General features: G+C 59.9%; 60 protein-coding genes. 48 read left to right on the top strand and 12 right to left on the bottom strand.

Annotated elements, in window-relative coordinates:
• Nucleotides 1–22 precede the first annotated feature (22 nt).
• The 25 genes from AC1RRC_RS31110 to tatC all read left to right on the top strand — a co-directional run bounded on the left by AC1RRC_RS31110 (nucleotide 23) and on the right by tatC (nucleotide 26,532).
• The gene (locus AC1RRC_RS31110) at nucleotides 23–8,899 is read left to right on the top strand and encodes a SwmB domain-containing protein (RefSeq protein WP_493059666.1); all 8,877 of its coding nucleotides are present in this window, start codon (nucleotides 23–25) and stop codon (nucleotides 8,897–8,899) included.
• Between the two features lie 259 nt (nucleotides 8,900–9,158).
• Complete coding sequence (locus AC1RRC_RS31115) at nucleotides 9,159–9,962, top strand: ABC transporter ATP-binding protein (protein WP_493059667.1); 804 nt, start codon at nucleotides 9,159–9,161, stop codon at nucleotides 9,960–9,962.
• Entirely contained in the window at nucleotides 9,959–10,747 is a 789-nt protein-coding gene (gene mlaE / locus AC1RRC_RS31120) for a lipid asymmetry maintenance ABC transporter permease subunit MlaE (RefSeq protein ID WP_493059668.1), read from the top strand. The genes AC1RRC_RS31115 and mlaE overlap by 4 nt, the downstream gene beginning before the upstream one ends.
• Before the next feature lie 102 nt (nucleotides 10,748–10,849).
• Entirely contained in the window at nucleotides 10,850–11,320 is a 471-nt protein-coding gene (gene mlaD, locus AC1RRC_RS31125; protein ID WP_493059669.1) for an outer membrane lipid asymmetry maintenance protein MlaD, read from the top strand.
• Nucleotides 11,320–12,150, top strand: coding sequence for an MlaA family lipoprotein (locus tag AC1RRC_RS31130; protein ID WP_493059671.1), 831 nt, complete (start codon nucleotides 11,320–11,322; stop codon nucleotides 12,148–12,150). Before mlaD ends, AC1RRC_RS31130 begins: the two co-directional genes overlap by 1 nt.
• A 32-nt stretch (nucleotides 12,151–12,182) precedes the next feature.
• A complete protein-coding gene (locus AC1RRC_RS31135; RefSeq protein ID WP_493059672.1) occupies nucleotides 12,183–12,830 on the top strand; it encodes an MlaC/ttg2D family ABC transporter substrate-binding protein in 648 nt (215 codons plus the stop codon).
• A 4-nt stretch (nucleotides 12,831–12,834) separates the two neighbouring features.
• Nucleotides 12,835–13,188, top strand: a complete 354-nt coding sequence (locus AC1RRC_RS31140) for an STAS domain-containing protein (protein ID WP_493059673.1) — start codon at nucleotides 12,835–12,837, stop codon at nucleotides 13,186–13,188.
• Between the two features lie 156 nt (nucleotides 13,189–13,344).
• Nucleotides 13,345–14,256 carry an ABC transporter ATP-binding protein gene (locus tag AC1RRC_RS31145; protein WP_493059674.1) on the top strand — a complete coding sequence of 304 codons (912 nt, stop codon included), beginning with the start codon at nucleotides 13,345–13,347 and terminating at the stop codon, nucleotides 14,254–14,256.
• Complete coding sequence (locus tag AC1RRC_RS31150) at nucleotides 14,253–15,014, top strand: ABC transporter permease (RefSeq protein WP_493059675.1); 762 nt, start codon at nucleotides 14,253–14,255, stop codon at nucleotides 15,012–15,014. The genes AC1RRC_RS31145 and AC1RRC_RS31150 overlap by 4 nt, the downstream gene beginning before the upstream one ends.
• Before the next feature lie 70 nt (nucleotides 15,015–15,084).
• A complete protein-coding gene (locus AC1RRC_RS31155; RefSeq protein WP_493059757.1) occupies nucleotides 15,085–15,321 on the top strand; it encodes a BolA family protein in 237 nt (78 codons plus the stop codon).
• Nucleotides 15,322–15,337: 16 nt separating this feature from the next.
• Nucleotides 15,338–16,588 carry a UDP-N-acetylglucosamine 1-carboxyvinyltransferase gene (murA, locus tag AC1RRC_RS31160; protein WP_493059676.1) on the top strand — a complete coding sequence of 417 codons (1,251 nt, stop codon included), beginning with the start codon at nucleotides 15,338–15,340 and terminating at the stop codon, nucleotides 16,586–16,588.
• Between the two features lie 25 nt (nucleotides 16,589–16,613).
• A complete protein-coding gene (hisG, locus tag AC1RRC_RS31165) occupies nucleotides 16,614–17,294 on the top strand; it encodes an ATP phosphoribosyltransferase (protein WP_493059677.1) in 681 nt (226 codons plus the stop codon).
• 2 nt (nucleotides 17,295–17,296) lie between these two features.
• A complete protein-coding gene (gene hisD, locus AC1RRC_RS31170; protein ID WP_493059678.1) occupies nucleotides 17,297–18,613 on the top strand; it encodes a histidinol dehydrogenase in 1,317 nt (438 codons plus the stop codon).
• An 8-nt stretch (nucleotides 18,614–18,621) separates the two neighbouring features.
• A complete protein-coding gene (locus AC1RRC_RS31175; RefSeq protein ID WP_493059758.1) occupies nucleotides 18,622–19,623 on the top strand; it encodes a DNA-methyltransferase in 1,002 nt (333 codons plus the stop codon).
• 18 nt (nucleotides 19,624–19,641) lie between these two features.
• Nucleotides 19,642–20,733 carry a histidinol-phosphate transaminase gene (gene hisC, locus AC1RRC_RS31180; protein ID WP_493059679.1) on the top strand — a complete coding sequence of 364 codons (1,092 nt, stop codon included), beginning with the start codon at nucleotides 19,642–19,644 and terminating at the stop codon, nucleotides 20,731–20,733.
• Between the two features lie 17 nt (nucleotides 20,734–20,750).
• On the top strand, nucleotides 20,751–21,341 hold the full coding sequence (gene hisB, locus AC1RRC_RS31185) for an imidazoleglycerol-phosphate dehydratase HisB (RefSeq protein ID WP_493059680.1): 591 nt from the start codon (nucleotides 20,751–20,753) through the stop codon (nucleotides 21,339–21,341).
• A 58-nt stretch (nucleotides 21,342–21,399) separates the two neighbouring features.
• On the top strand, nucleotides 21,400–22,038 hold the full coding sequence (hisH, locus tag AC1RRC_RS31190; RefSeq protein WP_493059682.1) for an imidazole glycerol phosphate synthase subunit HisH: 639 nt from the start codon (nucleotides 21,400–21,402) through the stop codon (nucleotides 22,036–22,038).
• 21 nt (nucleotides 22,039–22,059) lie between these two features.
• Nucleotides 22,060–22,842 (top strand): 1-(5-phosphoribosyl)-5-[(5-phosphoribosylamino)methylideneamino]imidazole-4-carboxamide isomerase, encoded by a 783-nt coding sequence (hisA, locus tag AC1RRC_RS31195; RefSeq protein ID WP_493059683.1) that lies wholly within the window; start codon nucleotides 22,060–22,062, stop codon nucleotides 22,840–22,842.
• Between the two features lie 3 nt (nucleotides 22,843–22,845).
• A complete protein-coding gene (gene hisF, locus AC1RRC_RS31200; protein ID WP_493059684.1) occupies nucleotides 22,846–23,607 on the top strand; it encodes an imidazole glycerol phosphate synthase subunit HisF in 762 nt (253 codons plus the stop codon).
• Between the two features lie 22 nt (nucleotides 23,608–23,629).
• Nucleotides 23,630–24,064, top strand: coding sequence for a phosphoribosyl-AMP cyclohydrolase (hisI, locus tag AC1RRC_RS31205; protein WP_155441873.1), 435 nt, complete (start codon nucleotides 23,630–23,632; stop codon nucleotides 24,062–24,064).
• Nucleotides 24,064–24,402 (top strand): phosphoribosyl-ATP diphosphatase, encoded by a 339-nt coding sequence (locus AC1RRC_RS31210; protein ID WP_493059685.1) that lies wholly within the window; start codon nucleotides 24,064–24,066, stop codon nucleotides 24,400–24,402. The genes hisI and AC1RRC_RS31210 overlap by 1 nt, the downstream gene beginning before the upstream one ends.
• Before the next feature lie 74 nt (nucleotides 24,403–24,476).
• Nucleotides 24,477–24,860 (top strand): histidine triad nucleotide-binding protein, encoded by a 384-nt coding sequence (locus AC1RRC_RS31215; RefSeq protein WP_493059686.1) that lies wholly within the window; start codon nucleotides 24,477–24,479, stop codon nucleotides 24,858–24,860.
• A gap of 124 nt (nucleotides 24,861–24,984) precedes the next feature.
• The gene (gene tatA / locus AC1RRC_RS31220; RefSeq protein ID WP_493059687.1) at nucleotides 24,985–25,212 is read left to right on the top strand and encodes a Sec-independent protein translocase subunit TatA; all 228 of its coding nucleotides are present in this window, start codon (nucleotides 24,985–24,987) and stop codon (nucleotides 25,210–25,212) included.
• 42 nt (nucleotides 25,213–25,254) lie between these two features.
• A complete protein-coding gene (tatB, locus tag AC1RRC_RS31225) occupies nucleotides 25,255–25,773 on the top strand; it encodes a Sec-independent protein translocase protein TatB (protein WP_493059688.1) in 519 nt (172 codons plus the stop codon).
• Nucleotides 25,774–26,532 carry a twin-arginine translocase subunit TatC gene (tatC, locus tag AC1RRC_RS31230; RefSeq protein WP_493059689.1) on the top strand — a complete coding sequence of 253 codons (759 nt, stop codon included), beginning with the start codon at nucleotides 25,774–25,776 and terminating at the stop codon, nucleotides 26,530–26,532.
• A gap of 37 nt (nucleotides 26,533–26,569) precedes the next feature.
• Here tatC and AC1RRC_RS31235 read toward each other — a convergent pair whose 3' ends face one another.
• The 4 genes from AC1RRC_RS31235 to AC1RRC_RS31250 all read right to left on the bottom strand — a co-directional run bounded on the left by AC1RRC_RS31235 (nucleotide 26,570) and on the right by AC1RRC_RS31250 (nucleotide 35,231).
• The gene (locus tag AC1RRC_RS31235) at nucleotides 26,570–28,498 is read right to left on the bottom strand and encodes a DUF885 domain-containing protein (protein WP_493059690.1); all 1,929 of its coding nucleotides are present in this window, start codon (nucleotides 28,496–28,498) and stop codon (nucleotides 26,570–26,572) included.
• Nucleotides 28,499–28,609: 111 nt separating this feature from the next.
• Nucleotides 28,610–29,095, bottom strand: a complete 486-nt coding sequence (locus tag AC1RRC_RS31240) for a hypothetical protein (protein WP_493059691.1) — start codon at nucleotides 29,093–29,095, stop codon at nucleotides 28,610–28,612.
• A 16-nt stretch (nucleotides 29,096–29,111) separates the two neighbouring features.
• Nucleotides 29,112–33,275 carry a DEAD/DEAH box helicase gene (locus AC1RRC_RS31245; protein ID WP_493059692.1) on the bottom strand — a complete coding sequence of 1,388 codons (4,164 nt, stop codon included), beginning with the start codon at nucleotides 33,273–33,275 and terminating at the stop codon, nucleotides 29,112–29,114.
• A gap of 6 nt (nucleotides 33,276–33,281) precedes the next feature.
• Nucleotides 33,282–35,231 carry a S9 family peptidase gene (locus AC1RRC_RS31250; RefSeq protein ID WP_493059693.1) on the bottom strand — a complete coding sequence of 650 codons (1,950 nt, stop codon included), beginning with the start codon at nucleotides 35,229–35,231 and terminating at the stop codon, nucleotides 33,282–33,284.
• A gap of 113 nt (nucleotides 35,232–35,344) precedes the next feature.
• On the opposite strand from AC1RRC_RS31250, the gene hemE reads away from it, so the two are divergent.
• Both hemE and AC1RRC_RS31260 read left to right on the top strand, forming a co-directional pair.
• Entirely contained in the window at nucleotides 35,345–36,421 is a 1,077-nt protein-coding gene (gene hemE / locus AC1RRC_RS31255) for a uroporphyrinogen decarboxylase (protein WP_493059694.1), read from the top strand.
• Between the two features lie 742 nt (nucleotides 36,422–37,163).
• A complete protein-coding gene (locus AC1RRC_RS31260) occupies nucleotides 37,164–39,185 on the top strand; it encodes a primosomal protein N' (RefSeq protein ID WP_493059695.1) in 2,022 nt (673 codons plus the stop codon).
• A gap of 47 nt (nucleotides 39,186–39,232) precedes the next feature.
• On the opposite strand, the gene AC1RRC_RS31265 is transcribed toward AC1RRC_RS31260, so the two are convergent.
• The gene (locus tag AC1RRC_RS31265) at nucleotides 39,233–40,129 is read right to left on the bottom strand and encodes an ArgP/LysG family DNA-binding transcriptional regulator (protein ID WP_493059696.1); all 897 of its coding nucleotides are present in this window, start codon (nucleotides 40,127–40,129) and stop codon (nucleotides 39,233–39,235) included.
• A 275-nt stretch (nucleotides 40,130–40,404) separates the two neighbouring features.
• Here AC1RRC_RS31265 and AC1RRC_RS31270 point away from each other — a divergent pair, with 275 nt between their 5' ends.
• Nucleotides 40,405–41,526, top strand: coding sequence for an HD-GYP domain-containing protein (locus AC1RRC_RS31270; RefSeq protein WP_493059697.1), 1,122 nt, complete (start codon nucleotides 40,405–40,407; stop codon nucleotides 41,524–41,526).
• A gap of 29 nt (nucleotides 41,527–41,555) precedes the next feature.
• Here the strand turns inward: AC1RRC_RS31270 and AC1RRC_RS31275 are convergent, their stop codons facing one another.
• Nucleotides 41,556–42,038, bottom strand: coding sequence for an SRPBCC family protein (locus AC1RRC_RS31275; protein ID WP_493059698.1), 483 nt, complete (start codon nucleotides 42,036–42,038; stop codon nucleotides 41,556–41,558).
• Nucleotides 42,039–42,150: 112 nt separating this feature from the next.
• Between AC1RRC_RS31275 and AC1RRC_RS31280 the strand changes: the two genes are divergently transcribed.
• The 7 genes from AC1RRC_RS31280 (at nucleotide 42,151) to AC1RRC_RS31310 (ending at nucleotide 54,179) form a co-directional block, all read left to right on the top strand.
• A complete protein-coding gene (locus tag AC1RRC_RS31280) occupies nucleotides 42,151–44,223 on the top strand; it encodes a UvrD-helicase domain-containing protein (RefSeq protein WP_493059700.1) in 2,073 nt (690 codons plus the stop codon).
• Between the two features lie 76 nt (nucleotides 44,224–44,299).
• The gene (locus AC1RRC_RS31285) at nucleotides 44,300–46,075 is read left to right on the top strand and encodes an adenylate/guanylate cyclase domain-containing protein (protein WP_493059701.1); all 1,776 of its coding nucleotides are present in this window, start codon (nucleotides 44,300–44,302) and stop codon (nucleotides 46,073–46,075) included.
• Nucleotides 46,075–47,457, top strand: a complete 1,383-nt coding sequence (locus tag AC1RRC_RS31290; RefSeq protein ID WP_493059759.1) for a 7TMR-DISM family protein — start codon at nucleotides 46,075–46,077, stop codon at nucleotides 47,455–47,457. Before AC1RRC_RS31285 ends, AC1RRC_RS31290 begins: the two co-directional genes overlap by 1 nt.
• Before the next feature lie 173 nt (nucleotides 47,458–47,630).
• Nucleotides 47,631–49,538 carry an adenylate/guanylate cyclase domain-containing protein gene (locus tag AC1RRC_RS31295; protein ID WP_493059702.1) on the top strand — a complete coding sequence of 636 codons (1,908 nt, stop codon included), beginning with the start codon at nucleotides 47,631–47,633 and terminating at the stop codon, nucleotides 49,536–49,538.
• Entirely contained in the window at nucleotides 49,535–51,463 is a 1,929-nt protein-coding gene (locus AC1RRC_RS31300; protein ID WP_493059704.1) for an adenylate/guanylate cyclase domain-containing protein, read from the top strand. The genes AC1RRC_RS31295 and AC1RRC_RS31300 overlap by 4 nt, the downstream gene beginning before the upstream one ends.
• A 167-nt stretch (nucleotides 51,464–51,630) precedes the next feature.
• Nucleotides 51,631–53,544 carry an adenylate/guanylate cyclase domain-containing protein gene (locus AC1RRC_RS31305; RefSeq protein WP_493059705.1) on the top strand — a complete coding sequence of 638 codons (1,914 nt, stop codon included), beginning with the start codon at nucleotides 51,631–51,633 and terminating at the stop codon, nucleotides 53,542–53,544.
• A complete protein-coding gene (locus AC1RRC_RS31310; protein WP_493059707.1) occupies nucleotides 53,541–54,179 on the top strand; it encodes a transglutaminase-like domain-containing protein in 639 nt (212 codons plus the stop codon). The genes AC1RRC_RS31305 and AC1RRC_RS31310 overlap by 4 nt, the downstream gene beginning before the upstream one ends.
• A gap of 72 nt (nucleotides 54,180–54,251) precedes the next feature.
• Here AC1RRC_RS31310 and AC1RRC_RS31315 read toward each other — a convergent pair whose 3' ends face one another.
• Complete coding sequence (locus tag AC1RRC_RS31315; RefSeq protein WP_493059708.1) at nucleotides 54,252–55,169, bottom strand: LysR family transcriptional regulator; 918 nt, start codon at nucleotides 55,167–55,169, stop codon at nucleotides 54,252–54,254.
• 71 nt (nucleotides 55,170–55,240) lie between these two features.
• Here AC1RRC_RS31315 and AC1RRC_RS31320 point away from each other — a divergent pair, with 71 nt between their 5' ends.
• Nucleotides 55,241–56,206 carry an MBL fold metallo-hydrolase gene (locus AC1RRC_RS31320; RefSeq protein ID WP_493059709.1) on the top strand — a complete coding sequence of 322 codons (966 nt, stop codon included), beginning with the start codon at nucleotides 55,241–55,243 and terminating at the stop codon, nucleotides 56,204–56,206.
• A gap of 53 nt (nucleotides 56,207–56,259) precedes the next feature.
• Complete coding sequence (locus AC1RRC_RS31325) at nucleotides 56,260–56,463, top strand: SlyX family protein (RefSeq protein ID WP_493059710.1); 204 nt, start codon at nucleotides 56,260–56,262, stop codon at nucleotides 56,461–56,463.
• Between the two features lie 114 nt (nucleotides 56,464–56,577).
• Here the strand turns inward: AC1RRC_RS31325 and AC1RRC_RS31330 are convergent, their stop codons facing one another.
• The gene (locus AC1RRC_RS31330) at nucleotides 56,578–57,876 is read right to left on the bottom strand and encodes an FAD-dependent oxidoreductase (protein WP_493059711.1); all 1,299 of its coding nucleotides are present in this window, start codon (nucleotides 57,874–57,876) and stop codon (nucleotides 56,578–56,580) included.
• 111 nt (nucleotides 57,877–57,987) lie between these two features.
• Between AC1RRC_RS31330 and AC1RRC_RS31335 the strand changes: the two genes are divergently transcribed.
• On the top strand, nucleotides 57,988–58,566 hold the full coding sequence (locus tag AC1RRC_RS31335; RefSeq protein WP_493059713.1) for an NnrU family protein: 579 nt from the start codon (nucleotides 57,988–57,990) through the stop codon (nucleotides 58,564–58,566).
• Between the two features lie 68 nt (nucleotides 58,567–58,634).
• On the top strand, nucleotides 58,635–58,901 hold the full coding sequence (locus AC1RRC_RS31340; RefSeq protein ID WP_493059715.1) for a YlcI/YnfO family protein: 267 nt from the start codon (nucleotides 58,635–58,637) through the stop codon (nucleotides 58,899–58,901).
• 38 nt (nucleotides 58,902–58,939) lie between these two features.
• Here AC1RRC_RS31340 and AC1RRC_RS31345 read toward each other — a convergent pair whose 3' ends face one another.
• A complete protein-coding gene (locus AC1RRC_RS31345; RefSeq protein ID WP_493059717.1) occupies nucleotides 58,940–59,740 on the bottom strand; it encodes a M48 family metalloprotease in 801 nt (266 codons plus the stop codon).
• A 289-nt stretch (nucleotides 59,741–60,029) separates the two neighbouring features.
• A complete protein-coding gene (locus AC1RRC_RS31350; protein WP_493059719.1) occupies nucleotides 60,030–60,242 on the bottom strand; it encodes a VF530 family protein in 213 nt (70 codons plus the stop codon).
• 163 nt (nucleotides 60,243–60,405) lie between these two features.
• On the opposite strand from AC1RRC_RS31350, the gene AC1RRC_RS31355 reads away from it, so the two are divergent.
• Nucleotides 60,406–60,981, top strand: a complete 576-nt coding sequence (locus AC1RRC_RS31355) for a TMEM175 family protein (RefSeq protein ID WP_493059720.1) — start codon at nucleotides 60,406–60,408, stop codon at nucleotides 60,979–60,981.
• Between the two features lie 48 nt (nucleotides 60,982–61,029).
• Here AC1RRC_RS31355 and AC1RRC_RS31360 read toward each other — a convergent pair whose 3' ends face one another.
• Nucleotides 61,030–62,547: a class I adenylate-forming enzyme family protein gene (locus tag AC1RRC_RS31360; RefSeq protein ID WP_493059721.1), complete on the bottom strand. Its 1,518-nt coding sequence runs from the start codon at nucleotides 62,545–62,547 to the stop codon at nucleotides 61,030–61,032.
• Nucleotides 62,548–62,803: 256 nt separating this feature from the next.
• Here AC1RRC_RS31360 and AC1RRC_RS31365 point away from each other — a divergent pair, with 256 nt between their 5' ends.
• Nucleotides 62,804–64,969 carry a M3 family metallopeptidase gene (locus AC1RRC_RS31365; RefSeq protein ID WP_493059722.1) on the top strand — a complete coding sequence of 722 codons (2,166 nt, stop codon included), beginning with the start codon at nucleotides 62,804–62,806 and terminating at the stop codon, nucleotides 64,967–64,969.
• Between the two features lie 176 nt (nucleotides 64,970–65,145).
• Nucleotides 65,146–67,272 carry a M3 family metallopeptidase gene (locus AC1RRC_RS31370; RefSeq protein ID WP_493059723.1) on the top strand — a complete coding sequence of 709 codons (2,127 nt, stop codon included), beginning with the start codon at nucleotides 65,146–65,148 and terminating at the stop codon, nucleotides 67,270–67,272.
• A 24-nt stretch (nucleotides 67,273–67,296) separates the two neighbouring features.
• Here the strand turns inward: AC1RRC_RS31370 and AC1RRC_RS31375 are convergent, their stop codons facing one another.
• Complete coding sequence (locus AC1RRC_RS31375) at nucleotides 67,297–71,040, bottom strand: DUF4214 domain-containing protein (protein ID WP_493059724.1); 3,744 nt, start codon at nucleotides 71,038–71,040, stop codon at nucleotides 67,297–67,299.
• Nucleotides 71,041–71,201: 161 nt separating this feature from the next.
• Here AC1RRC_RS31375 and AC1RRC_RS31380 point away from each other — a divergent pair, with 161 nt between their 5' ends.
• From AC1RRC_RS31380 to AC1RRC_RS31405, 6 genes are all read left to right on the top strand, one after another.
• Nucleotides 71,202–71,477 carry a DUF4404 family protein gene (locus AC1RRC_RS31380; RefSeq protein WP_493059725.1) on the top strand — a complete coding sequence of 92 codons (276 nt, stop codon included), beginning with the start codon at nucleotides 71,202–71,204 and terminating at the stop codon, nucleotides 71,475–71,477.
• Nucleotides 71,478–72,197: 720 nt separating this feature from the next.
• Nucleotides 72,198–72,485, top strand: coding sequence for a hypothetical protein (locus AC1RRC_RS31385; RefSeq protein ID WP_493059726.1), 288 nt, complete (start codon nucleotides 72,198–72,200; stop codon nucleotides 72,483–72,485).
• 183 nt (nucleotides 72,486–72,668) lie between these two features.
• Nucleotides 72,669–74,126: a hypothetical protein gene (locus AC1RRC_RS31390; RefSeq protein WP_493059728.1), complete on the top strand. Its 1,458-nt coding sequence runs from the start codon at nucleotides 72,669–72,671 to the stop codon at nucleotides 74,124–74,126.
• 541 nt (nucleotides 74,127–74,667) lie between these two features.
• Complete coding sequence (locus AC1RRC_RS31395; protein WP_493059729.1) at nucleotides 74,668–76,674, top strand: ATP-binding protein; 2,007 nt, start codon at nucleotides 74,668–74,670, stop codon at nucleotides 76,672–76,674.
• Complete coding sequence (locus AC1RRC_RS31400) at nucleotides 76,671–80,756, top strand: tetratricopeptide repeat protein (protein WP_493059730.1); 4,086 nt, start codon at nucleotides 76,671–76,673, stop codon at nucleotides 80,754–80,756. Before AC1RRC_RS31395 ends, AC1RRC_RS31400 begins: the two co-directional genes overlap by 4 nt.
• Nucleotides 80,757–80,955: 199 nt before the next feature.
• Nucleotides 80,956–81,270, top strand: coding sequence for a hypothetical protein (locus AC1RRC_RS31405; RefSeq protein ID WP_493059731.1), 315 nt, complete (start codon nucleotides 80,956–80,958; stop codon nucleotides 81,268–81,270).
• Nucleotides 81,271–81,445: the final 175 nt, after the last annotated feature.

Below are 81,445 nucleotides of genomic sequence, written 5' to 3' on the forward strand. Positions count from 1 at the left end.
GGGCGCGGATGCGAAAGCGCTGTTGACGGAAATCGCCAAGGTGCAGGTGGTGGCGGAGGCGGTGGAAAAGAATATGGCAGCGGGGGCCAAGGGCGGCGACGTGTCGGCCAGCGTGACCACGACCACGGGGACTGCGCTGAGCCAGGCGGTCAATAACGCGACCAGCCAGGTGGGGGAGATTACGCCGACGGCTGCACCGACGGTGGCGCCGACGGAAGCGCCAACTGCCGCACCAACTACGGCGCCAACGACCGTACCGACGGCAGCGCCAACGGTAGCGCCAACAATCGCACCGACGGTTGCGCCAACAGTTGCCCCAACAGTTGCACCGACGATTGCGCCAACGGCTGCACCTACTACGGCGCCGACCGCTGCGCCGACCCAGGCTCCAACTGAAGCGCCGACTCAGGCTCCAACCGACGCACCAACAGCAGCCCCAACAGCAGCCCCAACAGCAGCCCCGACGCAGGTGCCAACGGTTGCTCCAACCGCAGCCCCGACGGAAGCCCCTAAGACCCTGATTGTTTCGCTTGATAGCAACAAGGTGCTCTCGTTCAGTGGGACTGCCACGGGCGATATTGGCATGACATTGGATGCGGGAAATGTAGCGAGCTTCACACGTGGTGGCGTGACGGCGGCGATCAAGCCGGACCTGGATGTCGTGGCGAAGATTTTGATCGGCTCCGGCCAGGTGTTAAGCGTCTCCTGGATGCAGACGAGCGGACGGAAGGTTGAGGGCCTTGGTACAACTGTCGTAACAGGTGTTGTGACCGGTAGCGACTTGTCTCACATCACGACGGCAAATGTTGTCGCGGTCGTGGATGGGCGGGCCGACGTCAGCCAGGGAACAGTGGGAGCATTCGATAACATTACCGAGTACAGAGTGTCGCCCAAAGGCAGTCTGACAATGACAGCCGCCCAGGCGGCCGATGTGAAGGTCACCGGCACTGGTAACCTGTTTATCCGGGGAGATGATAAATCCAACGTCATCGATGTGGGGTTTGAAGGAAAGACCACGATCGTGCCGGGGATGGGAGCTGATCGGATTGTACTTGGGGAGGGCGCGGAGACGCTCATGGAGTCTTTTGGCCAGCCGTACGAATTCTTTGCCGAGAAGGCGCCATTAGGTGTCCTGTTCCGCATGTCCGATATGGGATTATCGGCTGGTGACACAGTAACATTCTGGTATCAGGACAAGCGGTACACCGCTACCCTGACCGGCGGCCTGAATACATTGCAAGGCGATATAGACGCTGCCGTAGCCGGCGAGTCCGTGCTGGGCAGTGGGAAAATAATTGTTTCTGGCGAGCAGGACGGTATCAGGCTGATGACGCCCAATAGCAGTGATCGGCTGTTATCGGCCATTTTCCAGGATAGGAGCGGCATGCTGGAATCCGATTCCAGCGCGCAGCAATATGATACGGTCCGGGGTTTCAAGGCCGGGACGGACAAGATATTGCTGCCGTCGCTTGATGGATCTGCCATCGTGCCCGCGTCGTTGACACGTTTTGCCGATGTTAGTGGCAGCGAAGTGCAAACGCAGCAGCAATTGACAGACCGCGTGCTGAATTCTGCCAGTTTTAAAGGACTGGCACCAAAACAGGCTGGCATGATTGTAGTGACGGGCGGCGATTTTGCTGGCGTCTATCTGTATGTGCACAGCCCTCGCGACAACGCATTTAATGCCGACCGCGATGTATTCATCATGCTGGATATGCCCTCTGGTATCGGCCAAGTGGGCGACCTCAACGTGGCGGACTATTTTGACGTTGCGCCGGATACGACATTGCCGCAGGTGTTTTGGGGGGAGCTGGAAATACAGGAAAATCAGCACACCCTGAACATTGCCGGGTACGGCTTAGGTTCAGTGCTCAATGCGGATGAGGATCCACACAAGGATCTCAAGGATCAGATCGATTGGTCCAAGCTTGTGCTCGACGTCAGCGGTTTTGGCATGACGTCGGGTATCCACTTCACCGCTGCGGATATCGAAAGCGCCCGGATTATCCGGTATGGTTCCTGGTCTGAGCGTTTGTTGGTCGTGCTGACCCCGGAAAAAATCGAATCGATGAAAGCCACCCCGGGCTACGGCAAACAGGGTTCGGCTGCGGATACCGTATGGATCAGTGCAGGATTTATTCGCGACACGGCAGGTAATGGCAGCCTGAACCAAACCTACAGAGGTAATCCGGTCGACATCCGTGCAGCGGCATACATTGGCGACAATACCTTGCTGGCGCCGAAAACCCAAGCCGATTCGCTGCTTGTCTTGGGCAGCAATATGACAGCATCGAACGTGACAATTGAATGCGCTGGTGTTGGCGGTGATCTGACGCTCTATCGAATTCCGAAGGGTCATACCGTGACATTGGCAAACGCGGATAACCTGCCATCGTTGTCCATGCCCGAGAGCGAAGGCAACGTTGTCGTTGAAAGTGCCCGCACTGAATATTTCTTTACCGGTTCAGGCAACGACCGGCTGACTTCCACGTCGACCGGTTTTGTGAGGTTCTATCCAGGCGGTGGCACGGATGTCATTACCGGTGGCACGGGGACGAATTATTACAAGTTCAGCAAATATGACTTCCCTGCCAACAGCGCGGATGGTTTGCTGGCAGTGACCGACAGGATTACGAATTGGTATCAAGGCACGGGCAGGATCGAGTTTGGTGACGTCAGTTTATCCGTGACTGAACATAAAGAGGCAGCGGTAGCAGGCAAAGCGTCGGTATCAGCGCAGGGCTTGGCCGTATTCGATATTGCCGATAACACGCTGGTACGGAAGCTGGAGGCCGTGGCGGCTGCGGCGGACATGGATCGGACCGGGACTGCGGTCGTATTCAACCACGGTGGCCATGCATATGTATACGTCGTCAACGAAACCCGCGCTGGCGTGGGGGAGGGCGATGCTCTGATACGCCTGGATAATATGTCGGCTGCGGGTTTACAAATTTCGTCCGGCGATATCGTCGGCATTATTCGGGGTGAACGTCCCGCGCCGGAGGTCACCATTTCGAAGGTGCACTACGATGAGAGCCAGCGTGAACTCATTGTGCACGGCAGCGGATTCGCTACTATCCTGGGGCCAAATGAAACTGCTGCAGCCGACATCAAGACCTACCTCGACTGGTCCAAATTGGTTTGGGATATCAATGGCGATGGCAATCTCTCAGCCAACGTGTCGTTTTCGCTCAGCGACATAGAAAGCGTGCATGTAGCTGGAGAGGTGCTGAGCATCATTTTGACATCCGCAAAACATGCCGCGCTGCTTAGCGCCACGGGTTATGGCCGATCCGGTGGTGAGAGTGACACAATCAGCATAGCCGCAGGATTTGTTCGGAACAGCGATGGAAAACCCAGTACAACGGACGGCCTGTCTGACAGCTACCTGTCGACCATGGGGATCCAGAGCGTAGTGGAAGGTCAATCAACCGCGCTTGCATCCAATGCCGATTTTCTGATGGTGAAAGGATCGGTAGGGCAAGGGCTGCTGGCCACAGCCGATTTTTCCAATGTGAAAAGTGATGCAATCGCATTGGCGACAGAGGGGAGCGGTACTGTCACGCTGACCAACATCCACAACAGCCTCAACCTGAGGACGCTTTCGGAGGCAACCAGCTTCGTTGTCAGCAGTGACAGTTTGCGGATTATTCAAACTGGCAATGGCAATGATCAGCTGACCAGTACCGGACGCGGGGCGGCGTTCACCGCCGGCGGCGGTGCTGACGTCATGACAGGGGGCGGCCAGGAAAATGAATTCCATTTCGCGCCGGCGCACTTCAATGTGAACAGCGTGCCGGCATTGCTGAAAGCTGCGGATACGATCACCAACTGGAGTAATGGTGCCGATAATCGCATTTCTTTTGCATCGGCGTTAAAAACGATACCGCATAGCGCTGCGCCAGTCCCAGGTACCGCATCGATTTCCGCGCAAGGGTTGGCAACGTTTGATGTGGCCGACAATACGCTGGAAGCGAAATTAGCTGCGGTCGTTACCGCCGTTGGCATGGATGCTGTCGGCACATCCGTGGTGTTTAACCATGCTACCGATGCTTACGTCTTTGTCGTCGGACATCAAAATGCAGGCGTGCAGGCCGGTGACGGGTTGATCCGCTTAAATGATGTGACGGCGAAGGAATTGGTGATCAAGAATGGTGCCATCACCGATTTCGGTCGCGTGTCTGATACGGCAGCGCCCACATCGACGATCAAATTCCTGAGCTTCCATGAAGAATCATCGTCGTTCTACCTGGGCGGTGCGGACTTTAACACTATCTTGAGCAAAGGAGACAGTGATGACACGGAGATCAAGTCATTCCTCGACTGGAGCAAGATACGTTGGGATATGGATGGCGATGGCGGCGCCACCACTGATATCCCATTTGCGCTGAAAGACATACAGTCCGCGCAGGTGGTGGCTGACGATTTTATTCGGGTGTGGCTGACCCCGGCGAAAGCCGCGGAAATTATGAGTGCCTCCGGTTACGGCAAGTTCCAGTCACCGAAGGATATGCTGGAAGTCGCGTCCGGCTTTATCCGCGATGAAGCGGGCAACTCCGCTGTCACGGATAGTATTGCCGGCGGAGCCGTATACACCGACCTGCAATTGCAATTGACTGCCAGCGCTAAACTGTCCCCTGTGACCAAGGCGGATAGCTTGTCGTTGACAGGGTATCAAGTGAAACCCCATGGCGCTGTCATCGATTGTACCGACGTGCAGAGCAGTTTTGTCAATGTCGGCAACCTGTCGGCAGGCAGCACGGTGACGTTGCTGAATGTGGATCATCCGGCCACGCTGTACGCGGACTCTTCAGATGTAAGAGGCAATCTGGTCGTCAGCAGCACTGGCCTGACAGATTTCCGTACGGGTGCAGGTAATGACCATCTGACTTCCACTGCCGCTGGCAAGGTGGTGAAGTTCAGTGCAGGCGGCGGGGCCGATGTACTGACCGGTGGTACCGGGACGAATCTTTATATGTTTGCTGCCGGTGGTGCTGATTTCAATGCAGGCAATGCGGTGGACCTGTTGGCGGCGGCCGATACGATCACCAACTGGAAAGCGGCTGCTTCCAATGAAATACGTTTTGCCGGAATGAACCTGGCCCCTGCTACTGCACGCTATGACAATCCGGTCGCAGGCAAGGCGGCGATCACTGCTGGCGGCCTGGCTGTCTTCAATCCTGCGGACAATACCCTGCCACTGAAACTGGCAGCCTTGGTGGCGGCAATCGGCGCCAGCCCGGCCGGCACCAGCGCGATTTTCAATGATGGGACCAGCGCTTATATTTACGTTGCGGGTAACGCGGAAGCGGGTGTACAGGCAGGCGATGGATTGATCAAGCTGGCTGGCATGAATGCAGGCGGCTTGGTCGTCACCAATGGAAAAATTACGGGGATCGCGCCTTACGAAGCTGTCGAAACAAGGGTGACCATTGGCTCCGGTGTTTTCCGGGAAGATTTGAAAACGTTGACAGTCAGCGGGACAGGTTTTGACAAGATGCTGAATTCATACGAAGACGCCAGCAAAGATATCAAGCATTTGATTGACTGGTCCAAACTCGTGTGGGATTTGGATCGTTCCGAGCAGCCTTCCAAGGAAATCGGTTTTTCGCAAAATGACGTCGTGAGCACACTTGTCATCGATGGAACGCTGCAAATTATTCTGACCGGTGCGAAGGTTGCAGAATTGATCAATACACCAGGTTATGGCGGCATGTTCTCAAGCTGGAATGGGATCCGCATCGATGATGGCTTTATTAAGGCTGCGGCGGCCGGTAATGTGGATTTTTATACGCCACATGGCTATGTTTTTACAGAGTACGCTGGAGAATTGACGAACGGGCCGCAAGCGTCACCGCCTTCTATGGCCGATACACTTTTGCTTTCCGCTGCCAAAGTCGGTCCCGGCGGGGCGCAAGTTGACTTTACGGGAGCGCGGTGTTTCCGCATCGATTTGAGTGAGCTTGCCGCCGGTACGACATTAACTCTTCTCAATATTGATCGGGCATCATCTCTCAACGCGCCTGACATCCTCGGCAATCTGAATATAAGTAGCGCTACAACAAGCTATTTGGTCACAGGCGCCGGCAACGACCATTTGGTATGGAAAGGCACAAGCTCGGTATGGTTCACTCCTGGCGGTGGCGCCGATGTACTTACCGGTGGCAATGACGCTAATCACTACAATTTTTCATTTAAAGACTACCGCGCCGACAGTGCTGCCGACTTGTTGGCCAGTGCGGACACCATCACCAATTGGAACGAACCGGGCGCAGAAAATTGGCTGGGATTTGAGAGCGTGGATTTGGAGATCGTTCCCCACCTTAATGTGCCACTGGCAGGAAAAGCATCAGTTTCAAAGAATGGTCTGGCCGGCTTTGCCGAAACGGACAATACCTTGACGTTGAAATTACAGGCTGTGATTGCTGCCACGGATAGTGATCCAGTTGGCTCCGCCGTCGTTTTTAATGATGGCGCTGATGCCTATCTGTATGTGGTAGGGAAAACTGGGGCGGGAGTACAGATGGGCGATGCACTGGTTCGCCTTAATAATGTGGCTGCTACACGGTTGGGGCTTAGAAACGGAGAAGTTACCGACTTGAACACCAACTATCCCGGCCCGGATATCGATACGGCGACCGTGGCTGGTGACACGCTGGTGCTGAAATACAGCAGCGACTTGAGCGCAGAGTATCTTCCGGCCATCAGCCAGTTTGAAATCAAGGTAGACGGCGCGGTCCTTGCTCCAAACGGCTCAACCTATAGTGTTGTTGGCGTACAAGATAATTCAGGTGCCCGGAGCCTGGTGTTGAAGCTTGCCGTGCCTGTGCAGCTGGGACAAACCGTTACCATCGCATACACGGACTTGACTGCCAAAGACGACTTGCATGGAATCCAGAGCACCTACGGCGCTGATGTGGCCAGCATGGCCATGCAGGTTGCCAACATCACGTCGGCATATACCGTTGCGGGTGAGCGTGCGACGGTCGTGGCAGGAGGGGTTCTGGACTTAAGCGAGGCCACGAATCTTAACGGTGTCCATACCCTGGCTTTGAATGCGGATGGGAATCAGGTGACGATGACTGCTGCACAGCATGCCGCCTTCGGTACTGTCACGGGTTCCGCCACTAAAGACAGTTTCATCATTAAGGATGCGTTTACTGGCACCGGGCGTGCTGCGATTGAGTCGTATATATTGCGCGAAGTATCCACGTTCAGCCTGGGTAGCGCCGGACAACATGTGGCGATGGCCAGTGGCGCCAATACGCTCGACGTCGGGGCATATCGTGTCACCGGCACCCTGGCTGCAATGGGCAATGACAGTGTATTGATTGTTCATGATGATGCTGATTTGTCGGCGGCAACGATCAGCGGGTTCAGCAAGCTGGTATTTGATCCGGCGGGAAGCAGCGGCGAACTCCAGGTAAAAATGACCCCGGCGCAGCATGACCAATTTACTGGAGGGGCGATTGCAGCCGGTACCGGTATCAGCGCCGAATCCATTACGTTGACCCCTTATTTCGACGGTACCGGCTTGGCGCAAGTTGAAAGTTATATTCTGGGAGGTGGCCGGAATCACTTCAATTTGGGATCGGCTTCGCAAAATGTCACTGGCGGCCAGGATGAGGATTATGTCTCCGCCGGTGATTACGCCATTACCGGGACGTTGGATGGAGGAGACGGTATCGATTGGTTGTTTGCGACGGGGGATATTTCCAAGGCCACGATTAGAGGCTTTGAACATGCTACCTTCCGTGGATCTGTCAGGTTGACCATTGCCCAAAATGATGACCTCGGGCCTATCTGGGTAGAATCCGATACAAATATTGCGTTCACTGATGCCGGTGTCGTGAAACTTAGCACTTGGGGCCAGGGCGGGCATTTCCAGCTAGCAGATGGCAAGAACGAAGCATGGCTGTTGAGTAGGGGGAATACTGTAACAGGAGGCGCTGACGAGGATAAATTTGTCAGTCAGGGTGGTACCGTATCGGGCAAATATGACGGCGGTTCCGGAGCGAATACGTTGTCGCTCTCCAATAAGATCGATATCTCTGCCGCGCAATTCAGCAACATCGGACAATTATTATTGTCACCAGATACGCTGGTGACGATGACGTCCCAGCAGAATAATCATCTTGCTTCCTCGTGGGAAACGGCGGGATTCCAACGGATCACATTGATTGGTACCGGAGGGGTTGGCCATGCAGGGATCGAAGAGTATGTTTTAGAAGCAGCTCTTGGTAGCAACGACCCCATTTCCTTTGTTGCCGCAGAGGACGGCCAGACGGTCACAGGCAGCTACAACGATGACATCATTATTGGAGGAAGTGGTAATGATGTCTTGATTGGCGGCCGCGGCAAGAATACGTTGGATGGCGGGGCCGGTGACGACACGCTGTTCGCGTTTGGGCAAATGGAAGACCAGTTAACTGGTGGAATGGGCAGCGATGTATTCAAGCTTAACCGGAACACTTATCCGTCGAAAGCGACGATCATTACTGACTTTCACAGAGGTGGCGCCGTTGGCGTCGCCGACAAGTTTGGCGATATCCAGGCTTCCCAAATCGTGGCTGCCGTCGATGAAGCAAGCACTGCCAGCATCAGCTATGCAGAACGTGCCGTGCTTCAGGTGATTGATCATGGCGGCAACCTTGACGCCGCAGGTATTGCAAATCTGTTCGGGGGTAATCGGCCATTCGCCTCCACTTCTGCTCCGGATGTTTATATAGGCAATGTCACGGTGATTAGTGCGGATGAGACTGGTAACGCGCAGCTGTGGGCTGTTAAGGTGCGTGCATATGGAACGTTGGCGGGGGAGGTGGAGTTGATAGCAACACTTACCGGTGTAAATGACTTGATTGCCACCCCTTTTGAAATGTTTAATTTTGTCGCAATGTAAGTAAGTCTAAAAACGGCATGGCAGGGCTTCTTTCCTGTTATGCCTGTTGCAATTTTCATCACGCTACCTTGGCGCCGTTAGCTGACAAACATATTTCCCGCACCGCACCAATTTTGCAATTCTTTCAAATTGTAAATTGCTGACCCGACAGTTATTAGTGTTGTATCATCCCCCTCTTCCCCCGCCCGTACGGGGGCGCCGCCTGCAGAACTTGGCGTTTCTGCACTACAATACGGGATTCTGCAAAGTGAGCTAACACGTGCCTAACCTCGTCGAAATCCGCGATTTACACTTCTCGTATGGAAAGCGTGCCATCTTGAATGGCCTCCATATGGATTTCCCGCGCGGGAAAGTGGTGGCGGTGATGGGGGGCTCCGGCAGTGGCAAGACCACGGTGCTGCGCCTGATCGGCGGCCAGGTGCGCCCGCAAAAGGGCGGCGTGACGGTCGATGGGCAAACGGTGCATAAGCTGAAAACCGATGACCTGTACTTGTTGCGCCGCAAAATGGGCATGCTGTTCCAGCATGGCGCCTTGTTCACCGACCTGACCGTGTATGAAAACGTGGCGTTCCCATTGCGCGAACACACGGATTTGCCGGAAGAATTGATCCGCGACCTGGTGCTGATGAAACTGCACGCGGTCGGTCTGCGCAATGCCGCCAAACTCAAGCCGGACGAGATTTCCGGCGGCATGGCGCGCCGTGTCGCGCTGGCCCGCTCGATTGCGCTCGATCCGCAACTGATTATGTATGACGAGCCGTTTGCCGGCCTCGATCCGATCTCGATGGGCGTGACCGCCAACTTGATCCGCAACCTCAATGATGCGCTGGGGTCGACCACGATCCTGGTGTCGCACGACGTGAAGGAATCGTTCCTGATTGCTGATTACGTGTATTTCCTGTCACAAGGTAAGGTCGTGGCGCATGGCACGCCGGACGACATGATGGCGTCGTCCGATCCGTACGTGAAACAGTTCGTGCATGCGGAAAGCGATGGCCCGGTGCCATTCCACTATCCGGGTAAGTCGCTGGAAGCCGACCTGGGCCTGGGAGCGCGCGCATGACGTTTGCCGTGAACTTGTTGGGGCGCATGGGCGCCTGGGTGCGCGACCATGTGGAAGGCGTTGGCTATAGTGCCCGCACGTTCTTTTACATGCTGGGCGTGTCGCCTGGTTTGTTGCGCCGGCCACGCCTGGTGATCGAACAGTTGCATTTCATTGGCAACTATTCGATGCTGATTATTACCCTGTCCGGCCTGTTCGTCGGCATGGTGCTGGGCTTGCAGGGGTATTACACGCTGAATAAATACGGCGCCGAGCAGTCGCTGGGCTTGCTGGTGGCGCTGGGCCTGACCCGCGAACTGGGGCCGGTGATTACCGCACTGTTGTTTGCCGGCCGCGCCGGCACGTCGCTGACGGCGGAAATCGGCCTGATGAAGGCGGGTGAACAATTGTCGGCCATGGAAATGATGGCGGTGAACCCGGTGCAGCGCGTGCTGGCGCCCCGTTTCTGGGCCGGCGTGATTGCCGTGCCGTGCCTGGCGTCGATTTTCAGTGCGGTCGGCATCTTTGGCGGCTACCTGATCGGCGTCAAGCTGATCGGTGTCGATGAAGGCGCGTTCTGGTCGCAAATGCAAGGTGGTGTCGATATTTATAAGGACATCTTTAACGGTTTCGTGAAGAGCGTGGTGTTTGGCGTGGCGATCACGTTCATTGCGCTGTACCAGGGTTATGAAGCCCGCCCGACGCCGGAAGATGTGGCAGGCGCCACCACCCGCACCGTCGTGATTTCGTCGCTGATGATCTGGTGGCTGGACTTCATGCTGACGGCGTTGATGTTCAGTAAGTAATAAGCAATTTGATAATATGGGTGCCGGGCCTTCAGGCCGGACATCCACAAAAAAGTAACATGGGTGCCTTCAGGCTGGGCATGCATATAACAGGACAGTGTCATGCAACGTAAATCGGTGGATGTGTGGGTAGGTTTGTTTGTGGTGCTGGGCGTGGCGGCGCTGATGTTTTTGGCGCTGAAGGCCGGCAACATGGGCTCGATGTCCTTTGCCAAGACGTATGAAATCACGGCGAAATTCGACAATATCGGCAGCCTGCGCACGCAGGCGCCCGTAAAAGCGTCCGGCGTGGTGGTGGGCCGTGTGGCGGCCATCCGCTTCGACGACAAGAGTTACAAGGCGCTGGTGACCATGGACATGGAAACCGGTTATCAATTCCCGAAAGACAGCTCGGCCAAGATCCTGACGGCCGGCCTGCTCGGGGAGCAATACATAGGCATTGAAGCTGGCGGCGACACGGCAAACCTGTCCGCCGGCGACAAAATCGCCCGCACGCAGTCGGCTGCCGTGCTGGAAGATCTGATCAATCAATTTATTTACAGTAAAGCGGCCGAAGGAAAGGATGACAAGTAATGAACATCTCGACTTTCTCCCTGCGTAAGCTGGCGCTGGCCACCGTTGCCACGCTGACCGCTGCCACCCTGGCAGGTTGCGCCGGTCCGAACCCGCGCGACCCGTATGAAGGTTATAACCGCGCCATGTTCAACTTCAACGACAAGGTCGATGAAGCGGCGCTGAAACCCGCGGCCACCGTTTATAAAACCGTGCTGCCGGGGTTTGTGCAGACCGGCGTTAACAATTTCTTTGGCAACCTGGCCGATGTCTGGACTGCCGCCAACAATTTCATGCAGGGCAAAGGCGAGCAGGGCGTCACCGACGTGATGCGCGTGGCGCTCAATTCCACCTTTGGCGTGCTGGGCGTGATGGATGTGGCGTCGGGCGCGGGGCTGCAAAAGCACAAGGAAGATTTCGGCCAGACCCTGGGCCACTGGGGCGTGAAATCCGGCCCGTACCTGGTGTTGCCGCTGCTGGGCCCGTCCACGGTGCGCGACACGCTGGCGTTGCCGCTCGATATCAAGGCCGATCCGTGGCAATACAACCACCGTGTCAACGTCCGCGTCACCGGCACCGTTGTTCGTGTCATCGACCAGCGTGCCGCGTTGCTCGACGCGACCAACCTGATGGAAGAAGCCGCCCTGGACCGTTATGAATTTGTCCGCGATGGTTTCCTGCAGCAGCGCGACAGCAAGGTATTCGACGGCGAAGAGAATCCGCGTAATAAAAAGAAGAAAAGCGCCTATGCGGATGATGACAAACCAGCAACTGCCGAGGCTGAAAAAGGGAAAGACCAGCCTCAGGCTATAATGGCGGAACCGGCTGCGGAACAAAACGCCAGCCTGTGATCCGACGTAAAACAATATAAGGTTAATCGCAGATGAAATTGATCAAGCAACTTATGGCCTGCGCGACGATGGCTTTCGCTTCCGTCGCGTTTGCCGCCACCGCTCCGTCTTCCAATGAAGCGCCGGACGTGCTGGTAAAACGCATCAGCCTGGAAGTGCTGGAAACCGCCAAGTCCGACAAGGAAATCCAGGCCGGCAACACCAAGCGCGTCATGGACCTGGTGGAAACCAAAATCCTGCCGTATGTCGACTTCCAGCGCATGACCTCGCTGGCAGCCGGCCGTTTCTGGCGTGAAGCCAGCCCGGAACAGCAAAAGCAGCTGTCGACGGAATTCCGTACCCTGCTGATCTACACGTATTCCGGCGCGCTGTCGCAAGTGAAAAATGAAACCATCGAGTTCAAGCCGCTGCGCGCCGACCCAAGCGACACCGAAGTCGAAGTGCGTTCGCAGGTGAACATGTCGCGTGGCGAACCGGTGCCGCTGAACTACCGCGTGGCCAAATCGACCACTGGCTGGAAGATTTACGACATCAATGTGCTGGGCGCCTGGCTGGTGGAAACCTACAAGAGCACCTTCGCATCGGAAATCAACAAGGGCGGTATCGACGGCCTGATCAAGACCTTGTCTGAAAAGAACAAGAAGCTGGCGTCGAAACCCATCAAAGCCGCTGCTAAATAAACCCATGCCGGATTCCATCGACAGTTTGCTGCCTTTGTCGTCGCTGACCGTGGCCAACGCCACGGCGGCGCTGGCGCAGGGCGTGGCCGCGCTCAACGCCGGCCAGACCGTGTTCGACTTGCGCAATGTGCAGTCGGTGGATTCCGCCGCCGTGTCGGTCTTGCTGGCATGGCAACGCGCCGCCCGTGCGGCGGGCGTGACCCTGGAATTGCGCAACTTGCCCGCCAATTTGCGCAGCCTGACCAAGCTGTATGGCGTTTGCACGCTGGTCGCTCCATCGCTGGCCGAGTGCGCCGAAGTGATTGCCCATCCTGCGGCCGGTGCGGCCACCACGCATCACCATCACCACCATCATTGACTGTTAAACCAGCAACAGTCGTCACCGTAATACCCCGGATTCCCGGGCCCGGCGTAAGCCGAAATCAAAATTCCCCTATAATTGACCGTTGCAGTTGCCGCAGCGCCACTGCGCCAGCCTTTCACCACGGTCCCAGCGCCGCACAACATTTCGTTTATGACAGCAATTCAAATCAGTAACGTTCAAAAGCGCTACAAATCGCTGCAAGCGCTGGGCGGTGTGTCCCTCACCATCGAAGAGGGGGAATTTTTCGGGCTGTTGGGTCCGAATGGCGCGGGTAAAACCACGTTGATTTCCACCATTGCCGGCTTGATCCGGCCGGATGCCGGCTCGGTCACGATTCATGGCCACGACGTGGTCACGGATTTCCGTGCAGCGCGCAAGAAACTCGGCGTGGTGCCGCAGGAACTGGTGTTCGACCCGTTTTTCACGGTGCGCGAAACCCTGCGCCTGCAATCCGGCTACTTCGGCCTGAAAAACAATGACAAGTGGATCGACGAGGTGATGGACAACCTCGACCTGACCAACAAGGCCGACACCAATATGCGCGCGCTGTCCGGCGGCATGAAGCGCCGCGTGCTGGTGGCGCAGGCGCTGGTGCACAAGCCGCCCGTCATCGTGCTCGATGAACCGACCGCCGGCGTCGACGTGGAATTGCGGCAGACCCTGTGGAAATTCATTTCGCGCCTGAACCGCGAAGGCCACACGGTGGTGCTGACCACGCACTACCTGGAAGAGGCGCAAGCGATGTGCAAGCGCGTCGCGATGCTGAAAACCGGCAAAGTCGTGGCGCTGGACACCATGTCGCAGCTGATCCGCCGCATTTCCGGCTCCAGCCTGGTGCTGCATTTGAAGCAGGGCGCGCTGCCCGACGAGCTGCGCCACCTGGTCACGCATCCGGAAGAGGCCGCGCAGGGTAAATACAGCCTGCGCATCAATGACTACAGTGAAGTGGAAAAGATCCTGGCCCGCATCCGCGAATCCGGCGCGGTGATCGATGAAATGCAATTGCAGCAAGCCGACCTGGAAGACATCTTCCTGCAAATCATGGAAGGGGAAACCGTATGATGTCGACCGGCTTCCGTACCCTGGTGTACAAGGAAACCTTGCGTTTCTATAAAGTCGCCACGCAAACCATTGCCGCGCCGATTTTAACGGCCATGCTGTACCTGCTGATCTTCGGCCATGTGCTGGAAGGGCGCGTGCAAGTGTATCCGGGCGTGACCTACACGGCTTTCCTGATCCCCGGCCTGGTCATGATGAGCGTGCTGCAAAACGCGTTTGCCAACTCGTCGTCGTCGCTGATCCAGTCCAAGATCACGGGCAACCTGGTGTTCGTGCTGCTGACGCCCTTGTCACACTGGGAAATGTTCAGCGCTTACGTGCTGGCGGCGATGGTGCGCGGCATCACGGTCGGCCTGGGGGTCTTTATCGTGACAGCATGGTTTGCGCACCTGTCGTTCGAAGCGCCGGTGTGGATCGCCGTGTTTGCGCTGCTGGGCGCCGCGATTCTCGGCACCATGGGCCTGATTGCCGGCATCTGGGCCGAGAAATTCGACCAGTTGGCCGCGTTCCAGAATTTCCTCATCATGCCGCTGACGTTCCTGTCCGGCGTGTTTTATTCGATTCATTCACTGCCGTCGTTCTGGCTGACCGTCTCGCACCTGAATCCGTTCTTTTACATGATCGACGGTTTCCGCTACGGTTTCTTTGGCCAGTCCGACGTCAATCCATTCATCAGCCTGGGCATCGTCGGCGGCTTCCTGGCCGTCCTGTCGCTGCTGGCGATCCGCCTGCTGGCCAGCGGCTACCGGATGCGCCACTAAGGCGGCAGGCGAGAGCGCCATGGCAACTGAAGAAACGTACACCACGCACCACTTTATCGGGAATATAAAAATGACCACCACCCCTGAAGCGATCCACAGCTATATTGCGGCCGGCCTTGAATGCACCCACCTGGAAGTCGAAGGCGATGGCCAGCACTTCCAGGCTGTCATCGTGTCGCCGGCGTTCGCCGGCAAGCGTCCGATCCAGCGCCACCAGATCGTGTACGCCGTGCTGGGTGACCGCATGCGCGAAGAAATCCACGCGCTGTCGATGAAAACCCTGACCCCAGAAGAATACGCAGCCTAATTAAAGGGATCACCACGTGGACAAACTTCTCATCCAGGGCGGCAACCGCCTGCAAGGCGACGTGACCATTTCCGGCGCCAAGAATGCCGCGCTGCCGATCCTGTGCGCGGGCTTGCTGACGTCCGGCGACGTCCAATTGTCGAACGTGCCGCACCTGCAGGACGTGCGCACCATGCTGCGCCTGCTGGCGCAGACCGGCTTGAAAGTCGACCAGGATGGCGACAAGGTCACGCTGAACGGCGCCAACATCACCAGCCTGGAAGCGCCGTACGAACTGGTGAAAACCATGCGCGCCTCGATTCTGGTGCTGGGCCCGCTCTTGGCCCGCTTCGGCGAAGCGAAAGTGTCGCTGCCGGGCGGCTGCGCGATTGGTTCGCGTCCGGTGGACCAGCACATCAAGGGCCTGCAGGCGCTCGGCGCCGAGATCACGATTGAAGCCGGCTATATTCACGCCAAGTGCAAGAAACTCAAAGGCACCCGCATCGTCACCGACATGATCACGGTGACCGGCACGGAAAACCTGATGATGGCCGCCGTGCTGGCCGAGGGTGAAACCGTGCTGGAAAACGCGGCGCGCGAGCCGGAAGTGACCGACCTGGCGCACCTGCTGGTGGCGATGGGCGCGAAGATCGACGGCATCGGCACCGACCGCCTGGTGATCCAGGGCGTGGCCGAACTGCACGGCGCGTCGCATGCCGTGATTTCCGACCGGATCGAAGCGGCCACGTTCCTGTGCGCCGTGGCGGCCACCGGCGGCGACATCACGATCCGCAATACCCGTACCGACATCCTGGACGCGGCGCTCGACAAGCTGCGCGAAGTGGGCGTGCGCCTGACCGTGGGCGACGACTGGATTCGCGCGGAAATGGACGCCCGTCCAAACCCGGTGACATTCCGTACCACCGAATACCCTGGTTTCCCGACCGATATGCAGGCCCAGTTCATGGCGGTGAACACCATCGCCAACGGCGCCAGCCGCGTGACCGAAACCATCTTCGAAAACCGCTTCATGCACGTCCAGGAGATGAACCGCCTGGGCGCGGCAATTGAAACCGATGGCAACACGGCCTTTATCAAAGGCGTGGAGCAGCTCGTGGGCGCCCCTGTGATGGCGACCGATTTGCGCGCGTCGGCTTCGCTGGTAATCGCAGGCCTGGCCGCCAGGGGCGAAACCTTGGTTGACCGCATCTATCACCTCGACCGCGGCTATGACCGCATGGAAGTGAAGTTGCAGGCGCTTGGCGCCAAGATCAGCCGTGTAAAGTAAGCCTGACAAGAAATCGAGATTAATCATGAGTGGATTTAACAGCGACGCCAACAACCAGTTGATCCTCGCGCTGTCGAAAGGCCGCATTTTCGAAGACACCCTGCCGCTGCTGGAAGCAGCCGGCATTACCGTCACTGAAAATCCGGACACGTCGCGCAAGCTGATCCTGGCCACCAACGACCCCAACGTGCGCGTACTGATCGTGCGCGCCACCGACGTGCCGACCTACGTGCAGCATGGCGCGGCGGACTTCGGCGTGGCCGGCAAGGATGTGCTGATCGAGCATGGCGGCGAAGGCTTGTACCAGCCGGTGGACTTGAACATTGCACAATGCCGCATGTCCGTCGCTGTGAAATCCGGTTTCGATTACGAAGCCGCCGTGCGCCAGGGCGCGCGCCTGCGCGTGGCCACCAAGTTCACCACCACCGCGCGCGAACACTTCGCGTCCAAGGGCGTGCACGTCGATCTCATCAAGCTGTATGGCTCGATGGAACTGGCGCCGCTGGTCGGCCTGTCCGACGCCATCGTCGACCTGGTGTCGACCGGCAGCACCCTGCGCGCCAATAACCTGGTCGAAGTCGAGGAAATCATGCAGATCTCGTCGCGCCTGGTGGTCAACCAGGCCGCGCTGAAGCTCAAACGTGCGCGCCTGCAACCGATCGTCGAAGCGTTTGAACGCGCTTCGAAAGCCCGTGCGCAGGGGTGATCATGACTATCAACGTTCGCAAATTAGACTCGTCTTCGCCGGACTTCAAACAGACACTGGACGCCTTGCTGGCGTTTGAAGCGGAAACCGACGACGCGATTGAATCGGCGGTCTCGGCCATCCTGGCCGCCGTGAAAAAACGCGGCAACGCCGCCGTGCTGGAATACACCAACCGCTTTGACCGCCTGCCCAACGGCGGCGCGGCATCGGTCGATACGCTGGACTTGCCGGTGGCGGAATTGCAGGCCGCGCTGGACAGCCTGCCGGCCACGCAGCGCGCCGCGCTGCAAATCGCGGCCGACCGCATCCGCGCGTTCCACGAGCGTCAGAAGGAAGAACTGAAAGGCTTTACCTATACCGAGGCCGATGGCACGGTGCTGGGCCAGCGCATCACGCCGCTGGACCGGGTCGGCATTTATGTCCCGGGCGGCAAGGCGGCGTACCCGTCGTCGGTGTTGATGAACGCGATTCCGGCCCAGGTGGCCGGTGTCGGTGAAATCGTCATGGTGGTGCCGACGCCCGATGGCGTGAAAAACCAGATGGTGCTGGCCGCCGCCGCACTGGCCGGCGTGACGCGCGTGATCACCATTGGCGGCGCCCAGGCGGTGGGCGCGCTGGCCTATGGCACGGAGACCATTGCGCCGGTCGATAAAATCGTCGGCCCGGGCAACGCCTATGTGGCCGCCGCCAAGCGCCGCGTGTTCGGCACCGTCGGCATCGACATGATTGCCGGTCCGTCCGAGATCCTGGTGGTGTGCGACGGCACCACGGACCCGGACTGGGTCGCGATGGACCTGTTCTCGCAAGCGGAACACGATGAACTGGCGCAAGCGATCATGCTGTGCCCGGATGCGGACTACATCGCGCAAGTGGAAGCGTCGATCAATAAACTGTTGCCAACGATGCCGCGCCAGGACGTGATCCGCACCTCGCTGACCGACCGTGGCGCGCTGGTCAAAGTGCGCGACATGGACGAAGCGTGCGCGATTGCCAATGCGATTGCGGCGGAACACCTGGAAATCTCGGCGGAAGAACCGCTGCAGTGGGCCGACAAGATCCGCCACGCGGGCGCCATGTTCCTGGGCCGCTTCTCGTCCGAATCGCTGGGCGACTATTGCTGCGGCCCGAACCACGTGCTGCCGACCTCGCGCACCGCGCGCTTCTCGTCGCCGCTGGGCGTATATGACTTCCAGAAGCGCTCGTCCGTGATCTACGTGTCCGAAGCCGGCGCGCAAACGCTGGGCAAGGTGGCCGCCGAACTGGCGTATGGCGAAGGCTTGCAGGCGCACGCCCGCAGCGCGGAATTACGGTTGAAATAAGGATGGATATGTGCGCTGCCGATCCGGTAAATCAACCCGATAGCCCTTGGCTGGACCAGGTCTTCTGTGAAGACGCCCTGGCCGGCCTGGCGCGCATCCCGGATGGCTCCGTCGACCTGATCCTGACCGACCCGCCGTATAACCTGGGCAAGGATTACGGCAACGCGTCCGACCAGCAAAGCGTGGAAGAATACCTGGGCTGGACCGAACGCTGGATCGCGGCGGCGCTGCCGAAGCTCAAAGCCAACGGCAGCCTGTATATCTTCCTGACCTGGCGCTATTCGCCGGAAATCTTCGTCATGCTGAAAAAGCGCATGACGATGATGAATGAAATTATCTGGGACCGCCGCGTGCCGTCGATGGGTGGCAGCGTGCGCAGTTTTTCTTCCGTGCACGACACGGTGGGCTTCTTCGTGGCCCGCAAGGATTACTATTTCGACCTGGACGCCGTGCGTATCGCGTACGACGCCGAGACGAAGAAAGCCCGTTCGCGCTCGATCTTTATCGGCGCCAAATGGCTGGAAGTGGGTTACAACCCGAAAGACGTGTGGAGCGTGTCCCGGCTGCACCGTGAACATTCGGAGCGGGTCGATCATCCGACCCAAAAGCCGCTGGAAATCATTGAACGCATGGTCAAGGCATCGTGTCCGCCGGGAGGCGTGGTGCTGGACTTGTTCATGGGTAGCGGCACCACGGCATTGGCGGCGCGCCGCTGCGGCAGGCATTTTGTCGGGTTTGAATTGAATCCGGACTATTGCGCCATCATCGAAGAACGGCTGGCGGAGCAGGATGCGGCTGCCGTGGCGGCTGATGAAGCGCCGGCGGCGAAACCCGCACGCGCCAAGGCGGCCAAAACCGCCAAAGCGACGAAGACCACCACGAAGAGCACCGCCAAGACGGCCAAATCCGCCAAAGCGGCCAAGGCCACCAAGGCCACGCCGGCTGTCAAAAAGCCCGTGGCCCCCAAACGATCCCGGGTCCCCAAACCCCCTGAAGAAATATCTCTCTAGCGTAAGGAGTGCAGCAAGATGTCCATCGACAGTCTCATCCGCAATACCATCCGTTCCGACGTACTGGCCACGCCCGGCTACCACGTCGCCGATGCCAGCGGTTATATCAAACTGGATGCGATGGAGAATCCTTACCCGCTGCCCGACCATCTGGCCACCGACCTGGCCCAGCGCCTGGCCAACGTGGCGCTGAACCGCTATCCCGTCGCGTCCTACGCGTCGCTGAAACAGCGCATCTGCAAACAACTCGGCGTGCCCGCCGGTTATGACGTGTTGCTGGGCAACGGTTCGGATGAACTGATTTCCATCCTGGACATGGCCTGCGCCCACCAGGACCGCCGCGCCGTGGTGCTGGCGCCGGTGCCGACCTTTGTCATGTACGCCCGCTCGGCACAATTTGCCGGCATGGATTTCGTCGGCGTGCCATTGAAGGCCGACCTGACGCTCGACAAGGATGCGATGCTGGACGCCATCAAGGAACACAAGCCGGCGCTGGTGTTCCTGTCGTACCCGAACAACCCGACCGGCAACCTGTTCGATGACAACGCCATCGTCGAGATCATCGAGGCGCTGGGCGAGACCGGCATTGCCGTGGTGGACGAAGCGTATGAACCGTTTGCGCAACAGAGTTTCATGGCGCGGTTGCCGGAATTCGACAACCTGGTCGTGATGCGCACGGTGTCGAAACTGGGCCTGGCCGGCATCCGTCTGGGCTACATGTCGGCGGCGCCAAAATTGCTCGAACAACTGGACAAGGTCCGTCCGCCGTACAATATCAATGTTTTGACCCAGGTGGCCGCTGAATTCGCCCTCGACAACATCGAGGTGTTGAACAGCCAGGCTGCCCAGTTGCGCAACGAGCGCACTGCGCTGTCTACCGCATTGACAGCAATTCCGGGTGTACAAGTGTTCCCGTCGGCCGCCAATTTCATCCTGGTGCGCGTGCCGGACGCGGACGCTGCTAATGCCTATCTCCTATCCCATAAGGTATTGGTTAAAAATGTGGGTAAAATGCATGGTGTACTGACCAATTGTCTGCGTATCACGGTCAGCACGCCGGAAGAGAACGCCGCTTTCCTGGCGGCCTTCAAGGCCGCGCTGGCGGCTTGACCATCACAGAGTTTCCAATGAACCGCACCGCAGAAATCACCCGCAATACCAGCGAGACGCAAGTCCGCGTGGCCATCAACCTTGATGGCACCGGCCAGCAAAAGCTCAATACCGGCGTGCCTTTCCTGGACCACATGCTGGACCAGATCGCCCGCCATGGCCTGATCGACCTCGATATCGAAGCCACCGGCGACATCCACATCGACAACCACCACACGGTGGAAGATGTCGGCATCACGCTGGGCATGGCCTTCGCCAAGGCAGTCGGCGACAAGAAAGGCATCCGCCGCTATGGCCATGCCTACGTGCCGCTGGACGAAGCGCTGTCGCGCGTGGTGATCGATTTTTCCGGCCGCCCGGGCATCGAATACCACATCCCCTTCACGCGCGCGATGATCGGCACCTATGACGTTGACCTGACCCTGGAATTCTTCCGCGGCTTCGTCAACCATGCCCAGGTCACCTTGCATATCGATAACCTGCGTGGCACCAATGCCCACCACCAGTGCGAGACCGTGTTCAAGGCCTTTGGCCGCGCGCTGCGCATGGCCACGGAACTCGATGCGCGCGCCGCAGGCACGATTCCCTCGACAAAAGGTAGCTTGTGATCAAACTTGCTGCGCTTGACACTTGCGCAAGCGCAGTGGTCTCTGCTTGAATGGCATTATGAAGAAAATCGTTGTAGTTGATTATGGCGTGGGCAACCTGCGCTCCGTGGCGCAAGCGTTGCGCGCCGTGGCGCCGGAGGCCGACGTGCGCATTTCCGGCGAAGTCGCTGACATCGCCGATGCCGAACGCATCGTGTTGCCGGGCCAGGGCGCCATGGCCGATTGCATGCGCGGCTTGCGCGAATCCGGCTTGCTCGACTCGGTGCTGCGGGCGGCGGAAGTCAAACCGTTGCTGGGCGTGTGCATCGGCGAACAAATGCTGTTTGAATCGTCCGAGGAAGGCAATGCCCAAGGTTTGGGCTTGCTGCCTGGCAAAGTCGTGCGTTTCCAGCTCGACGGCATGCTGCAGGAAGACGGTTCCCGCTACAAGGTCCCGCAAATGGGCTGGAACCAGGTACGCCAGAGCAGCGCGCATGCGCTGTGGGAAGGCATACCGGACAACGCGTATTTCTATTTCGTGCATAGTTACTATGTACAGCCGGCCAATCCGGCGCACCAGGTGGGCGAAACCGTCTACGGTCAGCCGTTCTGCTGCGCCGTGGCGCGCGACAATATCTTTGCAACGCAATTCCACCCTGAAAAGAGTGCCGCAGCCGGCCTCCAGCTGTACAAGAATTTCGTTTACTGGCAACCATAACCCCCTACTTTCCATCCCATTATGCTGCTCATTCCTGCCATCGACCTGAAAGACGGTCACTGCGTTCGCCTGAAACAAGGCGATATGGAACTCGCTACGGTATTTTCCGACAACCCGGCCGATATGGCCCTGCACTGGTTGAAGCAAGGCGCCCGCCGCCTGCACCTGGTGGACTTGAACGGCGCGTTCGCCGGCAAGCCAAAGAATGAAGGCGCGGTGAAATCCATCCTCAAGGTGGTGCAAGAGTTCGCGCTGGAAAACGACATCGATGAAATCCCCGTCCAGCTGGGCGGCGGCATTCGCGACCTCGACACCATCGAACGCTACCTCGACGACGGCATCAGCTACATCATCATCGGCACCGCCGCCGTGAAAAGCCCTGGCTTCCTGCACGATGCGTGCGGCGCCTTCCCGGGCCATATCATCGTCGGCCTGGACGCCAAGGACGGTAAAGTCGCCACCGATGGCTGGAGCAAGATGTCCGGCCACGAAGTGATCGACCTGGCGCAGAAATTCGAAGCCTACGGCGTGGAATCGATCATTTACACCGACATCGGCCGCGACGGCATGATGGGCGGCGTCAACATCGAAGCCACCGTGCGCCTGGCGCAAGCCGTGCGCATCCCGATCATTGCCTCGGGCGGCCTGCACAACATCACCGACGTGGAAAAACTGTGCGAAGTGCAGGACGAAGGCATCGAAGGCGTGATTTGCGGCCGTTCCATCTATGAAGGCACCCTGGACCTGAATTCGGCCCAGCTGCGCGCCGACGAACTGACGGAAGGCAGCCTCGAGGCTGAATAACCCATGCTGGCAAAACGCATCATCCCCTGCCTGGACGTGACCGATGGCCGCGTCGTCAAAGGCGTCAACTTCACCGAGTTGCGCGACGCGGGCGACCCGGTGGAAATCGCACGCCGCTATGACGAGCAGGGCGCCGACGAACTGACTTTTCTGGACATTACCGCGTCTTCCGATAACCGTGGCCTGATCCTCGACATCATTGAATCGGTGGCGTCGCAAGTGTTCATTCCCCTGACGGTGGGCGGTGGCGTGCGCCAGGTGGAAGATGTGCGCCGCCTGCTGAACGCGGGCGCCGACAAGGTCAGCATGAACACTTCGGCTGTTACCAATCCGCAACTGGTGTACGATGCTTCCCAGAAGCATGGTTCGCAGTGCATCGTGGTGGCGATTGACGCCAAGCAAGTGGCGCCGGGCAAGTGGGAAGTGTTTACCCACGGCGGCCGCAAGGCCACCGGCCTCGATGCCGTGGAATGGGCGCAAAAAATGGCGCAATTGGGTGCGGGCGAGTTGTTGCTGACGTCGATGGACCGCGATGGCACCAAGTCCGGTTTCGACCTGGGCTTGACGCGCGCGGTGTCCGATGCGGTCAATATTCCCGTGATTGCTTCCGGTGGCGTGGGCGGCCTGCAGGACTTGGCCGACGGCGTCAAACTGGGCCATGCGGATGCCGTGCTGGCGGCCAGTATTTTCCATTATGGCCAGCACACGGTACAGGAAGCCAAGCGCTTCATGGCAGAGCAGGGCATTCCGATGCGTCTGCTCTGATAGAACGAGGGAAAAACCTATGATGCCGACCCAGACTCCAAGCGTGGCGAAAGCCAAGTGGCTGAACAAGATCAAGTGGGACGAACATGGCCTGGTGCCGGTGATCGCGCAGGAAGCGGGCACCAACAACGTGCTGATGTTCGCCTGGATGAACCGCGACGCCCTGTATAAAACAGTGGAACTGGGTGAGGCCGTGTACTGGAGCCGCTCGCGCAAGAAGCTGTGGCACAAGGGCGAAGAATCCGGCCACACGCAGAAAGTGCTGGAAATCCGCCTCGATTGCGATGAAGACGTGGTGCTGTTGAAGATCGAGCAGGCTGGCGGCATCGCCTGCCACACGGGCCGCCATTCGTGCTTCTTCAATAAGTTCGACGGCGACGCGAAAGAAGGCGACTGGCAGGCGACGGAACCGGTCTTGAAAGATCCGGAAACGATTTACGCGGAAGTGAAGAAATAATGAGCAACATCCTGGAGCGGCTGGCCGAGACCATCGAATCGCGCAAGCCCGCCAATGGCGGCGACCCCGCCACCTCGTACGTCGCCAAATTGTTCGCCAAGGGCGACGATGCGATCTTGAAAAAAGTCGGCGAGGAAGCCGTGGAAGCCGTGATGGCCGCCAAGGACGCCCGCCATGGCGGCGACAGCAGCAAAGTACTGTACGAATGCGCCGATCTGTGGTTCCATTCGATCGTGATGCTGGCGCAGTTTGGCCTGACCCCGCAGCAAGTGCTCGATGAACTGGCGCGGCGCGAAGGGTTGTCCGGGCTGGACGAAAAAGCCGCACGCAAGGAATAATTGAGATGTGGGTGCCCGGCCGGAAGGCCCGGCACCCATGTTGCCTTTCCGAGTTTACTGATTTTGGAGTTGCAGTGGAAAATTGCCTGTTTTGCAAAATCGCTGAAAAGAAAATCCCGTCGTCCATCGTCTATGAAGACGAAGAACTGATGGTCTTCAAGGACATCCATCCTGCGGCGCCAGTGCACTTGCTGGTGATCCCGAAAACCCACATCACGACGCTGTCCGACTGCACCGCCGGCCAGGCGCCGCTGCTGGGCCGCATGCTGGCGCTGGCGCCACGCCTGGCGGAAGAACATGGCTGCGCCGTGACCTTCAATGGCGACGGCGAACCATCGGGCGGCTACAAAACCCTGATTAATAGCGGGCCGGACGGTGGCCAGGAAATCTATCACCTGCACTTGCATGTGATCGGCGGCGCGCACCCATGGCGCGTGGAGCCACCGCGTCACGGTTGATATTCTGGAACCGGCAGGTTCTCTCATATAGTTATGCCAATATGACAAGCACATGACATGCGTCAATCGCTTATACTGTGCTGATTAACAGTTTTGGACGCTTGCGTCCTGCAAGGGGAAAAAGATGGGTTCGTTTAGTGTTTGGCACTGGCTGATCGTGCTGGTGGTGGTGATCCTGGTATTCGGCACCAAGAAACTGGGCAATATCGGTTCCGACGTGGGCAAGGCGGTCAAAGGCTTCAAAGATGGCGTGAAGGGCGATGACGACAAGCCGGCCGCTCCTTCGGCGCCGTCGCAGGTGGCAGACAAGTCCACCATCGACGTTGACGCCAAAGAGAAGAACAAGCTGTAAGGCTGTACCGGCGCGGTTGCATATGCCGGTGTTCCTGACTCTATGATCGATCTCGGTCTCTCCAAATTAGCCATCATCGGCGTGGTTGCGCTGGTGGTCATCGGTCCCGAAAAGCTGCCCAAAGTGGCACGCATGGCGGGGACTTTGTATGGCCGCGCCCAGCGCTACCTGTCGGAAGTCAAATCCGAAGTCAGCCGCGAAATCGAACTGGAGGAATTGCGCAACTTGCGCAAGGAAGTCCAGGATGCGGCCGATTCCGTGAAGCAGAGCGTGAGCGGCATGGAAAACTCCCTCCAGCAAAATATGCAGGAAGTGGAAAACGCCTGGCACGCCGACGACGGGGCGCCGCACGACAGTTACAGCACCTATAACCATGCGCAAGCCAGCACTGAACAGCAGGCCCGCAAGGCGAAGGAATTCCGCCGCAAGCGCGTGGTGCGGACGTCGAACGTGCCGTCCTGGTTCAAGCACCAAAGCGGCGTCAAATCCCACGTGACTTCCGGCGCGGCGCGGGTGGCCCGCCACCGTCCCCGCAGCAAACCTCCCGCATCGTTTTTCTAAATGAGTGAACAACAACCGGTTGAAGAAACCTTCATCTCGCACCTGATCGAGCTGCGCGACCGCCTGGTCAAAGCCACCATCGGCATCGTCATCGTCTGTGCTGGGCTGATGCTGTGGCCGGGACCGTCCCGCATCTATGACATCCTGGCGCAGCCGATGCTGGATGCCTTGCCGGCCGGCTCGAAAATGATCGCCACCGGCGTGATCGCGCCGTTCCTGGTGCCAATGAAGGTGACCTTGCTGATCGCCTTTATCCTGGCGTTGCCGTGGGTGCTGTACCAGGCCTGGGCATTTGTGGCGCCGGGCCTGTATACCCATGAAAAACGGCTGGTGGCGCCGCTGGTGATTTCCTCGTCGCTGCTGTTCGCGTCCGGCGTGGCGTTCTGCTACTTCTTCGTGTTCGGCCGCGTATTCAGCTTCATTGCCGCCTTTTCGCCGCAATCGATCGCGGTGACACCGGACATTGAAAACTACCTGGACTTCGTGATGTCGATGTGCCTGGCCTTCGGCGCCACGTTTGAAGTGCCGGTGGTGGTGGTGGTGCTGGTCCGCATGGGCATCGTTTCCGTGGCCAAGCTGAAGGAAATACGCCCGTACGTGATTGTCGGCGCCTTCGTGATCGCCGCCATCGTGACGCCACCGGACGTGGTGTCCCAGTTCTCGCTTGCGATCCCGATGTGGCTGCTGTATGAGCTGGGCTTGCTGGTGGCGCCGGTGTTCGTCAAGGTGACGCAGGCGCCGGAAGAAGAATCCACCTGATCCCGATGAAAAAGGCGCCGTTCGGCGCCTTTTGTCTTTACTGCGTCATCAACTCCCGCACCACCTTGACCGGTGCGCTGCCGTAGCTGAGGAACTGCTCGTTGAATTCCTTCAGCGAGAACTTGTTGCCCAGCGCCTGCTTGCGTTCTTCGCGCAATTCCATGATTTCACTGTAGCCACTGAAGTAGCTGGCCAGCTGCACCGACGTCAAGGTGGCGCGGCGCCATTTTTCGGCCGCTTCGCGCTGGGTCTGGAACGCCTGGCGGGTCAGCAAGTCCATCGCCTGTTCCTGCGTCATGCCCTGCACGTGGACGCTGTAGTCCAGGATCGTGTTGGTCACGCTGCGCAAATTCCACTTCGAGTACATCAGCCACATTTCCGGTGCGTTGTCGCCATAGCCCGATTCCAGCATCATGCGCTCGCCATACACGGCCCAGCCTTCGATCATGGCGCCGTTGCCGAAGATCGACTTCACGATCGATGGCGACTTGTTGGCGTACACCAGTTGCGCATAGTGGCCCGGGATCGCTTCGTGGATGTTCAGGATTTGCAGGATCCAGTGGTTGTACTCGCGCAGGGTGCTTTCCGCCTGTTCCGGGGTGGCGTCGTCCAGTGGCGTCACGTTGTAATAGGTGCGGTCCTGCGGGCGGTAAGGGCCGGGCGCTTCGATGCTGGCGCCGGCCACGCCGCGCTGGTATTCCGGCGTTTCACGCACTTGCAACGGCTTGTTCGGGTCCAGGGTCAGCAGGTTGTTCTTGATGACCCAGTCCTGCAGCACGGGAATCTGGCGGCGGATCTCCGGGAAGAAATTCTCGCGCGCCACGTGGTTGTCGGACAGCTTGTTGATCATCATGCCGATCTTGGCAAAGCGGTCGGCTGGCTTGTCCACCCCGGCCAGGTATTTCGGCCACAGGTCGTCGCTGATGCGGTCCATGTTGGTGAGCAGTTGCTCGCGCGCCGCCAGCGCTTTCTGGTACGTCTGTTCGCCCGTGCTGCCGGCCTGGATATCGAAGCCGAACTTCGCTTCATACAAGTCCTTGCCGATGCGGAACGAGCGGCCGCTGCTGGCCGCCATGGTCTTGTCCAGCTCACCGAGCCACGCGGCATAGCCTTCCACCGCGGTCTTGGCCTGCGCGATGCGCTGCTGGAACAATTCCTTTTCAATCGGCGTCAGGATCGACGCTTGCGCTTCCTTGTCCAGCGACACCAGCACTTGCAGCACGCCGGGCGCCTGCGCGATGGCCAGTTGCGTGTGTTCGCGGGTCGGGTGATGGATGGTGGCGCGCGCCGCATCGTAGTAAGCAGGGATGCCTGCGATACGTTTGAGCAGCGTGCGCAGGCGCTGCGGCTTGGCGGCGTATTCCGTGTTCAGGATGAAGTCGATCGGACTGGCGACGTTGTACATCGCCGGGTTCCATTCATGTTCCTTGAACGTGGTCAGGTACCAGCGGTCCGATTTCAGCTTGTTGACCAGCAGCGCCAGGTCGGTGCGCTGCTTGGGCGAGAGCTGCTTCGCATCGATTTTTTCGAAACGGCCCAGCCAGTCGCCGATAAACGCCAGCTGCGCGGCGCGCGCGGCGGCATCGGGAATGGTCATGTTGGCGGCGGTTTCATATTTGCCGACCGAGATCGCGGTTTCCGGATCGGCTTTCCACAGCGCGCCGAGGAATTGGGTGGATTGCGCATCCATGCTGCGGTCCTGGCGCCGCTCGGACGGCACTTGCTTGATCATCGGCGTGGCGGCCACGGCCGCGCCTTTGGCGGCCTTGCCCTTGGCGGTGGATTTACTGCCGCCCGCAGCGGCTTTCTTGCCGGACGATTTGCCCCCTGCGGATTTGCCGCCGGCCGCTTTGCTGGTCTTGGCCTTGCCGGATTTGACCGGTTCTTTTGCGGCGACGGGTGAGAATACGGGCGACAGCGCAAGGCTGGCCATGATCGCGGCCAGCGCGATTTTAGTCTTGATCATTGGATTTATGCCTTCATCAGGGAAGCGCCGGTTGCCTCGTGGGGTGCGGCGCCACAGGTTGCAGCGTGCGAGAGTAACATCAAACCCCGGCACTGCGGATGCCTGTTACATCTACGAAATAACGTTATTGCGGATCAGTTCCTGGTGATGCGCATTGAGTCTTTCCACGGCGGCCTTGCCGTTGCCCATGCGAGTCAGCAGGATTTCACTGGATTTCGTGAAGCGGTGGCCGATGCGGATCGAGTAAGAGCGGAACAGCCAGCTCCAGAACGATTGCACGAAAATGGCTTCATCCATGTCGCGCCATTTGACGCCTTGCACGCCCTTGGCCCATGGCAAGATGCCGGAGTACAGCCACACGCCCACGTCGTCGTAATACAGTTGCACGCTGCGGATCAGCAGGATGCGGTAGCCGACGATCAGGATCGCCACCAGCATGACCCCGCCCGCCAGTAACTCCGAGTAGCGGAAGGACAGGGGCAGGGCGAAGCCGAACAGCAGCACGGCCAGCAGCAGCGTGTTGAGGTAGGCGGTCCAGGATTTCACGGCGAGCAGGGTGCCGTGGCCGGAGGGGCGGGATTGGGTATCTTGTTCCATGGTGTTCTCTGTTTGCTTAATAACTCATGCCTTCCTGCAGCATCGCCAGCATATCCGCCGCCGACATGCGGGCCGAGGTGTCGCTGCCATCGAGCAGGCTGTCGGCCAGGTCGCGTTTGTGCTGGTGCAGGTCGACAATCCCCTCTTCGATCGTGTGGCGCGCCACCAGGCGGTAAATCGTCACGGGGCGCAATTGTCCCATGCGGTGGGCGCGGTCGGAAGCCTGGTCTTCCACGGCCGGATTCCACCACGGGTCCATGTGGATCACATAATCGGCCGCTGTCAGGTTGATGCCGACGCCGCCGGCTTTCAGCGAAATCAGGAACACGTCGCCCTCGCCGGCCTGGAACGCATCGACCCGCTGCTTGCGCGTGGCCATCGGCGTGGAACCATCGAGGTACTGGTATGACACGCCCTGCGCATCGAGGTGGTCGCGGATCAAGCCCAGGTGGTCGACGAACTGGCTGAACACCAGCACCTTGTGGCGGTTTTCCAGCAGTCCCTCCAGCAGGTGCGCAAAGGCCGCCAGTTTGCTGCTGGCCAGTTGCAGCCCCGGCGCCACCAGGTTCGGATTGCAGCAGGCGCGGCGCAGCTTCATGATTTCGGCCAGGATCTGGATCGATTTCTTCTCGGCCGGTCCTTCGACTTGCGCCAGCTTGTCCAGCGCTTCGCGCCGCAGCGACTCGTACAGCGCCGCTTCTTCCTTCGACAAATCCACTTCCAAGGTGATTTCCGTGCGCGACGGCAGTTCCGTCAACACTTGTGTCTTGGTGCGGCGCAGGATGAAGGGGCCGATCAGCCGGCGCAGCCGGTTGCGCGCGCCCACTTCGGCGCGGTGGTCTTGCTGCTTTTCGATTGGTCCGGCAAAGCGCAGGTTGAATTGCTCGATGCTGCCCAGCAGGCCTGGATTGATGAAGCGGAACAGGTTCCACAATTCACCCAAATGGTTTTCCAGCGGCGTGCCGGTCGCCAGCATGCGGAAGTCGCCGCGCAGCGCCATCACGGCCTGCGAACGCTTGGTGGCGCCATTCTTGATCGCTTGCGCCTCATCGAGCACGATGGTGTGCCAATGCACATTGGCGAAGCGCTCCGCTTCCAGTTGCAGCAAGCCATAGCTGGCAATCACCAAGTCGAACGCGCCCGCGCCGGCCAGCGTTTCCGCGCGGTCCCCGGCGCCGAACAGTTTCACGTTCAGGGTTGGCGCAAAGCGCGCCGCTTCCGAGGCCCAGTTCAGGCACACCGAGGTCGGGGCGATCACCAGGGTCGGGCCTTTCGGCGCGCGTGACAGGATCAGTGCCAGCGCCTGCAACGTTTTACCCAAACCCATGTCATCGGCCAGGCAGGCGCCGACGCCCCAGTGGGCCAGGCGCGCCAGCCAGTCGTAACCCTCGCGCTGGTAATCGCGCAGCTCCGCCTGCAGCGTGCTTGGCACTTGCGGCACGAATTCCTGGCTGGTGTGCATGCGCAGCAAATGCTCGCGCCATGCCGGGTCGGTGTCCACGGCGCCGGCTTCCAGCGCCAGCTCTTCCAGTGCGAAGGACGCCAGCGGGTGGATGCGCACGCCGTCGCCGCTGATGTCGCCCAGGGCCTGCACTTCGCGCAGGCGGCGGTGTAATTCTTCCGTCAGCGCCAGGAACTGGTTGTCGCCCAGTGCAATGAAACGGTCTTCGCCGGACGCCATCATTTCCAGCACCGAGCGCAAATCGAGCACCGTGTTTTCATCGACCTGCAACTGGCCGCTGGCGGCAAACCAGTCTTTTTCACGGCGGATTTGCAGACGGAACTGCTTGCCGCCGATGCGCTGCGTGACGCGGAATTTTTCGCCCTCGGGCCAGGCCACGACCACGGTTTCTTTTTCCTGTTGCTGTAGTTCCGCCAGCAATTGCAGGCACAGCGCGGGCTGGCCCAGCAGCCATTCGCCGTGTTCCTGCTCCGCCTGGGCCAGCACCGGGCATTGCGCCACCAGCATGCGCTGCGCATCGCGTTCGTCGGCCAGGCGGCGCCTGGCTTGCACTTGCCGCCCGTCGGTTTCCGCGATCAGGCTTTCCGCGCCGCTGCCCGGCGCGTAATACGCGCCATTCTGCAGCGGCCGCACCTGGATTTGCATCTTTAAACCCTGCTGGTACGGCAGCAGCAGCACGTGCAGGCGCGGATCGGCATCGATCTGTTCCGCGTTGCCGCCGCCGCCGCCGATATCCGACTGCACCGTCACCAGCGACGACACCGCGCCGATCGCCTGCAACACCTGTTCCTGCGCATGCTGCGGTACGGTTAAACCGTCGCCGACAATCGAGGCGATGCGGCGGTGTTCATCACCGATCGAGACCACGCGCAAGCGGGTCGGGGTTTCCTTCACCACCACCACGCCGGCGTTGACATCGGTGACGGGCGGCTGCAACGTCAATTGCAACTGGCCGCCGCTGGAGCGGATCAACAGTTCCGGCGCCCCGGCCAGCAATTCCACGCGGGTGTCCGGCGCATCGAACCAGTAGACATGCGGGTGGCCCACCAGCGCCAGCGCGGCCTGTTCATGGTCGATGTCGTAGCGCAGGCCGGACGAATAGGCCTGGCGCGATGGCGCGATGGTGCTGCTGATGCGGATATCCTGCGCCGTCAGGTAGTCCAGCGAGGCCGCGTCTTCGCGCAAGCGTTTCAGCGCCAGCGGGCGGCCCTTGCCCCAGTTGCCCTTGGTGTCGCGCTTTTGTTCGCGCGGTTCGATTTCCGTGACGCCGATGGCGGGATCGAAACCCAGCATCCAGATCAAACGCGTTTCATTGACGGCCGCCACGGGCGCCGCCTGTTGCAGGTTGATCAGCGCCGCCAGCTGGCGCTGCCACGCTTCCTGCCGCTCGAACCACGACGCCATGTCCGTATAGCCGCCTTTTTCACGCAGCGCACAAGCGTGCTGCATCATGTCGTGATCGCCCAGGTGGCCCAGCACGGACGCGGTTTGCGCGGCAATGAAGTGGTAACCGGCCGCTTCCGCCTGGTGCGCCAGCGTGTGCAATTGTTCGCGCTTGCCTTCCAGTGGCAGCGATAGCCAGTAATACAGCAAGGCCTGGAACATTTGCGCCTGCATCGCGCTTTCCCAGCCGCGCGTCAGCACGATATCGGCCTGCAAGGTGCCGGCGCGGATCTGGCGCAGCATGCTGAGCTGGTTGTAGACCGCGCTGTCCGGATTCGGCTGCGCGTGCACCGCCAGCTCCAGGTAACTTTCCGCCGCCTTGGCCATGCGCGAGTCCAGGCTGCGCAGCATGGCCAGCACATATAAGTGACCCGCCATGCCCAGGAACAGTTGCTTGCGCTTGCCGGAATCGCGCCGCAACAGCTTGAGCGCATTGTCGTAACCGGCCAGCGCCTTGTCGGTGTCGCCCTTGAGGAACACCACCGTGGCGGTGAACAGTTGCGCCAGCGGGTTGTCCAGCCCTTCCAGATAGGCCAGCGCCTGTTTCAAGGCGCCGCACAGGATGGCCTGCTCCGCCATGGCCAGGCGCAGCGCATCGCTGATGTATTCGTTTTTCGCGATCTTGCGCTGGATATGGCGTTCGGCGAAGCCGCGGATGGTCGGCGCCAGCACCGGTTCGCGCTGGCAGTGCTGGATCAGCAGCATCAGCACGTCATCCATCAGCAACGGGTGCACCAGCACCAGCATGCCGCTCTCGAACGGGCGCGTGAAGATATCGACCACCGGGTGCAATTGCGCCGCTTCGTAACACACCATGCACGCCTGCAGCAGCGGCATCACTTGCTGCGGTGTCTGTCCGCGCAACAGCGCCATGCGCAGGCGCGCCACGCCCTGGCGGTAGCTGCGCGGTTCCAGCGCGCCATTCCAGCCCTGGCGCATCGGGTTCAGCGCTTCATAGGCGGCGCACAGGTCCGGCAGGATATGCGCACCAATCGCGGCGCGGATCGCGGGCCAGCGCAATTTCGTGTTGCACATGAAGCCGCGCGTGGCCATCACGCTGATGTAGGCCAGCCGCTCGAGCCGCTGCAAGCCCTCGTCGAGCGACGCGGCGTTGAACATGAAGCCCTTGGCGTCGCGCACCCCGGCCTTGTTCAGCAAGTCCAGCAGGGCCTGGCGGCCGGTCGCTTCACCGATCAGCGCCAGCAGCGCGAGGATCGCTTTTTCATCCGTGCCGAGCGCATCGAATTCGGCCAGCAATTGTTGTTCACTGCTCATAATCTTTTACAGGTTGTGGATCTCGACCGGCGCAGCCTGCGCCGCATCGTGCAGGCCGAACATGCGCTGGTAGAAATACAGTTCCGCTTCCAGGGTCCGGATAATGGTGTCGGCCTTGCGGAAGCCGTGTCCCTCGCCCTCCAGTTCGACATAGGCGACCGGAATGCCACGCGCCTTGAGCGCCTGCACCATGGCGACCGATTGTGATGGCGGCACCACCATGTCGTCGAGGCCCTGGAAGAAAATCATCGGGCACGCCAGCTTATCCGTGTGGTGGATCGGCGAGCGCTGGCGGTACACGGCATCCGCCTCGGCGGCGGGCGCGATCAGGTATTCGTTGTAATGCGATTCAAACTTGTGCGAATCCTGGTCCAGCCCCTTCAGGTCGGACACGCCGTAATAACTGGCGCCCAGCTTGAACACATCGTGGAACGTCAATGCGCACAGCGTGGTGAGGCCGCCGGCGCTGCTGCCCCGGATGATCAGCCGCTCCGGATCGGCCAGGCCTTGCCGCGCCAAATGGCGCGCGCCTGCCACGCAATCTTCCACGTCGACGATGCCCCACTGGCCTTGCAACAGGTCGCGGTAAGCGCGGCCAAAGCCCGTGCTGCCACCGTAATTCACGTCGAGCACACCGAATCCCCGGCTGGTCCAGTATTGCGTCGCCAGTTTCAGGGTATTGACCGTCATGCCGGTCGGGCCGCCATGGCCGATCACAATCACCGGCGGTGTGGTTCCCTCCGGCGCCCGCATATCCTGGTTGGCGGGCGCGTAATAAAACGCGTGCGCCGTGCGGCCGTTGGCGCTGGGGTAGCTGATGCTGCGCGGGATCGACAGGTAGCCGGTATCCGGCGCCGTGTCGATGGACTTCGCCAGCACCTCGTGCGCGCCGGTGGCGAGGTCGATGCGCGCCAGTTCCAGTGGCAGCACGGGGCTGCCCGCCAGCACCGCGACAAAGCCGGGACCGGCCTTGAGTTCGCGGATTTCGCCGTAGGGCGTGTCGATGGCTGTCAGCGCACCGGTGTTGGCATCGATGCGCGCCAGTTTGCTGACGCCCTGTTCAATATAAGTGGCGACGATCCCGGTGGCGGACGCGAAGCCATACATCGCGTTGCCGAAGACCCAGTGCGGCGCGCCGAATTCCGCCGCCATCGGGCACACCGCGTGCGGGCCGCTGTCCGTGTGGCGGTACAGGTTCCACCAGCCGCTGCGGTCGGACACGAAATACAGCGCGCCATCGGGCGCCCATTCCGGTTGGCAAATGGCTTCGTCCGGGCCGCCGGCCACTTTCAGCGCCGTGCCCAGCGTGCCATCGTCCTGGATGGCCGCCAGCCACAGTTCCGTGCCCTGCCACGGCATGCGCGGATGGTCCCATGCCAGCCAAGCCAGCTGGCGGCCATCCGGCGACAGCCGGGGCGACGAGTAAAAATCGTTGCCCTGGACTAAAACCGTCTCGGCGCCGTCAAAGCCGACCGCGCACAGGGTATTGTCCGGATGCGCGTGGGACGCGGGATCGTGCGGATGCTGTTCACGCACGGCGATCAGGCGGCCGCGCGCGGCATCGATGGCGAAATCCGCGAAGCGCTGGCGGTTCACTTGGGTAAATGGTTCGGCCGGCGCATCGCCGACCTTGCGGTACAGGCGTTTGTCGCCGTCATGGCAAAACACCACGGTGTCGCCGGCCACGGGATCGCCCGCCGCGGCATAGGCGCCGCCGCCATATTCATGCACGCGCGAGCGCACGTTGGCCGGCAGCGGCGTCAATTCCACCGTTTCGCCATCCCGGTGGCGCAGCAGGGTCGAGCGGCCGCCTTCCTGGGGCCGGCCGGCCAGCCACAGCACGTCACCCTGGCCGCCCAGGGCCAGTTGCGACAGCGGCGTGGCGCCGGCCGCCACGGTGGCGGCGCTGATCGGGGAGGGCCAGGCGCCGTACGGCGCGATATTCGGCATACGCATATTCTTGCTCCGGAAAATATCTGGCGAATGATACAGATACGCCCGCGCCATGCGTAAAAAAGCAGGCAGGGGATGCGATAATAGCTTTTTTACCCAGCTTCTGAATGCCATCCATGCCACAATTCGCCCCCCTGAAGAACGATACCTTCCTGCGCGCATTGCTGCGCCAGCCGACTGATTACACGCCTGTGTGGCTGATGCGCCAGGCGGGGCGTTACCTGCCGGAATACCGCGCCACGCGCGCCACCGCCGGCTCGTTCATGGGCCTGGCCACGAATCCGGACCTGGCGACCGAAGTCACGCTGCAGCCGATCAACCGCTACCCGCTGGACGCGGCCATCCTGTTTTCCGACATCCTGACGGTGCCGGACGCGATGGGCCTGGGGTTGCGCTTCGTGGAAGGCGAGGGGCCTAAATTCGACCGTCCATTGCGCACCGAGGAAGACGTGCTGGCGCTGCGCGCGCCGGACCTGGCGTCGCTCGACTATGTCTTCAAGGCCGTGACGCAAATCCGTACCGAATTGAATGGCCGCGTGCCGCTGATCGGCTTTTCCGGCAGCCCGTGGACGTTGGCCTGCTACATGGTGGAAGGCGAGGGTTCGCGCGAGTTCCATACCATCAAGAAGATGCTGTATAGCCGCCCGGACCTGATGCACCGCATCCTGGACATCAATGCGCAATCCGTCGCGGAGTACCTGAATGCGCAAATCGACGCCGGCGCGCAAGCCGTGATGGTGTTTGATTCGTGGGGCGGCGCGCTGGCCGATGGCGCGTTCCAGGAATTCTCGCTGCATTACATGCGCAAAGTCGTCAGCCTGCTCAAGCGTGAAAAAGACGGCGTGAAAATCCCCGCCATCGTGTTCACCAAGGGCGGCGGCCACTGGGCCGAGGAAATCGCCGCCATCGGTTCCGATGCGATTGGCCTGGACTGGACCGCGAACCTGGGCAAGGTGCGCGCGCTGGTGGGCGACAAGGTCGCGCTGCAAGGCAACCTCGACCCGGCCATCTTGTTTGCCAACCCGGAGCAAATCCGCGCCGAAGTCGTGAAAACCCTCGATGCGTTTGGTCCGCACAACACTGGCCACGTGTTCAACCTGGGCCATGGCATTTCCCAGTTCACGCCGCCGGAATCGGTTTCCGCCATGGTGGACGCCGTCCACAGCCACAGCCGCACCCTGCGCAACGTCTGAGTTTTCCCGTGAAAAGGGCGCGTTTCCCAAGGAAACGCGCCCTTTTTCATTGTAGGCAAAACCGACTTATGCACAATTTTCTCAGCAGTGGCACCGCTTGCCTGTGTATTTCTTCGCAGTAAAGACGTTATTGTAAGCTGTTGATTATTAATGGTTTATTCGCACTCTCCCAGAGGGTGTGGCAAGGTGCCGTAAACCCCTGTGGATAACTAAAGTGGTCTTATCGGGTTATTCTCCACAAAGTTATCCACAAAAACTGTGGATAATGAACAAATTGGCTTGGTAAACCGCGACTTAGTCGGATTGTTAAAGTTACTTATCAAGTAATGTTGCGGTGCATGATATTTACTTGCACATTTCTTGAGCAAATGTCATTGCGTTTCCACAAACATAGGCTTTGCCGAATGTGTAGAATGCTGGGCCCCAATGCTGTGCCGCAGCAGCGGGGAAAGGCCGGGAAACCACCGCAAAAAGTGCTTGCTTTCCCCCTGAAAATCCGCTCCACATGGCTCAGTTATGCACAGCACGTGAATAACTCCCCCAGTTGGCGTGGTTGCAGGCGGTCATTTTTCAAGTACTTGATTTTGCAGAGAAAAAGTACATTTTGCCGGAGGGGTTTTAAGAGATTTCCCGAGGCGCAGAACGCTTTCTAACGATTAATAAGCGGTTTGTTCACAAAGTTATCCACAAAATCTGTGAATAGCGCCAGGTACCCCGCTGGTGTGAGATAGGCAAGGACAAGATGGCGCATTGCATCCTGAAAATCGCGCTCGATACCCCGCTGAATGCGGTCTTCGACTATCGCTGGCCGTGCGAGGACGTTGACCGCCCGCAAGTGGGCCAATTCGCGCTGGTATCGTTTGCCCATCGGGAAATGATGGGCTTGATCGTCGACATCGCGGAGCACAGCGACGTGCCCGAGGACAAGCTCAAGGATGCGCTGGCGGTGCGCACCCAGCTCGCCCCGGTCTCGAAGCAATGGCTGGCGCTGGCCGGCTTTGCCGCCGACTATTACCAGCGTCCGCTGGGGGAAGTGGCATTGCCCGGGGTGCCGAAGAATGTGCGCGTGCCAAAATCCGTGCCGCTCGACAATGCGCTGAAAAAGCTGGCCAAGTTGCCGGACAGTCATGACCCGACGCCGCACAACATGCCGGTATTGAATCCGGAGCAGCAGGCGGCGGCGGATTTTATCGGCCAGGCCGAGGGTTACCAGCCGGTGCTGCTGTACGGTGTGACGGGCAGCGGCAAGACGGAAGTGTATTTGCAGGCCTGTGCGGAAGTGCTGGAACGTACGCCGGAAGCGCAAATCCTGATCATGGTGCCGGAAATTAACCTGACGCCGCAGCTGGAAGGCAATATCCGCGCGCGCTTCCCCGGCGTCATGCTGGCGACCTTGCACAGCAGCCTGTCGGAAGGCGAGCGCATGCTGCACTGGCTGGCGGCGCACACCGGCCGCGCCCGCATTGTGCTGGGGACGCGGCTGGCCATCCTGTCCTCGCTGCCGCATTTGAAGCTGATCGTGATCGACGAAGAACATGACCCGTCGTACAAACAGCAGGAAGGCTTGCGCTATTCGGCGCGCGACCTGGCGGTGTGGCGCGCGTGGCAACTGAAAATCCCGATTGTGCTGGGCTCGGCCACGCCGTCGCTGGAAACCTGGCACCACGCGCAGGCCGGCCGCTACAAGCTGTTGCCGCTGCGCGAGCGGGCCGTGAAATCGGCCGTGCTGCCGCAAGTGAAATTGATCGACATGGAGCGCGACAAGCCGCGCGACGGCTTGACCGCCGCGCTGGTGGCGGCATTGAAGTTGCGCATGGAGCGCGGCGAGCAGTCGCTGCTGTTCCTGAACCGGCGCGGCTATTCGCCCGTGATTTGCTGTGAATCGTGCGGCTGGGTCAGCGATTGCAAGCGCTGCACCTCGTTCATGGTGCTGCACAAGGGCGAGTTCAAATTGCGCTGCCATCACTGCAGCCTGGAAATGCGCATTCCCCGTCATTGCCCAACCTGCGGCAATATCGACTTGCAGCCGCTCGGGCGCGGCACCCAGCGCGTCGAGGAAGGCTTGCAGGCGATGTTCCCGGAAGCGCGTATCTTGCGCATCGATGCCGACAGCACGCGCCGCAAGGGTAGCGCGCAGGAAGCGTTCGACACGGTGCACCGGGGCGACGTGGATATCCTGATCGGCACGCAAATGGTGGCCAAGGGGCACGATTTCAAAAAGCTGACCCTGGTGGGCATCATGAACCCGGACACGGCGCTGTTTTCGCAGGATTACCGCGCCAGCGAACGCTTGTTTGCGCAACTGATGCAGGTGGCGGGGCGCGCCGGACGGGCGGGCCAGACCGAAGGCGGCAGCGCGGCCGAAGTCTTGATCCAGACCCGCTATACCCAGCATCCTTTGTACGGCGCGGTGGTCAGCCACGATTACGACTGTTTTGCGTCCGCGTTGCTGCAAGAACGCCAGCAGGCGGCCTTGCCGCCCTACCTGTTCCAGGCGCTGCTGCGGGCGGAAGCGCCGGAACTGGCCAATGCGCTGGCGTTCCTGGCGCAAGCGCGGGATTGCCTGGAACACCCTGGCGTCACGATCAACGACCCGATCCCGATGAGCATGACGCGCGTGCACAACGTGGACCGCGCGCAATTGCTGGTGGAATCGCCTTCGCGGCCCGCGTTACAGGCCTTCCTGCGGGAATGGATGCAAGTGCTGCGCGAGATGAAGACGCGCATCAAGTGGTCGCTGGAAGTCGATCCGCTCGACATTTAATTTCAGTCAACGATGTCACCCCCTGGGGTCTGACCCCAGGTGTGACATCACGGTTGCAGCAGGTAGCGCCGCGCGCTGCCAATCACCTGTTCCGACAGCGCCTTGGTAAACGGCGTGTCGAGTTCCCACGCGTGCCATTCCAGCGGCACGTCGAGGTACTTGCCTGGCGCCAGGTCCACCAGCCGCCCATTGTCGAGCGCGCTGGCGATGTGCATCAGCGGCAGCAAGCCATACGCCAGGCTGCCGTAAATGCATTCGTACAGCGCCGGCGACAGCGGCAAGGTGTGATGGGGGAAGGCGCCATGCACGTCCACGGTTTCCCCTAAAAAGCGCGCCATGGCGGCCCGCTCCCATACCACGGCCGGCGCCAGCTGCACCGCTTCCGCCATGAACCCGTCGCCAAACCAGTGGCCGGCAAAGACCGGGGTGGCGACGCACACATATCGCATCGCCCCCAGCGCCGTGGTGACGGGGCCGGCCACACTGAGCACGTCATGCTCGCCGCGCGCCGCCACGGCGCCGGAGACCGTGCCTTCCCGCACCAGGTGCAGCGCCTGGGGTCGTTCGGCCAGCCGCACGTCGAGCTGGCAACGCGGCGGCGACAGCAGCGGGCCCAGCGCCAACGGGAACCACGTGGCGAGGCTGGCCGCATCCACGGCAAGGGAAATTTCCGGCATGCTGACCCGGTTGCCGAGGTCGATGTCCAGCGCCGCTTCCATCAGCCGCACATTGCGGTGATGGGAAATCAGGCGCTGCCCCAGGCCGGTCGGCACGCAGGGCACGCCGCGCACGATCAGCAAGCGGCCGCTGGCGTCTTCCAGCGCCTTGATCCGCTGCGACACGGCCGACTGGCTGATGCCGAGGGCGCCGGCAGCTTTTTCAAAACTACCATGGGTGGCGACCGCGTCCAGGACCGCCAATGCCTTGTAATCGATGTTTGCCATAAGGAACGCTAATATTTTTTTTCATGGATAAGTAATACTAATACGATTTTCAATCTCGCGCTGGGAAATTTGCCAACTGAGTAGCATGAAAGTTGCCGTTCAGCTTGTATTCCCCCGGGCATCACCTATGCTACAGATATAGTTGACGTACGGAAACAAACTAGGTAATAAGGCAATAACCAACACTCGGCACGACGTGGCCAGTGAAAAAAGCTATTGTTTCCATGTGGCAACTCAGTAAAATGCGCGCTGCCATGTGAAACCGGAGACCGGAAGTGAAAATCCGCAAGATCAGCCCGAGCGACCTGTATGTGGGTCAGCTGTTGCCCTGGGACGTGTATGGGTCGGGCGGCGGCTTGCTGGCGCGCAAAGGCCATTTGATCGCGAACATCACGCAGCTGGACATGCTGGTGGAACGCGGCATTTATGAAGACCTCAGCGCGGCGCTGGCGGGCGAGCGGGAGCAGCAATCCGTGCTGCGCCTGTTGAATGGCGCGCAACTGGAACTGGAAGCCGTGTTGCAGCGCATTGCCACCGGCAACCCCGGCGACGCCAGGCGCAAGCTGGAAGAAATCGCCGGGCTGGTGACGGAGGCGGTCACCCTCAACGCGGATATCGCCGTCGCCGCCATCCTGCATAACCAGCATGCCATGCCGTATGGCGTGCGGCACAGCGTGGACACGGCGGTGGTGGCGCAACTGGTGGCGCAGGCGCTGAAAAAGCCGGAAGACGACATTCTCACCATGACGCTGGCGGCGCTGACCATGAATGTCGGCATGCTGGGCGAACACGATGTCATGCAAAAGCAGGCGGCGCCGCTGACCGGACACCAGCGCGAGCTGGTCCGCCACCACCCGCAAGCCGGCATGGTGCTGTTGCGCCAGGCCGGCATCAACCACGAAGGCTGGCTGTCATGCGTGCTGTACCACCATGAAAATGAAGATGGCACCGGTTATCCGGGCGCGCGCCGTGGTCCGTATGTGCCGGAGTCGGCCAAGCTGATTGCGTTGGCGGACCGCTATTGCGCCCGCATTTCACAGCGCAAATACCGCAAGCCGATGGCGCCGAACGCCGCCTTGCGCGATATCTTGTTGGAAGGGAAATCCACCTTGGACAGCCTGCCTGCGGCCGTGCTGATCCGCGAACTGGGGATCTACCCGATCGGCACCCTGGTGAAATTGCAAAACGGGGAAATCGGCGTGGTGTCGCGCAAAGGCTTGAATGCGACGGCGCCGTGGGTGACCTCGGTGCTGGGACCGCGCGGCGCCCCGCTCGACCCGTTCCTGCAGCGCGACACCCGCAGCGATGGCCACGCGATTCGCGAAGTGCTGCTGGCGCCGCAGCCGGAGGTGGAATTCCGGCTCAGCCAGGTGTGGGGACGGGGCGCGTTACCGTAGGGCGGAAACCGCCCTACACTGAGCCAATCTTAATTCATCATTGAATCCAAGCGTCCCTGCTCCGCCAACTCCCGCAACACCCGGATCGTATCGATATCGTTTTCCTGGTACGCCGACTTGCGGAATTCGTCATACATCTTGTTGGCTTCATCGGTGGCCGCGTCGTGGTCGTCTTCATACAGGAAGCGCACGAACAGCCGGCCCGGCTGCGGCATTTCAATCGTCATGGTCAGGCTGGAATTGCCGATCTCGTCTTGCGCATCAACCAGGTAGCGCACACGGTGCATGGGTTCGAGCACTACGCGGTCCACCACGAACAGCTTGCCAAAGCGCAGGCGGCGCTCGAAGCCGTTCTCGTCGCGGTTGGAAATGTCGCAATCGTCCAGCTGTGGCATGAACAGTTTGGGCGCTTCGGCGCGCAGCACCAGGCCGCGCCACAATTGTTCGTGGCTGATTTCATCCACCAGCGGGTTCAGCAGGTCGTTGATTTCTATGAGGTGTTCGAATTTCATGATGTGTGGTGATTCCGGAAAGGTCTAACGACACTATATTCCCCCGCCGTACCGGATTTCAATGCTTGCGCTGCTACAATGGCCGGCTGACCTTCATCTGGCGTACGTAACAATGTCGAATGCACCACAGTTTGGCCTGAATGCCCCGCAAAGCGAAGCCGTGCTGTACCTGGACGGTCCTTGCCTCGTGCTGGCCGGCGCCGGTTCCGGTAAAACGCGCGTCATTACCCAGAAAATCACGCACCTGATTGAAGACCGGGGCTATGACCCGCGCACCATCGCCGCGCTGACGTTCACCAACAAGGCGGCGCTGGAAATGCAGGAGCGGGTCGGCACGATGCTGAAACAGCCGCGCCAGGCCAAGCAAATCACGATTTCCACGTTCCACTCGCTGGGCGTGAAAATCCTGCGCCAGGAAGCCAATAACCTGGGCTTGAAAGACCGCTTCTCCATCATGGACAGCGACGATTGCTATTCGCTGGTGCAGGAACTGGCCATCACCACCGACAAGCACATCATCCGCAATATCCAGAACGAGATTTCACTGTGGAAAAACGGCCTGGTGGAACCCGACGTGGCGCTGCGCAATGCGAAAGATGAAGACGAGGCGCAAGCCGCGCGCATCTATGCCAGTTACCGCGCCACCTTGCAGGCGTACCAGGCGGTGGACTTCGACGATTTGATCCGCTTGCCGGTGGAACTGTTCCGCGATAACGAGGCGGTGCGCGACCGCTGGCAGCGCCGCCTGCGTTACCTGCTGGTGGACGAATACCAGGACACCAACACGTGCCAGTACGAGCTGGTGAAATTGCTGGTGACGGGCCTCGGTAAATACCCGATGTTTACGGCGGTGGGCGACGATGACCAGGCGATTTATGCGTGGCGCGGCGCCACCATTGAAAATCTGAGCAATTTACAGGTGGATTTCCCCAACCTGAAATTGATCAAGCTGGAACAAAACTACCGCTCCACCACGCGGATCCTGCAAGCGGCCAACGCGGTGATTTCCAACAATCCGAAATTGTTTGAAAAAGCCCTGTGGTCGGAACATGGCCTCGGTGAACCCATCACGGTGCACGCGATGGCCAATGACGAGCAGGAAGCGGATCAAGTCGCCGTGATGATTTCCGCCGACCATTTCGAACGCAAGAACAAGTGGACCGATTACGCGATCCTGTACCGGGGCAACCACCAGGCCCGCATCATCGAGCAGGCGCTGCGCAACCACCGCATTCCGTACACGATTTCCGGCGGCCAGAGTTTCTTCGACAAGGCGGAAATCAAGGACATCATCGCCTACCTGCGCCTGCTGGCCAACCAGGATGACGACCCGGCCTTTATCCGCGCCGTGACGACGCCGCGCCGCGGCATCGGCCAGACCACCCTGGAAGTGCTGGGCGCGTTCTCGGGCCAGTGGCAATGTTCGCTGTTTGAAGCCGTGTTCAAAGGCGGCATCGAAGCCAAGTTGAATGACCGCCAATTGCTGCCGTTGCGGGAATTCTGCAACTTCATCAATAACCTGGAAGCGCGCGCCAGCCGCCCGGGCCCCGGCGGCAGCGGCGACAATGCCGCGCAAGTGCTCGATGACTTGATGGAAGCGATCCATTACGAATCGTATTTGTACGACACGCTGGAAGAGCGCGCCGCGCAAGGCAAATACCAGAACGTGATGGAATTCATCAACTGGCTGAAAGAGCGGGGCCGGGGCGGCAAAGACCGCGAAGGCGAAGAAAAGAATGTGCTGGAGCTGACGCAAATGGTGGCGCTGATGTCGATGCTCGAAGGCAAAGACGAAGAGCAGGATGCGATCCGCATGTCGACCCTGCACGCGTCGAAAGGGCTGGAATACCCGCACGTGTTCCTGGTGGGCTGCGAAGAAGGCATCTTGCCGCACAAGGGCGACCCGGACACGCCGGTGGAAGTGCTGGCGCAGCGCATCGAAGAAGAGCGCCGCCTGATGTATGTCGGCATTACCCGCGCCAAGCGCACCTTGCGCATCACGTGGTGCAAGAAGCGCAAACGCGCCGGCGAACAGGTGCATTGCGACCCGTCGCGCTTTATTCCGGAAATGCAGCTCGACGTCGGCGATGCGGCGCCCAAGGAAGATGAAATCCTGTCGCCACGGGAGCGGCTGGCGCGCATGAAAGCCTTGCTGGCCACGCCAAAACCACAGGCCGGCAGTTAAAAAAAGCTTAATTCCATTAAGAAATATACAATACGGAGTTTCCTGATAAAACTGTATGTTTCCCATGGTAAGGTTTTTGCACCTGTTGCTGGCGGTCTGGATGTGGTGGGCGGTAGCGGTACCGCACGCCACGGCGCAGCAATTGCTGGAACCGCTGCTGCTGGAAGACCCATCGGGAAGCATGACCTTTGCCCAGGTGCTGGCCGCCGAGCAGGCCGGGCGTTTCCAGCCCGGCTCGCCCAACGTCGGGCTCAGCACGTCGGCATACTGGATGCGCTTTACCGTGCATGCGCCGGCGCGCGGCCCGGCCTATCCGTCCGATCCCGCCCTGTGGTTTGACACCGGGAACCGCACCTTGCAGGAAGTCACGCTGTACCAGCCGGACGGCGAAGGCGGCTGGCGCCCGTTGGCGAGCGGCTCGACGCAGCCGTTCGGGCAGCGGCCGCTGCCAACCGACCACTTCGTGTTCCCGGTGGCGGCGCAGGATGGCGCCGATACCGTGCTGTACCTGCGCGTGCGCAGCAACGGCTACCTAGGCATCATTATCCAGCCCCGCATTTGGCAACCGCAAGCTTACCTGGAGCAGATGGAGCGGGACCGCACCGGCTGGCAAATTTACATGGGCATGGCGCTGGCGCTGGCGGGCTTGTACCTGTTGCTGTGGCTATACCTGCGTGAAGTCGATCATTTGCTGTACGTACTGTCGCTGGTTTCCATGGTCTGGGCCACGTGCAGTGCGGTGGGCGGCTATGGCGCCGCCTATGCGCTGTTCTGGCCCGATGCGCCGCTGTTCGAGCAAAGCGCGTGGATGGGATCGCTGCTGATGGCCGGGGTGTTCCCCGTGCTGTTCATCACGCGGCTGGCGGGACTGGGACAGCGCCTGCCGCGCCTGGTCCTGCTGTTGCGGGGGCTGATGGTGCTCAATACCGTGCTGTGCGCGGCCATGTTGCTGCTGTTCTGGCTGCGTCCCGGCTCGGCCGCCCTGCAGCAGCAATTGTTCCTGGTCGGCTGGTGGGTGTGGCAACCGATCTTTCCGCTGTTGCTGGGCGGCGTCGTCATGGTGGCATGGCAGGGTGACCGCATGGCGCGCTTTATCGTGGTGGCGTATTTGCCGGCCGCGCTGGCGTCCCTGTATACGTCGGTGGAAAACCTGCGCGGCGTGCCGCCCACCTTGTCGCTGGTCATGTGGAGTGCGGCCTTTGAATTGCTGGCGATGGCGCTGGCGCTGGCTGACCGCTTCCACTATGGCCGGCTGGCGATGATGGCCGCCCGCAAATCCTTGTTGCAGAGCTTGCGCCAGGCGGAGCAGGAACAGGAGCGCAAGGTATTGCAGCGCACGTTGGAATTGAATGCGGCGCATCAGCGCAGCAAGGATTTGCTGTACAACATCCTGCCGATGGAATTGCCGCGCGGCCGGACCGTGGCCGGACACGTCTCGGCCACGGTGCTGTTCACGGAATTCGAAGGCTTCGAGGCGCTGGCGTCGACCATGCCGGCGCACCGCATGGCGGCGGAACTGAACGTGATTTTTTCCGCATTCGACGGCTTTGCGGACGAGTGTGGCCTGAAGAAATTCAAGGCCACCGGTGATGCGTACATGGCGGCCGCCGGCTTGCCGAAGCCGTGCGCGGACCATGCCCAGCGCTGTGTGCGGGCCGGTCTGAAAATGATTGCCTACATCGAACACCGCAACCGCTATCACCCGTTCAAGTGGATCCTGCGGGTCGGCATCCATTCCGGTCCGCTGGCGACCGGCATGGTGGGCAAGCGCCAATATGCCTTTGATATCTGGGCCGATACCGTGACCATGGTGTCGCGTCCGGCCAGTGCCGGGGAAGGGACGGGAACGTGATGATTGTCCGCACGCTGATGCAGATGTTGATGTTGATGGCGGTGCTGCTGCTGTGCTCGTCTGCCGCCAACGGCAACGCCACCACCGCCGCGCCCTCGAGCACCGCGCTGGACATGGTCTTGTTGGAAGACCCGCAAGGCACGCTGGCGCTGGAAGACGCGATCGCGTCGGCCGGCCGGTTCCGGCCCGGCGCCCCCAATGTGGGCGGCACCACGTCCGCCTACTGGATGCGTTTTAAAGTCCGCAACGCGGGCGGCGCGCCGGTGACCTGGTGGTTCGATACCGGCAACCGCACGTTGCAGGAAGTGGATTTTTACCAGCCCGACAGCTACGGCGGCTGGCAGCACCTGGCGACCGGATCGCGCTTCCCGTTCGCGCAGCGCCCGCTGCCCACCGATACGTTCGTGTTTCCCCTGACCCTGGGCGCCGGCGCCAGTGCCGACATTTACCTGCGCGTGCGCAGTACCGGCTATCTGGGCGTCACGCTGTTGCCGCGCCTGTGGACCAAAACCGCTTTCCAGCAGGCGGCGCAGGAAGACCGGCGCGCCTGGCTGACGTACCTGGGCATGACGGCGGCGCTGGGTGCGTTTTACCTGATGTTGTGGATGTACCTGCGCGAGCGCAACTACCTGCTGTATGCGCTGTCGCTGGCCTCCATTGTGTGGGCGATTTCCAGTACCGGCGGCGGTTTCGGGGCGGCCTTCCAACTGTTCTGGCCGAACTCGCCGGGCTTCGAGCAATGCGCGTGGATGTTGTCGCAACTGCCCGTCACTTGGCTGCCGGTCTTGTTTGCCTGCCGCCTGGTGGACTTGCCGGCGCGCGCGCCGCGCATCACCCGGCTGATGTGGCGCCTGATCAAGGCCAGCAGCGTGGCCATGCTGACGATGGTGCTGTTGACGGCGACGCAGCGCACCGACCTGGCGCCGGTGCTGCAAGTGGTGTACGTGCTGGGCTGGCTGTTATGGCTGCCGGTGTATCCATTGATGGGCTATGCGATGGCGCGCGAAGCATGGCGCGGCGACCGCATGGCGCGCTACTTCTGCCTGGCGTACACGCCGTCGATCGTGGTGGCCGCCTTCATTTCCACCCAGGCGCTGCGCGGCTTGCCGCCGGACATGGCGCACATGCTGTGGGCGTCCGCCTTTGAATTGCTGGTGACGGCGCTGGCGCTGGCGGACTACCTGACCCATGAACACAAGGAAAAGGTCAGCACGCAGGAAGCGTTACTGGACAGCACGCAGCGCACCGAGCAGGAACTCGAGCGCAAGGTGGTGCAGCGCACCGTGGAATTGAATGCGGAACGCGAGCGGGCCCGGGACCTGGTGCACACCATCCTCGCCAGCGAAGGCTGGCGCGCCGAGGGCGATGTCTTTCACCGCTAGTTGACCCGCTAACAAGGTTGATGCGCGTGCAAGCCTTACTGGCAACACTCAAGCCAGTGGCCGGTGGCTAGAGGTTTACTTCCGCTAGGAAATGTGTAAATGTAGATTTCCTGACAAGAAGCAAATAGGCGGACCCAATGGCATGGTTGTCCCGGACATTGCTTGCACTTTGCATGTGGACTGCGGCGGTGCTGCAGTGTGCCAGTGCACAGCAATTGTCAGGGGCCATGCTGCTGGAAGACCCGTCCGGGGCCATGACCCTGGCGCACGTGCTGGAGGCGGAACGGGCCGGGCGTTTCCATGCCGGTTCCACCAATGTCGGGCTCAGCACCTCCGCGTACTGGATGCGATTTACCGTCCAGACGCCCGCGCAGCCGTCCGCACAACTGCCCAATACAACGCTGTGGTTTGACACCGGCAACCGCACCCTGCAGGAAATCACGCTCTACCAGCCCGATGACCAGGCCGATGGCCGGGGCGGCTGGCGCGCCATCGCCACCGGATCGCGCCAGCCGTTTGCCCAGCGGCCCCTGCCCACCGACCAGTTTGTTTTCCCGATCACCGTGCGGCCCGGCGAAGGCACCGTGCTGTACCTGCGCGTGCACAGCACCGCATACATGGGCATCGTCGTGCAACCGAGCGTGTGGCAGCCGCAAGCGTACCGGGAACACATGGAGTGGGAGCGCACCGGCTGGCAAATCTACCTCGGCATGGCGGCGTCGCTGGCGGGGTTTTACCTGATGCTGTGGTTGTACCTGCGGGAAATCGACCACTTGCTGTATGTGCTGTCGCTGGCGTCGATCGTGTTCGCCACGTGCAGCGCGCTGGGCGGCTATGGCGCCGCCTATGCGCTGTACTGGCCCGACGCGCCGCGCTTCGAACAAAGCGCGTGGGTCGGCGCGCTCCTGGCGGCCGGCTTGTTTCCCGTGCTGTTCATCACGCGGCTGGCCGACCTGTGGCAGCGCTTGCCACGGCTGAACCTGACCCTGCGCTGGATGGTGATCGTCAATACCGTGGTGGCGTCCGCCATCTTGCTGCTGTTCTGGCTGGCGCCGGGCTCGGCCGCGCTGCAGCAGCAATTGTTCATCGTCGGCTGGCTGGTGTGGCAACCGATCTTCCCGCTGCTGCTGGGCGGCGTGGTCCATGTGGCGTGGCAAGGCGACCGCATGGCGCGCTTTATCCTGGCGGCCTACCTGCCCGCCATGCTGGCGTCGGTCTGGACCTCGGTGGAAAACGTGCGCGGCGTGCCGCCCACCCTGTCGCTGCTGATGTGGGCTTCGGCCTTTGAATTGCTGGTGATGGCGCTGGCGCTGGCCGACCGCTTCCACTGCGAACGCGTCGAGACGTTCGCGGCCCGGCAAGCCACCTTGAATAACTTGCGGCAGTCGGAACAGGAGCTCGAACGCAAGGTCATGCAGCGCACCCTCGAGCTGAATGCGGAACAGGAGCGCACCAAGGAATTGCTGTACAACATTTTGCCGGTGGAACTGGCGGAAGAATTGTCCGCCACCGGCCGGGCCAAGCCGGCGCGGCATGAATCGGCCACCGTGCTGTTCACGGATTTCGCCGGCTTTACGGCCGTGGCGTCGACCATGCCGGCCGACCGCATGATCGCGGAATTGAACGAGATCTTTGCCGCGTTTGACGACATTGCCGATGACTGCGGCATTGAAAAAATCAAGACCATCGGCGACGCGTACATGGCGGCGGCGGGCTTGCCGAAACCCTGTCCCGACCATGCGCAGCGCTGTGTGCGGGCCGGCATGCAAATGATTGCCTATGTCGAACAGCGCAACCGCCGCCACCCGTTCAAATGGACCTTGCGGGTCGGGATTCACTCCGGCCCGGTGGTGGCGGGCGTGGTCGGCAAGCGCAAATATGCGTTCGATATCTGGGGCGATACCGTCAATATCGCGTCGCGCATGGAGAGTTCGGGCGAGGGCATGAAAGTCAATGTGTCGGCTTATACCAGCGATCTGGCCGGGCGCGATTTCGAGTGCGAGTACCGGGGCAAGGTGGCGGCCAAGGGGAAAGGGGACATCGATATGTACTTTGTCGTTGGCGAGCGCACCGGCACATGAAGCTGCTGCGCACATGGTGGCTGTTGTGGATGCTGTGGGCGGCAGGCGTGGCTTGCGCGCAGCAGCCCGCGGCCATGCCGGACATCGCCTTGCTGGAAGATGCGCAAGGCACGCTGACCGTGCAAGAGGTGGTCGCGGCCCGCGCCCGCTTCCAGCCCGGTTCGCCCAATGTGGGCTTTACCACGTCCGCCTACTGGATGCGCTTTACCGTGCACAATCCGGACCGCGCGCCGCTGACGTTATGGTTCGATACCGGCAACCGCACCTTGCAGGAGGTGGATTGTTACCAGCCTGACGGGCGCGGCGGCTGGCTGCGCATGGCGACCGGGTCGCGTTTGCCGTTTGCGCAGCGCCCGCTGCCGACCGATACCTTTGTGTTTCCGCTGACCGTCGCGGCCGGCGCCACCGCCGACGTCTACCTGCGCGTGCGCAGCACGGGGTTCCTCGGTGTCGCGCTGTTGCCGCAGCTGTGGCGCCCGGACGCTTACCTGAAGGCGGCGCAGGCGGACCGGCGCGCGTGGCTGACGTACCTGGGCATGACCGCATCGCTGGGGGCGTTTAACCTGATGCTGTGGGTCTACCTGCGCGAGCGCAATTACCTGCTGTATGTGATGACGCTGGCGTCCATCGTGTGGGCCATCAGCAGCACTGCCGGGGGCTTCGGTTCGGCGTTCCAGCTGTTCTGGCCGGACTCGCCCGGCTTTGAACAGTGTGCCTGGATGCTGTCGCAAATCCCGGTCACGTGGCTGCCGGTGCTGTTTGCGTTCCAGCTGGTGGACCTGCGCGCCAGCGCACCGCGCCTCTCCCGCGTGATCTGGGGCGTGATCATGGCGCTGACCGTGGTGATGACGGCGATGGTGGTGCTGACCATGCTGCAACGGCCGGCGCTGGCGCCGATGCTGCAGGGGCTGTATGTGATGGGATGGTTCCTGTGGCTGCCGGTGTATCCGCTGGTGGCGTTCGCGGTCGGGCGCGAAGCGTGGCGGGGCGACCGCATGGCGCGCTACTATTGTCTGGCCTATGTCCCGTCGATCGTGGTGGCGGCCGTCATTTCCACCCAGGCGCTGCGCGGATTGCCGCCGGCGCTGTCGGCCATGCTGTGGGCCTCCGCCTTTGAATTGCTGGTGATGGCGCTGGCGCTGGCGGATTATCTGAACCACGAACACGAAGCAAAAATCCGCGCGCAAGAGGCGCTGCTGGACAGCACCCGCCGCAATGAACAGGAGCTGGAGCGCAAGGTCTTGCAGCGCACGTTGGAGTTGAACGCGGAGCAGAAGCGCACCAAGGAATTGTTGTACAACATCTTGCCGGTGGAACTGGCGGAAGAACTGTCCGCCACCGGCCAGGCCAAGCCGGCGCGGCATGAATCGGCCACCGTGCTGTTCACGGATTTCGCCGGCTTTACGGCCGTGGCGTCGACCATGCCGGCCGACCGCATGGTGGCGGAATTGAACGAGATCTTTGCCGCGTTCGACGACATCACCGATGACTGTGGCGTGGAAAAAATCAAGACCATCGGCGACGCGTACATGGCGGCGGCGGGCTTGCCGAAACCCTGTCCCGACCATGCGCAGCGCTGCGTGCGGGCCGGCCTGAAAATGATCGCGTACATCGAACAGCGCAACCGCCGCCACCCGTTCAAGTGGACCTTGCGGGTCGGTATCCATTCCGGTCCGGTGGTGGCCGGCGTGGTCGGCAAGCGCAAGTATGCGTTTGATATCTGGGGCGATACCGTCAATATCGCGTCGCGCATGGAAAGTTCGGGCGAAGGCATGAAAGTCAATGTGTCGGCTTATACCAGCGACCTGGCCGGCGCGGAATTCGATTGCGAATACCGGGGCAAGGTGGCGGCCAAGGGCAAAGGGGAAATCGATATGTACTTTGTGCGGGGCGCCCGCAGCGCCAGTGAAACCGTGCCCGGGTGAGCGGGGTTTGCCATGCGAAGACCATGCGCAGCGCTGCGAAGTATGCATTTGATCTCTGGGTGCCGTGACAACCTTGAATAGGTGACAGCATGGGATGGCTGGATCGTTGCAAGGCAAGGCGGGACCCGGTGTTCTGCCTGGTGTTCTGCCTTCTTTGGATGCTGGCAATGCCGGCGCATGCGCAAATTGCGCTGCCGCAGGGTGGCACACCGGTCGACCTGACTGCCGCCACCATGTTGCTGGAAGACCCGGGCGGCCAAATGACTGTGCGGCAGGTGGCGCAGGCCGATCAATTCGTGCCGGGGAAAGCGTCGCCCGGTTTCAGCACCTCCGCATGGTGGCTGCGCTTCCGCGTGCGCAATGACGGCACGCTGGCCGGCACCTGGTGGTTCGACACCAGCAACCGCACCTTGCAGGAAGCGGACCTGTATGTGCCGGATGGCCGCGGCGGTTACGTACACCAGTCGGCGGGCGCAAACCGGCCCTTTGCACAGCGCCCGCTGCCGACCGATTATTTTGTGTTCCCGTTCACGGCGGCGGCGGGCGAGACCGTGGAGGTCTACCTGCGCGTGCGCAGCACGGGGTTCCAGGGCGTGATGCTGCAACCGATGGTGTGGCAGCCGCAGGCGTATCAGGCGCGGCAGCGCTGGGAACAGACGCAATGGGTACTGTACCTGGGCATGGCGCTGACCCTGGCGGCCTTTAACGTGATGCTGTGGCTGTACCAGCGCGAAGCCGACAACCTGATTTATGTGCTGTCGCTGTTTGCCATCGTCTGGACCACCAGCAGCGCGGCGGGCGGCTATGGTTCCGCGTTCCAGATGCTGTGGCCGGACTGGCCGCTGTTCGAGCAAAGTTCGGCGGTGCTGTCGGTGCTGTTTGTGTGCGTGCTGACGCCCTTGTTCATTTCACGTTTGCTGGGGCTGTGGAAGCTGATTCCCCGCGTCAGCATGGTGCTGTGGACTTTTATTGTCATCAATTGCCTGACCAGTATCACCCTGGCGGCGATGACGATGATGCAAGTGCCGAATGCCGCGGCGCAAATGCAGACCATTTACATCATCGGCGGCTTGCTGTGGCAACCGATCTTCCCCTTGCTGGGTTATGGCATCGTGCTGTGCGCGCTGCGCGGCGACCGCTTTGCCCGCTTCATGGTGGTGGCGTATCTGCCCGCCATCGTGGCGTCCACGTATACGTCGATGCAAAACGTGCGCGGCGAGCCGCCCAGCCTGGTCTTCATCATGTGGGGCGCCGCGTTTGAATTGCTGGTGATGGCGCTGGCGCTGGCCGACCGGTTTAACCAGGAGCGGTTGCAGAAGATGGCGGCGCAGGAAGCGCTGGTGCAAACCTTGCGGCGTTCGGAACAGGAACTCGAACAAAAAGTCACGCAGCGCACCGTGGAATTGAACCGCGAACAGCACCGCACCAAGGAATTGCTGTACAACATCCTGCCAGTGGAACTGGCGGAAGAATTATCCAACACCGGCCACGCGCAACCGGCCCGCCACGAATCGGCCACGGTCTTGTTTACCGACTTTGCCGGCTTCACGGCCATGGCGGGCACCATGCCGGCCGACCGCATGATCGCGGAACTGAATGAGATTTTCGCGGCGTTCGACGATATTGCCGATGCCTGTGGCGTGGAAAAGATCAAGACCATCGGCGACGCCTATATGGCGGCGGCCGGGTTGCCGAAGCCCTGCGCCGACCATGCGCAGCGCTGCGTGCGGGCCGGGCTGAAGATGATCGCGTATATCGAGGAGCGCAACCGCAGCAACCCGTTCAAATGGACTTTGCGCGTGGGTATCCACTCGGGACCGGTGGTGGCGGGCGTGGTGGGCAAGCGCAAATATGCGTTCGATATCTGGGGCGATACCGTGAATATCGCGTCACGCATGGAAAGTTCCGGCGAGGCGATGCGCGTCAACGTGTCGGCCTACACCAGCGATCTGGCCAAAGGGGAGTTCGAGTGCGAATACCGGGGCAAGGTGGCGGCGAAAGGCAAGGGTGAAATCGATATGTATTTCATAAAAGATCATCATCAGCAGGATTCCGCGCAGGGCGTTACCATCAGGGCATGACCCCCTACCTGACCTTCACGCCCTGGATCGATGGCGACCACCCCGACGTGGCCGCCAAAGCAGCAGAACTGGCAGCCCATGCGACTTCCCTGGAACAGGTGGCGCAGCGCTGTTTTGAATTTGTCCGCGATCACATTCGTCACAGCTGGGATTATCAAAGCAATCCCGTCACGTGCCGCGCTTCCGATGTGCTGAAGCACGGCACCGGCTATTGCTATGCCAAGAGCCACTTGCTGGCCGCCTTGCTGCGCGCCAACGGCATTCCTGCCGGGCTGTGTTACCAGCGGCTGGCGGTCGGCACCGAAGGGCCGCCGTATTGCCTGCATGGCTTGAATGCGATCTGGCTGGAACCCTATGGCTGGTACCGGGTCGATGCGCGGGGCAATAAATCCGGTGTCGACGCCCGCTTTACCCCGCCCGTGGAACAGCTGGCATTCCCGGTGTTGGCGCCAGATGAGCGGGATTTGCCGGAGATATGGGCAGAACCGCTGCAAGTGGTGGTGGATGCGCTGACCCGGCATGCCACCGTGCAGGCGGTGGCGGCGGATTTGCCGGACGTGGCCCTGATGTCGCCGATCAAACCCGGCGCGGCACGCGCGCACTGGGCCGACGCCGGCATGAACAAGGTGGCATAAGCACTGACGGTCCACAGCACCAAACCCGTAGGGCGGTATCGCCACAGCGATGCCGCCAGCCCGCCCCGAGGCTCAGTCAGCACCCCGAACACCCGCCACCAACCCCGCCACCTTGCCCAATTCCTCCGCCAGCACCCGCATCACCGCCTGGATCCGCACCGTATCGCGCAAATCCGGATGCGTCAGCAGCCACAATTCCGACGCCAGCGCCGGATCGGGCTCCGTCACGCGCTGAAGTGAGCGCGTACTATCACCGAGAAAACACGGCAACAGCGCCAGCCCCAGTCCGTCGATGCAGGCTTGTCTTAGCGTGCTGAAGGTGCTGGCCCGGAAGCCGACCATATCGAGCGGCACGATTTTTTCCAGCCAGCGCAAGGTGCGGTGCCGTCCCAATGTATCGTCCAGCGCAATCCACGCGTGCTCCGCCAGCGGCCGCGATGGTTGCCCCGCGAGGTAGGCGGGCGCGCCATACACGGCCAGCGCCAGGGAGCTGATGCGTTTGCCAATTAAATGTTCCGGCGGCTGCAGCGCGGGCCGGATCGCAATATCGGCATCGCGCCGCGACAGGTTGGCCATCACGTTGTCGATGCCCAATTGCAAGGTGATGTCCGGATACTGGCGGCGGCAGGCGGCGATCGTGGGGTTCAACAGCACTTGCGCCACGCTGTCGGTGGTGGTGAGCCGGACCGTGCCGCTGGGGCGCAAATCCTGTCCCGCCACTTTCAGCAGCGCCTGCTGGGCGGTTTCCTCGATGGCGGCGCCGGCCCGAGCGATTTCCTCGCCAGCCGTGGTTGGCACATAGCGTCCGCCACTGCGTTCAAACAGCCGTACGCCGAGTTTGTCTTCCATCTGCGCCAGCCGGCGGAACACGGTGGCGTGGTTGACGTTCAGGCGTCGCGCCGCGCCGGACAGCGAACCGGTCTCGACAATGGCTGCCACGCAGCGCAAGTCGTTGAGATCGGTGTGCGTTTCTGCAAGCGTGGTTTGCATGGTTTTGGAATTTTCTTGCGGGATTGCACAGCATAAGCTGTGCACATCAACCAATCAACAGGAGCTTCATCATGAAATCCAAAGTCATTGCCATGACCGCCGCCTTGCTGGCCACCACTGCCGCGTATGCCGGCGAACCGATTTGGGATGGCAATAAAGTGCAAATGGTCAGTGAAAAACTGGACCAGGGCGTCTACGCGTATTACGCGGCCGACGCGCGGGAATTAAATGCGAAAGGCGGGGCGGCGGCCACCAGTGGTGGGTTAATTGTTGGCAGTAAAGGTGCACTGCTGATCGACACCATGCTGAACCAGCGTTTGAATAAGCAGGTTCAGACGTTGAGCCGTCAATTGGGCGGCAAACCTGTCCTGTATGCCGTCAATACCAGCTCGCACGGCGACCATTCTTTTGGCAATATGTATTTGCCCGCCAATACGAAAGTCGTCCAGCATGCGGTGACGCGCCAGTATATTGCCGGCCACCTGGAAGACGATAAAGCCTTCATGGTGAAAAACTTTGGCAGCGGCCGGGGCATTGAAACCATTCAAGCCCGCGCGCCGGATATTGTCGTCACGGCGGGCAGCACGGTGTCGCTGGACCTTGGCGATAAAAAAGTCGATATTATTGATTTTGGTTTTGCGCAAACCGGCGGCGATTTATGGGTATGGGAACCGCAATCCAAAGTATTGTGGACCGGTAATCCCGTGATTGCATCGAAACCAGCTTTGCCGTGGCTATTGGATGGCCGTTTGGTGGAGACACTGGAAACCCTGAAAAAGGTTTATGCTTTCCTGCCGGCGGACGCGAAAATCATACCCGGCCATGGCGTGGCCATGCAGCGTGAAGATTTGCAATGGCATATCCAATACCTGGAAACCATCCGCAATAAAGTGCAAGCTGCCGTGAATGAAGGCCTGACCCTGGAGCAAACCGTGCAGCGCGCCGCGATGCCGGAATTTGGCGGCTATGCATTATTCGGCTGGGTGCATCCGGGCTTGAATGTGCCAGCCGCGTATCGTGATCTGAGCAAGAAATAAGTGCTAAACCCGGCGGCGGAGTATAATGGCGGCTTCACTGCCGGGAGTTTTAAATGAGTACAGAAGAACGCTTCGTTGATATTGAAATCAAGCTGGCCCATGCGGAAGACATGGTGGATTCGCTGAATCAACGGATTTACGAGCAGCAAAAGCAAATCGATAAACTGGAAGCCATGCTTTCCGCATTGGCGCAGCATATTCGCGATAATGCGCAAGGCCAGCAAACACCGTTGAATGAACGGCCGCCACACTACTGATTTTCCCCAAGCGGCTTCCCAGCCGCTTTTTTTCGGGGGTTTTATGCCTTAAGTTGGCGCAATCGCGCTAATTATTGGCATAAAACGGCCGATATTGCCCATTGCGTGAAAGTTTCAGTCAAATTGCCGGGAGGCGATGGCTGTGCCCAGCCGCTGACCTAAACATAATAAGGTGAGGGTGGGCGGTAATCCCCAGGGTTCGGGAATAACGGATGCATCACAGGCATACAGGCCGGGTAATGCCGTCCTTAAATGATGGTCGACACCGTGGCCGATGCGCACGCTGCCGCCGGGATGGGCGGCGAAATGCCAGCTTTTAAAGACATGACGGGCGCCCGCTGCTGTTAATACCTTGCGGGCTAATGCAATGCCTTCGCGGAATTTGGCTTTATCGCTTGGCTGAAGCGATTTATTGGCCCAGCGCGGACCGATCTGGCCGCCAATTTCGTCGCGTATCTTGACCATAATGGATAAAGTTTTTGCGTGCGACAATAGACGGTCAATCCGGCCCACCTGTAATGCAAAGGCCTGGTACATCGGTTCGGGAAGGGTTAAATCTGCCAGTGAAATGCCTTGCTCCTGAAAATAAATGCCGGCTGCCATCGGGACTTCCGCGCCACCGCGTATATCGTCCACCGTCCCCATTACCGCAATCACCGGGTCGCTGAAGAAAGGCGACGTGCGCGGTGCTAAACCGGAGGCGTGCAATAAGCGTGGCGTACCGATTCCGCCGCCGCAAAGAATAATGTCAGCGGCGTGAATGATCAGTGGTTTTCCCTCACGCAGGCATTCAACGCCAATTGCCTTGCCATGCTCTTGCAATACGCGAATCACTTTGGTCTGATCCAGTAAATGGGCGCCATGGCGTATTGCTTCATCAATCAAATCGCGTGCGGTCCATTTTGCGCTAAATGGACAACCATAAACACAACGCCAGCAACCGGTGCGGCAAATTTGTGGCCGGATCATTTTATCAAGCTTGCGCCAGGCTAATCCGGCAGTCTGGCCCGCCTGCATTAACCGGGATGCCATCGGCCCGATCAATGCATCCGGCAATGGCGCCATCGGCAATTCTTCACGTAATAATTGTAATTCGGCGGACAGGTCGATGCCGTGACGGGAAAATAATGCGGCCGGCGGCGGCGCCGCCGTGGCGAAATTGAATGTGGAACTGCCGCCTTTGGTAATACCCTGGACCAGCAGGGACGCGTCGCGGTGTATATAAGCGCCCCGTCCGGGAATTGCCGCCATGGCCGCCATTTGCGTTAATGTGCCCGCCACCGGCGCGGCGCTGCCCTGTTCCAGGATGGCCACGGCCAGCCCGCGGCGCGCCAGTTCGCGGGCGACCGACGCACCGCCGGGGCCGCTGCCGACGACGATGGCGTCATACGATGTACGGAAAGGCGTGTGCATGGGACGATGGTAGCACCGGACCCCTGCGAGAGCAGGTATGGCGGAAGATTAAGATTGCCTGTTAATTCACATTGAGCTACTGTCAGATCCTTTCTTTGTGGAGACATTGCGATGGCGATCCTGATACTTGGCTTGCTGATCTTCCTGGGCGTGCACTCGGTGCGCATCGTGGCCGAACCGTGGCGCACGCAAATGCGGGCGCGCATGGGCGAACAGAAATGGAAGGGCGTGTATTCGCTGATTTCCCTGGCCGGCTTCGCGCTATTGATCTGGGGCTACGGCCTGGCGCGCCAAGCGCCGGTGGTGCTGTGGGTGCCGCCGGTCGGCACCCGTCACCTGGCCGCGCTGCTGACGCTGGTGGCCTTCGTGTTCCTGGCCGCCGCCAACGTGCCGAACAATGGCATCAAGGCCAAGGTGCACCATCCGATGCTGATCGGCGTAAAAATCTGGGCATTGGCGCACTTGTTGGCCAATGGCAACCTAGCCGGTGTGGTGCTGTTCGGCGCATTCCTGGTGTGGGCCATCATCGATTTCAAATCCGCCAAGCAACGCGACCGGGTGAACGGCACCGTGTACCCGGCCGGGACCGGCAAGGGCACGGCGATGGCCGTTGGCGGGGGCGTGGTGGTGTGGGCGGTGTTTGCGTTTTGGCTGCATGGGGTGTTGATTGGGGTGCGGCCGTTTGGATAAGGGATGGATTTGCTCTGGGGCGTAAAACTGGTCCACAATGCGTTTAACTGCAACGCAAGGGGATATCAATGAAAACCGCTACCTTTCCATCTTTGCGGGTTGAATCGGCATTGCTTGAAGCTGCTGAACAATGCCTGCAGGACGGTGAAACGATTTCAGGTTTCGTCGAACAATCGATACGCGACAGCATCGAGCGCCGTCGCCATCAGCAAGAATTTGTTGCTCGCGGTTTTGCTTCGCGCGACAAGGCACGCGCGACTGGCGAATACGTTCTTGCTGATGCCGTGATTGACCGCCTTGAACGGATGCTCCCGCTGGAAAAGCTCAAGAAATAGCTTTTGCACGGGAGCCGGGGCCTAAATCCCGTTGTACGTCAGCCGTCCTTATCAATCCGCGCCTGCATGTGCTGCGCGCGGTCCGGCGACGAGGGATGCGAGCTGAACATGCTGTGGTCGGAACCTTCCAGTTTGCCCAGTTTCTGGAACACCGTCACCAACCCTTTCCGCGACAATTTTTCCTTCTGCAGCAAGTTGTACGACTGGTCGTCGGCGTCGCTTTCCTGTGCCTGGGAAAACTGCGCCGCGATGAATTTTTGGCCCAGATCGCCGAGTTCCGACTGGCTCAACGTTGCCGCGGTGCCGCTGACAGCGACGGCAGCGCCGCGTGCCGCTTGCAAGTTATAAGCCGTTTGCATGGATTTCTTCGAATGGCCCAGTAACACGTGCCCGATCTCATGCCCGACCACGGCGCGGATTTCCTCGTCGCTCATCATGTCCATCAGCCCGGCGTATACGCGGATGCAGCCATTGTCCATCGCGAACGCGTTGACATTGGTGACCAGGTACACCTTGGCATCGAGTCGTTTTCCATTGAATTTGTTCATTTTCAGCGGTTTCAAGGCGGCCGCCAGGCGTTTTGCATATTTGCTGCCGGGCGCCGCGATCTTGTTGCTGCGGTCGAGCGCGGCGCAGGACTTGTCCGCCAAGTCACTGACTTCCGCGTCGCTCAGGGTGGCGGATTTGATCGTCATCCCCGCCGCATTGGCAAGTCCCCCGAGGTCGACGGCGCACGCCATGGGGCTGGCCAGCGCCGAGAGCGCCAGCACGCCACCAGCGAGCAGGGCAGGCAAAGTTCGGATGGGCAATTCGGGTAAGGACGAACGCTTCGGTTCCATAAGGAGGCTCCTCAAGAAGTGGCGGGGAGCGATGTATTTCTGCCAGGAAATCATAGCGATATTCTTTCTTGGCAACCTTATGGAAAATCAACTAGTTTGGCTTTACGATGTCGGATCGAATTGCAACGCCAGGGGATATGTATGGGTAAAAACAGGCTTGGAGCCTTCAGCGACGGCGTCATCGCCATCCTGTTCACAACATGGAACAGAGTGGGCAGTAGTGCTGCCTGAAACCGCAGGCGAACCGCAAGAACTTTGCTGGCACTGCGGGTATAGGAAGGCGTTCTCTCTAATCGGTGAACTTGGTCTCGAGGTATAGCCGTTCGACCTGGTCCCGCGCCCATGGGGTCCGGCGCAGGAATTTCAGGCTTGACTTGATGCTCGGTTCTTTAATGAAACAGTTGATGTCAATTCGGCGGGCAAGCCCGCCCCAGCCGTAATGTGAAACCAGCCGGGTCAGTACCGATTCTAAAGTAATACCGTGTAATGCCTGAAAACTCATTGTGCAACGCTTCCTTGGGGTGGTTGGGGAATTTTACACGAACCGGCATACTGACAAAGGCAGTGCACCACAGCACAGGGGCGGCGCGGAAGCTCTACAGAGTGACGGCCGCCGAACAGGTAGAAGCATGCTCGTTGAATGACTTACTAGGAGAATAGGAAAGATGGGGAAAGGTCGACTCGAAGCCTTCAGCGATGGCGTCATCGCCATCATCATCACCATCATGGTGCTGGAACTCAAAGTGCCGCATGGCGCCGACTGGGACACCTTGGCGCCGCTGGGCCCCGTGTTCCTCAGCTATGTGCTGAGTTTTATTTACGTGGGGATTTACTGGAACAACCACCACCACCTTTTGCATTCGATCACCAAAGTCAGTGGCAGCGTCCTGTGGGCCAACCTGCATTTGCTGTTCTGGCTGTCGCTGATACCGTTCGTGACGGGCTGGATGGGGGAAAACCATTTCGGCAAGGTGCCGGTGGCGATTTATGGCGTGGTGTTGATGATGTGCGCGCTCGCTTACCTGTTGCTGGAACACATATTGATCCGTTTGCACGGCAAGCAGTCGGCGCTGGGACAGGCGGTGGGGAACGACAAGAAAGCGTGGCTGTCGATGGTGCTGTACCTGGGCGGGGTGGGATTGGCCTTGTTGCATCCATGGCTAGGCGCGGCGCTGTATGTGCTGGTGGCGCTGATGTGGTTCATCCCGGACCGCCGCATCGAATCCCATGTGAATCACTAAGGCGGCGCGCCGGAGCGCGCCACCTGCGCGGATAACTGGGCTGAGCGCTCAGTTATCCAGCGTCTTCAATTCCCGCCGCATGATCTTGCCGCTGCTGGTCTTCGGCAAGTCCGCGACGAATTGCACGCTGCGGGGCACCTTGTACGCCGCCAGGTGTTCGCGGCAATAGCCCAGGATGTCTTCCGCCGTGGCGCTGGCGCCAGGCTTCAGCACCACATATGCTTTCGCCACTTCTCCCTTCAGATCATCCTGCTTTGGCCCCACGCCCACCATGGCGACAGCCGGGTGCCCGGATACGACGCGCTCCAGCTCCGCCGGATACACGTTAAAGCCGCCCGTGATAATCAAATCCTTCTTGCGGTCGACGATATAAATGTAGCCGGCGTCATCCATCTTGCCGAGGTCGCCCGTATGCAGCCAGCCGTCCGGTTCGATGGTGTCGCGGGTGGCTTTTTCATTGTTGTAATAACCTTGCATCACCATATTCCCCCGCGCCATCAGTTCGCCCACTTCACCGGGCGGCAGGGTTTTCGAGGCATCTTCCGGGTCGGCAATGCGGAACGTCATGCCCGGTTCGCCCAGGCCGATCGAACCATGGCGGTTTTCGCCATAGAACGGATTGGTGGTGGCCACGCCGCCCAGTTCCGTCATGCCCCACACTTCCAGCATCGGGCAGCCAAACGCTTCTTCCACGGCGCGCGCCTTGGCCACCGGCATGGTCTGGCCGCCCACCGCGCAACGCTTCAGCGACGACACGTTGTATTTATGCAGGTCGGGATAGGCCAGCAAGTACATATACATGGTGGGCACGCCATCGAGAATGGTGGCTTGATAGGTTTGCACCGCTTTCAGCACTTCTTCTTCGTTGAACTTCTGGATGATCGCCAGGGTCATGCCGTACATGATGGCGCTGTTCAGGGTCACGTTGCCATACACGTGCGAGCAGGGCAGGGCGGTGACGCCGGTGTCGTGTTCGGTCCGCACGTGCATCAACGCCATGCCGGCCGACGAGGCCAGGATCGCGCGGTGGCTCAGCATCGCGCCTTTCGGGTGGCCGGTGGTGCCGGACGTGTAGGCTATGGTGGACAGCGCATCCGGGTCGGCCGCGACAGGGGTGAACGGCGACTTGTTATCGAGCAGGGCTTCAAAACGCTGCGTGCCGGGCAAGTCGTCGCCGCCAAACAGCACGATGTGTTCAATCGGGCAGCGCTCGCGCACCGACAGCAACGCTTCGCCTTTGTCGGACGACGCCAGCACGATGCGCGAACCGGAATCGTTGGCGACATACGCGACTTCCTCGGCTGTCAGCATCACATTGATCGGGATCGCCACCGCGCCCACCTGGTGGATCGCGTAATACGACACCACCCATTCCCAGCGGTTGACGGAATACAGCGTGACTTTGTCGCCAGGCCCGACGCCCAGCGCCTGCAGGCCGGCCGCGAGCCGGTTGGCCAGTTTGTCGAGTTCCGCAAAGGACAGCGAGCGGTCCTTGAAGATCAGCGCCGTCTTTGTACCAAAACGTTTCGCTGCGGCTGGCAGGATGCTACCGAGGGTCCATTCCATGCGTGTCTCCTGGTTATCAAAAAATCCAGTTTACAGCATAGAAATTGCATTTTCCTGTGTCAAATCAATAATTTATGCCTTTTAATGTGCTAGTGAATGAAAGATTATTCCAAGGGGCAATGCTGTGTAACGTTAAGTATCAAGCTGCGCCGCAGCATGGATTGCCAGTGACGATGGAAAAGTGTCCTGATATCATCGGCGGCTCTTCACATCGCTCAAAAAAGCCGTGTGCCCTTGTCTTTTACCGAAAGATAAAATGTCCCGTCCAAACCTGCTCATCCTGGCCGCTGCCGCCGGCTTTGCCCTGACTCCCGTTGCGTTTGCCGCGCAAGCCACCGCTCAAACCACCGCCGCCGCCGTGCACAGCGTGGCCACGCTGGCCGGCAACCCGATGGCGCAGCCCAGCCCGCTGCCGTTCCACTATCCGCAGTTCGACCTGATCAAGGATGAGCACTTCGCCCCGGCCTACGCCGAAGGCATGGCGCAAAACCTGAAGGAAATCGACGCGATCGCCAACAACAAGAAACCCGCCACGTTCGACAACACCATTGTCGCGATGGAGCGTTCCGGCCAGTTGCTGACCCGCGTGGCGACATTCTTCAGCAATTTGCAGGGGGCGAACACCAACGACAAGCTGGACGAGATCGACCGCGACATGTCGCCGAAACTGGCGGCCCATAATGACGCGATTTACCTGAACGCCAAGCTGTATGCGCGTGTAAAAGCACTGTACGACAAGCGTGACAAGCTGGGCCTGGATGCGGAATCGAAGCGCTTGCTGGAACGCTACCACATGGACTTCGTGCGCGCCGGTGCGCAACTGGCCGCCAAGGACAAGGAAAAACTGAAAGCGTACAACAGCGAGCTGGCCACCTTGCAAACGTCGTTCTCGCAAAACGTGCTGAAGGAAATCAATGCCTCGGCCATGATCGTCGAGACCCGCGCCGAGCTGGCCGGCATGTCCGACGCCGCCATCGACGCGGCCGCCGCCGCGGCGAAAGCGCGTGGCCAGGACGGCAAGTTTGCCGTGGCGCTGATCAACACCACCGGCCAGCCGCCGCTGTCCGTGCTGACCAACCCGGCCACCCGCAAGCGCTTGATGGACCTGTCGATGGCCCGTGGCGGCCGTGGCGGAGAATTCGATTCCCGCGCGATCGTGCTGAAGATCGCCAAGCTGCGCGCGGAAAAAGCCGCGCTGCTGGGCTATCCGAACTATGCCGCGTATTCGCTGGCGGACCAGACCGCGAAATCCACCGACGCCGTCAATACCCTGCTGGCCGAACTGGCGAAACCGGCGGTGGCCAATGCCCGCAAGGAGCAGGCGGACTTGCAAGCCGTGGCCGATGCGGAAAAAGCCGGGATCCAGGTGGGCGCGCCGGACTGGGCGTTTTACACCGATAAAGTGCGCGCGCAGCGCTACAGCTTCGACGGCGCCCAATTGAAGCCGTACTTTGAATTGAACAATGTGCTGGAAAAAGGCGTGTTCTTTGCCGCCAACAAGCTGTATGGCCTGAGCTTTAAAGAGCGCAAGGACTTGCCGGTGTACCACCCGGACGTCAAGGTCTACGACGTGTTCGACGCCAATGGCAAACAGCTGGCGATCTTCCTGGCCGACATGTATGCGCGCCCGACCAAGCAGGGCGGCGCGTGGATGAATGAGTATGTGTCGCAATCGAAGCTGATGGGCACGCAGTCGGTGGTGGCCAACCACTTGAATATCCCGAAACCACCGGCAGGCGAACCGACCCTGCTGACCGTGGATGAAGTCAAGACCACGTTCCACGAATTCGGCCACGCGCTGCACGGCATGTTCTCCAACGTGAAGTACCCGCGCTTCTCCGGCACCAGCGTGCCGCGCGACTTCGTCGAGTATCCATCGCAAGTCAATGAACTGTGGATGACCAATCCGGAAGTGCTGGCCAACTATGCGCGCCACTACAAGACCGGTGAAGCGATGCCGAAAGAATTGCTGGAAAAAGTCGCCGCCGCGAAGAAATTCAACCAGGGCTTCGCCACCACGGAAAACGTGGCGTCGTCGTTGCTGGACCAGCGCTGGCACCAGTTGCCGGCCGCGCAAATCCCGACCGACGTGCTGGCGTTCGAAGCGGCAGCCTTGAAAGACGTGGGCGTGGATTACGCGCCGGTGCCGCCACGCTACCGCACCACGTACTTCTCGCACACCTTCTCGGGTGGTTATGCGGCCGGTTACTACTCGTACCTGTGGAGTGAAAAGCTGGACGCCGACACGGTGGAATGGTTCAAGGAAAACGGCGGCCTGCAGCGCAAGAACGGCGACTGGTTCCGCGAAAAACTGCTGTCGCGCGGCGGCACCGACGATGCGCTGCAACTGTTCCGCAACTTCCGCGGCCGCGACGCGAAAATCGAACCGCTGCTGGAACGCCGCGGCTTGCTGGCCAAATAATCCGCCACCTCACTATCGTCAAACCCGTAGGGCGGTAAGCCGCAAGGCTTGCCGCCATGCATGCGGCGCGGCGGCGTATGACCTCGCCACTGCGCACGCATGGCGGCTTTCGCGTCGGGCTCGGCGCCCCCCGACAAACCGCCCTACGGTGAGCCCACCTGTACCAAGGACCCAACATGAAACCAATGAAACTTGCCGCCGCCGCCGCCGCCGTGGCCCTGGCCTTTGCCAGCTTCGCCCACGCCGACGTACCATTCGACGCCGCGAACCCGTTCGCACAACCCAGCACACTGCCATTCCAATACCCGGCCTTCGACAAGATCGGCAACGATGCCTACGCCCCAGCGTTTGCCGAAGGCATGCGCCAGCACCTGGCGGAAATCGACGCGATCGCCAACAACAAAAAGCCCGCCACGTTTGAAAACACCATCGTGGCGATGGAGCGTTCCGGCCAGTTGCTGAACCGCGTGTCGACCGTGTTCTATAGCCTGAACGGCGCCAACACCAATGAAACGATCCAGAAGCTGGACAAGGACATGGCGCCGAAACTGGCCGCCCACAACGATGCGATCCGCTTGAACGGCAAGCTGTATGCGCGCGTGAAAGCGCTGTACGACAAGCGCGGCAAGCTGGGCCTGAACGAGGAAGCCCAATTCCTGCTACAGCGCTACCACACCGACTTCGTGCGCGCCGGCGCCAAGCTGTCGGCCGCCGACAAGGAAAAACTCAAGGCGTACAACGCGCAACTGGCTGCACTGCAAACCACCTTCAGCGCCAACGTGCTGAAGGAAGCCAACGCGTCCGCGCTGGTGGTGGACACCCGCGAAGAACTGGCCGGCATGAGCGACAAGGCGATCGATGCGGCGGCCGCCGCCGCCAAGGCGCGCGGCCTGGAAGGCAAGTTCGCGATTCCGGTCACCAACACCACCGGCCAGGCGAATTTGTCGGTGCTGACCAACCGCGCCGTGCGCCAGCGCCTGTTGGACGCCTCGATGGCGCGCGGCAGCCATGGCGGCGAATTCGATAACCGCGAGGTGGTGCTGAAGACCGCCAAGCTGCGCGCGGAAAAAGCCGCGCTGCTCGGTTACGCCAGCCACGCCGCCTATAACCTGGAAGACCAGACCGCGCAAAACGCCGAAGCCGTCAACAAACTGCTGTCGGAATTCGCCCGTCCCGCCGTGGCCAATGCGAAAAAGGAAGCGGCGGAAATCCAGAAAGTCATCGATGCGGAAAACGGCGGCTTCCAGATCGGCGCGGCCGACTGGTCGTTCTACTCGGACAAGGTGCGCGCGCAGCGCTACGCCTTCGACCAGAGCCAGCTCAAGCCTTACTTTGAACTCGACAATGTGCTGACCAATGGCTTGTTCTTCGCGGCCGGCAAGGTGTACGGCCTGTCGTTCAAGGAGCGCAAGGATTTGCCGGTGTATCACCCGGACGTGCGCGTGTTTGATGTGTATGACGAAAACGGCAAGCAGTTGGCGATCTTCCTGGCCGACTTTTATGCGCGCTCGAACAAGCGCGGCGGCGCCTGGATGAATGCCTATGTCAGCCAGTCCAAGCTGATGGGCACGCAGCCGGTGATCGCGAACCACCTGAACATCCCGAAACCGGCCGATGGCGAAGCGACCCTGCTGACCTACGATGAATTGCGCACCTTGTTCCATGAGTTCGGCCATGCGTTGCACGGCATGTTCTCGGACGTGACGTATCCGCGCTTCTCCGGCACCCGCGTGCCGCGCGACTTCGTGGAATTCCCGTCGCAAGTCAATGAAATGTGGGCGGTGTATCCGGCCGTGCTGTCGAACTATGCGAAGCATTACAAGACCGGCGAAGCCATGCCGCAAGAGTTGCTGGACAAGGTGATCGCCTCGCAGAAATTCAACGAAGGCTTCCGCACCACCGAATACCTGGCCGCCTCGATTGTCGACCAGCGCTGGCACCAGCTGGGCGCCGCGCAAATCCCGGCCGACGTGGTGGGATTTGAAGCGGCCGCGCTGAAGGACGCCGGTGTCGATTTCGCACCGGTGCCGCCGCGCTACCGTACCACGTACTTCTCGCACATCTTCGCGGGCGGCTACTCGGCTGGTTACTACGGTTACCTGTGGAGTGAAAAGCTCGATGCCGATACCGTGAACTGGTTCAAGGAAAACGGCGGCATGCTGCGCAAGAACGGCGACCGCTTCCGCAAGATGCTGCTGTCGCGCGGCGGCACGATGGATGCGATGCAAATGTACCGCAACTTCCGTGGCCGCGATGCGCAGATCGAACCGCTGCTGGAGCGCCGCGGTTTGACCGAGAAGTAATGCCTGCGAGGCCAGCAGGCCTCATCAACCGTATGGTGTGTATTCAAAGCCGTTGCCGATGATCTTGGCAACGGCGTCGATGTTTTCCTTGCTTTCGCTAAAGGACACCAATACATCGGCCCGCTGTATGCCCTGTTTCAAAACGCCCAGCCAGTAATCCACACCCGCCGATTCACCTGTGCGGTGCAGTACGTTTTGATACAGGCTGTTGACGAATTGCATGTCCGTTGGCGATGCGCCAAATAGTGTCTTGAACTCTGCGCTGTCAATAAAGCTTCGCGCGACATCGTGCAGGCTGGTGCCATGATCCATGGCAGCGATCCAGTAGCCGACGCCGGCTTTATCCGGTGTGCGGTCGAATGCTGCCTGGTAGAGACGATAAGTGCTGCCGGCGACGCCGGCGACGTCGAGCGCCAGCGCATCGGCGCTGGACGTAAACAGGATGCGTTCCATGCCCGTCAGGGTGTCGGCCTGGTGTCCTGCCTGCGCCGGCGCGACGGTGAATTTGCCGCCGGCTTTGCTGACCTGGTAATCTCCGGCGTTGCCTTGGTAAACCACTGTATCGAGGCCGGCGCCGCCATCGAGCAGGCTGCCGTTGCCATGGCCCGCATACATGCCGTCGCCATTGCCAGGTGCCGTCGCGGCAGCAAGGGTGACGCTCTGCTCGATGTCCGATGCCGTCGCATTGCCCGCGATATCGCGGACGAACCCCTTGGGCAGCTTCAGTGTATATACCTGACCCGGCAGCAGCGCATAGGACAATTTAAAATCCAGCACGGCACCTGAAACCGATACGCTCCCACCATCGGTGGCGTTAAAGCGAGCGACTTCCCTGCCCGACGGGTCCAGCAGCGTTGCGTTGCCTTCGCCGTTGAGGATGCTTTCGCTGAAGCGCATCGCGATGCCATCCAATCCGGCCTGCGGTGCGGCGGCGGACTGGGGGGAGCTTCTATCGTTGCTGATGTCGGTGGCGCTGATGACATAGCTGCCGGGTGATTGGTTCGCGTCGACGAACACGAGATAGGTGCCATCGACGGTGGGATGCAGGATGATTTGCTGGGTCACACCCGGCACGCTGGCGAAATCCACGTTGTGCGACAGGTAGCCGTCGGCAAACAGCGCCATCAACGAGGGATAGGATGCGCCGTGGCCGCTGGGAGTCATGGTGACGGCAACACGCTGGCCCTGTGCGACACGGATCGCAAACAGGTCCTGGTCGTCACGCGTTTCCGCCTTGCCGGACAATTGCATGCCGAGAGGTAGGCTGGCGCCGTTCAGGTAGCCGGAATAATCGTCGCCGCCATCGTCCGTGACGCGGATACGGTAAGCGCCGGTGGCGCCGCCTTTCATCGTCAGCACGTGCATGCCGGACGATGCCGGCTGGAAGAGTTGGGTGCCAAAATCGAATGACTTCGGCATCAAGCTGTAAGTCTGCGACGAAGGTGTCTCTGGGCTCAACCCAAAGGCCTGGCTGGACGGAACATAGGTGCCATCGCTGGTCTGCCATTCCATGGTCAGCCGGTAATGGTGATCGCTGCGCAAGTTGAGCAGGAAACTGTCGGTATCCGTGTCCAGTTCGTAGCGGCCGGTGACCTGCTGTCCCAGCGCAAGCTGGACGGGCGCGATATTGTCATCACCGGTACCAGTCCGCATTTTCACGGTATATTTGCCGCCGCCGCGCCAATACGCGTTTTCAGTCCAGTCGGCGCTGACACCGGGAATGTCGGTGTCGATCTGCACATAATACGTCCCGCTGGCGGTGGCGGTGAAAGGCAATGTTGGCACGGAAGCCAGTCCATCCTGCTCGACCGACGCCAGCCTGTTGCCGGCGGCATCCATCAAGCTGAGCGTGGCCGTGTGCTGGTTGCCGCTTTCACGGTTTAGGTCGAACCAATACGACTTGCCCGCTTCCAGCGTCACGGCCAGCCAGTCGCGATCGTCCGCGGTTTCCAGTACGCCGGCGACCGTGCTGCCGATGGCCAAGGCGCCGGCAGTGCTAGCATTGGCCGTGAAATCGTCCTGGCCGTATGCGGCCTGCACCGTGTAGTTGCCGGTATGGCTACCCGCGCCGCGCACATAAAAATAATAGTCACCCGATTGCGAAGGCGTAACGCTCAGCGCATTCCGTTCATCGAGGTAAAAACTGTCGGCCGTGGTGCTCAGGTGCAGCTGGTTAGCGACGCCCAGGTTGCCGTCGCCCTGGATCGTATACGTGACGCCCGCCTGCAGCGGCATTTTGAACATGTCCAGGTCGCCGTTCGAATCGATGACGCCGTGCAGCGTCGAGCCCGGTGTCAGCAGCCCGGCGTGGTCGCGGTCGGCGCCATAGTCGTCGCCGCCCAGGTCGGCCACGCTCACCTGGTAATTGGGGGTTCCACTCCAATACGCGGCGCTGGCAAGTATCGTACCGCTTTCCTGCGCCTTGAAGGTATAGCTGACCGGGTTGGTGATGCCGCCGCTGTTGGGTTCAAGCTTGATGGTGACATTGCCGCCATCGGCATAGGAAGCCAGTGCACTGTTGATCCAATAGCCGGGCGCGACATCGCCGGGCGCCATCGAAAACGTCACTTTGTAGCGATGGCCCGCTTCCACCGGTACCCGGAAACTGTCGGTGTCGCCCGGATAGTCGAAGCGGGCCTGCAAGGTCGTGCCGGAGGCCAGTTGCCCGGCGCTGGCCGGCGTGTCGCCATAATCGTCCACCACCACGCCTTGTTTGTCGACGCTAAGCCGGTATTGCCCGGCCTGGTTGCCGCTGACTTCCACGTACACGCTGGTATTGGTCAGCGATACATAGGTGCCGTCGCTGCCCAGGTCCGCGCCGACCAGCCGCAGCGATATCACGCGCCCGGCGGCGCCTTCGCCGGTGGCCTCTGCGGAAAACTTGTATTTCACGTTGGCTTGCAGTTCGACCCGCAGCCAGTCGCGGTCGCCACTGCTGTCGATCATGCCGGCCGCACTGCCACCCACGGCCACGTGGCCGGTGGTGTTTGCGCTGGCGCTGTAATCGTCGCTAGGCACGGCCAGTGCCAGCGTGTAGGACGCGGGGCTTTGATTGGCGCCGGCGCGGATGAAATACGTTTCGTCGCGTGCCGGCGTCCAGCTTAGACTGTAGCTGCCGTCGGCAGCGCCAATCTCCGGTTCGATATCGATGTACCGGCCGGCCGGATCACCCGCCACGTCCTGTAGCAGGGTAAGGTATAAGGTATCGGCGATGGCGCGCTCGCCACTGGAAATCGTGGCGCGGTAAGTCACCCCCGCCTGCGCTGTGAATTTGAACCAGTCGCGGTCCGTCGCCGTGCCGATCGCGCCATTGACCGATGTCACCGTGAGCGGATGCGCAACGGCGGGGTAATCGCCATAATCGTCCCTGGGCCCGATTTCTGCGCTGATCGCATAGGTACCTGTGACATAGCCGCGTGCATTGACGAAGTAATCGCCACTGACCGGCGGGGTGAATTGCATCAAGGGCAAGTGATCGGCCGCGCCGCCGCTCCAGCCGATCCCGCCGTTTGCGTAATTCCCGTTGGCATCCATGATCGAGATCGCCGCGATACGCTCGCCGGAGGCGGAACTCTGCAGAGTTCCCAGGCCGCTGGCCGCCCCCAGCATGGTAAAGACATACGTCACACCGCCATCGAGATGGGCCTTGAACCAGTCTTCGTCTCTGACGATGCCATCGCCCTGGAATGTTCCCCTTACCGTGGCGCCAATGGCCATTACGCCCGTTGTGTTGGTATTGTCGGAGTAGTCGTCGTTGATATTGGCCATATGAAATTTCTTGCGCGAAATGGCGGCCAGTATAAATGCTAAGAAAGCGGCTGGTCTATGCTATGGCCAGCCGCTCGTTCGCTCCGGTAAATAAAACACATCCGTAGCTGGGCGCGGCAAATCGGTGTATAAATTGCTTAAAATGACTACAGGGGACCGCGATGGATAATGACTTGAAAACCTCGTTGAAAGCCTTGCACGCCCGGCTGAACCACGCCGGTCCGGTCGATGAGGAGTTGCAGGATTTGCTGCGCCAGCTGGATGGCGATATCCGCCAGTTGCTGGAACAGCGCGCCGCCGACGGCGAGGAAGAAATGTCGCCTTACGGGCTGGCGGAACGCACGCAGGAAATCTCGGCCCGCTTTGCAGTCAAACACCCGACCCTGGAGCCGGCGCTGCGCGAACTGGGGTCGATCCTGGCCAATATGGGCATCTGACTGGGCATCTGACAAAGAAAAAGCCGGGATTCAACGAACCCCGGCTTTGGGAATGAGGACCCGGGACCGGAAGTCCCGGGCCACAGCGTGCGCTGGCTTGGTTCCGGCTCGCTGCACCCAGTAGATTGCAGTATTTCGGTATAGATGGGGATACCTGATTATACCGGTCAAGTCGGAATAATTTGACCAGATTTGACCAGCTTGACCTCGCGAAACTGGGGCTGTTTTCCCGCTTACCTATTTTTGGTATATCGCGGTATTGTCCGGTACTTGCTTCTCTCATTCGCCCTTGCTACATTGGCGGTCATGGTTACCAAGAGGGAATACGACGACGCAATCTTTCAAAGCACGGTTCTGCGTGTCGCGTTCGTTTTCGCCTTCTTCGTATGCTGCTGGGCTGTGCTGACGCACACACCCGGCACGCATCACGATGCCAGTGACTGGACCGTTTTGGTAGCCTGCCTATCCTTTGGCGCGGCCTTCTTTGTTTGGAAGCCCTTCCGTGCAAAAGAACTCGAAGTCAGGAAAACGGGTTATATCCTTCCCCCCGCACATCTGTACACACGCTTTGTCAGGTCAGTAGACCTGGTTGTAAGCGCACATATCCCACTCGACGAGCGTCCGCCTCGTCCGCTCCCCCAAAACTAGCCAAGCGCACCGCCAGGTGCATTGATTTGTTTGACGCCATCGCATTTTCGTATGCCGGCATCGGGGACACACATGCAACAGCCCACGACACTTGACCTTGTACTGCAAATTTCCCATGGCGCTTTACTGGTGCCGCTCAAAAAAACGGCCGCAATTCTTGGCCTGGAGACGCAAACACTTCGCAACCGCTTGAGCGAAAAAAAGTTTGCATTAGATCCAGTAAAGATCGGCCGCCTAAGCTTCTTCCGTGCGAGCGAGATCGCATCTTTGATCGACGGATCTGCGCCGCCTTCCTTAAATCCACCGCCCTCCAGAGGACGTGGCCGTCCTAAAAAGTCGTCTACTTTGATTCGGGCCTGATGTTGGGCGCACGAACACGAAGCAGACCATGCTGTTCATCCATGAACAAAAAAATAGCCCACGAAAATTGGCGTTTTCGCGGGCTACGTGCGCTTGAGCGCTCGCGCAGTGACTAGCTGCGCGTAAGCATTTTCATCTGAATCAAATTCACGCAGTTGACGCTGCGGGAACAGTAACGCGCCTATGAATCGCATCACGATGCACATTATAAGACCGGGACAGCTAAGCCTGTCAACAGAGTTCGCTGAATCAGCCGCTTGTCATGACATCGGCAATTTTGGCTTCTTTACGATCGCTCAAAAGACGAATGGAAGTCGTCCCTGGCAGGAGCGCAGCTACCGCCTTGATCACCTTTCAGAGGTACTGCGCTCCGTAGGCAATGGCGCCGATTTATATATTTCTCAAGCTGATCTTGCGAGGCCGAGCCGGCGCATCGCAAACATCGCGCGCATACGTCTTCTCTGGGTAGATCTTGATATCTATAACGTCCCAGCTTTAGCAGGCAAGTCGCCAGAAAGCATTGTTTGGCAAATCCTTGAGGCCTGCAGTGATCGAGGCATACCACCTCCAAGCGTGATTATTCACAGCGGGCGAGGGATGTACGTAAAGTGGTATCTCGAAAAGCCAATCCCGGCCAGAGCGCTTTCGCGTTGGCAGCTGGTGCAGAACACGTTTTGTGATCGGCTCTCGGATTTTGGCGCGGACAAAAATGCTCGTGATGCCGCGCGAGTATTACGTATCGTGGATACGGTGCATGGTGCTTCAGGGAAGCCCGTTTCCGTCCTATGGCAAAACAGCTTGGCCACCACCGGCGCGACCATCGTAGACAGCGTGACGGCGTATCCCTTCGATGAGCTTGCGGATACGGTGCTGCCGCTGACACGAGAGCAGCTGACAGAGCTTCGAGCCGAGAGAGATTTGGTCAACCTGGATCGGGCGAAGCGTCGCACAGCGACGGGTCAAGAGCTGACCCTTATAGGCAATCCAAAAAATACAAAGGGCTTGCGTCCCTTCATTCCCAGCCAATTGGCCTGGGATCGCTACCTCGACATCGTAAAGCTTGCTCAACTGCGTGGATGGGGTTCAGGAGCACCAGAAGGGCAGCGCGACATTCCTGTTTTTCTTGCCGCTGCGTTCATGGCACAGGCGGTTGTCGTTCCCCAGTTTCATCTTGAGGTGGCGGCGATCGCGAAGCGTTTTGCGCCGACCTGGTCACCGGCGGAAGTCCATAGCTGCGTGACCACTGTCATATCAAGGACACATGCGGCCGCGCGCGGCGAGACGGTTGAATACAAGGGCCAAAAGGTGGACCCACGGTACAGATTCAAGAACCAAACACTGTTGGCACTACTGGATGTCAGTGCTGCGGAAGAGCGCCAACTCAGCACGATTCTCAGCACAGAGGAAGTTCGCCGGCGTGATGCTGAACGAGCGAAGGCCGCTCGACAGCAGGCTGGCGCCGTGGATCGAGACGAGTATCTAGCGGCGGTAGACCTGCGCAGGAGTCGCGCAAAAGACTTACGAGAGCAAGGAAAGAGTTGGGCCGAAGTTGGCGGAATTCTGGGGATCACCGCGAATGCTGCCCGGATCTTGGCATGCCGCGCAGGAGAAAAGCGTTCAGGTCCGTCCGTATATATGTGAGTGGGGGACCCTATAGGCTGTTGATGGGTGTTCGCGGTTGATTGCCGGCCGAAGGCTGGCCTCCCTCCTAGGTGTACTGGATATGGTCGCGTAGCGGCTCGAGGTTCTGGGCGATGGCATGAAGGGGCTCATGAAGCTTCTACTAATTGGCTTTGCCTTACGCAGCCGGATCGATCCCGGTCGACGAAGGCGAGCGGGGCTTGATCTCGCGCAGCGAGATTCGACCGGAGGCAAGCGCCGGCGGGCGCGCGCCTAGTGCAATTCGTTGGCTTGTATATCGGCCAACGGCAAATATTCCACAATGAAGGCTTATTAATTTCTCTGGCAGATAGACTCTCTTTGGAAAGGGTTTTGCCATGCGATTAGGCAGTAAATTCTCGTATGGTCGAAAATGATCGACCCTGTTGGACCGCAGACGGTAGAATTTGGAGGACGCATCTATATGCCGCGCACGTCGCGTTCGATATGGCTTGCGATCTGAAATGGTCTTCACTGTGCTCGAGGCGCTGGGCGTTGAATTGATCTTGAATTGAGGAAGTCCATGGTGGCTAGCGAGAAAAAAACTGATCAGAGCTTTGGCTCCCTTTTTGAAGAAGATTACCTGATTCGGAATTTGGGCCAGATCGCGCACGATCCCGAGGTCGCGCTCACGGAGCTTGTCGCCAATGCTTGGGACGCCGGAGCCTCGCTGGTCGACATCACGATCCCCAAGACACTCCACGGCAACTTGGTCGTGGAGGACGATGGTCATGGCATGAGCTCAGATCAGTTCAAAGGCCGTTGGATGAAGCTGTCTTATGACCGAATCAAGCACCAGGGGCAAAACGTAGAATTCCCGCCCGAGCGCGCCGGATGGATTCGCCGATCCTACGGCCACAATGGCGTAGGGCGCCACGGCATGCTGTGCTTCGCCGACGTCTACGAGGTGCAAACTTGGCGTGACGGTAAAGGTGCCTCCTTTGTGGTGAGCACCCACAGCCAGGCGACGCCCTTCAAGATGGACAGCGAGGAGCCGCTTGAGCGCGCGGGCCATGGCACGAAACTCATTGTGAAAGTTGAGCGTCATCTGCCAGACCATGATCGTATTCGCGACATCCTCTCTGCGCGCTTTCTGCATGATCCGCAATTCGTCGTCAGAGTGAACGGAGCATCGATTGAGCTGCCGGAGCACACCGGGTTGGTCGAGAAGACGACTTTGGAGCCGACTGTAGGGAAATCGATCGAGGCCTTCGTGGTGGATACGACCCGGGGCGCGAAGTCTACCCTGTATCAAGGCGTGGCCTTCTGGGTCAACGGGCGTCTCGTGGGAACGCCAAGCTGGGTTGTCGGCAATTCGGTAATATTGGATGGGCGCAGCCGCTTCGCGAAACGCTATACGATTGTGGTGCGATGCGGCCCCGAATGGATTGGAGACATTGAGCCGGATTGGACTCGGTTCAAGGCTACCGATGCCGTTCGTTCGATGAATGTGGCGGTCGCGGCGTATGCGGCGAAAGTCTTCGCGAAGTTGTCGGAGGAGTTTGTCGACGACAGTTCGCAGGATGCCCTTGTTCGTCATCGTGAATCGTTCAAGGACCTATCGACCTTGGCCCGCATCGAGGTGGCGAGCTTCACCCAGGAGCTAGTCAAACGGAATCCCGGCATCAATATGGAGACGCTCGCGATCGCGGTCGAAGCGGTCATCAACTTGGAGAAGTCACGTAGCGGGGTGGCGCTGCTGGAGAAGCTCACCAAGCTGGGCGAGGCAGACGTGGACGGCCTCGACCGTCTGCTCGGCCAATGGACGGTGCGCGACGCCCTATCGGTGCTCGATGAGATAGACATGAGGCTCAGCGTCATCGAGGCGATCGAAAAGCTGGCAGGCGACCCAGGCACCGACGAGCTTCACACGCTGCACCCGTTGGTGACGCAGGCGCGTTGGCTTTTCGGCCCAGAGTTCGACAGCCATGAATATACCTCGAACGTGACCCTTCGGACTGTGGCGTCCAAGATCTTCGGCCAAAGCGTTGAACCCGGCGCGTTCCTGAATCCGACGCAGCGTCCAGACATCGTCGTCCTCGCAGACGCTACGTATTCGATTGTCGGTACCGAGGGCTTCGACAGCTTTGACACCATGCTGACTCGCATCCAAAATGTCCTGATTATCGAGCTAAAAAAGGGGCAGTCATCCATCGGTCGCCCCGAAATGACCCAAGCAGATGGGTATGTGCAAGACTTCCTGCAGAGCGGCGCCATGGATGGAACTCCGCTGATCCGCGCGTTCGTGGTCGGCCATCAGATTTCTCCGAAGACCACCAAGGAAAAGCTCATCCTGGAAGAGGGCGCGACTCGCGGCAAAGTCATGGCTACGACGTATGGCCAACTGACCAGGAGCGCGAGCCAGCGCCTCTTTAAGCTGCGGGAGAAGATTCCCGCTCGGTATGAGCAGATATCGGGCGCGGACCTGATGGCACGGGTTATGCAGACTCCATCGCAAGCTGGTTTTGACCTGCGCGAAAAGGCGGCCGAACCAGTGACCGAAGAGGCCAGGGTGGGAGCGGAGGCTTGAGTGAAAAGGCCTTGCCGCCGGACCAACCCCTTGTCGGGGTCCCAAAGCGTCAGGCCGTCTATTCGATCGAAGGCTACGATTATCAGATTTGGCGCACGGTCGAAGCTTGGTTGGGATTGGGACCTGATGAGGCGCTTTTCATCGAGTGTGCTGAGGACTATGATGTCCGTGGCCCAGAAGGCTCTACTGCCAATCAAGTCAAGATCTCGGCAGAGGACATTTCCCTAGGCTCGCTCGATGTCCGCAAGGCTATTTGCAATTATTGGCGCATGCGGCTAGATAATCCAGGTATTCTCAGGCCGAAGCTGCGTTTCCTGACGCGCGGTGGAATTCGATTCGAACAGACTTCGCTGTTTGCTTCCCGCAAGGGCATTGACGTATGGCGATCGGGTGCTGCAGGTAACGATGACGATGCCATTCTTCTAGCCCGCGATTTGCAAAATCGAGTTGAAGATGAGAGCCTCCTCGCTTTTCTGGCACGGGCCCAAGCACAGGAACTGCGTGGCGATCTTCTCTCCCGTATTGAATGGGTGGTCGAGCAGCCGGACTTGGAGATGAGCCGGTTAGTTGTCAAGCACTTGATACTGCGGCACGGCCAGACCTGTGATGTCTCAGCTGACCGCTCCGAAGCGGCCATCCATGTGCTGCTCGCGCACTGCCGTGAGGTCGCAATCTTGCCTCGGCCTGACTTGCGCAGATTGACCCAATCAGATTTCCATGATCGATTCACCTCGGCGATATCGGTCAGCGTGCCAGTAACGAAGTCGACCGAACGTATTCTCGCGCAAGTCCTGTTGGCCAGTTCTAGCCCCATGGGGGCGGAGTTGCGGTTTCGTGCGTCGTCGGAATTTGATCGTCCTCCCCCTATTCCGGCCGACCCTATCGTTCGCAATGCGCTCTCCTACGCGATCTCAGCCGCCTTGGCGGAACAGGGAGCGGCTTTGATCTATGGATCTGTGGGGCGCGGCAAAAGTACCTCGGCGGCGCAGGCTGCCAGCGCTGGAGGCGGCCGACCCATCTGGATTGAGCTTGAAGACTTGGATGTGTCAAGTGTCGCTGCGACGCTGGAGCGGGCTCTTATCGAGTTGCGCATGGATCGCGCCGAGGGAATCGTGGCGATCGACGGCCTTCCAGACGTGGCCTCGCTCCCCAGAGCTGTCTGGTTGCGCTTCCGTGACCTGCTGGACGAGTGCCGCCGGCAAGGCCGCCCGCTTCTGGCTAGTGCGCAAGGAGTTAACTCCGCGCAGATAGATACGCGCTTTGCGGAGGCGGGCGTAGCTCTTCTTAGCATTCCTGACATTGAACACGACGAGATTGAGGCGTATTTCCTTCGGTTGGATTGTCCGCTTGTGCTCGCAAAGGAGTGGGCCCTAATTTGCGAAGAGCAATCTGAAGGCCACCCAAAGCTGATCCATTTGCGGGGACGTGAGCTCAAAAGCCTCGGCTGGCCGGCTCCATCCTCCGACGCCGTGGAGCAGCCGGGCAAGAGTGTTGATGGCGCGAGAGCCAGCGCGAGGGCTGTGGTGGCCAGGACCGTCGCGGAGATCGACCGGGATTTGCTTTATGGCCTCTCGGTGTCTTTGCTTGACTTTGATCGGGGCATTGCCTTGTCGGTGGCAGTTGCTCTTGGTAACGTAGGTTCTCCAGGCGATTCGTTCGATCGGCTTGTGGGCAGTTGGATAGAGGAGCGCGGGGATGGCGACTATCGAGCCACGGCCCTGTTGACTGGCCAAGCCCAACAGATATGGCCGACGAGCAAAGTAGAGTTTGCACACGGAGCGATTTGCAAAGCATTTATGAGACGCAAATCGTTACGAGTCGATCAAGCCATGCCGATGCTGCTCCACTCCTTGGCGAGCAAGGACAAGGATTTAGTGTCCAGTATGATCGCGGGCGTTGTTCGCGGCGATGCCATGCGCGTTCCAGGCCTAGCTCAATATCTAGCGCCTCTGGCATTGATGGCGATTCGACCCGGGCAAGTCATTTTCCCGAGTTGTCCAGAGACGTCGCTCAAGCTGCGGATGATGCAATTCCGAGTTGCGGTGGCCAATGACGATCCGAATATCGTAGTTGTGGCGGATGCATGGCGTTGCGAAATTGATAGTTTTGATAAATGTAACCTGGGCGCCGCCAGCGCGGCGATGTGGGGTCTATCTGTAGCAGGCATCGGATCTGACGCCAATTTTCCCATTGAAACAGCAGTCCAAGCTATCGCTGAGGTCGTTCGCGGAACGGAGCGGTTGGCCGCCATCGTTCAAAAGCATGAAGCGGCGACGAGAAAGAAATTACCCTTCGGCGCCGAAACCGAAAACGTTCCAGCGGCGCTGCTGAGCATGGCATGCACTAAAGTGCGTTCATCCGCAGCCTTGGGTCGAATGCTTGACTGCTTGTCGAAGATTGAACCAGAAATCCGAACTGTGATGCTAGAAGCATTTGAAGTCGGCGACATGCGCGATAACCTACAGTTTTTCACCAGCGCGTTCTTGGGGCTGTGCAAAGAGGAGACTCCAGACTGGCCAGAATTCTTGGACGAGTGCGCTCGGGCAGAACGCCTTGCCGATGAGTGGGGATGCGCGCCAATGGCTGTTGCGTCCCTTAGGATGCGGGCAAACGTGTTGTCGGACAAGATGTCGAATCACGATGCCGCCATCGCTCTCCTTGAGTTAGGCATGTCTCGGCATTCCGGCTCGAATGAACTCCTATCAGAGATAGGCAAAGCCCATTTCAACGCCCGTAGGCACAAGGAGGCCCTCGCCGCCTTTGAGCTATCCTTGGACAAGGCGCAGGACCGACCACAAGCGAATCCATATCCGTATTCGATGCGGCTCGCGGCGCTGGCAAGCCACGAGCTTGGCGACACCGCCAACGCTGCGAGTTGGTTTGAGGCGGGTGCACGCTCGGCCAGGCGGATCGGGATGGATGAACTGGCGATAGGTTTGGACCTCGATGCTGCCCACTGCTGGATTTTGTGTGAGCGCTGGATCCCCGCCCTTAGCACGTTGGTGCGCGTCCACGGTGCGGTGGCTTCGCGAGTAGAGCGCGCCGAAAATTCGACACTCTTCGCTATGCGTGAGATGGCGCGCCGCGTCATTTCTTGGGCGAAGAATCGGGCTGAGCCAATAGACGCCCCAGGGGAAGAGCTTTCAGTGGGTTTGTGCAGCAATCCGAACATTCCTTGGGACCGCTTACCTGATTCCGACAAACCATTCGACTCATCGTCCGCCGGGATCGTCTTTATTGCCCGCGCGAAGAGCATCACCTCTCCTGCGGTGGAGGAAATACGCTTGGCCGTCGAGAAGTCAACGGTGCCGTTGATGAGCTCAGCCATGTGGATTTATCGCGCTCATGACCAATTCGCGACAGGCCAGTTCGAATCCATCGCAACATCGCTGACGAAAATTGTCGATGGGCACTGGCGCATGCAATGCCTGCTGCGTCGTGGACATGGAGAGGAGGTGTTCGCACCCGGGACTATGTCTTTATCAGTGGAGGACCGAGCGAATTTATTCGACTTTAGGCTGTCAATGGCCATCGCCTGTCTGCTTCGCAAGATAGAAGGAAAGACAGCCACAACACTGATCGACTCTTGGCTGTTGGCTTTGGACAATTCCGAGCACGCAGCATGGCTGGGATCCCAGATATTGGCTGTGAGGCAGGCGATCGAAGTTGATTACGCCTCGGCTAAGTCTATCGCTTATGCTGAGGACTCGACATTGCTCGCTAAGATTGGCGCTTGTGCCGTGATCTTGTCGGACCCTCGCAGTTCGCCAACTGACACCGCATGGTGCCAAGTTGGAGCTCTATATTGGGTCATTAAATCAGACACGTCCGCCAAGGGTTTCTTGGTGGCCGCCTTGGATCTGATCGCTGATCGTTTTCTTGCATTGTGGCGCCACCACATTGCAGAGCTTTCTCTCCTTGATGAGCCAGACGAGGGCGTCGCGTTGTTGGCGGATGCTGTTAGATCTCCAGGCTCTGGAGCCTCGCGTCTGATCCGTCTTTTCCAAGCTGTGGATGTAGCGTGCAATGTTGAATTGCCAGCAGATGTCCTCCAAGTGCTGGAGTCTGCTAGGCGGGGCTGATCGGTGGCCAGCGGCTTTATCGAGTCAGCTTGAGATTGCACTGGCGCGCGCCCATGGGCGCTTGCCTCCGGTCGAATCTCGCCTATGGCGAGATCAGGCGCTTCCCTCCTTCGTCGGGAAGCGTCGATCCGGCTATTTTGCCGTATGCAACGAGATACTGTTTTTCCGACGCTGATATCCGTGTGAGGATATCAAGGCATTGAAATACTTTCCCTATTTTCTACGCCTCAATATGACAACAATTCTTTCAGTCGAAACGATTCTGTCACTCGATGATGTTGCGCAACAGCATGTGCAAATAGCAATCTTTCTGACGCAAAGATGGCCTGGCATCACCCTAGTCGACACGTTCTTCGGTGACGGTGAGATTCAAGTGACGCTTTCCTGTCCATGGTGCAAGGGCGAGATCTGGTGGGATTCTCTCAATGATGATCTTTATTTCGAAAGTAACAAGGATATCCGACGTTGGGAGCAGCAAGAGTTGAATATGTTTGGAAGTAATCCGAAAAATTGATCTACCAATCGAGATATCTGGGAATCATGGCAGTGGGAGCAACTGAAGACGTTAGGTAACAGCAAGCTGATCATAGTAAACAATGTACAGTGTATGATAAGCAGTAAGCAGTAAGCAGTAAGCAGTAAGCAGTAAGCAGTAAGCAGTAAGCAGTAAGCAGTAAGCAGTAAGCAGT

Source organism: Pseudoduganella sp. GW821-FHT12E03, from assembly GCF_058807115.1.

Bases quoted from the DNA above. Each gene is read 5' to 3' on its own strand.
- AC1RRC_RS31365 (WP_493059722.1), top strand. From the start codon at position 62,804: ATGTCCCGTCCAAACCTGCTCATCCTGGCCGCTGCCGCCGGCTTTGCC.
- AC1RRC_RS31370 (WP_493059723.1), top strand. From the start codon at position 65,146: ATGAAACCAATGAAACTTGCCGCCGCCGCCGCCGCCGTGGCCCTGGCC.
- hisD (WP_493059678.1), top strand. From the start codon at position 17,297: ATGACTATCAACGTTCGCAAATTAGACTCGTCTTCGCCGGACTTCAAA.
- AC1RRC_RS31240 (WP_493059691.1), bottom strand. From the start codon at position 29,095: ATGGAACAAGATACCCAATCCCGCCCCTCCGGCCACGGCACCCTGCTC.
- hisI (WP_155441873.1), top strand. From the start codon at position 23,630: ATGCCGACCCAGACTCCAAGCGTGGCGAAAGCCAAGTGGCTGAACAAG.
- AC1RRC_RS31330 (WP_493059711.1), bottom strand. From the start codon at position 57,876: ATGCACACGCCTTTCCGTACATCGTATGACGCCATCGTCGTCGGCAGC.
- AC1RRC_RS31150 (WP_493059675.1), top strand. From the start codon at position 14,253: ATGATGTCGACCGGCTTCCGTACCCTGGTGTACAAGGAAACCTTGCGT.
- hisA (WP_493059683.1), top strand. From the start codon at position 22,060: ATGCTGCTCATTCCTGCCATCGACCTGAAAGACGGTCACTGCGTTCGC.
- AC1RRC_RS31235 (WP_493059690.1), bottom strand. From the start codon at position 28,498: ATGATCAAGACTAAAATCGCGCTGGCCGCGATCATGGCCAGCCTTGCG.
- AC1RRC_RS31140 (WP_493059673.1), top strand. From the start codon at position 12,835: ATGCCGGATTCCATCGACAGTTTGCTGCCTTTGTCGTCGCTGACCGTG.
- AC1RRC_RS31360 (WP_493059721.1), bottom strand. From the start codon at position 62,547: ATGGAATGGACCCTCGGTAGCATCCTGCCAGCCGCAGCGAAACGTTTT.
- AC1RRC_RS31290 (WP_493059759.1), top strand. From the start codon at position 46,075: ATGATTGTCCGCACGCTGATGCAGATGTTGATGTTGATGGCGGTGCTG.
- AC1RRC_RS31245 (WP_493059692.1), bottom strand. From the start codon at position 33,275: ATGAGCAGTGAACAACAATTGCTGGCCGAATTCGATGCGCTCGGCACG.
- AC1RRC_RS31385 (WP_493059726.1), top strand. From the start codon at position 72,198: ATGCAACAGCCCACGACACTTGACCTTGTACTGCAAATTTCCCATGGC.
- hisH (WP_493059682.1), top strand. From the start codon at position 21,400: ATGAAGAAAATCGTTGTAGTTGATTATGGCGTGGGCAACCTGCGCTCC.
- AC1RRC_RS31210 (WP_493059685.1), top strand. From the start codon at position 24,064: ATGAGCAACATCCTGGAGCGGCTGGCCGAGACCATCGAATCGCGCAAG.
- tatC (WP_493059689.1), top strand. From the start codon at position 25,774: ATGAGTGAACAACAACCGGTTGAAGAAACCTTCATCTCGCACCTGATC.
- AC1RRC_RS31335 (WP_493059713.1), top strand. From the start codon at position 57,988: ATGGCGATCCTGATACTTGGCTTGCTGATCTTCCTGGGCGTGCACTCG.
- AC1RRC_RS31175 (WP_493059758.1), top strand. From the start codon at position 18,622: ATGTGCGCTGCCGATCCGGTAAATCAACCCGATAGCCCTTGGCTGGAC.
- AC1RRC_RS31310 (WP_493059707.1), top strand. From the start codon at position 53,541: ATGACCCCCTACCTGACCTTCACGCCCTGGATCGATGGCGACCACCCC.
- hisB (WP_493059680.1), top strand. From the start codon at position 20,751: ATGAACCGCACCGCAGAAATCACCCGCAATACCAGCGAGACGCAAGTC.
- hemE (WP_493059694.1), top strand. From the start codon at position 35,345: ATGCCACAATTCGCCCCCCTGAAGAACGATACCTTCCTGCGCGCATTG.
- AC1RRC_RS31355 (WP_493059720.1), top strand. From the start codon at position 60,406: ATGGGGAAAGGTCGACTCGAAGCCTTCAGCGATGGCGTCATCGCCATC.
- AC1RRC_RS31260 (WP_493059695.1), top strand. From the start codon at position 37,164: ATGGCGCATTGCATCCTGAAAATCGCGCTCGATACCCCGCTGAATGCG.
- AC1RRC_RS31275 (WP_493059698.1), bottom strand. From the start codon at position 42,038: ATGAAATTCGAACACCTCATAGAAATCAACGACCTGCTGAACCCGCTG.
- AC1RRC_RS31145 (WP_493059674.1), top strand. From the start codon at position 13,345: ATGACAGCAATTCAAATCAGTAACGTTCAAAAGCGCTACAAATCGCTG.
- AC1RRC_RS31345 (WP_493059717.1), bottom strand. From the start codon at position 59,740: ATGGAACCGAAGCGTTCGTCCTTACCCGAATTGCCCATCCGAACTTTG.
- AC1RRC_RS31350 (WP_493059719.1), bottom strand. From the start codon at position 60,242: ATGAGTTTTCAGGCATTACACGGTATTACTTTAGAATCGGTACTGACC.
- AC1RRC_RS31315 (WP_493059708.1), bottom strand. From the start codon at position 55,169: ATGCAAACCACGCTTGCAGAAACGCACACCGATCTCAACGACTTGCGC.
- AC1RRC_RS31320 (WP_493059709.1), top strand. From the start codon at position 55,241: ATGAAATCCAAAGTCATTGCCATGACCGCCGCCTTGCTGGCCACCACT.
- tatB (WP_493059688.1), top strand. From the start codon at position 25,255: ATGATCGATCTCGGTCTCTCCAAATTAGCCATCATCGGCGTGGTTGCG.
- AC1RRC_RS31250 (WP_493059693.1), bottom strand. From the start codon at position 35,231: ATGCGTATGCCGAATATCGCGCCGTACGGCGCCTGGCCCTCCCCGATC.
- mlaD (WP_493059669.1), top strand. From the start codon at position 10,850: ATGCAACGTAAATCGGTGGATGTGTGGGTAGGTTTGTTTGTGGTGCTG.
- AC1RRC_RS31340 (WP_493059715.1), top strand. From the start codon at position 58,635: ATGAAAACCGCTACCTTTCCATCTTTGCGGGTTGAATCGGCATTGCTT.
- AC1RRC_RS31375 (WP_493059724.1), bottom strand. From the start codon at position 71,040: ATGGCCAATATCAACGACGACTACTCCGACAATACCAACACAACGGGC.
- mlaE (WP_493059668.1), top strand. From the start codon at position 9,959: ATGACGTTTGCCGTGAACTTGTTGGGGCGCATGGGCGCCTGGGTGCGC.
- AC1RRC_RS31380 (WP_493059725.1), top strand. From the start codon at position 71,202: ATGGATAATGACTTGAAAACCTCGTTGAAAGCCTTGCACGCCCGGCTG.
- AC1RRC_RS31155 (WP_493059757.1), top strand. From the start codon at position 15,085: ATGACCACCACCCCTGAAGCGATCCACAGCTATATTGCGGCCGGCCTT.
- AC1RRC_RS31395 (WP_493059729.1), top strand. From the start codon at position 74,668: ATGGTGGCTAGCGAGAAAAAAACTGATCAGAGCTTTGGCTCCCTTTTT.
- AC1RRC_RS31280 (WP_493059700.1), top strand. From the start codon at position 42,151: ATGTCGAATGCACCACAGTTTGGCCTGAATGCCCCGCAAAGCGAAGCC.
- AC1RRC_RS31135 (WP_493059672.1), top strand. From the start codon at position 12,183: ATGAAATTGATCAAGCAACTTATGGCCTGCGCGACGATGGCTTTCGCT.
- AC1RRC_RS31295 (WP_493059702.1), top strand. From the start codon at position 47,631: ATGTGGACTGCGGCGGTGCTGCAGTGTGCCAGTGCACAGCAATTGTCA.
- tatA (WP_493059687.1), top strand. From the start codon at position 24,985: ATGGGTTCGTTTAGTGTTTGGCACTGGCTGATCGTGCTGGTGGTGGTG.
- hisF (WP_493059684.1), top strand. From the start codon at position 22,846: ATGCTGGCAAAACGCATCATCCCCTGCCTGGACGTGACCGATGGCCGC.
- AC1RRC_RS31265 (WP_493059696.1), bottom strand. From the start codon at position 40,129: ATGGCAAACATCGATTACAAGGCATTGGCGGTCCTGGACGCGGTCGCC.
- AC1RRC_RS31325 (WP_493059710.1), top strand. From the start codon at position 56,260: ATGAGTACAGAAGAACGCTTCGTTGATATTGAAATCAAGCTGGCCCAT.
- AC1RRC_RS31130 (WP_493059671.1), top strand. From the start codon at position 11,320: ATGAACATCTCGACTTTCTCCCTGCGTAAGCTGGCGCTGGCCACCGTT.
- AC1RRC_RS31305 (WP_493059705.1), top strand. From the start codon at position 51,631: ATGCCGGCGCATGCGCAAATTGCGCTGCCGCAGGGTGGCACACCGGTC.
- AC1RRC_RS31300 (WP_493059704.1), top strand. From the start codon at position 49,535: ATGAAGCTGCTGCGCACATGGTGGCTGTTGTGGATGCTGTGGGCGGCA.
- AC1RRC_RS31390 (WP_493059728.1), top strand. From the start codon at position 72,669: ATGAATCGCATCACGATGCACATTATAAGACCGGGACAGCTAAGCCTG.
- hisG (WP_493059677.1), top strand. From the start codon at position 16,614: ATGAGTGGATTTAACAGCGACGCCAACAACCAGTTGATCCTCGCGCTG.
- hisC (WP_493059679.1), top strand. From the start codon at position 19,642: ATGTCCATCGACAGTCTCATCCGCAATACCATCCGTTCCGACGTACTG.